This is a genomic window from Faecalibacterium sp. OF03-6AC (assembly GCF_003478175.1).
In the GTDB taxonomy this organism is placed as follows: domain Bacteria; phylum Bacillota; class Clostridia; order Oscillospirales; family Ruminococcaceae; genus Faecalibacterium; species Faecalibacterium taiwanense.
The window spans coordinates 848-110,856 of record NZ_QUEN01000010.1; the positions used below are offsets into that span (position 1 = coordinate 848).

Sequence of the window (110,009 nt, forward strand, 5' to 3'; positions counted from 1 at the left end):
TTTGGGGTCTCTGGTGCAGTACATAATATCGCTTCGCCCAGTGGCCGCAGAGTGCGGGGTTTTGTAGGCATCGAACCGCTTGTCCACCCCTGCCCGTAAAAAGTGCATTTTTTCACGGAATAAGTTCGTACAACCTGTACGGTCTGTACTTGTACGCACCTGTACGGCGCGCTTTGAAAAAATCAAGCGTTTTATCGTCCGTATTTTATCTGCTCGTACACCGTACGAACCGTACGGGTTATTTGAACTCCGTACGCTTTTTTTCAGATGCGTACGGAGCAATCAAGTTCGCATTGTGCGAACTTGTCGGGGCGAGGTCCCTCCATCTTACTGGCGCAAGACCGTTCGGTCACTTAAAAGCCCCACTGGGGCTTTCATTGCTTCGCAAACGTGAACTTGATTAACTCTCCCGCAGGAGACGTTCCCCCTCGGAGAGTCCTCGAAGAGCCCACTACACTTTGCAGCCCATAGGGATGAAAGTGTCATAGTGGGTTATTACACTTCCGTGGAAGTGCATCTCCGTCCCCCGTCACCTTCCTCTGAACCTTGAAAGGAGGAATGCCCTCTGGCAAGAAACGATGGCATCGACCGCACAAGCGTCCGAAATCTCGCCGTTTCGGACAAAGCTGTTGGCAACACCCAGCAGCACAATGAGCGCGAAAAGGACAGCTATCGAAACCCCGACATTATCCCCCACCGCGCCGAATGGAACGTCCATTTCAAGAAACCCACTGCCAGCTACACCGACCTGTTCGCCCGGATGGAGGCCAGCGGCACCATTTCCACCCGTGGTCTGAAATCAGATGCCACCCACTACTGCGAGCTTATCTTCGATGTCAACTCTGCCTATTTCGATAATCACGGCGGCTACGAGTTCGCCAAGCAGTTCTATGCGGATGCCTACAAAGCCGCGGTCCAGATCGTGGGCGGTGAGCAGTATATCCTCTCCGCCGTCATGCACGCCGACGAGATCAATCGCGCCATGACCGAAGCTCTGGGGCGAGAAGTCTACCATTATCATCTTCATGTGGTCTATGTCCCGGTGGTCGAAAAGCAGATCCTGTGGTCGAAACGCTGCAAGGACAAGGCACTGGTCGGCACCGTCAAGGAGACTGTCATGCAGGTCAGCCGGAGCAAGAAGTGGGCATCCAAGCCCCTGCTGGACGATGCCGGAAAGCCTGTGCTGCAAAAAAACGGCAAGCCAGTCCTGAAGAAGTCGTACAGTGTCCTGCAAGACGATTTCTTCAACTATATGCGCAATGCCGGGTACACGGATGTAGAGCGCGGTGAGCGCGGCAGCACCGAAGAACACCTGACCGTCACCCAGTTCAAAGTCCAGCGGGAGCAGGAACGTCTGGACAGCCTGACCGCCCAAGCCGACCAAAAGGCGCAGTCGCTTGCCAAAACCAGTCAGACCCTCTCCAAAAAGGAGAAGGAACTTGCCGCTGTGCAGAAAAAGGCCACGCTCACGAAAGAAGCCCTCATTCATGCGCGCGATCTGGATTATATCGGCAAGCGCACCATTCTCGGTAACTACTCGCTGACCGAAGAAGAATTTTCCAAGCTGAAAAAGCAAGCCGACCACGGCTATATGATGGACGTGGAGAACCGCCGCTTGAAAGAAGAACTTTCCACCGCCAAGAAGGAGGCCGTTCGTTGGAGTAACAAGTACCACGACCTGTGGTACGATGTAAAGCCCTATCTGGATGCTCTCCACCGTGCTCCTGAACTGGTGCGCGGTTTTCTGGAAAAGATTCTTGCTCCCAAGCAGGAGCGCACCATGAATGTGCCGCAGCGAAGCCGCAAGCGTGGGCAGGATATGGAACTTTGATTTTCGGAGGATACCATTTGAACAAAAAGAAGAAGTCGAACAAATCCGGCTACCCGGATGAAGCAATCAAGACCCTTGCGCGTTGCTTTTATCCCTCCATGGTTGAGTTTTTCAACAGTGAGGAAGGCCAGCGTGAATATGAGGAATGGCTGAAAGAGCAGGAAGCACTACAAGCCTTGCCTGTTGCCGCATAAAAACAGCAGGACGCTCCCGGTAAAGGGAACGCCCTGCATTACATAGATGTATCTCGCCGAGGTGTGTCCAGCTGGGCACACCTTTTATTTTTTTGTCCTTAATCTTCTAGCCCATGGCTCCCGGTTATATTCTTCAAATATTCCTCCGGGTCGCCGTTCAGGATCAAATCGGCATAGCCCAGCGGGTCATTATAGATAAGGTAGTCCAATTCGGTCTGCTGTGCCATGGTCACATCCAACGCATCCTCAACCCCTGTGCAGTCAATGGAGATTTTTCTCCCGTCCCGGAGCAGAAGTTCCACGCACCCGGTGTCCATGTTGAATTTGCAGGCTCTTTCATCGTACTTCATAATCGCATCCTCCAAATCTTGTTATCAGCTTATGGTCTATGACAAGGTATCGGAGTTTTACGCCGTCCACGGGAGCCTTCATTGTTATACCCGAAGAAAACGAAAAATCCGAACCCTTCTCCAATCGGAAACAGGTTCGGATTTTTCTTGTTTGGTGGGCGCGGGTGGATTCGAACCACCGAAGCTGAAAGCAGCAGATTTACAGTCTGTCCCCATTGGCCACTCGGGAACACGCCCATATTCACTTTTTGTGTCCTTCGCCGGACGACTTGCTTATTTTATCATGAAGGAAGGCTTTTGTCAACTGTTTTTTACGTTTTTCTTCAAATGCATTTTCCGTGCAGAGAAACGGCTGAGCAAAGGCGGGAAAAGCCCTGCAGCCACGCAGGCACGGCAAAGTCGGAGAAAAAAGCCAGCCGGAAGAAATTGATAGGAAAATTGCAAGAAAAACTCGGGACAATATGTGAAAAGTGCAAGACTTTTTTATCTCTGCATTGAAAAACACAGTAAGGCGTGATATATTAAAAACGTAACAAAGTGCAACAAAATGGATGGTGCTTTTGTCACTCTGTGGCAAATCAGGCGGGATAAGTAGAAAAGGAAAGGCATAGCGACAAACCATGACGATTCAGGAATGTTATAGACAGATGGGCGCAAATTATGAGGACGTGCTCAAGCGGCTTTACAACGAAGGCATGATCTGCAGATTTGCGCTGATGTTTTTGAACGACGACAGCTATCCGAAACTGGAGCAGGCATTGAAGGAAGAAAATGTGAAAGAAGCATTCCGTGCGGCACACACGCTCAAGGGCGTGTGCCAGAACCTGGGCTTTACCAACCTGTATCAGCCCACCTACGATTTGACCGAGGTGCTGCGAACAGGCACACTGGAAGGTACCAAGGAGCTGTTTGACAGCGTGACCTGCCAGTACAAAATCACCATCAATGCGATCCGTGCGCTCCAGTAAGCTCCGCATTTGGCTCGATCTCCAAACGGCATCCTTCCTTATAAAAAGGCAGGATGCCGTTTTTTATTGCATTCTGCGCAGTTTTGTGATATAATGCCGGACGAACTGAACAGAAAAACAGCAGGTGCCTTTTGCCGATGCACTGCACGGCGGAAAGGGTAAAAGGGAAGCGGGTGCAGATCCCGCACGATCTCGTCACTGTGATAAGGGAGTCCGCATCAGGGTGCTTTGCACCAGCCACTGGAGCTTTTGCTCTGGGAAGGAGATGACGGGCGGCGATCTTTCAGTCAGGAAACCTGCCTGCTGTTGGTACGGGGGTGCAAACCCCAGATCACGAGGAATTGGTTGTACCAAAAAGCCCTGAAACAACAGAGGTCTTTTTGTCATGCCATCCGCAGGACAGAAGGGCCTCTTTTTTCATCTCTCTTTCCTGTACCCTTTGTTTGGTTCAAACCGCAATTTATCCAGCAGGAAAGGACAAGAACAATGAGAAAGATCGAAACCAAAAAGCTGGCCGCAGCTGTTACGGCTCTGGCTCTGTGCGTCGGCGTGCTCACCGGCTGCGGCGGGGCTGCTTCCAGCACTGCATCCAGCACCGCTGCGTCTTCCGCTTCCAGCGAAGCGAGCAGCGAGGAGGCTGACGAAATGGCAGCAAAGAATGTGGCAGACCTGATAGATGCCATCTATGTGCAGGAGCGCAATGAGGATACCGATGCCCAGTGCGAAGCCGCCAAGGCTGCATGGGATGCCCTGACCGACACCCAGAAGGAACTGGTGGAAGGTGAGAACGCCGACCCCGACTACTTTGGCCGTGACACCGGCGATGCCTCCAAGGACGATGCCCGCAATCAGGACGACATTGGCGACAACGAGCTGCTGGTGGTCTCCTTCGGCACCTCCTTCAACGACAGCCGCGTGAAGGACATCAAGGGTATCGAGGATGCCCTGCAGGCCGCATACCCGGATTGGTCTGTGCGCCGCGCATTCACCGCACAGATCATCATCAACCATGTGCAGGCTCGTGATGGCGAAAAGATCGACAACATGCAGCAGGCCATGGACCGCGCTGTGGAAAACGGCGTGAAGAATCTGGTCGTTCAGCCCACCCACCTGATGCACGGTGCTGAGTACGACGAGATGATGGAAATGATCGACACCTACCGCGACAAGTTTGAATCTGTCGCTGTGGCTGAGCCCCTGCTGGGCGAGGTCGGTTCCGATGCCACCATCATCAATCAGGATAAGGAAGACGTTGCCAAGGCTGTCACCGCTGCTGCCGTGAAGGAAGCCGGCTACGACAGTCTGGATGCCGCTGCTGCGGACAAGGTCGCCTTTGTCTTTATGGGCCACGGCACCTCTCACACCGCAAAGGTGAGCTACAGCCAGATGCAGACCACTATGCAGACTCTGGGCTACGACAATGTGTTCATTGGCACCGTTGAGGGCAAGCCGGAAGAGACTGCCTGCGAGAACGTGATCGAGGCTGTTAAGGCTGCGGGCTACACCAAGGTCATCCTGCGCCCGCTGATGGTGGTTGCCGGCGATCACGCCAACAACGATATGGCCGGTGAGGATGCCGACTCCTGGCTGAGCCAGTTCAAGGCTTCCGGTGCTTTCGACAGCATCGACTGCCAGATCGCTGGTCTGGGCGGGATCGAGGATGTCCAGAAGCTGTATGTCGCCCACACCAAGGCGGCGATCGATTCTCTGAACGGTTGATCTTCAAGAACCCTCTCCGTCTCGCGGCCGCTTTGCGGCATCCGGTGGAGAGGGTTCATTTTTTATCCGAACAATGGTATAATAAAAGCTGATTTTTTATAATGTAGAGGTATTTCCTATGAAACGCGTCTTTTCCTGTGTTGTCGCTGCTTCTCTGGCACTGAGTCTGCTGGTGGGCTGCGGCGCTTCTTCCACGGCATCTTCTGCAGCTTCCAGTGCTGCTTCTTCCGAGGCGGCATCCTCTGTGGCTTCTTCTGCTGCTGAGACCGCCGCTTTGCCGGATGGTGTGTATACCGCCGAGTTTGACACCGACAGCAGCATGTTCCACGCCAACGAAGCCTGCGACGGCAAGGGCACCCTGACCGTGGAGAACGGCCAGATGACCTTCCATGTCAGCCTTGCTTCCACCCATATCGTCAACCTGTATCTGGGCAAGGCTTCCGATGCCGCCGACCACGAGGCCGACTGGCTGCAGCCCACCACAGATACCGTCACCTATTCCGACGGCACCTCGGAGGAGGTGTACGGCTTTGACATCCCGGTCACTGCTGTGGATACGGACTTTGACCTTGCCATTCTGGGCACCAAGGGCAAGTGGTACGACCATGTCGTCAGCGTGCGCAATGCGGTCCAACAGGCTGGTACCGCAGCTCCCGCCGACGGTACCTACACCTGCGATGTGACGCTGGAAGGCGGCTCTGGCCGTGCCACCGTGGAGAGCCCCGCAGCCCTGACCGTGGCAGACGGCAAAATGACCGCTACCATCGTGTGGAGCAGCCCCAACTACGACTATATGCTCATGGATGGCGAGAAGTATCTGCCCACCAACACTGAGGGAAATTCCACCTTTGAGATCCCCGTTGCCGCGCTGGACACTGCACTGGATGTCACCGCCGACACCGTGGCCATGAGCACTCCTCACGAGATCGAGTACACGCTGACCTTTGATTCTGCAAGTCTGAAGTGACTCCTCCAGTCACCTTCTTTGGCAAAAAGATAAACTTTACCGTACTGCCAAAGCCTCCCTCTATGAGGGAGATGGCGCGGCGTAAGCCGTGACGGAAGGAGTTCCCTATGAAGATCACCCGAAAGCAATTTCTGAAACTGATCCCCGCTGCGGCGCTGACGCTGACCGGCTGCGGCAGCAAGACTCAACCTGCCAATACGGAAAGTCTTGTTTTCTCCCATCATTACCAGCTGGACTATGCGCAGCAGTTCACAGCGGACTGCTATGAGGGCGGCTATACCATGCTGACCATCGCGGAGTCAGATGCACGGTTCCTTGTTGTGCCGGAAGATGCTGCGGAGGTGGACGGTCTGCCTGCTGATGTGACTGTGCTGCGCCAGCCGGTGGAGAATATTTATCTGGTCTCCACCTCGGTGATGGATCTGCTTTTACATCTGGACGCACTGGACAGCGTGGCCTTTTCCGGCACCAAGGCCGAGGGCTGGTATCTGCCCGCGGTGCAGCAGGCCATGGAAGAGGGAAAAATCGCGTATGCAGGCAAGTATAGCGCCCCGGATTACGAGCAGATCCTGGCGGCAGACTGCCGCCTTGCCATTGAAAATACCATGATCCTGCACACGCCGGAGGTAAAGGAACAGCTGGAGCACTTTGGCATCCCGGTGCTGGTGGAGCGTTCCAGCTACGAGAGCGACCCGCTGGCCCGCATGGAGTGGATCAAGCTTTACGGCATCCTGCTGGGCAGGGAAGAACAGGCCGAGCAGGTGTTTTCCGCGCAGGAGACAGCCGTTCAGCCCATCCTTTCGCAGGAACCCACGGGAAAAAGCTGTGCCTTCTTCTCGCTGACCACCAACAACCTTGCCACTGTGCGCAAGGGCAGTGACTATGTGGCCCGCATGATCGAAATGGCAGGCGGCAGCTATGTCTTTGCGGATCTGACGGACAATGGCAACAGCCTTGCTACCATGAACCTGCCGCTTGAGGACTTCTATGCAGGTGCAAAGGATGCCGATGTGCTCATCTACAACAGCGCCATCGAGGGCATGATCGCATCGGTGAGCCAGCTGACCGAGCGTTTCCCGCTGCTGAACGAATTCAAAGCGGTGAAGGAAGGGCAGGTGTGGTGCACCACCCAGAGCCTGTTCCAGCAGAGCATGGAGCTGGCAGACCTGATCGTGGACATGAACCGGGTGTTTACCAAGGGCACACCTGCCGCCAGTGAACTGAAATTTATCACCCATGTGGATTAAAGAAGGGAAATTTTACAGAAAGGAAAGCCTATGACCCGTACCAGACGCCTTGCAGCCGCCTATATTTCCCTTGCGGCAGCCGTGGCGGTGCTCTTTGCGCTGAACCTGTTCTGGGGCAGCGTGTCCCTTGCACCGGGTGCGGTGCTGACGGCGCTGCTGGGCAAGGGCGGCGATGCGCTTGCGGGGAACATCATCCTGCAGCTGCGCCTGCCCCGCGCGGTCATGGCGGTGCTGCTGGGGGCAGCCCTCAGCGCAGCGGGATACCTTCTGCAGACCTTTTTTGCAAACCCCATTGCCGGGCCATTTGTTATGGGCGTTTCCAGCGGCGCAAAGCTGGCGGTGGCCCTGACCATGGTGGTGTTTCTGGACCGCGGGATGCTGACCAGCTCGGCCACGATGATCGCGGCTGCCTTTGCGGGTGCCATGGCTGCCATGGCCTTTGTGCTGGCGGTGGCCCGGCGGGTGCAGCGCATGAGCATTCTGGTCATCTGCGGTGTGATGATCGGCTATATCTGCTCCGCCATCACCGATATCGTGGTGGCCTTTGCACAGGATTCCAACATCGTCAATCTGCACAACTGGTCGCAGGGCAGCTTTTCCGGCGTGACATGGGCCAATGTGCAGGCTGCGGCACTGGTGGTGCTGCCTGCACTGGCGGCATCCTTTCTGCTTTCCAAGCCCATGGCCGCCTACCAGATGGGCGAAGCATATGCCCGCAGCGTGGGCGTGAATGTCAAGCCTTTCTCGGCAGCGCTGGTGCTGCTATCCAGCCTGCTGGCGGCCTGCGTCACCGCCTTTGCGGGGCCGATCTCCTTTGTAGGCATCGCGGTGCCGCACCTTGTCAAGCAGCTGCTGGGCAGCGCAAAGCCGCTGTATGTGCTGCCGGGGTGCTGTTTGGGCGGTGCGGCTTTCTGCCTGTTCTGCGACCTGCTGGCCCGCAGTCTGTTCGCGCCCACGGAGCTGTCCATCAGCTCGGTCACGGCCGTGTTCGGCGCACCGGTGGTCATCTGGCTGCTGGTGCGGCGCAATTCAGAGCGGGAGGGCGCATGATGAACGAAAAAGCACTTTGCACTGCGCGGGAGCTTGCCATCGGCTACGGCAAGACACCGCTGCTCTCGAATATTTGCCTCGGGGTGCAGCCGGGCCAGATCCTGACTCTCATTGGCCCCAACGGCGCAGGCAAATCCACCTTACTGCGCACACTGGCGGGCCAGCTTGCCCCCATGGGCGGCACAGTGCTTCTGGCGGGGAAGGATCTTACTGCCTATACCGGTACCCAGCGGGCGCAGAAGCTGGCTCTAATGGCTCCCCACAGCCGCCGGATGGAACTGACCACCTGCTTTGATTTTGTTTCGGCGGGGCGCTATCCCTACACCGGACGGCTGGGCATTTTGTCTGCTGAGGACAGGCAGCAGGTGCACAGAGCTTTGGAGCTGGTGGGCGCGGTACACCTTGCAGACCGGGATTTTAACCGCATCAGCGACGGCCAGCGCCAGCGCATCCTGCTGGCCCGGGCACTGTGCCAGCAGCCGGAAGTGATCCTGCTGGACGAGCCGACCTCTTTTCTGGATATCAAGGGCAAGATCGAGCTGCTCACCATTTTAAAGGAGCTGGCCCATACCGGTCGGCTGGCGGTGATCCTGAGCCTGCACGAGCTGGAATTGGCCGAAAAAATAGCGGACACGGTGGTGTGCGTTTCGCCCGCAGGTGTTTCCGGCGTGCTGACCCCGGAACAGGCGTTTCAGCCGGAGAACATCCGCGCCCTGTACGGCCTGACCGAACAGCAGTACACGGCTCTGTTCGGCACACCGGAGCCGGAAGCCGAAAAGGCACCCGCCGGAAAACCTCAGTTTGAGCATTACGTCCGCAGCGGGCAGAAGCTGCTGCGCTGCGGCTATACCACCGGCACCTGTGCCGCGCTGGGGGCTGCCGGGGCGGCGCGTCTGCTGCTGACCGGCCGCGAACCGGAAACGGTGGCTCTGCGCACGCCCAAGGGCATTGTGGTGGAGGTGGCACCCATTTACTGCCGCAGCACGGACACAGGTGCCGCATGTGCCATCCGCAAGGACGGCGGCGACGATGTGGACGTGACCACGGGCCTGCCGGTGATTGCATCGGTGGTGCTGGAACCGGATGCCCCCGGCGTGCGCATCCTTGGCGGCGAGGGGGTGGGCCGGGTGACGAAGCCCGGCCTTGACCAGCCCGTAGGCGAAGCCGCTATCAACCATGTGCCCCGCCAGATGATTGCCGAGGCGCTGGAACGGGAAGCTGAAAATGCTGCCTACACCGGCGGCTTTGCAGTGACCATTTCCATCGAGGGCGGTGCCGAGACGGCAAAGCGCACCTTCAACCCGCACATCGGGGTGGAGGGCGGGCTTTCCATTCTGGGCACCAGCGGCATCGTGGAGCCCATGAGCCAGCAGGCCATTCTGGATACCATCCAGCTGGAAATGAATCAGGCCGCACTGCGCGCAAAAAATGCCCCCGGCCCCCGGCGGCTGGTGCTGGCCCCCGGCAACTACGGGCTGGATTATCTGGCCGGCGCTCTGCCGCAGTTCGAGCGGTTCCCGGTGGTCAAGACCTCCAACTTCATCGGAGATACGCTGGATATGGCCGCCACGGCCAAATTTGAGGAAGTGCTTCTGGTAGGCCATGTGGGCAAGCTCTGCAAGCTGGCGGCAGGGGTCATGAACACCCACTCCCACACGGCGGATGGCCGCGCTGAAGTGTTTTGCGCCCATGCGGCGCTGTGCGGTGCCGCGCATGAGGTGTGCGCCGCCCTGATGGATGCCGCCACCACCGATGCCTGCCTTGACATTCTGGACGGCGCACAGCTGCGTGCACCGGTGCTGGAAAACATCCTTGCTGCCATCCAGATGCATCTGGACCGACGGGCAGGCGGGGCGTTCCGGGTGGGCGCGGTGCTGTTCTCCAACCAGCACGGCCCGCTGGGCGAGACAAAAACGGCAAAGGAGCTGATGCAGGAATGGCAGAACTGAAAGGTACATTTTACGGTGTCAGCGTCGGCCCCGGCGACCCGGAGCTGATGACGCTGCAGGCTGTGCGGCTCATCCGGCAGTGCCCGGTGCTGGCCGCGCCGCAGACTGCTTCCGGCCAGATGCTGGCGCTGGACATCGCCCGCAGTGCGCTGGGAGAAGCGCTGGACGGCAAGACCATCGTCCCGCTGTACTTTGCCATGAGCCGTGACCCGGCTGCGCTGGCGGCTTCGCACGAAAAAGCCGCCGCCGCGGTGCGGCAGTATCTGGATGCCGGGCAGGACGTCGCCATGCTGAACATCGGTGATGTTTCCATCTATGCCACCTTTGGTTACCTGCAGGAGATCTTGCAGGCCGGGGGTTATGCCACCGTCATGGCGGCAGGCGTGCCCAGCTTTTGTGCGGCGGCGGCGCGGCTGAATGTGCCGCTGACCGGCGGCATGGATACGCCGCTTACCATTGCGCCCGGCGGCTGGACAGACCGCGTGCTTGAAATGCCCGGCACCAAGGTATTGATGAAAGCCGGCAGGCAATTGCCTGTCTTATTGGATACCCTGCAGCAGGCAGATAAGCTGAAAAAAAGCGCACTTGTGTGCAACTGCGGTCTGCCGGACGAGCGGGTCTACCCGGATCTTTCCCTTGAGCGGCCGCAGGAACAGGCCGGTTATTTTGCCACCGTTTTGGTAAAGGAGTAACGTTATGGTACATTTTGTTGGTGCAGGCCCCGGCGCACCGGACCTCATCACCCGGCGGGGCGCGGCCCTGCTTCAGAAAGCCGACTGCATCATCTATGCGGGCAGTCTGGTGAACCCGGCCCTGCTGGGCCTTGCAAAGACAGACTGCGCCATTTATAACAGCGCTGAAATGACGCTGGAGCAGGTGCTGGATGTGATGCGGCAGATGGAAGCTGCGGGTAAGATCACCGTGCGCCTGCACACCGGCGACCCCTGCCTTTACGGTGCCATCCGGGAGCAGATGGATGTGCTGGATGCCGAGGGCATTCCCTACGATGATACCCCCGGTGTTTCCAGCTTCTGCGGTGCAGCGGCGGCACTGAATGCCGAGTACACGCTGCCCACCGTGAGCCAGACCGTCATCATCACCCGCATGGAGGGCCGCACCCCGGTGCCGGAAAAAGAAAAGCTGGCAAGCCTTGCCGCCCACGGGGCAACGATGGTCATTTTCCTATCCATCGGCCTTGTGGACAAAGTACAGCAGGCGCTTCTGGCAGGCGGTGCCTATACGCCGGATACCCCGGCAGCGGTGGTGTATAAGGCCACATGGCCGGAAGAAAAAACGGTGCGCTGCACCGTAGGTACGCTGGCGGAAAGCGTTCATGCAGCGGGCATCACCAAAACGGCGCTCATCGTGGCAGGCGGCTTTCTGGGCCGGAATTATGAGCGCAGCAAGCTCTACGACCCGGCCTTTACCACCGAGTTCCGCAAGGGGACAGACCAGTGACCCGCGCCTATCTGGCCTTTACGGCAAAGGGCCTTGCACTGGCCCAAAAACTGGCGGCGGCATATCCCGGCAGTGTGACCCGCTGCGGCCATGAAGCCGGGCAGGTGCACCTTGCCGATTGGACGGCCCGCCAGTTTGCCGGGAGCGATGCCCTTGTTTTTGTAGGTGCTGTGGGCATTGCGGTGCGGGCCATTGCGCCCCACTGCCAAAGCAAGGCACAGGACCCTGCCGTTGTGGTGCTGGACGAGTGCGGCCGCTTTGCCGTGCCCATCCTTTCAGGCCACCTGGGCGGTGCCAACGACCTTGCCCGGGCGCTTGCCGCTGTGTGCGGCGCGGTGCCGGTGATCACCACAGCCACCGACGCAAACGGTGTGTTTGCGGTGGACGAGTGGGCAAAGCACCAGAACTGCACCGTGCTGGAGCCGGAGCGCATCAAGCTTGTCAGCGGTGCACTGCTGGCGGGCAAAACGGTGCAGTTTGCATCCGACTGGCCCATTGCGGGTGCACCGCCTGATGGGATCGCGGCGGGAGATGACCCGGACTTTGCCCTCACCCTCTGCCCGGCGGGGAATGCACTGCATCTGGTGCCGCGCATCGGCGTGCTGGGCGTGGGCTGCAAACGCGGCACCAGCGCCGAAACGCTGGCCGAAGCCTTTGCAGCTTTCTGTGCCCAGAACCGCCTTGCGCCGCAATGCATCACGGCGGCGGCAAGCATCGACTTAAAACAAAACGAGGCGGGCCTGCTGACCTTCTGTAAGAGCCACAGCTGGCCGGTGCAGTTTTTCACAGCGGAACAGCTGCGTGCCGCCCCCGGCAGCTTTACGCCTTCGGCCTTTGTGCAGAGCGTTACCGGCGTGGACAATGTCTGTGAACGGTCGGCAGTGCTGGCCGCAGGCGGGACACTCGTTTTTCACAAATATGCCCATACCGGCGTGACCTTTGCGCTGGCCGTGCGGCCCTATGCCCCGGACTGGAGGTGGCAGAATGTTTGACCCGATGGAATTTGAGATCGACGAACCGGAAAAGGTAGTCTACGTGGTGGGCATTGGCCCCGGAGATGTTTACTACCTGACGCAGGAAGCCCAGACCGTTCTGGAACACGCAGATGCCATCTGCGGCTATAAACTTTATCTTGACCTGATCGAGCCGGAGTTCCCATGTGAGGAGTATTATTCCACCGGCATGACGCAGGAGATCGACCGCTGCCGCTGGGCGCTGGAAAAGGCGGATACCGGCAGGCGCGTGGTGATGGTGTGCAGCGGCGACGCAGGCGTTTACGGCATGGCCAGCCCTGTGCTGGAACTGGCGCAGGATTACCCGGACGTTGCCGTAGAAGTAGTGCCCGGCCTTACGGCCGCCCTCAGCGGTGGGGCTGTGCTGGGCGCGCCGCTGGCCCACGATTTCTGCGTGATCTCCCTTTCCGACCGGCTTACCCCGTGGGAGGTCATCGAAAAGCGGCTGGCCTGCGCAGCGCAGGGAGATTTCTGTGCTGCACTCTATAATCCTTCCTCCAAGGGCAGGCCGGACTACCTGCAAAAGGCAGTGCGCATCCTGCGCGCAAACGGCAAGGCGGATGATACCGTCTGCGGCCTTGTGCGCAACATTGGCCGCGAAGGCCAGAGCGCCCGGGTGCTGACGCTGGCCGAGCTGGAAAACACGCCGGTGGATATGTTCACCACCGTGTATATCGGCAACAGCAATACCCGCGCCCTTTCGGGCCGGATGGTCACGCCGCGGGGGTATCGTAAGTGAAGGCGGTCGTGTTCAGCGGCACCACCGAGGGCCGTCGCTTTTCCAAAAAGCTGGCAGAGCTTGGCGCTGCGGTAACGGTGTGCGTGGCAACGCCGCTGGGTGCCGAGGAGCAGGGCGAAATGGCGGGCATCACGGTGCACGCCGGGCGGCTGCAGCCGGATGCCATGGCGGCATTGCTGGCGGGAGCTGATCTCTGCGTGGATGCCACCCACCCTTATGCAGTGGATGCCACCAGGAACATCCGCGCTGCAGCGGTGCAGGCGGGCGTGGAATACCGCCGCCTGCTGCGTGCGCAAAGCCCCTTGCCGCCCGGCTGTGCGGTGTTTGAAACAGCAGCGCAGGCTGCAGAATATCTGGCAGGGACAGAGGGCAATATCCTGCTTGCCACCGGTGCCAAGGAGCTGGCTGTGTTTGCCGGGCTGGAACCGGCGCGGCTTTACCCGCGCGTCCTGCCCACGACGGAGGGCATTGCCGCCTGTGAAGCGGCCAATGTCCCGCACCGGAACATCATTGCCATGCAGGGGCCGTTCAGTCTGGCGCTGAATAAGGCGTTGATAACACAGTTCCAGATCCGGTACCTCGTCACCAAGGACGGCGGCGCAGCGGGCGGCTTTGCCGAGAAGGTGCAGGCCGCTGCCGATACCGGCGCACAGCTGGTGGTGCTGCGCCGCCCGCCGGAAACTGGCGAGACGGAAACACAAATTTTAGCGTATTGCAAGGAGATTTTGCAATGGTCACACTGATCGGCATGGGCAGCGGAAAATGGGAAGCCCTTTCGGCGCAGGCGCAGCAGGCTGTGCGCAGCGCGGGCCTTGTGTTCGGTGCAAAGCGGCTGCTGGCGGGCCTGCCTGCAGACTGCACGGCCCGGCAGTTCGCGCTCTACCAGCCCGCTGACATTCTGGAAACACTGGCACAAAACCCCGGGCAGGATGCTGCCGTGCTTTACAGCGGCGATACCGGATTTTACTCCGGTGCGTCCGGTCTGCTCACGCCGCTGCGGGCGCTGGGCATCCCCGCGCGGGTGTATCCGGGCGTTTCCAGCATCCAGCTGCTTTCAGCGGCGCTGGGCCGACCGTGGCAGGACTGGAAGCTGGTTTCGGCCCATGGCTGCGCCTGCGACCCGGTGGCCGAGTGCATGATGAACCGTTCGGTGTTCTTCCTCACCGGCGGCACTGAAACGCCCGCCTCTCTGTGCCAGAAGCTGACCGATGCCGGTATGGGCGAAGCCCACGGCGTGGTGGGCGAAAACCTTGGCACCGAGGCGGAAGCCATCCGCTACGGCTCTGCTGCAGAGCTGGCGGGGCAGAGCTTTGCACCACTCAGCGTGCTTCTGGTGGAAAACTTTGATCTGCCGCAGCTGCGTGCGCCGGGCTTCCCGGACGAAAGCTTCATCCGGAGCGAGGTGCCCATGACCAAGCAGGAGGTGCGCGCTGCTGCGCTGGCAAAGCTGGCGGTAATGCCCACCGACACTCTGTGGGATGTGGGCGCAGGCACCGGCAGTGTGAGCGTGGAGCTTGCGCTGGCGGCACCCAAAGGCCGCGTTTACGCCGTGGAGTGTGAACCGGATGCCTGTGAACTGATCCGTAAAAACCGGGCAAAGTTCCATGCTTGCAACCTCATCCTCATCGAGGGCCGCGCACCGGATGTTCTGGCAGACCTGCCTGCACCGGATGCCGTGTTCATCGGCGGCACCAAAGGCGGCATGGAAGCCGTGCTGGATGAAGTGCTCGGCAAGAATCCGAACGCACGCATCTGCATTTCGGCCATTGCGCTGGAAACGCTGGGCGCTGCCATTGCCGCCCTCACGGCCCGGGGCCTGACCGCAGAGGTAACGCAGATCGCCGTCAGCCGCACAAAACCGGCGGGCCGACTGCACCTGCTCATGGCCAATAACCCCATCTTCCTCATTACGGGTACACGCAAATGATGCAATTCCTCATCGCCGCGCCCCGGTCCGGCAGCGGCAAGACCACGGTTGCCTGCGCAGTGCTGGCGGCGCTGAAAAAGCGCGGGGCCGACCCCTGTGCGTTCAAAAGCGGGCCGGACTACATCGACCCCATGTTCCACCGCTCGGCTCTGCAGGTGGACAGCCACAATCTGGATCTGTTTCTTTCCAACAGGGATATGGTGCGGGCCATTTTTGCCCGCTATGCCGCCGGGCATGGTGCCGCCGTGTGCGAGGGCGCTATGGGCTTTTATGATGGTCAGGGCCTGACCACCCGTGCCAGCGCTTGGGAACTGGCGGATACGCTGGGCCTGCCGGTGCTGCTGGTGGTACAGCCCAAGGGTGCCAGCGTGACGCTGGCCGCGCAAATTCAGGGCCTTATGAACTTCCGCAAAAACAGCCATGTTTCGGGCATCCTGCTCAATGATTGTTCCGAAAAGCTGTATAAAATGCTCAAGACCCTGCTGGAAAGGGAGACCGGCCTGCCGGTGCTGGGCTATCTGCCCCATTTGCCGCAGGCAGCGGTAGAAAGCCGACACCTCGGCCTGAAGACTGCAGATGAAATTGCCGACCTGCAGGAAAAGATCGCCCTGCTGGCCGATGCACTGGTGCTGGATTGGCAGCGCCTTGCCGTGCTGACCGAAAAGCCTGCGCCGGAAGCTTTGCCGGGAGCAGCTGCACCCACATCCGTCCGCATTGCGGTGGCAAAGGACGAGGCGTTCTGCTTTACCTATGCCGAAACGCTGGACGCACTGCGGGATGCCGGGGCGGAGCTTGTGCTTTTCAGCCCGGTGCAGGATGCGGTTTTGCCGGAAAATATAGGCGGGCTGTATCTGCCCGGCGGCTACCCGGAGCTGCACGCCAAAACTCTGAGTGAAAACAAAACCATGCTGGCTTCCATCCGGCAGGCCGTGCAGGCGGGCCTGCCCACAGCAGCCGAATGCGGCGGCTTTTTGTATCTGGGCCGGAGCCTTGAGGATGCCGACGGTAAGGTGTGGCCCATGGCAGATGTTCTGCCGGGCGATGGCATCCGGGTGGGAAGGCTGGTACGCTTTGGCTATGCCGAAATGACCGCCAAGGCGGACAGTATGCTGTTCCGCGCCGGAGAAACGCTGCCCATCCACGAATTCCACCACTGGGATTCCACCGCAAACGGCACTGCATTTACGGCCTGCAAAAACGAAAAAATGCAGTGGGAATGCGGCTATGCAAACGAAAATTTCTATGCGGGATTCCCGCATTTGTACTGGGCGGGCACGCCCCTGCCGGGCCGCTTTGTGCGCGCGGCAGAACGATACAGCAAAACAAAAGGATGACCAAAATGACCGAAACGGAACTGAATGCACTTTTGGCGGGTATCACCCCGGCCAACGAAGCTGCCCGCGCGGCGGCACACGCCCACTGGGCCAGCCTTGCAAAGCCTCTGGGCGGGTTGGGCCGGCTGGAGACCATGCTGGAGGATGCCGCCGCCCTTACCGGCAGTGCGGAGCTTGATCTTTCCCGCCGGGTGGTGGTGGTGCTCTGCGCGGATAACGGCGTGGTGGCGCAGGGCGTGAGCCAGACCGGGCAGGAAGTGACCCGTGCCGTGGCCGAAAACCTTGCCATGCGGCGCACCAGTGTGTGCCAGATGGCCCGCACGGCCCACTGCGATGTTCTGCCCGTGGATATGGGTATGGCAGGCGAACCGGTGCCCGGCGTGCGCAGCTGCCGCATTGCCGCAGGCACGGCGGATTTTACCCAAGGCCCTGCCATGAGCCGGGCCGAGGCCGTGCAGGCCGTTGGGGAGGGCATTGCCCTTGCCCGGGAACTGGCAGAGGATGGCTACAGGCTCATCGCCACCGGTGAAATGGGCATTGGCAATACCACCACCTCCAGCGCGGTGGCGGCAGTGCTGCTGGGCCAGCCCGTGGAGCTTATGACCGGGCGCGGTGCGGGCCTCTCGGACGAAGGGCTTGCCCGTAAGGTGGATGCCATCTGCCGCGGCATCCTTTGCAATGAGCCGGACCCGGAAGACACATTGGATGTTCTTGCAAAGCTTGGCGGCTTTGATATCGCGGGCCTGTGCGGTGTGTTTCTGGGCGGTGCACTGGCCGGTGTGCCGGTGCTGGCAGATGGCTTTATCAGCGGAGTGGCCGCGCTGTGCGCCGTGCGGCTGTGCCCGGCGGCGGCAAAGGCTGTGTTTGCAAGCCACTGCTCGGCAGAGCCTGCCGCGCGCATCGTGCTGGAAGCACTGGGCAAAGCACCCATCATTACGGCGGGGCTGCATCTGGGCGAGGGCACCGGCGCGGTGGCCAGCATCCCGCTGTGGGATATGGCGCTGGCCGTATACGGCGGGTGCTACTCCTTTGCGGAGGGCGGCATTGCGCCGTATACGCCCCAATGTTGACGCTGGTTCTGGGCGGCGCGGCCAGCGGCAAAAGTGAATACGCCGAGAGCCTTGTGCTCAGGACCACCGGCCCCCGCTACTATCTTGCCACCATGCAGGTGTGGGATGCCGAGTGTGCCGCCCGGGTGGAAAAGCACCGCAAAATGCGGGCCGCAAAGCAGTTTGAAACGGTGGAGTGTCCCTTGCATCTGGGCAATGTGCGCCTGCCTGCGCGGGGCACCGCCTTGCTGGAAGACCTTGGCAACCTTGCCGCCAACGAGCTGTACGACCCGGCGGGAGCAGGGGAAAACGCGGCCAAAGCCATCCTGCACGGGCTGGAAAGCCTTGCCGCCCAGTGCGAAAACCTGCTCGTGGTCTCCAACGAGGTGTTCAGCGGCGGGGCTGACTATGCCGGCGATACAGACCGCTATCTGCTGGCACTGGCGCAGGTGAACAATGCCTTTGCCGCCCGGGCAGATGCGGTGGTGCGGGTGGTATGCGGCATCCCCGTGTACTATAAAGGAGTGGAAAAATGATCGTTTTGCAGACCATCGCGGTGGCCTTTGCCATGTTTTCGGCCATCCCGGTGCCGCAGTTCGACTGGAACGAAAAAAATATGCGCTACGCCATGTGCGCCTTCCCGCTCATTGGTGTCGTTATTGGTGCGGCGTGGTGTGTGTGTGGCACGCTGCCCCTGCCGGACCTTGCCAAGGCGGCAGGCTTTGCGCTGATCCCGGTATGGATCACCGGCGGCATCCATCTGGACGGCTACGCCGACACCTGCGACGCCCTTTCCAGCTACGGCGACCACACGAAAAAGCTGGAAATATTAAAAGACCCCCATTGCGGTGCCTTTGCGGTCATCCGACTGTGCAGCTATTTTCTGGTCTATTTTGCCCTGTGCACCTGTGTGAGTTTTACACCCCGCGTGGGTGTGCTGTGGGTTCTGGCACTTGTGCTGGAACGGGCGCTTTCGGGCCTTGCGGTGGCATCGTTCCCCATGGCAAAAAACACCGGTCTTGCACACACCTTTGCCACTGCAGCAGACAAAACTGTGGTGCGCCGGGTGCTGGCGGTGCTGGCCGCAGTTCTGTGCGTGGGCATGGCAGCGCTGGGCGGCTGGGCGCTGGTGCTGGCAGCGCTGGCGGTGCTCTGGCGCTACCATGCCGTGAGCCGGAAACAGTTCGGCGGCATCACCGGCGACCTTGCCGGGTGGTTTTTGCAAAAGGCCGAGCTCTGGATGCTGGCGGCGCTGTGTGCCTGCCAGTGGGGAGGGCTGCTATGATCTTTATTACCGGGCCGCTCTACAGCGGCAAGCGCACCTTTGCACAAACACTTCCCGGCAAGCGTCTTTCGGACGTGCAGGTATTGGCTGCCGATGCCGCCGACCTGCCTGCCTTGGCAGACAAGCTTGCCCATGAATACGATATCCTCATCGCCACCGAGGTAGGCGGCGGTGTTGTGCCGATGGATGTCAAACAGCGCGCCGACCGCGAGGCGGCGGGCAGACTTGCCTGCCTGCTGGCCGCACGGGCCGAGTGCGTGGTGCAGATGTTCTGCGGCATCCCCACGGTTTTGAAAGGAGAATTGTCTCAATGCTGATCTATCTTCTGCGTCATGGCCAGACGGAATACAACGCCCAGAAGCGTTATCAGGGCCAGCGCGACATCCCGCTCTCACCCGAAGGCGCTGCCCAGCTGCGCCGGGCAGATTTTGACCCCGATGTGGTCTATGTTTCCACCTTGCAGCGCACCAGCCAGACGGCGCGCATCCTGTTCCCGGAGGCAAAGCTTGTGCCGGTGGACGGCCTGAAAGAGATGTGCTTTGGCAGCTTTGAGGGCCGCAATTTCATCGAGATGGAAAAGGACCCCGAGTATCAGGCATGGGTGAAGGCCAACTGCGAAAGCCCCTGCCCGGATGGAGAGCGCAAGACGGATTTTTCAGACCGCATCTGCCGCACCGTGGCAGAGCTGATCGATAAAGCTCTTGCCGCAGGCGAAGAACGGCTGGTCATTCTGGCCCACGGCGGCACCCAGATGGCCGCCATGGAACGGTTTGCCGTCCCCCACAGGGACTATTATGCATGGTGCGGACCCAACGCGGGCGGCTTTGTGCTGGATGCAAAGGACTGGACGGAAAAGCATCTGCTGTATCTCGTGAAGACCGTCCAGTACACAAAGGAGAGCAGGGCATGATCCTTCAGGCAGTTGTCGGCGGTTTTGTGCTGGACGCGCTCTTCGGCGACCCGGCGTGGCTGCCGCACCCGGTGGTGCTTATGGGCAGATGCATCTCCCGGCTGGAAAAATTCCTGCGTGCCCGCCTGCCCGGCACCCCGCAGGGCGAGCTGCTGGGCGGTGCCGTGACGGCGTTCTGCCTGCCGGTGGGCACCTTTCTGGTCACGAGCCTTGTGTGTCTGGCGGCGGCAAAGCTCAGCCTGTGGCTGGGCCTTGCGGTGCAGATGTTCTGGTGCGGGCAGGCGCTGGCGGCAAGGGGCCTTGCGCAGGAGAGCACAAATGTGTATAACGAGCTGGTCCGGAACGACCTGCCCGCTGCTCGCAAAGCCGTGAGCCGCATCGTGGGCCGCGACACCCAGAACCTGACCGCAGAGGGTGTGACCAAAGCTGCGGTGGAAACGGTGGCCGAAAATGCCAGCGACGGCGTCATTGCGCCGCTGCTGTATATGCTCATCGGCGGGGCACCGCTGGCGCTGACCTACAAGGCTATCAATACCATGGACAGCATGCTGGGCTACAAAAACGAGAAGTATCTTTACTTTGGCCGCGCAGCCGCGAAGCTGGACGACCTTGCCAACTACATCCCCAGCCGCCTTGCCGCCCTTTTGTGGGTGGCCGCTGCGGCCTTTACCGGCAACGATGCCAAGGGCGCATGGCACATCTGGCGGCGGGACCGGTGCAACCACGCCAGCCCCAACAGCGCCCAGACCGAAAGCGCCTGCGCCGGTGCACTGGGCGTGCAGCTGGCCGGCCCGGCTTACTATTTTGGCGAATATTACCCCAAGCCCACCATCGGTGATGCCCTGCGCCCCATTGAGCCGCAGGACATCCTGCGCGCCAACCGCATGATGTATGTGGCAAGCGGCTTTGCGCTGGCATGGGGTGCAGCAATACGGGGGTTCCTTGCATGAAACAATTGCCCCATGGCGGCGACTGGGCGGGCTACCGCGCCGAGTTTGGCCGCGACCCGCTGGATTTTTCGGCCAATGTCAGCCCGCTGGGTCTGCCCGGGGGCGTGGCAAAGGCCATTACGGCAGCGCTTGCCACGGCCGACCGCTACCCCGACCCGCTGTGCCGGGCCCTGCGTGAAAAACTGGCGGTGGCTGAGGGAGTGCCCGCCGAATGGCTGCTGTGCGGCAACGGCGCGGCAGACCTCATCTTCCGGCTGGCGCTGGCCGAAAAGCCCCGCACCGCCCTTGTGACGGCACCCACCTTCGCCGAGTACGCCACGGCACTGGGAACTGTGGACTGCAGGGTGGAACGGCATTTTTTGCGGGAAGAAAACGATTTTGCGGTGACGAAGGATCTCCTGAACGCGGTGCACCCGGGTACAAATATGGTGTTCCTCTGTCAGCCCAACAACCCCACCGGCCAGCTGGCAGAGCCTGCCCTTGTGGAAGCGCTGCTGCACAGATGCGAAGCCGTGGGTGCGGTGCTGGCCGTGGACGAATGCTTTCTGGATTTTCTGCCGGAGGGCGAAGGCCTTTCGGCAAAGCATCTGCTGAAAAACAGCAAAAAACTGATTATTTTAAAAGCCTTCACCAAGCTTTACGGCATGGCAGGCGTGCGTCTGGGCTATTGCCTGTGCTCTGATACAGAGCTGCTTGCCCGGATGCGGGCAGCGGGCCAGCCGTGGGCGGTTTCCAGTTTGGCACAGGCGGCGGGCATCGCTGCGCTGGACGAGACGGAATATGTGGCGAAGGTGCGTGCATTGATCGAAGCACAGCGGCCTGTGCTGGCAGACGGCCTGCGGGCGCTGGGCCTGCGGGTGATCGGGGGCCGGGCTAACTATCTGCTGTTCCGCGCGCCGGAAGCGCTGGGCGAAGCGCTGCGCCGCAAGGGTGCAGTACTGCGCAGCTGCGGCAATTATCCGGGCCTTGATGCCAGCTGGTACCGCACCGCCGTGCGCACAGAAAACGAGAACCGGCAGCTGCTTGCACTGCTGGCCGAAACCCTGCCGGAGGTGGCACAATGAGCAAGGCAAAATGCATTATGGTGCAGGGCACCATGAGCGGTGCGGGCAAAAGCCTGCTGTGCGCGGCGCTGTGCCGCATCTTTGCGCAGGATGGCTACCGCGTGGCCCCTTTCAAAAGCCAGAACATGGCCCTGAACAGCTTCGTCACCCGCAACGGTGCAGAGATGGGCCGTGCTCAGGTGGTGCAGGCACAGGCTGCAGGCGTGGAGCCGGATGTGCGCATGAACCCCATCCTGCTCAAGCCCAGCAGCGATGTGGGCAGCCAGGTGATCGTGAACGGCAAGGCCCGGGGCCAGATGTCTGCTGCCGCCTACTTTAAAATGAAGCGCAGCCTTATCCCGGACATTCTGGAAGCCTACAACAGCCTTGCCGCCGAGAACGACATTATCGTGATCGAAGGCGCGGGCAGCCCGGCGGAGATCAACCTGAAAGCCGACGATATCGTGAACATGGGCCTTGCAAAGCTGGTGGATGCGCCGGTGCTTCTGGCGGGCGATATCGACCGGGGCGGCGTATTCGCGCAGCTGTACGGCACCGTGGAACTGCTGGAAGCCGACGAGCGTGCCCGCATCAGGGGGCTCATTATCAACAAGTTCCGGGGCGATGTGGAGATCCTGCGGCCCGGCCTTGCCATGCTGGAAGAAAAAACGCAGCTGCCCGTAGTGGGTGTGGTGCCGTATCTGCGGGTGGAGATCGAGGACGAGGATTCTCTCTCGGATCGTCTGGAAGCAAAAAGCGCCGTCAAACCGCTGGATATCGCCATCCTGCGCCTGCCGCATGTGTCCAACTTCACCGACTTTATCCCGCTGGAACAGCACCCGCTGCTGGGTGTGCGGTATGTGCAGCGCACCCGCCAGCTGGGTGCACCGGATCTCGTCATCCTGCCCGGCACCAAGAACACCATGGATGACCTGCGCTGGCTGCGGGAAAGCGGGCTGGAAGCGGCGGTGCTCAGGCTTTCGGCAGCTGGTACGCCGGTGCTGGGCGTGTGCGGCGGCTACCAGATGCTGGGCGAACAGCTCTGCGACCCGGCAGGGGAGGAGAGCGGCACCCCCTGCACCCTGCGGGGCCTTGGCCTGCTGCCCACCACGACGGTGTTCGGCACCGAAAAGCACCTGACCCAGACCGCAGCCTGTGTGACCACAGAACCCTTTGCAGGCGTAAAGCTGACGGGCTACGAGATCCACGCAGGCCGCACCGAGGTGCGGGGCAGTGCGTTCTGCATCCTTGCAGACGGCACGCCGGAGGGCTGTGTGCAGGACGGTGTATTCGGTACCTACCTGCACGGCCTGTTCGACACCGGCGAACTGACCGAAAAACTGACCGAATTTTTGTGCAAACGGAAGGGCATCGATCCGGCCGGGGCCGAGCTTATCCCCATGGAGCAGTACCGTCAGCAGCAGTTTGATCTGCTTGCCGATGGTGTGCGCGCGGCACTGGATATGCCCGCCATCTATGCCGCCATGGGAATGCAAAAAGGAGACAACACATGACACCGCAGCATCATCTGCCCGCCGACATTGAACGGACGAGCATCTCCATTATCACAAGGGAACTGGACGAGCTGGGCCTGACCCCGCCGCCGGAGACGGCTGCGGTGGTCAAGCGGGTCATCCACACCACCGCGGATTTCGACTATGCCAAAAATCTGCGCTTTACACCCGGCGCGGTGGAAGCCGCAGTCAAGGCCCTGCACGCGGGTGCTTTCATCGTTACCGACACTAATATGGCGCTGGCGGGCATCACAAAGCCGGGCCTGAAAAAACTGAACGGTGAAGCCATCTGCTACATGGCAGACCCCGCTGTGGCCGAAGCCGCAAAGCAGGCGGGCACCACCCGTGCCGTTGCCGCCATGCACCGCGCTGCCCGGGAGCACCCGGGGGCCATTCTGGCCATTGGCAATGCGCCCACGGCCCTTTTGACCATTGCGGAGGAAATGGAAGCCGGTCTGCGGCCTGCACTGGTCATTGGCGTGCCGGTGGGGTTTGTGAATGTGGTGGAAAGCAAGGAAGTACTGTTTGCCGCCTGCGAGCGATACGGCGTGCCTGCCATCGCCGCCATGGGCCGCAAGGGCGGCAGCAATGTGGCTGCAGCCATCTGCAACGCCCTCATTTACTCTGCCGCCGAAATGCTGGACCCCACAGCAAGAGGGTGGAACGGATAAGGTGGAAACAGCATAATATCAAAAACCCGGAACCCTTTTTGAGCCGTTTTGGCTGAGAAAAGGTTCCGGGTTTTGTTCATGATTTTTTCAGAGAGCTATTTTGCAACAGCCCCATTTTCACGGAAAAGATCCGAACCGAGCACGGCATCCACACTGCCGGCATCAGGCTGCGGGGAACGCCTTGTTCCACACTTCGATCACCTTGAACTTCGGGGTCCAGCCTTCGGGCTCAAAGCGGTCGCCCTTGGCAGCCATGGTGCCCTGCTCGGTGCACCACTGTGCGGCCTTGGCCGTATCGGGGTCGGTCACATCCACAAAGGCGGGTGCGCCTGCGGGTTCGGGCCTGCCTGCGGTGTTCCACACCAGCAGAGCCAGTTGGCCGCGGTTTGCCGGGATGGCTGTGCCCTCGGGCAGGAGGCTGTGCAGGATCACGCGGGTGGCGATCTCGTAGCCGCCCCAGATGGCTGCACCGCCCACGGCCACGGCGGCAATGGTACCGCCTGCGGTATCCATGGGTGCAGGTTCCACGCCGAAGTCTTCATCAAGAGGTTCGTCCGGGTCAGGCTTGGCCACCGGGCTGGCCGACCACTGAGCGGTCAGGCTCACGTCGCCTGCGGGCATTTTAAAGGTAAATGCTGTGCTGGTCTGCCAGCCCTCGTCCGGCTCCATCGGCGCGGCACTGCCGTCCTGCGCGGTCCAGTTCGTAAACTCCATCCAGTAGCCGTCTTTCAGGGTGGTAGCCACTGTCACCGTCTCGCCTTCCTTGACCCAAAGGCTGCTGCGTGGTTCGCCGTTGATGGTCACACTGCCCAGACTGTCGTTGATGGATACCTTGTACAGCTGGTCCCGCTGTGCTTCCAGCGTCACAGTGCCCTCAGGCATTTTAAAGGTGAACTCCTTGCTGGTCTGCCAGCCGCCTTCCGGCCAGCCGTCATCCGGCTCTACGGGTGCTTTGCCGGTATACGTCCACTGCAGGAAGGGGTTCTCTTCCGTGCTTTCGGCCCGGACGGTGACCAGCTGGCCCGGCTTCACGATCTTTTTGGATGTGCCGGTGTCGCCGTTCTCGTCCACGATGGTGCCGTGTGTGACGTTGACATCGTACAGGGTCGTAAAGAATGCCCGCAGCTCTACATCGCCTTCGGGCATGGTGAAGCAGAAACTCTGCTTGTCCTGCCAGTTTTGATCCGGTTTCACGAGTTCTTTCTCGCTGGCAAGCTGCCACATATTAAACTGGCGGTAGTCGTTGAGCTCGCTGTCAGGAACTTTTGCGATGATCCTTGTGCCCGGCAGCGCCTCGTGGATTTTCTGCTCTTCTGCCCCTTCGGCAAAGAACTCAGCCTTTCCTGCGGGCTCATAGATCAGATACGTTTTTCGATATTCTGCGCTCAGGCTCACGTTGCCCTCAGGCATCTTAAGGCCCGTTGTTGTACCGCCTTTTGTAAGCGTGATCATCGCCGCGCTTCCTATTTCCGGTTCTGCCGCCAGTGCCGGTGCGCACACGCTCAGCACCATGCACAGCGCCACGATGGCCGAAAGCAGCCTTTGGGTCAGGGTCGTCTGCTTCATACGGAATTCCTCCTTTTTTGTTTACGGGGGGGGGGGTATGCGTCCGCCTTAAAAATACCATATTTCACCTTCTTTTTCAATAAAACCTGCGTGAAACGCCCCAAAAACTGCGTGAAAACCGTTTTGCACCGCTGTGCGCGCCTTTGCCCCCTCTTGCAATTTGTGCGCAAAGGGTGTAGAATACAGTCACAATCAAATACAGGGGAGCTTGTGAAGCAGGCTGAGAGGAAGTATCCAAACTTCGACCCTTTTACCTGATGCGGATAATGCCGCCGTAGGAAGTCAGAATGGATGATTTTTTGCAGGAGGCACCGCGGAAGGTGTCTCCTGTTTTTTGTTGTGTACCGATTACCATTAAGGAGGATGCCTTGTACTTTTCTGCGAAAGTGCCGCAGCGGGCTGAGGGGGAGCGCCCTGAGCTTTGTGACCGTCAGCGATGGGAAGCCGTGTTCCGGCGTGAGAGGAGACCAGCAAGTCTCGACCGCTTCTTATAGTTCCTGCGCCGGGTCTGGCACCGGGTGCGGGCTGTTTGCGGAGGCGCTGTATGGTTTTTGCTGCTTCCGCAGGTTTGGAAAGGAGCCTTGCCTTATGAAAAAACTCTCTGTGAAAAAGCTGGCGCTGGCCGGCATGCTGTGCGCTCTGTGCGTGGTGGGCAGCGTATTCAGCTTCCCCATGTTCGGCAGCAAATGTGCACCCATCCAGCACATGGTCAATGTGACCTGCGCGGTGCTGCTTGGCCCGTGGTGGGGCGTGGGCGTGGCCTTTGTGGCCTCGCTGCTGCGCAATCTGCTGGGTCTGGGCAGCCTGATGGCCTTCCCCGGCAGCATGTTCGGCGCACTGCTGTGCGGCCTTGTGTACCATAAGACCAAAAACATCCTTGCCACCATGGTGGGCGAGGTGTTCGGCACCAGCATTCTGGGCGGCCTGTGCGCTTACCCGGTGGCCATCTTCCTCATGGGCAAGAGCGCTGGCGATATCGCGTTCTATGCCTACATCGTGCCGTTCCTCATCTCCACTGCAGTGGGTTCCATCATTGCGGGCGTGCTGGTGTACAGCCTGCAGCGCTCCGGCGCTCTGCGCTCCATGCAGAACAGCCTTTCCTGACGGTGGTGCGTGCAAATGTTTAAAACAGAGTTTGAAAATGTCCGCCGCACCTGCCCGCTCATCCATAACATTACCAACTACGTCACCGTGAACGACTGCGCCAACATGGTGCTGGCCTGCGGTGCTTCGCCCATCATGGCCGACGATGCCGCCGAGGTGGAGGACATCACCACCATCTGCGGCGGTCTGAACATCAACATCGGCACCCTGAACAGCCGCACCATCACCAGCATGCTGCTGGCGGGCAAAAAGGCAAACCAGCTGGGCCATCCTGTGGTGCTGGACCCGGTGGGTGCGGGTGCATCCCGCCTGCGCACCGACACGGCTTTCCGCCTGCTCCGGGACGTAAAGTTCACCGTGATCCGCGGCAACATCTCGGAGATCAAAACGCTGGCTTCCGGCGCGGGAACCACCAAGGGCGTGGATGCCGATGTGGCCGATAAAGTTACTGAGGCCAATCTGGATTCTGCCGTGGCCTTTGCCAAGGCCTTTGCAGCCCAGACGGGTGCCGTTATTGCCATTACCGGTGCCATCGACATCGTGGCCGATGCCCACACCGCCTACTGCATCCGCAACGGCAATGCCATGATGAGCAGCATCACCGGCACAGGCTGCCAGCTTTCGGCCCTGACGGCGGCGTTCGTTACCGCCAACCCCGGCCATCCGCTGGAAGCCGCTGCAGCTGCAGTGTGCGCCATGGGCCTTGCGGGCGAGACCGCCCACAAACGCCTGACCCCGCTGGACGGCAACTCCACCTACCGCAATTATATCATCGATGCCATTTACAATATGACCCCGGATCAGCTGGAAGAAGGAGCAAACTATGAAGTGCGATAAGCAGAACATGCTTCTGTATGCCGTCACCGACCGCGCATGGGTGGGCAAACAGACCCTCTATGAACAGGTGGAGAGCGCCCTGAAGGGCGGTGTCACCTGTGTGCAGCTGCGTGAAAAAGAGCTGGACGACGAAGCCTTTCTGAAAGAGGCTGTGGAGATCCATGCTCTGTGCCAGCGCTACGGCGTGCCGTTCTTTGTGAACGACAATGTGGACATTGCCATCCGCTGCCACGCCGAGGGTGTGCATGTGGGGCAGGAGGATATGGCCGCAGCGCAGGTGCGCGCCCGTGTGGGCGACGGCATGATGATCGGCGTTTCCGTCCACAGTGTGGAGGAAGCACGGGAAGCCGTCAAGCACGGCGCAGACTGCCTTGGCGTGGGCGCGGCCTTTGCCACCCACACCAAGACCGATGTGGATGTTCTGCCCCACGAGACCCTGAAGGCCATCTGTGATGCCGTGGACATCCCGGTGGTGGCCATTGGCGGCATCCACAAGGAGAACATCCTGCAGCTCAAGGGCACCGGTGTGGATGGCGTGGCCCTTGTGAGCGCCATCTTTGCAGCAGACGACATCGAGACCGAGTGCAAAGAGTTGAAAGCCCTGTCGGAGCAGATCATCTGACCGATCCCGCGGCAAACCGGGGACACCACCTTGGGCCGCGTTATAAAATTCATGGAGAAAACCAACATGAAAAGCGTATTTTGCGCAGGTGCCGGCATCCAGAACGTTCTGTTTTTTCTGAATGACGGCTGCCTTTCCCTACCCTTGTATGACCAGCACCCTGCTGTTCAGAGATAAACTGTCATTTGGAGGAACAGAGCGTATGCAGACTTATACCACTCAGATGGATGCTGCCCGCAAGGGCATCATCACGCCGCAGATGGAGATCGTGGCTAAAAAAGAGTATCGCACCACCGAGGAGATCCGCCAGTGGGTGGCCGAGGGCAAGGTAGCCATTCCGGCCAACAAGCACCACGAGTGTTTGAACCCCGAGGGTGTCGGCTCCATGCTGCGCACCAAGATCAACGTGAACCTTGGTGTCTCCCGCGACTGCAAGGACTACAACGTGGAGATGCAGAAGGTGATGAGCGCCGTCAACATGGGTGCGGAAGCCATTATGGATCTTTCCAGCCACGGCAACACCCAGCCCTTCCGCCAGAAGCTGACCCACGAGTGCCCGGTGATGATCGGCACTGTGCCGGTGTACGATTCGGTCATCCACTACCAGCGCGATCTGGCTGAGCTGACCGCACAGGACTTCATCGATGTGGTGCGCCTGCATGCAGAGGACGGTGTGGACTTTGTCACCCTGCACTGCGGCATCACCCGCAAGACCATCGAGCAGATCCGCAAGCACAAGCGCAAGATGAACATTGTCAGCCGCGGCGGCTCTCTGGTGTTTGCATGGATGAGCATGACCGGCAACGAGAACCCCTTCTACGAGCACTTTGACGAGATCTGCGAGATCTGCGCCGAGCATGATGTGACCATCTCGCTGGGCGATGCCTGCCGTCCCGGCTGTCTGGCTGACGCCACCGATGTGTGCCAGATCGAGGAGCTGGTGCGTCTGGGCGAGTTGACCAAGCGCGCATGGGCACACAACGTGCAGGTGATGGTGGAAGGCCCCGGCCATGTGCCCCTGAATCAGGTGGCTGCCAACATGGAGGTGCAGAAGAGCATCTGCATGGGCGCACCCTTCTATGTGCTGGGACCCCTCGTCACCGATATCGCCCCCGGTTACGACCACATCACCGCTGCCATCGGCGGCGCTGTGGCTGCAGCCAGCGGTGCAGCTTTCCTGTGCTATGTGACCCCCGCCGAGCATCTGGCTCTGCCCAATGTGGACGATGTGAAGCAGGGCATCGTGGCCTCCAAGATCGCTGCCCACGCCGCCGATATCGCCAAGGGCATCCCCCACGCCCGGGACATCGACGATAAGATGGGCGATGCCCGCCGCGTGCTGGACTGGGATGCACAGTTCGCCTGCGCACTGGACCCGGAGACCGCCAAGGCCATCCGCGATGCCCGTCTGCCGGAGGACGACCACAGCGACACCTGCAGCATGTGCGGCAAGTTCTGTGCCGTGCGCAGCATGAACAAGGCGCTGGCCGGTGAGTACATCGACATTCTGTAAAAATCTTCTGTTTTGCGCGCAGAAGCGTGCATCTTCCTCCGCCGCCCGGTATGACCGCCGGGCGGCTTTTGTTGTAATACGGCGAAAAATATGTTACAATAAATCAATTTGTTATGACAGGGGTGTGGGAAATTGGAAATGACCGTTCTGGGGAATCTTGATCCTACTCCGCTTACCGCATTTTTCGGGCAGCTGCAAACGACTGAAGTGATCGTTACGGACGAGCGCATTGCACACATCAAAGAGCGCCATCCGGAGGATCTTCTTCTGTTTGAGCAATATGGACGGGAGGCTGTGCTTTCTCCTGATTTGATCATTCGGGACAGCAAGCATATTGGAACAGTTTTTGCCGTGAAAAAACTGCCGGATACGAACCTGAATGTTGTTGTAAGGCTTGTGCTGGAAACCGATGAAGCGGGATTTAAGAATTCTGTCATGACATTTTACAGGCTCCGCGAACGTAACTTGAAAAAACTTCTGGAGAAGAACCAGCTGCTTTACACGCGGGAATAAATTTGCTATAATATGGGTAGGATAAGGTAGCGTTTGAAGTAGAGAATGTGCTGCTACACGCCCCTTGGGCCAAAAGAAATGCGGGAAAGGGCACACCCGCCAAATGCTACTCGATGGGGAACGGTTCAAATGCCGTTCCCCGTTCCTGTTTTAAGAGGTCCCTTACGGATCTCTTTTTTATTATCGATTATTTCTATCAATTTTTTAGAATTTACAATTCTTCTGTACTGTACTATAATAAAGTTAACAACTTCATTCACCCAAAGTACAGGAGGAATCTGCCTTGCTGGTAAATCTTATCGAATCCGTCTATCGCCTGCTGTGGGGCGACCTGTTCACCATCCCGCTGGGCGGCGGCATCGGCATTTCCTTCATGGTGGTGCTGCTGTTCACGGCGGGTATCTGGTTCACCTGCCGCACCCGTCTTTTGCCGGTGCGGCTGTTCCGGGATATGATCGCCGCCGTGTGCGAGAAAAAGCAGGGCAGGGACGGCCTTTCCTCCTTCCAGACGCTGGTCATTTCCACCGCCACCCGCGTGGGCATGGGCAATCTGGTGGGCGTGGTGGCTGCTGTTTCTGCAGGCGGTGCCGGTGCGGTGTTCTGGATGTGGGTCACTGCCATTTTGGGTGCGTCCACCTCCTTTATCGAATCCACCCTTGCCCAGAAATACCGCCAGCCCGACCCGCTGTACGGCGGCTGGCGCGGCGGCCCGGCCTACTATCTGCATGTGCTGGCGGAGCGCAGGCGCGGCAAAAAGCTCAAACGCTCTGTGGTAGCGGCGCTGTTTGCGGTGTCTGGCCTCATCTGCTGGTGCGGCATCAGTCAGGTGATCTCCAACTCGGTCAGTTCTGCGTTTGAAAATGCGTTCCATATTCCGCCGCTTACTACCACACTGGTGCTCACGGCCATTGCGGCGGTGATCGTGCTGCGCAAGAATGCCACCGTGAAAAGTCTGGACGTGATGGTGCCCATCATGGCGGTGTGCTATTTTGTCATCACCGTGGGCATCGTGCTGTTCAACCTGCCCAAGCTCCCGGCGGTGTTCGGGCGCATCTTTGCGGAAGCGTTCGGTCTGCGGCAGGCAGTGGCTGGCGGCTTTGGTGCTGTGCTGATGAACGGTGTCAAGCGCGGCCTGTTCTCCAACGAAGCGGGCAGCGGTTCGGCACCCTGTGCAGCTGCCGCCGCAGAGTGCGACGACCCGGTCAAGATGGGCTTTGTGCAGGCACTGGGCGTGCTGATCGATACGGTGGTGATCTGCAGCTGCACAGCTTTTTTGATGCTGCTGGTGCCGCAGGAGATCACAGAAGGACTTGCGGGCATGGATCTTTTGCAGACTGCCCTGCAGTACCATCTGGGCGGCTTTGGCGTCGTGTTCATTGCGGCCACGCTGGCGCTGTTCAGCTTTTCCACCTTTCTGGGCGTTTTGTACTATGCCCGCGGCAATGTGGCCTATCTGTGCGGCGACAACTGGTGGAGCCAGACCATGTATAAGCTGATCGCGCTGGCCATGCTGGTGATCGGCGGTATGCAGGCCTACACGGTGGTGTGGGATCTGGGCGACGTTGGCATCGGCTTGATGACCATTTTCAACATGATAGCCTTGGTGCCCATGGCAAAGGAAGCGCTTGCCGCCCTGAACGACTATGAAAAACGCAAAAAACTGCAGTAAATAGCAAAGGCCCGGCTCCCTGTAACATGGGAACCGGGCCTTTCAGGTTATTTTATTGCAGATCAGATTTGTTTAAAAGCAGTCCGGCTGCCAGTCCCACCGCTGCAGGCAGCACCCAGCCAAAGCCTATGCTGCCCAGCGGCAGAGCGTTGGCGGCGGCAGATACTGCCCCCAGCGGCAGCGCAGCGGCGATGCTCTGCAGGGCGGTCAGGCCCATGCACAGCGGATACACCGCCCGGTGCTTTTCAAGGCCCGGCATAAAGGAAAGCAGGATCAGCACGATGGCTGCGGGATAAATGGCGTTCAGCACCGGAGTGGACAGCCGGATGATGGCAGCAAGGCCGAGGTTCGATACCAGCATACTGGCCGCAGCAAAAAAAGCTGCGATGACAGGGTAGGGGATGCGGGGCAGAAGCTGATGAAAATACTGCCCCACGCAGGCGATCAGGCCCACGCAGGTGTTGAAGCATGCGATCACAAAAATGGCTGCGACCAGCACAAGGCCCGCCCGGCCGAACAGCGTTTGCGCCAGAGCGGTAAGCACCTCGGCACCGGTGGCAAGGCCCGGATACACCGTGCCGGTCTCGGCCCCGGCGTGGCCCAGCATGGCGTAGACCACCAGCAGCAGCCCGCCTGCAATAAAACCGGCCCGGATGGTGCCGCCCTCCACGGCACGGCTTTCTGTGACACCCCGGGCGCGGATGTTCAGGGCAATGACCGCGCCAAAATTCAGCCCGGCCAGCGTGTCCATGGTCTGGTAGCCGTACAGGATGCCCTGCACGGCGGGCAGGGCTGCGTACTCTGCGCTGGGTGTGCCGTAGTGTGCCGCCAGCGGATGGATGAGACACCCGGCAAACAGCACCACGATGAGCACGATCAGGCAGGGGCAGAGGATGCGGCCCAGCCAGTCGGTAAGCTTTTCCGGCCGCAGCGCCACCAGAAAGGCCGCTGCAAAAAACAGCACCGAGTAGGCCAGCTGCAACCCGGTACCGCCGCCTATCAGCGGCACCAGCATCTGGAAGGAGGTACTGGCGGTGCGGGGGATGGCAAGGCAGGGCCCGATGGAAAGATACACCAGAATGGTGAACACCATGGCGAACACCGGATGCACCCGGCCGGCAAGCTTGTCCAGACCGCCTGCCCGTGCCACAGCCACCACGCCCGCAATGGGCAGGCCGACGGCGCTGACGGCAAGGCCCGCAAAGGCAGGCCAGAGGCTGGTACCGGCCTGTGCGCCCAGATGCGGCGGGAAGATCAGGTTCCCGGCTCCGAAAAACATGGAAAATAGCGTAAAACTGACCAAAAGCAGGCTTTTGCCGGAGAGCTTCTGCATAGGACAGACACCTCATTTCTTTCCTGCATCAAAGATGACAGAGATTTATACAGTTCAGTTTATCGTTTTATTGATTTCATGTCAAGAAAGAAAAACATGAAGAAAAGTAATGGCAGGCATGATAAGCTCTTATGCATCATGATGCACGGGTCATTGGCGTTTGGAAAAAGATGTGGTATGATACTTATACGATCCGCAGAGCGGAGGCCATTTCAGACCGTCAGGAGCAGGAAAGAACCATGAACCAACACAAACAACTTTTTGAGCGGCTGGCTGCTGCGGCCTTCTGGCTGGCGGTGTGGCAGTGCGCCGCCATGGCGGTGGGACAGGAGGTGTTCCTTGTTTCGCCGGTGCAGGCGGTGCGCACTCTTTTGCAGCTTTTGCCGCAGGCAGAGTTCTGGCAGCGGGTGGGTTTCAGCTCCGGGCGCATTCTGCTGGGTTTTGGGCTGGGCGTGGCCGTAAGCATCGTGCTGGCTGTGGCCGCACAGGCGTGGCACACGGCAGATGTGCTGCTTGCTCCGGTGCTGCAGCTGGTCAAAGCCACGCCGGTGGCAAGCTTTATCATTCTGGCGCTGGTGTGGGTGCGGGGGGCATCGCTTTCGGTGCTCATCAGCTTTTTAATGGTGCTGCCCGTGCTGTACGGTGCGGTGCGCACCGGCATCCAGAGCGCAGACCCACAGCTGTTGGAGATGACGAAGGTGTTTCGCCTTCCGCTGGGCCGACGGCTGCGAGCGGTGTGGCTGCCTGCGGTGCTGCCGGCTTTCCGGCAGGGATGCAGTGTGGCCCTTGGCATCTGCTGGAAGAGCGGCGTTGCCGCTGAGGTGATCGGCCTGCCCAATGGCAGCATCGGCGATGCACTCTACCGGGCCAAGATCACCCTTTCCACCGGGGAGCTGTTCGCATGGACGTTTGTGATCATCCTGCTCAGCGCCGGGTTTGAAAAGCTGTTCCTGCTGCTTCTGGACCGCGTGACCCGCGCTGTGACCGGGGAGGTGCCGCAATGCTGACCATCGAGCATCTGACAAAACAGTTCGGGGAGAAAACACTCTTCCGGGACCTCTGCCTCACGGTGGAAGGCCCGGCGGTGCTGTGGGCCCCCAGCGGCTGGGGCAAGACCACATTGCTGCGCATCCTCATGGGGCTGGAAGAACCCACTTCTGGCATAGTACAGGGCGTTGGCCGGGTGGCAGCAGTGTTTCAGGAAGACCGGCTCTGTCCGCAGCTGACAGCTGTGCAGAACGTGACGCTGGTATTGCCCGGCAGTGCAGAACAATACAAAGAGCAAATCATAAAAGATTTTCAACAGTTTGGCATGGATGCTGCCGCACTGGCCCTGCCTGCCGCACGGCTTTCCGGCGGACAGAAGCGCCGCACGGCTCTGCTGCGGGCTTTGTGGGCCGCCAGCGATACGCTGCTGTTAGACGAACCCTTTACCGGAATGGACCCGGACACCCTTGCCGCTGCTGCGGCGCTGCTGCGGGAGCGCTGCGGAGAAAAGCCTGTCTTGCTGGCTACCCACGACCGCGAAGCCATCCGCCTTCTGGGCTGGCCGGTGGTTGAGCTGGAAAATGCCTGAGCCTGCATCGATCCTATAGAATGAAAAATCGGAAAGACCAGAACGGCCTTTCCGATTTTTTGCTGCTTGGAATATTTTACTGAAAAATACGCAGGGGATACAGCAAACTGCATCAGTTCAGCAGCTTTGCCGGGTCAAGGTACTGCTCACCCTGCAGTACTTCCAGATGGATATGCGTCTCCTCGGCGCATTCGTTGGGAATGCTGCCTGCACGGCCAAGTATCTGGCCCACACTCACTTCATCGCCGGTCTGCACCGTGGGGTCGGCAGTGCCGCACACCCGCCACAGGTGCCCGGTGCTGTCCTCGATGCACACCACACTGCCCCAGCGGCCATCGGTGTCCACGGCGGTCACCTTACCGGCGGCGGGAGCGCACACCTGTGCGTCCTGTGCGCAGGCGTAGTCCACACCGTTGTGGGTGCGCCAGTCGCCCAGCGTTTTGTTATACACCAGTTCATCGCCGCTGTAGGCGTTCAAGACCCTGCCCGAGACGGGCTGCGTGGAGGCAGGCGCTGCTGAACTGCTGGCAGGCGAGGATGCGCCCTGCAGTGCGGAGGGTTCGTGCACCAAACCAGAGCCAGACTGCGCCCCAGAAGAGGACGCAGAGGATGCGGGCTTGGGTACATTTGCCGCAGATTCTGCGACGTCGGTCACGGGCTGCTGCCATACATCGTCCTCCTGTGGGTCAAGGGTGAGCTGCGGCTCCGGTGCAGGTTCTTCCTGCGGGGCCGTCAGGTCGTCGTAGCTCTTTTTCAGTTCATCCCGCACGGTGCGCACTGCCCACACTCCCGCCGCTGCGGCTGCGACGAGACAGGCCAGCAGTGCCAGTGCAAAGCCCCTGCTGCGCAAAAACTTTTTGATCTGCTCCATTGTCGTTACTCCCATCTGCTGCATTGTGTACGCATTGCTTCTGGGCTTAGTGTGGGACAGCAGGGCAGGTTTTATGCACGGAACGATTTAAAATGGCCTCCATTTCATTCTGGCCATAATAGCGGAATTGTATTTATAGTGATGCAGAACCGGTCAGACTGCGGTCTGACCGGTTCTGCGTTTTCATGAGAGGGCCGCAGCCGGAAAATGCATCTTCCCTCTGTGGCCTTCTGTGTTGATACCCAGAGCGAAGCGGAGGATATTCTAAATGATAGTACCAAACAAAAAGGCCCTCCCTTTTCGGGAGAGCCCTTGCAGACCAAAAATCAGTTGCGGCGGCGGCTGTTCATGCCCAACAGGCGTACAACATACAGGAAGATGTTGATGAAGTCCAGATACAACGTCAGTGCGCCGTAGATGGAAGCCTTCTCGGCCAGCTCGCCGTCATAGGCGTAGTAGGAGAACATCTGGCTCAGTTTCTGGGTGTCGTAGGCGGTCAGCAGCATGAACACCACCAGACCGACAGCGCTGTACAGCACCGTAGTAAGGAAGCTCATGCCGAACAGCATGCCCACAAAGCCGGTGATGATGAGCGCGAACAGGCCCATCATCAGCTTGGGACCCCAGCCGGACAGATCCTTGTGGGTAGTAGTGCCGTAGACCGCCATCAGGCCGAAGTACAGCGAGGTGGCAAGGAAGGCCAGCACCAGAGTGCCCAGATCAAATACCAGGAAGTAGTAGCTCAGCACCATGCCGTTGAGCAGTGCATAGGCAAAGAAGGTGGCTCTTGCACCGCCCACCGACATGTTCTGCACGCGGGAGCTGAGCACATACACCAGCACCAGCTCTGCGATGGTGAACACCAGATACAGCGAGTTGACAACGTACAGCAGCGGGGTAGCGGCTGTAACGAACGCCGCTGCAAAGGTGATGAGCAGGCCTACCGCCATCCAGCGGTAGGTGCGGTTCATATAGTCAGCCGAGGTCATGGCAGGCTCCGTGTATCCTCGATCGTAACCATTGTAATTGTAATCCATATGGGACTCCTCCAGTCTCTTTCTGCCGGAACACTTTTTCCTTGCTCCGGTCTACGGAATATAGTATACTGCATAGAAATGAACGTTTCATGAAAAAGGCTGTGATATTGTATGTCTCTTGGGCTTTATTTACACATTCCGTACTGTTTTTCCAAATGCAGATACTGCGATTTCTATTCCCATCCCGGTGAGCGCGGCGTACCGGAAGCTTATGTGAATGCTCTTTTGCGGGAGCTTTCCCGCTTTGCGCCGGAAGCACCTCTGCAGCCGGACACCCTTTATTTTGGCGGCGGCACGCCCAGCCTGCTGCGCCCGGAGCAGGCAAAACGGCTGATTGATGCGGCCCGGCCGATGCCGGGGGCCGAGATCACACTGGAAGCAAACCCGGAGACGGTGACGGAAGAAAGCCTTGCAGGCTTCCGGGAGGCGGGAGTGAACCGTATCTCCTTCGGGGTGCAGTCTGCCCGGGATACCCAGCTGCGCACGCTTGGCAGGCCGCATACGGCAAAACAGGCGCGGGCTGCCTTTGCCGCCGCCCGGCGGGCAGGTTTTGCGAACATCAGCGGCGACATCATGCTGGCACTGCCGCACTACACCGAAGCCGAGTTTGACGAAACGCTGGAACTGATCGAGGGTGGTGGGGCTACCCATATTTCGGCATATCTGCTGAAGATCGAGCAGGATTCGGCCTTTGGAAAGCATCCACCCGAAGGCCTGCCCACCGGCGATGAAGCCGCCGATTTTTACCTTTATGCAGTGGAACAGCTGGAACACCACGGCTACAAACAGTACGAGATTTCCAACTTTGCAAAGCCCGGCTATGAGGGCAGACACAACCTCATTTACTGGGACTGCGGCGACTATCTGGGCCTTGGCCCGGCGGCGCACTCCTGCATGGGCGGCAGACGGTTCTACTACCCGCCGGACACCGCCGCTTTCCTGAACGATGCCGCCGCCCCGGTGATGGACGGCAGCTGCGGCGCAGAGGACTACCTTATTTTACAGCTGCGTCTGCGCAAAGGCCTTTCGCTGGATGCATACAAAAAACTTTACGGGAAAGAATTTTCCACCGCACAGCTGGCTTTTGTGCAAAACTGCGTCCAGGCAGGCTATGCAAGCTTTGACGGCCGCACCCTTGCCCTGACCCCGGCGGGTCTCATCGTGCAGAACAGCATCCTTGCCCAGCTGTTGTAATTGGCAGAAATACGGCAACACATTGCTTTTGTGTGTCGATTCTGGTATGATATACTCGTATTATTAGGCGATGGGAGAGAAAACGGATGGCGAAAGTATTGATCGTCGGCGCAGGCGCGGCGGGCTTGATGGCGGCGGGTGCCGCCGTGCAGCAGGGGCATCAGGTGACGGTGCTGGAACACATGGACAAGCCCGGCCAGAAGATCCTTGTCACCGGCAAGGGCCGTTGCAATGTGACCAACGACTGCCCGGCAGAGGAATTTCTGCGCCATGTGCGCACCAACCCGCGCTTTCTGTATTCATCGCTGGGGGCTTTCCCGCCCGCAAAGACTATGGAACTGTTCGAGGGCCTTGGCGTGGAGCTGAAGGTGGAGCGCGGCCGCCGGGTGTTTCCAGTATCCGACAAGGCCGAGGAGATCCGGCAGGCTCTTTTGCGCTATGCGCAGGATGCTGAACTCGTGCATGACGGCGCGAAAAAGCTGCTATTGGAAGAGGTAACACCGGAGCCGGAAGCAGCTCCCGCCGCACCGGAAAACCCGCGCCACCCCAAAAGGAAAAAGGCAGGCCCGGCACTGCGGTGCATCGGTGTGCGGGGCACCTCCGGCCGGGAGTACCGGGCGGATGCCGTGCTGGTGGCCACCGGCGGCGTGAGCTACCCCACCACCGGCTCTACCGGCGACGGCTACAAACTGGCCCAGCAGGCCGGGCACACCCTCATCGAGCCGGTGCCCAGTCTGGTCAGTCTTGTGAGCCATGACGCGGACTGCAAAAAGATGATGGGCTTGGCGCTGAAAAACGTCACCCTGACCCTGTTCGAGGACGGCAAGGCCATTTTTGACGAGCAGGGCGAAATGCTGTTCACTCATTTTGGCATCAGCGGCCCGCTGACTTTGAGCGCCTCCAGCCATCTGGGCGACATGAAAAAACACAAGTATCATGCGGAGATCGACCTGAAGCCAGCCCTCAGCGAGGAGCAGCTTTACGACCGCATCACGCGGGATTTTGCCCTGCTGGCAAACCATGCAGCGCAGGGCGCGCTGGTAAAGCTTTTGCCGTCCAGTATGCAGCCGGTGATGGTGGCGCGCTGGGGCATCGACCCGGCTACCAAGGCAAACCAGATCACCCGGGAGCAGAAGAGGGAGCTGGTGCAGCTGATGAAGCACTGGCGGGTGTCCATTGATGCCCGGGGCGATCTGGCCCACGCGGTGATCACCAGCGGCGGCGTGTCCGTGCGCGAGGTAGACCCCAGGACGATGCAGAGCAAAAAGGCGATGGGCCTTTACTTTGCAGGCGAAGTGCTGGATGTGGATGCCTATACCGGCGGCTACAACCTGCAGATCGCCTTCTGCACTGCACAGGCATTTGCAAATAATCTGTAATTACAGATAAAACAATTTTAAATGCCCTCCGCGCTGCTCTGGGCATATTTATTGGAATAGATTTTTTTGATTTGTATTTTGAAAACGACTGCGGTCGTTTTCAAAATACGTTTTCACAAAAAGAGTTGTTGCCGGGATAGTCTCACAGACCGCTGCGCAACTGTTCCTGAAGGGAACGAGCAGCAATGCAGTTCTCCGTTACGGCCCCATCCGGTGAAAATGTGTTTGGAACGCTCCGCAGAGCGCGACAAACACAAAAATATTAAAATGATTTTCCGCTGAAGATGGCCACAGCGCATGCGGAGGCCATTTTAAATCGTTCAGTTTAAAAAGGAGAGATACAATATGGTATCTGTTGCGATCGACGGGCCTGCAGGCGCAGGCAAATCCACGCTGGCACGCCGTCTGGCGGCTGAGCTGGGCTATATTTATGTGGATACCGGTGCCATGTACCGCGCCATCGGCCTGTATGCCCTGCGTGCGGGCAAGGACCCCAAGGACAACGCAGCGGTCAACGCGCTGCTTCCCCAGATCGAGCTGCGGCTGGCCTCCATTGAGGGCGAGCAGCACATTTATTTAAAGGAAGAGGATGTGAGCACCGCCATCCGCACCGAGGCCGCAGGTATGGCTGCCTCTGCCGTGGGCGCAAACCCGGCTGTGCGCGCCTTTCTGCTGGAACTGCAGCGGGATATGGCCCAAAAGCAGGACGTGCTGATGGACGGCCGCGACATCGGCACGGTGGTGCTGCCGGATGCCATGGTGAAGATCTTCCTCACCGCCACGCCGGAAGCCCGCGCCACACGCAGGTGGAAAGAGTATCAGGCCAAAGGCATCGATACTCCCTATGAAGAGGTGCTGGCCGACGTGAAGCAGCGGGACTATCAGGACACCCACCGTGCCGCTGCACCCCTGAAGCGGGCGGACGATGCCGTGCTGCTGGATACTTCGGAGCTGGATTTTGAACAGAGCCTTGCTGCAATGAAGAAGATCATTGCAGAGAAAGTGAATCAAACGATAAAATGATATTATATTACATCTTAGTGCCCTTTGCGTGGCTTTTGTGGCATATCGGCTTCCGCATCCATGTAGAGGGCCGCGAAAACCTGAAAAAGGTGCAGACAAAGGGCTGCATCCTTGCGCCCACCCATGTCTCCGCCATCGACCCGGTGTTCATCGTGGTCACCCGGTGGGGCAGGCGGATGATCGTGTTCGCCAAGAAGGAACTGTTCGAGATCAACGCCCTGCTCACATGGTTCTTCCGCTGCTGCGGCGCGGTGTGCGTGCGCGGCACAAAGGATGAAATGGCTGCCATTGAGCAGACCGTAGAAAAGTGCAGAAACGGCGAAACACTGCTCATCTTCCCGGAGGGCACCCGCGAAAAGGACGGGAAGCTTCTGCCGCCCAAGAGCGGACTGTTCGTCATTGCGGCGGGGGCCGGGGTGGACGTAGTGCCCTGCCGCATCCTGTACGATACGCCGGATGGAAAGATGCACCTGTTCTGCAAAGTACGGGTGATCTACGGCGAGCCGATGCCTGCAGAGCAGTTTGCTATGGAGAGCCGCCGCGACACCAAAAAGCTGCGTGCCAACAAGCAGGCCCTGCTGGATGCGTGGGAAAAGATGGGGGCGTAAAAGATGGAGATCCGAGTTGCCAAAACGGCGGGGTTCTGCTTTGGTGTCAAGCGGGCGGTGGACCTGACCTATGGCCTGCTGAACGAAGGCTGCAAGGTGGCCACCCTCGGCCCGCTGATCCATAACCCGCAGGCTGTGGAGGATATGCAGAAAAAGGGTGCCCTTGTGGCGGATGCCATCGCCGATGTGCCCGCCGGGTACGAGGCGGTCATCCGCAGCCACGGTGTGCCGCGCACTGTGTACGACGAGCTGGATGCGCGCGGCATCACTTACCATGATGCCACCTGCCCCTTCGTGCAGAAGATCCAGCGCATTGCCGCCGAGGCCGAAAAGGCGGGGGCGGTGCTGCTGGTGGCAGGCGACAAGACCCATCCGGAGGTGCAGGGGATCGTGGGCCACACCCGCGGAGAGGTGTTCGTTTTTGCCGATCTGGCCGAGTTGAAGGCATGGAAAGGCCCCTCTGACCCGCAAAAACCCCTGTTTGCAGTTGCACAGACCACATTTCAGGTTACAAAATGGCAAGAAAGTTCGGAGTTTCTCAAAAAAGCCTATACAAACGCCCGAATTTTTGATACAATATGTAATGCGACGTGGGCGAGGCAACAGGAAGCGGAAGACCTCAGCCAAAAATGCGACATCGTTGTTGTCATTGGCGGTCATCATTCTTCCAATACCCAAAAGCTGGTACAGGTCGCCGCAAAACACACGCGTGCCGTAACGGTCGAGACAGCGAGCGAACTTCGGCCGGAATGGTTTGCAGATGTTAAAGTGGCGGGCGTGACAGCCGGGGCTTCAACGCCATCGTCTATTATTGAGGAGGTACTTAACAGTATGAGCGCAGAAATCAATGACAGCATGAGCTTTGAGGAGATGCTGAATGCATCCGAGGAAAAGCGTGTTCATGCAGGCAGTATTGTGAAAGGAATCGTGACCAGCATCTCTGCCAACGAGATCCAGGTGGATATCGGAGCGAAGCAGACCGGCTTTGTCAAGCTGAGCGAGCTGACCGATGATTCCTCCGCCAAGGTCGAAGACCTGGTGAAGGTTGGCGATGAGCTGGACCTCATCGTCGAGAAGGTTATGGATCAGGATGGCGTCATCCAGCTCTCCCGCAAGAAGCTCGCATCTCGCAAGGGCATGGAAGAGATCGCTAAGGCCGCTGAGTCCGGCGAGGTCGTCGAGGGCGATGTCACCGAGTTCAACAAGGGCGGCGTTGTGGTCAACGTCAAGGGTGTCAAGGTGTTCGTTCCTCGTTCTCAGGCTACTATGCGCCGTGATGAGGACTACACCGCTCTGGTTGGCCAGCACGTTCAGCTGGTTGTCACCGAGTGCTCCGGCCGCAAGATCGTCGGCAGCATCAACAAGGTGACCGCTGAGCAGAACAAGGCAAAGCGTGAAGAGTTCTGGGCAAACGTTGAGGTGGGCAAGACCTACACCGGCGTTGTCAAGAGCCTGACTTCTTACGGTGCATTCGTCGATATCGGCGGTGTGGACGGTCTGTGCCACATCAGCGAGCTGAGCTGGAACCGCATCAAGCATCCTTCCGAGGTCGTCTCCGTTGGCGACACCATCGAGGTGTATGTGAAGGACATCGACACCGAGAACCACAAGGTCTCTCTGGGCTACAAGAAGGCCGAGGACAACCCCTGGGAGCAGCTGAAGAACAACTACCCCATCGGCAGCACCTTCCATGCTCCGGTCGTCTCCCTGACCAAGTTCGGTGCATTCGTCCGCATCCTGCCGGGTGTGGATGGTCTGGTCCACATCAGCGAGATCAGCAATGACCGCGTTGAGAAGGTCTCTGACGCACTGAAGGTCGGCGATATGGTCGATGTGAAGCTGCTGGATGTGGACTTCGACAAGAAGCGCATCAGCCTGTCTATGAAGGCCCTGCTGAACGACGACGCTGAGTAATCAGCCTTTCGTTCGGAAGAAAAGCTTCTGACACAATGCGATCAACAGCCCCGTTGCCGGGAAAACGGCGGCGGGGCTGTTTTTGTTAAGGGAGAAACCCTTCTCAGTCACGGCTTGCGCCGCGACAGCTCTCCCGAAGGGCGAGCTTTTAACAGTGAGCAAAAAAGTTTGAGGAAAACTGACAAAACCTCTCCCTTTCGGGAGAGGTGGACGCGAACAACGTGAGCGGACGGAGAGGGTTATTTTTTATGATAAAATTTTTCAAGAAACACTGGGAAGTGCTGAGCTATCTGGTTTTCGGTGTGCTGTGCACCCTGCTGAACATTGTGCTGTATGCGCTGTTCAACAAGCTGTTCGGCTATACAGCCGCCAACAGCTGGGGCAATGTGCTGGATAACATCATCTGCATCTTGTTTGCCTACTGCACCAACCGCGCCTTTGTGTTCCACAGCAAAACGCAGGGCAAGGCCATGGCGAGAGAATTTGGTGCATTTGTCACCTGTCGTCTGGGTACAATGCTGCTGGACACCGCAATTATGCTGGTGCTGGGCAATCTGCTGGCTGCGCAGGGTGCAGCGCTGATGGACGAGCTGATGCAGGGGGTGCTGAGCGTGGTGGCCCACTGGCTTAGCCCGGATACGGCCATCCAGATGGCAGCCTCCTATGCAGGCACACCGGCGGGGGTCACGGATGGCTCTGCCGCCATTGCCGTCATCGGCGGTGCAGACGGCCCCACGGCGATCTTCGTTACCAGCCGCTACAATGCGCAGGCACTGTGGGGCCTTGCCGTGAAGGTCTTTTCCAATGTACTGGTGATCGTGCTGAACTATGTGTTCAGCAAGCTGATCATCTTTAAAAATCGCAAGTGAGATATTTTCTCTGCCGCAGGTGGAGAAAATATCCAATATAATTTAGGAGGTACGGTTTTATGAAGCGTGGTCTGAAAGGTTTTGCATTTCTGGTCTCCGGTCTGGTGCTGGGCATCATTGGTGCAACGGTCTCTGCAACTGCAATTGCCCTGAGTGCTGTCGGCATGGCAAAGGTGCGCCGTGCCAGCAAGTAAAAAGGAGAAACAAACATGACTCGTGAAGAAATTCTCTCCCATGTCGATCACACCCTGCTGAAGCCGGAGGCCACCTGGCCCCAGATCCAGACCCTGTGTGACGAAGCCATTGCCAACCACACCGCATCCGTCTGCATCAACACCTGCTACGTCAGGCAGGCTGTGGAGTACATGGCGGGCCGCATCCCGGTATGCTGCGTGGTAGGCTTCCCTCTGGGTGCCATGGATACCGCCAGCAAGGCGTTTGAAGCCAAGACTGCCATTGAGAATGGTGCCGCCGAGGTGGATATGGTCATCAACATCGGCCGCCTGAAGAACAAGGAGTACGATGCCGTGCGCGAGGACATCCGCGCCGTGAAGCAGGCGGTGGGCGACAAGGTCCTGAAGGTCATCATCGAGACCTGCCTGCTGACCGACGAGGAAAAGGAAAAGATGTGCGATATCGTCTGCGAGGCAGGCGCTGACTACATCAAGACCAGCACCGGCTTCTCCACTGCCGGTGCCAACTTCCACGATGTGGAGCTGATGGTCAAGGGCGTGCATGGCCGCTGCAAGGTCAAGGCTGCCGGCGGCATCTCCACCGTGGAGGATATGGAGACCTTCCTGGCGCTGGGTGCTGACCGTCTGGGAACCTCCCGCGCTGTCAAAATTCTGAACGGCGAGCAGGCAAAGGGCTATTGATCTTTCTGCGAAAAAATGCAATTATAAATAATATTTCCGCAGAACAGAATCAGAGCACACGCGGAGGCTGTTCTGGATCGTCTGGCTTTCCCAAGGGCCGCTGCACAAATTGCTGTGCAGCGGCCTTTTTGCGCCCAAGTCTTGCAAGCGGGGCACAGCAGGGTGTATAATACAGATAGATCCTGTATAAAACAGGAGGCTGTCTGCCTTATGGGGTAAGGCGGGCAGAAGAGGAAATGCAATGAATATACCCGAGATCCTTGTGGCCAATGGCACAGGGGCGGTGCTGGTATGCTTTCTGCTTTTACTGCGGGTGCGCGGCGAGAGTAAAAACAGCGTGGGAACAGCGCTGTTCTGCCGGATTCTGGTGGTGACGCTGCTGGCACAGGCCACAGAGACGATCAGCTTTCTGCTGGACGGCGTGCCCGGCGCGGCAAGCCGGTTCTGGCTGTACCTGACCAACACCGTCTGCACCGGCGCTACCGTGTGCGTGGGCTATGCGTGGTGCTTGTATGTGGACTTCCGGGTCTACCGCAGCACCGGACGCCTGCGCAGAAGGCATCTGCTGCTGGGCGTGCCGCTGCTGGCTGTTCTGGCGCTGCTGGCGGCGAACCTTTTCGGCACAGGATGGATCTTTACCATCTCCGCGGACAACGTTTACCATCGCGGTCCGCTGAACAGTTTGCTTTACCTGCTGCTGTTCGGCTATTATGCCGAGAGCGTGTGGCAGGTGCATAAGGCCAGGCGCGATGGCGTTACGGTGGAGTTTTTCCCGGTGTACTATTTTGTGATCACCTGTGCGGTGGGCACGGTGCTGCAGGGCGCGTTCTACGGTATGGCCTTCGGCTGGCTGTCAGTAGCCATCGCCTTTGTGTTTGTGGACAGTCAGACCCGGAGCCTGCGAGGTTATACCGATGAACTGTCCGGTCTGTTTGGGCGCAAGTACATGAACTACTGTCTGGAGCACATCTACGCCACACAGGAGAAGGACGTTTACGGCATCATGATGGACGTGAACTGCTTCAAGGAGATCAACGACACCTACGGTCACGCCGAGGGCGACCGGGCGATCCAGGAGATCGGTCACATCCTGTCCGGGGCGCTGGTGGCAAACTCGGTAGCCATCCGCATGAGCGGCGATGAGTTCATGGTGCTGATCCGGCACGGTTCGGAGGAGATCATGGATAAGACCTGTGCCGCCATCGAGCAGCGGGTGCAGCGCTATAACGCCGCCGCCCCGGCGGGCAGCTTTCAGCTGTCTTTCTCCACCGGTGTGGCAAAGTATGAGGGCGGCAGCGTGGAGAAATTTCTGGTGGAACTGGACGAGCGGATGTATGCGGAAAAGCGCGCCTTCCACGCTGCCCGGAACGGCCATGCTGCACCGGAGCAGGGGAACGCTCCATCAATTTCAGAATAATGTCTAAAAAGAGTGATACTCTTCTTGACAATCTGACGAAGCAATGATAGAATACTGAACGTACCAACTGAATACCGACTTATCAAGAGCGGCTGAGGGGACAGGCCCTGTGAAGCCCGACAACCTGCGCGTGAGCGCAAGGTGCCAAATCCTGCGGGAAACCGAGAGATAAGAGTGCAACGCTCAGAGCTTTCGGGCTCTGGGCGCTTTTATTTTTCGCGCAAAAAAGCTTGAACGGAATGTTGGAGCAAGAAATACACACCCTGCTGTAAAAACTTTAGGAGGCAAAACAAATGGCAAGACACCTGTTTACTTCTGAGTCCGTCACCGAAGGACATCCCGACAAGATCTGCGACCAGATCTCGGATGCCATTCTGGACGAGATCCTGACCCACGACCCCAATGCCCGCGTGGCCTGCGAGACCTGCGCATCCACCGGCCTTGTCCACATCATGGGCGAGATCACCACCAATTGCTATGTGGATTTCCAGAAGGTCGTCCGCGAGGTGGTGGCAGATATCGGCTACACCCGCGCAAAGTTTGGCTTTGATGCCGACACCTGTGCCGTCATCTCCAACATCGACGGCCAGAGCCCCGACATCGCACTGGGCACCAACGATCAGGTGGGCGGTGCAGGCGATCAGGGTATGATGTTCGGCTATGCCTGCGATGAGACCCCGGAGCTGATGCCTATGCCCATCAGTCTGGCTCACAAGCTGGCAAAGCGCCTGACCGAGGTGCGCAAGAACGGCGAGATGGACTACCTGCGTCCGGATGGCAAGAGCCAGGTCACTGTGGAGTACGATGAGAACAACAAGCCCGTGCGTGTGGATGCTGTGGTCATCTCCAGCCAGCACAGCGAGAGCGTCAGCATGGAACAGCTGCGCGCCGATGTGATGGAGAAGGTCATCAAGGCCACCATCCCTGCCGAGCTGCTGGACGAGAACACCAAATACTACATTAACCCCACCGGCCGATTCGTTGTGGGCGGCCCGCAGGGTGACACCGGCCTGACCGGCCGCAAGATCATCGTGGACACCTACGGCGGCTATGCCCGTCACGGCGGCGGCGCCTTCTCCGGCAAGGACCCCAGCAAGGTGGACCGCAGCGCAGCCTATGCGACCCGCTGGGTGGCAAAGAACATCGTGGCTGCAGGTCTTGCCAAGCAGTGCGAAGTGCAGGTGGCATATGCTATCGGCGTGGCAAAGCCTGTGTCCATCATGGTAGATACCTTCGGCACCGGCACCGTCTCGGATGAGAAGATCGAGCAGGCTGTGGAGAAGGTGTTCGATCTGACCCCCGCCGCCATCATCCGCGAACTCGACCTGCGCAAGCCCATCTACCGCAAGCTGGCTGCATACGGCCACATGGGCCGCGAGGATCTGGGCGTGAAGTGGGAGAACACCGACCGCGTGGATGCGCTGAAGGCTGCTGTTGCTGCTTTGTAAGCGGAACACAAAAGCACCGATCACTGTCATATAAAATAAGAAGGCATCTGCAACGATCGCTTCTGAGTTTCAGAAGAGCAGCGAATTTGTTGCAGGTGCCTTTGTTTTTAGCGGGTTTGTCAGAGGGTACAAATGGGCGAAAACAGCAGAATCTCCGCTGCCTGACACACTGCATTTTTGTCTCCCGGAAGAACGATCCCGGGAGGCTGCTCAGGCAAAGAAAAGTCCTACTTTTCCGCGAAAATCAGCCGAAATTTGCGAAATGGCAAAGAATTGGCTGTCTTTTTGTCGAAAACACACAGTCTCTGTTTGAAAAAGGTAAAACAGATGTGCAAGGCGCAGAAAATGTGAAGGTGAAACAAATTGATATGGCGCAAATGTCAAATTGTGATAAAATAAAAGTAGATATGCACTTTCGTGTGACGATCATTCGGATTGTACAGCAGCAATAAGGAGTTGTGATTATGTCCATTGAAATTTCCCCGAAGTCGTTCTTTGAGCAGCCCAGCGTGGCGGATATGCGCCTCATCGCCTGCCCCGGTGCGGAGGAACTTACCGGCCTGATCGATAAGCACCTGACCCGCTGGGCCAGAGAAGCCGGCATCGATAAGGAGACCTTTATCATCCCCTGCGACTGCCCCCGCTTCCAGAGCGGTGATGCCAAGGGTCTGGTGAAGGAGTCTGTGCGCGGCGACGATATCTTCATCGTGGTCGATCCCGGCAACTACAGTGTGACCTACAAGCTGTTCAACTACGAGAACCACATGTCTCCGGACGATCACTTCGCCAACCTGAAGCGCCTGATCCAGGCGGTGGCCGGCAAGGCACACCGTGTGTCGGTCATTATGCCCAGCCTGTACGGCGGCCGTCAGCATCGCCGTGTGGTGCGCGAAAGTCTGGACTGCGCTGTGGCCCTGCAGGAGCTGCAGACCATGGGTGTGCGCAACATCATCACCTTTGATGCTCACGATCCCCGCGTGCAGAACGCTGTGCCCCTGATGAGCTTTGATAACGCAATGCCCACCTATCAGGTGCTCAAGAGCCTGCTGAAGAAGGACCCGGACATCTCCTTTGATAAGAGCAAGTTTACCGTGGTCAGCCCGGACGAGGGCGCTATGAACCGCAACATGTACTTCTCCAGCGTGCTGGGCTGCAATCTGGGCATGTTCTACAAGCGCCGCGATTACACCCGCGTGGTGAACGGCCGCAACCCCATTGTTGCCCACGAGTATCTGGGCGAGAGCGTGGAGGGCAAGACCGTCTTCATCGCGGACGATATCATTGCTTCCGGCGAGAGCATGCTGGAGGTCGCCGGCAACCTGAAGGAGCGCGGTGCAGGCCGCATCATTGCAAACGCTACCTTCCCCCTGTTCACCAGCGGTCTGGAGAAGTTCGACAAGGCTGTGGCCGAGGGCAAGCTGACCTATGTTGTGGGCACCAACCTGACCTACCGTATGCCTGAGCTGCTCACCCGTGACTGGTATGTGGATGTGGATGTTTCCAAGTACGCTGCATACTTTGTGGTGGCTCTGAACCACGACATGTCTGTTTCCAGCATCATCGATCCGCTGAAGAAGATCGAGAACCTGCTGGCAAGCCGCAAGTAAGTTTAATACGAAAAAGGCTCTGCATCCTTGCGATGCAGAGCCTTTTTCGTATCACAAATCCAATAAAACGATCATAATTCGTCTCCATGGCTGCGCAGATACCGCACCAGCATGGGCAGCTCGTAGAGCAGCATGACGACCCAGCCCACCGCATAGCTGTAAGGTAGAGCTTCGATCTCCATTTTCCACACCAGCACGAACACCGCAGCTGCCGCCACACGGAACACCATGTTGAAGGTGCTGGACACCAGCGTGACCTTCAGATCGCCAATGCCGCGGAAGAAGCCCTGAATGCCATTGGTGGCTGCGGGCATCAGGTAGAACAGGGAAACCGTGCGCAGGAAGCGCACGCCCAGATGGATGACCTCCGGGTCGGTGACGAACAGCTTCATGATAAAGGGTGCACCGGCAAAGCATACAACGGCGATCAGCACGCCGTAAGCGGCTTCGATGCGCATACCGCAGTGGAAGCCCTGCTTCACACGGTCGTGCTTGCCGGCACCCCGGTTCTGCGCCATGAGGGTGGTCATGGCGTGGCCGATGTTCTGCTGCGGGGTATAGGCAAAGTCGTCAATGCGGGAAGCAGCGGTAAAGGCGGCCATGGCGTTGACACCCATGGTGTTCACGATGGCCTGCACCGCGATCTTGCCAAGCTGCACGGTGGCTTGCTGCATGGCGCTGGCCCAGCCGTAGCTGACGGTTTTGCGCAGCAGACTGCCGTCGAATACCAGCCAACGGCGGCCCAGCTGCAGCACGGGAACTTTCCAGCGGATGTACAGCACGCACAGCACACAGCACATGGCCTCGCTGAGGACGGTGGACAGGGCACAGCCCTCGCTGCCCCAGTTCAGCACCTGCACAAAGAACAGGTCGCCGCCGATGTTCAGCACAGAGCTGATCATCAGGAAATACAGGGCACTCTTGCTGTCGCCCAGTGCACGCATGGTGGCGGCAAGGAAGTTATAGAAGAAGGTGAAGATCAGGCCTGCAAACACGATGCGCAGGTAGCTGACCGCAATGGGCAGGATATCGGCGGGCACCTGCATTAGCCGCAGCAGGGGCGTGGCCAGAACGACGCATGCTGCCGAGAACGCCAGCGAGAACACGGTGCCTGCAATGGCGGTGGTGGACACCTGACGCTCCATCAGCTGGGTGTCGCCTGCGCCAAAGGCAGTGCTGACCAGAATGCCGGCACCCAGACACATGCCGTTGATAAACAGGATGGCAAGGGTCATGAGCGGGTTGGAAGTGCCGACGGCGGCAAGAGCTTCCTCGCCCACGAACTTGCCCACGATGATGCTGTCGGCGGCGTTGTAGGTGAGCTGGAACAGGTTGCCAAGTACCAGCGGAATGGTAAAACGGATCAGGAGCGGTGTAATGGCTCCCTTTGTCATGTCGTTTGTCATGGAAACTCTATGATTTCTCCTTATAATGTATTTACGATCTGCCGTCCGGGCAGGATGGCAAGGGCAGAGCGGCTGGCACCTACATGGATGAGTTGTGCGGCCGCCTGCAAAACGGCACCGGATGCCACCGAAGCCGGGATGGCATCGGTGCGCAGCACCTTTTGCGCGGCCCGCTGCGCATCGGTGGTGTTCACCGCCACCACGTTGTCCACCACATAGGCGTTGAAGTTTTCCGGCACAAAGCCGTAGCCCAGATCGCTGATGCCGTGGGGGCCGGTCAGGCCGCCGCCCAGCGCCTGCGATTCGTAAGGCTCCACGGCGGCGATGCGCACATCGTTCGTCCATGCCTTGATGGTCTCGCCCACGCCGGTCACGGTGCCGCCGCTGCCCACGCCGATCACGATAGCGTCCACGGCGCTTTTGCCCTCTCGCGCGATGCTTTGCACAATGGCAGGGCCGGTAACGCGGCGGTGGTACTCCGGGTTATCATCGTTGGCAAGCCAGTCCATGTAGTACCAGCCGTTGGCGGCGGCGGTCTGTGCCGCCAGACGGCGGGCACCGTTCACACCGCTGCGGGCCGGGCTGTGGCGGATCTGCGCACCCAGCCGCAGCAGGGTCTCCTGCCGCAGGGCGGGGGCATCCTCCGGCATCACCAGAACCACCGGGTGACCGGCGGTCAGGCCCGCCAGCGTGAGCGCAGCGGCAAACGGGCCGGAGGCCGCTTCAATGATGGGCTGACCGGAGATCAGCTTCTTTTTTTCAATGGCAAGGGCCAGCATCCCTTCGGCAAGGCCGTCCCGGGCCGTGCCGGTGGGGCCTGCAAAGTCCAGATAGGCATACAGCCGTCCCTTCAGCCCGCAGGCGGCAGCATAGCCGCGCAGCTCCACGATGGGGCAGGCGCTGAGCGTCTGGTAAAAATTGGGGTAGATCGGCACGAAGACCCTCCTTTCATGGGATACAACAATATTATCCTAACGCAAAAGGACTGCGCGCGTCAAGATGCGTTTTAGCAAAAACGGCGAATTTTTGGCGGATTTTCTGGAAAAATCTCCGAAAGGCTCTTGACAGGATGCGGTGCATCTGCTATACTTCATCCGTAAAGCAAATGAACTTTACATCACTTCTCGAAAGTACAGGCACAAAACCGGGGGATTAGAGGATGGCAAAAGATCTGGAAATGGGCTATCTGCTGGACTTTTACGGCGAGGTGCTCACCGAGAAACAGCGCGAAATGCTGCGCCAGTATTACAACGATGACCTTTCGCTGAGCGAGATCGGCGAGAACTTCGGCATCACCCGTCAGGGGGCGCGGGATGCCATCAAGCATGGCGAGAACGCGCTGAAGGAGCTGGAGGAAAAGGTCGGCTTTGCGGCGCGTTACCGCCGCGTGCAGCAGAAGCTGGAAGAGCTGGAGCAAATGGTGATCGATGCACGGTTCGAGTGCACCGGCCCGCAGGGCCTGACCACCACCGAGTACGAACACCAGCTGACCAAAATGTTAAAGCTCATCCGCTCCATCGACGAAGCAAACGAGAGCTGAAACCTGTGAAAGGAGCACCGTACAATGGCATTTGAATCCCTTACCGACCGCCTTGCCGGTGTGTTCAAAAAGCTGCGCGGTCACGGCAAGCTGACCGAGGCAGATATCAAGGCCGCGATGCGTGAGGTGCGCATGGCCCTGCTGGAAGCCGATGTCAACTACAAGGTTGCCAAGGACTTCTGCGCAAAGGTGTCCGAGCGCGCCATGGGTCAGGAGGTCATGGAAAGCCTGACCCCGGCACAGCAGGTGGTCAAGATCGTCAACGAAGAGTTGGTTGCCCTGATGGGCGGCAGCGAAGCGGCCCGCCTGAACATCAAGAACAAGGGCCAGACGATTATCATGCTCTGCGGCCTGCAGGGCAACGGTAAAACCACCCACGCCGCAAAGCTGGCAAAATACTTTATTAAACAGGGCCGCCGCCCTATGCTGGTGGCCTGCGATATTTACCGCCCTGCGGCCATCGATCAGCTGCAGGTGGTGGGCAAACAGGCGGGCGCACCGGTGTTCACCCTGCCGGGCGCAAAGCCGCCGGAAATTGCAAAGAAGGCGCTGGCACACGCTAAGGATTACGGCAATGACATCGTGATCCTGGATACCGCCGGTCGTCTGCAGATCGACGATGTGCTCATGCAGGAGCTGGTGGACATCAAGGAAGCCGTTCCTGTGGACGAGACCCTGCTGGTGGTGGATGCCATGGCCGGTCAGGATGCCGTGAACGTTGCCAAGACCTTTAACGAGAAGGTAGGCATCGACGGCATCATCCTCACCAAGACCGATGGCGATACCCGCGGCGGTGCGGCACTTTCAGTGCTGGCCGTTACCGGGAAGCCCATCAAGTTCCAGGGCACCGGCGAAAAGCTGGACGATCTGGATGTGTTCCACCCGGACCGCATGGCAAGCCGCATCCTTGGCATGGGCGATGTGCTGAGCCTGATCGAGCGCGCACAGGAGACAGCAGACGAAAAGGCTGCCGAAGAGACCGCAAAGCGGATGATGGAGAATAAGTTCGACATGAACGACATGCTGGACCAGTTCGCACAGATCCGCAAGATGGGCGGTGCAGGTGCGATGCTGAGCATGCTGCCCGGCGGCAGCGGCATCGATCCCAGTCAGGTCGATGAAAAGGCGTTTGACCGCATCGAGGCCATGATCTATTCCATGACCAAGGAAGAACGCGAGAAGCCCTCCATCATCAACCCAAAGCGCAAGCGCCGCATTGCAGCAGGCAGCGGTACCACCGTGGCGGATGTAAACAAGCTGCTCAAGCAGTTTGAAATGATGCAGAAGATGATGAAGCAGTTCAAGAAAAGCCCCAAGGGCTTTGCCCGCCGTCTGGGCGGCATGATGGGCAACCCCAATGCCTTCCGCGGACTGAAATAATTTTTGTGATACAACCCCCTTGCGGGTTTGTACAATATAATCAACATGCGCCCGCAAGGGCCGCACAAAACAATTTTTGGAGGATATTTACCATGGCAGTTAAGATTCGTCTGCGCCGCGTTGGCGCCAAGAAGGCTCCCTTCTATCGTGTTGTTGTTGCTGACAGCCGCTTCCCCCGTGACGGCCGTTTCATCGAAGAGATCGGCACCTACGATCCCAACAAGGAGCCTTCCGAGATCAAGATCGACGCTGAGAAGGCAAAGCAGTGGATCGCCAACGGCGCACAGCCCACTGATACCGTTCGCGTCCTGCTGAAGAAGTCCAACGTTCTGTAAGTAGGGAGGGCTGACTCATGCAGGAGCTGTTGCTGGCAGTTGCCCGCGGTCTCGTGGAGGATAAGGAAGCCGTTAAGGTCACGGTGGACGAGCCTCGCGAGGACGGCACCATCGTCTACCACCTGAGCGTGGCAGAGGGAGATATGGGCCGTGTCATCGGCAAGCAGGGCCGGATCGCAAAAGCCATTCGTGTGGTGATGCGCGCGGCTGCTGTGCGGGTCGATGAAAAGGTCCTTGTTGAGATCGACTGAGCACCCTACAGGCCCTTTGCCCTTGCGGCAAGGGGCCTTTTTGATTATAGGAGCAAGATTATGCAGCAATATCTGGAAGCGGGAAAAGTTGTTACCACCCACGGCGTGCGCGGCGAAATGAAGCTGGAGCTTTGGTGCGACGGCGTGAATTTTCTCAAAAAGGTGGGCAGACTGTACCCCTCGGCACAGGGCGGCAGGGCCTATAAGATCGTGTCCATCCGTGCGCAGGGTCAGATGGCCCTGCTGCAGCTGGAAGGCGTGGACGATATGGATGCTGCCCGTGCGCTGCGGGGGCAGGTGTTCTACTTTGACCGCAATGATGCCACCCTGCCCGCAGGCCGCTGGTATGTGGCCGACCTGATCGGGTGCGAAGTGCGGGATGCCGACACCGGCAGGGTGTACGGCGTTGTGACCAGCGTGGATCACCCCGGTGCACAGGATATCTACACCGTCAAAGCACCGAACGGCAAGGAATACATGTTCCCGGGCGTGGATGCTTTTCTGAAAGAGCGCAACCCGCCGGAGGGCTATCTCCTCGTCACCCCCATTCCGGGCCTGCTGGACGATGACTTTGACAGCGAACGGGAGGAAGAGTGAGCCATGGGAATGCGTGTGGACATCGTGACCCTGTTCCCGGAAATGTGCCAGCAGGTGCTGGATGCCAGCATCATCGGGCGCGCGGCAAAGAAGGGCTTTATTGAGACCCACTGTCACCAGATCCGGGACTACACCCTGAACAAACAGAAGCAGACCGACGATTACCCCTACGGCGGCGGCTGCGGCATGGTGCTGTACGCTCAGCCCATCGCAGACTGCCTGCGTGCTGTGCAGCAGGAAGTGGCTTCACAGGGCCGTCCGGCCCCGCATATCGTGTTCCTGACGGCAGGCGGCCAGCGCTACACCGAGGAGCACGCAAAGCGGCTGGCCCAGTATGATAACCTGACACTGGTATGCGGCCACTATGAGGGCATCGATGAGCGTGTGATCGATGCTTTTGCGGATGAAGAGATCTCCATCGGTGACTACATCCTCACCGGCGGCGAGCTGGCCAGCCTTGTGGTGGCGGACAGTGTGCTGCGCCTGAAGCCCGGCGTGCTGGCTGAGCAGAAGGGCTACGAGGAAGAAAGCTACTGGGACGGCCTGCTGGAGTATCCCCAGTACACCCGCCCCGAGGTGTGGGAAGGCCGCGCCGTGCCGCAGGTGCTGCTGGGCGGCGACCACCAGAAAATCGATGCATGGCGCGGGGAACAGAGCCGGGAGCGCACCCGCCTGCGCCGCCCGGAGCTGTACGAGAAGTGGTGTGAGACCCACCCTGTGACCGAGCTGCCCAAGTGGAAGCGCGGCGAGAACATGCGCCTTGTCAAGACCGACGAGCAGTTTGCTGCTGCCGCCCGCATCTTTGTGGAGGGACGGCGTGCGACCTGTGCCGAGAACTGGACCCCGGAATACTGTGCCAGCCTCAACGAGGAAGAATATCTTTTGCAGCTGCGGCAGGAAAAGGCCGCAGGCTGGGTGTGCTACCTGCACACCACCAAGGATGTGCCGGACGGCATCGTGAGCATCAACCACAAGGTGGGGCACATCGAACATCTGTTCGTCACTGAAAAAGCCCGCGGCAGGGGCATTGGCATGAAGATGCTGGACTTTGCCCGCAGGAAGCTCAGCGAGCACGAGCACCCGGTGCTGAGCGTGCTGAACACCAATACCCGCGCCATAGCGCTTTACACCCGCATGGGCTGGAAGCTGACCAGCGGCACTGAGCTGGAGTTCACGCCGGAGCAATATCCGGCTGTGGTGAAAAAGTGTGCTCTGGTCTGGATGCGGTACGAGGGCAGCGCACAGAAGTAACTCCGGGCGGCAGCTGCAGGTGCATCGGACAGCGAAAAAGGCACGAAAATGGATACCAGGGCCAGAGGGTATGGTGCTGGAAACGCACAAAAACGGCCGAGATATTGCCCGATGGTCGAAAAAATGTTGAAAACTTTTGTATCTACCCTCTAACCTTCGGGGAATAATTTTATTATCTTTGTATAAATAATGAAAAATGGGCCGCTTTTCATTGGAGAAACCGCCAAAAATGCGCCGGGGGGCTGTACAACCGTTTCGACTTGCGCTAAAATAATCGTAACGCAACAGGCACAGGATACAGATTCTATACCCAAAACGATATTAGATAGGAGCGCTTTACTATGTACGTGAAAGAAGTTACCGTTGAAAATCAGGTTGGTCTGCACGCTCGTCCGGCTACCTTCTTCATCCAGAAGGCTAACGAGTTCAAGTCTTCCATCTGGGTCGAGAAGGAAGAACGCCGCGTGAACGCAAAGAGCCTGCTGGGCGTTCTGTCTCTGGGCATCGTGGGCGGTACCACCATCCGCATCATCGCTGACGGCGCTGATGAGCAGGCTGCTGTTGACGGCCTGATCAAGCTGGTGGAGTCCGGTTTTGCTGAGTAATTTGTGTCTATAAATGGAGCGGCGGGGGAACCTGCCGCTTTTTGTTTTTCAAGGAGAATCCATGACCAAAGCTGAACTGTATCAGAAAGCCTGTATGCTGCCGCTGCTGCCCGGCGTTTATATCATCCGGGATAAGACGGACACCATCATTTATATCGGCAAGGCAAAGCGGCTGCGCATCCGGGTGAGCCAGTACTTCCGCGAGGGCGTGCCCCACGACAACAAGGTCAGCCAGATGATCGCCCATGCCTATGCCTTTGACGTGATCGTCTGCCAGAGCGAGTTTGAAGCGCTGGTGCTGGAAGCCAGCCAGATCAAGGCCCACACGCCGAAGTATAACATCCTGCTCAAGGATGATAAAGGCTACAGCTATATCAAGGTGACAAAGGAGCCATGGCCCAGGCTCTCCTTCGTGCTGCAAAAGGAGGAGGACGATGCCGAGTATATCGGCCCCTATACCTCCAGCTTTGCGGCGCGGCAGATGGCGGAAACGGCCATGGATGCCTTTCTGCTGCCAAGGTGCAATAAGCGCTTCCCGCAGGAGATCGGCAAAGGACGGCCCTGCCTGAATGCGCACATCGGCAAGTGCATGGCAGTGTGCAGCGGCAGGATCAGCTGCGAAAACTACAATCAGGCCGTCAAGAGCGCTGTGCACCTGATCCGCTACGGCAAAAAGGACATCCTGAAGATCCTTAATGAGCGGATGCAGGAGGCCTCGGACCGGCTGGAATTTGAGACGGCGGCCCTGCTGCGGGACCAGATCGCGGCCATCACCAAGGTGAGCGCTGGGCAGAAGGTCATTGTGGACCCGGATGTGGAGATGGACGTGGTGGCGCTGGCAGGCACGCCGGACAGCGTGTGTGCGGCGGTGCTGCGCTTCCGGGACGGACGGCTGACCGATAAGCGGGAGTTTTTGTTCCACGATACCTCGGACATTGCCGCCGTGCGGGAGGAATTTCTGCCCCGGTATTATCTGGATGACGAGCAGATCCCCAAGATCATTGCGGTGGATGAGCTGCCGCCGGACAGCGACGCGTTGCAGCAGGCGCTGAACGAAAAGCGCGGCAGCGAGGTGCAGCTGTATGTGCCCCAGCGGGGCGACAAGGCCCATCTGGTGGAAATGGCCCACACCAACGCGGTGGAGCGTCTGGCGCGGGAGAGCGGCCGCTATGCCCGGGAGGAAAAGCTGCTGGACGAGCTGGCGCAGGTGCTGGGCCTTGCAAAGCCGCCCCGGGCCATTGAGAGCTACGATATCTCCAACTGGGGCGATGGCTCCAGCGTCTGCGGCATGGTCACCTTCAGGGATGGCAAGCCCTACAAGGCGGGCTACCGCAGGTTCAAGATGAAGACCGTTGCGGGCACTGACGACTATGCATCACTGGCAGAGACTGTCTCCCGGCGGGCGGCAGAGTACGAAAAGTACGCAGAGTTTGCAAAAAAGGGAGAACCCTGCAGCAACTGGTTCGGGCAGAAGCCGGATCTGCTTTTGATGGACGGCGGCAGGGGGCAGGTGAGCGCGGCAAAAGAAGCACTGGCCGGGACTGCCCTTGCGGATGTGCCGCTCTACGGCATGGTGAAGGACGACCACCACCGCACCCGCGCCATTGTGGACAGCGACGGCCGGGAAATTGCCATCAATATGAACCGGGGCACCTTTACCTTTATCACGGCCATTCAGGACGAGACCCACCGCTTTGCCAATGCCTACCGCAAGCAGCAGATGAAGCAGAAGAGTTATTCCTCCACCCTGACCGAGATCCCCGGCATCGGCCCCAAAACGGCCAAGGCGCTGATGGCCCAGTTCAAAAGCGTGGGTGCGGTGAAGGAAGCCACGCCTGACCAGCTGGAAAACACCCCCGGCGTGGGCAAACAGACAGCACAGATCATCTACGATTATTTTCATGCATAATGAAAGAAGACTATGGACAAAACAAAACAGGAAAGTGATTATTTTTATATCTGGAAAGCTTTAGCATGCACCCTTGTGGTATTTATTCACTGCCCATTTCCTGGTGCTGCCAGATGGATTTTAACGGCGGCAGCGCGGATCGGTGTACCGTTTTTCTTTTCGGTGTCCGGCTGGTATCTGTTCCGAACCGATGACTCCGAACAGCAGGTGGAACAGCTGAAAGGCAAAATAAAAAAGACGGCACATATGCTGCTCCGAGTTGGTGCAGCGTACACCCTGTTTGCAGTGATAGTGGAACTGTCTGTGGGAACATTTATTCCTGAATGGCTTTCAGAAAAATTCAGCATTTCTGAAATTTTAAAGCTGCTGGTGTATAACAGTAATAGTCTGGTAGACAGCTACGCATGGCATTTATGGTGGCTGTTTGCCATGCTGAACTGCTACGTAGTGCTTTACTGCTGGAAAAAACTGTGCAAAGATTTTAACTTGGAAAAATATGGAAATAAAATTGGCATAGTGCTTTTGGCGGTGATGCTTATCTTGCAGGCAGTTGTTCCACAAAAGTTGGCATGGTATCGGAACTGGCTTTTTGAAGGAATGCCGTTTATTCTGATTGGAATATATGCCCAAAAGAATAGACTGCCCGCGATGTTTAAACTGCCGACAGCTTTTTGGCTTGTGATGAGCGTTCTGGAGGCTCATGCTTTTGGAAAGAAAGAAATTTATTTCAGCACGGTGCTGGCAGTGCTTTCAATTCTGAACAGGGGACATTTTACAAGTTTTGCATGGATGTCGGAACGACTGAAAAAGGTATTGGTTCATATTGGCAGGGAGCTGTCTGCTGAAGTTTACTGCTACCATCTGATGATTTATACCACCTTGATTTTTCAGATCCATATAGATGGTGATGTATGGGGAGTGTGCAGAACGTTTCTGGTGCTGGGCTTATCGATGCTTCTTGCAGAACTGTTATACCGGACAAAAGTAAAAACACATAAAAAGCAGTTAGTATAATAATAAAAAGACCCTCGATCCTTAGCTTTCAAAGGACTGAGGGTCTTTTACGATTTGAGAAAAGCTTTAGTTCTCCGCAGAAATATCCTGACCGAAATACTTTTCGCTCAGCTCCTTCAGGGTGCCGTCGGCACGCAGCTCGTCGATGGCGGTGTTGATGGCATCCAGCAGGGTGGCGCTGGCATCGCCCTTGCGCAGAGGAATGGCAACGTGGGATGCGTCCTCGGTCTGGGCCACCAGCTTGAAATCTGCGTCCGGGTGGACGTTCAGGTAATCGTAGAAGGAGACATCGGCGTTCAGGGTGGCGTCGATGCGGCCGGCGGTGAGCAGCTGGATGGTCTCTTCCAGCGTGTCGATGCCCTGTACGGTGGCACCATAGCTCTCGGCCAGTTCCATGTAGGTGGAAGCCAGACTGTTGGCGGTGGTCTTGCCCTTCAGGTCCTCAAAGCTGGTGATCTCGTCGTTATCCTTGCGGACGGCAAGGGCAGTGTGGATGTAGCCGTAGGGCTCGGTGAAATCATAGGTCTTGGCGCGCTCGTCGGTCACTTCCACGCCGTTGCACACGATGTCGTAGCGGCCTGCGTCCAGACCGGCAAACAGGCTGTCCCAGTCGCTTTCGACGTACTCCGGCTCCACGCCCAGCTTTTCTGCAAGGGCACGGGAGACTTCCACATCGTAGCCCACCAGAGTATCGGATTCGTCGTGGTAGCTCCAGGGCTGCCATGCGCCTTCCAGGGCAACGATCAGCTTGCCGCTGGACTGGATGTTGGACAGCTGGTCGCCGGCAGCAGGAGCCACAGAGGCGGCCGTGCCGGAAGCAGCGGTGCTGCCGGAAGAATTGGAGCAGCCGGACAGAGTCAGCACGCCGGCAGCGGCCATGACGCTCATAAGAGAAATAAAGGTTCTGCGTTTCATAGGTTGTATATCCTTTCGATAATAGTGGATGCAGGGCAGCGGGCAGCTTTCTCTTCGGACACGAGTACGGGTTGCGGCACCCAGCGGATGCTTCGTGCTTTGAGCAGCACTCGCATCCTGCTAGCCGCTGTCCCAACAGCAACTTCCTGTTTCCGCCACTGGCGGCGGTCGTTGCTGTTGCAGGCCATTCCATCGCCCGCCCTATTGCCTTCGGCAACAGGGTCCCACCCCAGCGGACGGTCCTCAGAGAAACTTCCCGCCGTCCTGCTGGGACAGATGCAGCTGTCCATTACGACCCTTTTGGTGAAAATGTGTTTGGAGCGGCCCGCAGGCCGCGACAAACACGAAATAAAAACAAAATCCCGCTGATTATGGCCAGAGCGAAGCGGAGGCCATTCTAAATGGTAACCTCACTCGGTGTGAGCGATCTTGCGCAAAAATTCGCGGGTGCGCTCCTCTTTGGGGTTGGCGAAAAACTCATGCGAGGGAGCCTGCTCCACTACCACGCCGTTCTCCATGAAAACGGTCTTGGAGGAAACATTGCGGGCAAAACCCATCTCGTGGGTGACCACCAGCATGGTCATGCCCTCTTCGGCCAGCTGCCGCATCACGGCCAGCACTTCGCCAGTCAGCTCCGGGTCAAGGGCTGAAGTCGGCTCGTCAAAATAGATGATCTCCGGGTCGGAGGCCAGCGCACGGGCAATGGCCACGCGCTGCTGCTGGCCGCCGGAAAGCTGGCGCGGATAGTAGTCGGCTCGGTCGGCAAGGCCCACCTTTTCCAGCATCCTCATGCCAACGGCATCCGCCTGCTCTTTGGGCATTTTGCGGGCAATGATGAGGCCCTCGGTCACGTTCTGCAGGGCAGTCTTGTTGCGGAACAGATTGTAGCTCTGGAACACAAAGGCCGTCTTTTTGCGCAGCCGGGCAATGTCGGCGCGGCTGGCCTTGGCAAGGTCGAACGTCTCGCCGTCAAACGTGAGCTGGCCTGCGTCGGCAGTCTCCAGAAAGTTCAGACAGCGCAGCAGGGTGGTCTTGCCGGAGCCGGAGGGGCCGAGGATGGCCACTACATCGCCCTTTTCCACGGTCAGGTCCACGCCGCGCAGCACCTGCAGCTCGCTGGTCACTTTGCGTGCACCGGGCCGGTGGAAGATGCCTGCCTGCAGGCGGGGCTTTGTGTAGGTGAAAAAGGACTTGTGGACGTTTTTGATCTCTAACATGGACATGGTTGCCACACTCCTTTCTTACTGGAAGCCGTGGGCGTTGAGCCGACGTTCCAGCAGTGCCTGCAGCTTGGTGATGACCGTGCAGAACAGCAGATACACCACGGCCACCTCACAGTAGATGGGCAGGAAGATGTAGGTGCGGGCGGCCACGCGCTGACCGGCCATGAACAGCTCGGCCACCGTGATGTTGGAGGCCAGCGAGGTGTCCTTGATCATGCCGATGAGCGAGTTGGAGAGGGCGGGCACTGCGGTGCGCAGGGCCTGCGGCAGCACGATGCGGCGCATGATCTGCCACCAGCTCATGCCCACGCAGTAACCGGCTTCCAGCTGGCCCTGCGGCACGCTTTCCAGTGCGCCGCGCATGGTCTCGGCACAGTAGGCACCCTCGTTGAAGGCAAAGGCGATGACCGCAGCAGGGAAAGCGTCCAGCATGATGCCCACGCTGGGCAGACCATAAAAGATGATGAACAGCTGCACCAGCAGCGGCGTGCCGCGGATGACCCAGATGTAGAACCGCGCGATCTGCCGCAGCACCGGCACATTGGCGTACTGCACCAGTGCAACGGCCACGGCAATGATCATGGCAAAAAAGAAGGAGACCAGCGTGAGCGGGATGGTCATGGTAAGGCCTGCCGTAAGGATACGGGGCAGGGCCTCCGCCAGCACGCTGACCGTGCGGTTGGAAAGAAATGCTTCAAACATGAAAAATGTTCCCTCAGAACGGTGTTCGGATACTCTCTGTGTTGTCCGGAATAAAGGTATTATAAACCTTGAAGTACACTTGAAGTCAAGGCTTTTTGCCAAATTCCTACAAAACCTACCAGAATACTATAGCATGAATCCGGATGGAGTGCAAACGGTTTGCTCAAAACGCGTGATGTGTACAAAAACGGACGACCCATCTGGAAAACTTTGTGCAATGCGGCAAGCGGTTGACGGCGCACCGGCTTTCGTGTACAATGAACATAACAACGCGCACCGGGCTTGGCCCGGCACAGGCGCAAATTCACCGCAGAGGGCGCAGTGCCCTTTGCGCGGTGCAGACACGGAGGACACGAACGTGACGAAGAAAAAAATTGGCGTTCTGGGTGCAGGTACCTGGGGCATGGCTCTGGCACGGATGCTGTGTGTCAGCGGCAATGATGTGCAGGTGTGGTCGGCGCTTCCGGCTGAGGTGGAGAACCTTTCCGCTACGCGGGTGCACCCCAATCTGCCGGGCATGAAGATCCCGGAAGAGCTGCAGTTTACCAAGAGCATTGAGGAAGTGTGCACTGGCAAGGATGTGCTGCTGTTTGCAGTGCCGTCGGTATTTGTGCGCTCCACCACGGCCAAGGCCCGGCCTTACATCCCGGACGGCCAGATCCTTGTGGACGTTGCAAAGGGCATGGAGCCGGACACCTTATATACCATGACTGAGGTCATTGCCGACGAGCTGAACAAAGAGGGTGGCCCCCAAAACACAAAGCTGGTGGCCCTTTCCGGCCCGACCCATGCGGAAGAGGTGGCGCTGGACATGCCCACCACCATCGTTTCGGCCTGCCCGGATGAAGCCGCTGCCGAGTATGTGCAGGATGTGTTCAGCAACACCTGTATGCGTGTGTACACCAACGCCGACATCAAGGGCGTGGAGCTGAGCGGCGCGCTGAAGAATGTGATTGCACTGGGTGTTGGCATCTCCACCGGCCTTGGCTACGGCGACAACGCCCGCGCAGCCCTCATCACCCGCGGCATTGCCGAGATCGCCCGGCTGGGCGTGGCCATGGGCTGCAACATCCACACCTTTGCGGGTCTGGCCGGTATCGGCGACCTGATCGTGACGGCGACCAGTATGCACAGCCGCAACAATCGTGCGGGCATTCTGATTGGCAAGGGCAAAAGCCCGGAGCAGGCCGTGAAGGAGGTCGGCATGGTGGTGGAGGGCATCAATGCACTGCCTGCCGCTATGGAGCTGGCAGCAAAGTACAATGTGGAAATGCCCATTGTGCAGACGGTGAACGCCATCGTGAAGGAGGGCATGAGCGCCAGCGACGCGCTGCGCACCCTGATGGACCGCAACCGGAAGAACGAGATGCCGCAGGGCTACGAAAAAGTCTGAATTTTAAGGGAGAAGGCACAGCTGTCTGCAGATGGCTGTGCCTTTTTTGCTGCGCGGCCTGCCCACTGGCCGAAAACACAAAATAATTCAAATTTTTTACCAAAATCAGACGTAAAAGGGTAGAAGGTCGGGAAACTTTCTGCTATACTGAAACAGAACGCAAAAACCGGGGGACGTTTTGTGCACCCTGTCGGAGAGAAAGAGAGGAATCTGCCATGCCGTCAACTTATGCGCACCGCCGCTTCGGTGCCAATGTGCTGGAACATCTGCCGGATGAACTGCGTGCTCAGCTGGAACAGAACCGTGAGCTTTACGATATCGGCCTGCATGGGCCGGACCTGCTGTTTTATTACCATGCTGCCAAGTCCAACCCGGTGGGTGCATTGGGCAACGCCATGCACGAGGAGCCGGGGCGGGTCTTTTTTGACCGGGCGCGCAGGGTGGTGCACTGCGAGGCAGACCGGGATGCTGCGCTGGCATATGCGCTGGGCTTTGTATGCCACTTTGCGCTGGACAGCACCTGCCACCCGTATGTGGAGCAGTTCACCCGGGAAAGCGGCGTGACCCACTGCGAGATCGAGACCGAGTTTGACAACATGCTCATGCGCCGCGACGGGCTGGACCCGCTGAAGTTTTTCACAGCCAGCCATATCCACCCGTCGGAACAGAATGCAAAGGCAATCGCGCCCTTTTACGAGGGCATCTCGGAGCAGGTGGCACTGGAAGCGCTCAAGGGCATGATCTCAGTGCACAGGCTGCTGCAGGCATCCAATCCTGTCAAGCGCTGGGTGGTGCTGACAGGCATGAAGGTGGTGGGCAAATACGACATGCTGCACGGCCTTGTGGCAGATCCGCAGCCGAACCCGAAGTGCGTGGAGAGCGGCAAGCGGCTGGAAGAACTGTATGCGCAGGCGCTTCCGCTGGCAGAAACGCTGATCCTGGAATTTGTGGCAAAGCTGGACACCAAGGAACCACTGGATAAGGCCTACGATCATACCTTTGGGGAATTTTAAGTGGGCCGATAGGGTGAGATGCAGGCAGTATTTACGACCTTTCCCGTGAAAAAGCCGATCTGGAAAATCCGCGGATTTTCCAGATCGGTATATCAAAATAAAATTTCCGCTGAAGATAGCCAAAGCGAATGCGGCGGCCATTTTAAATGGTGAAATCCAAAAAGAGGGGGCACCGCCCGGCGGTGCGAGAGGAAACAAGATGAAACATGAAAAATTCAAGATGACACCGCTGGAACGCGCGTGGATCCTGTACGATGTGGGCAACTCGGCCTTTGTGCTGATGATCGCCACACTGGTGCCCATTTTCTTTAATGCGCTGGCCGAGGCCGGGGGATTGAGTTCGGTGAACTATCTGGCCTACTGGGGCTATGCAAGCTCGGTGGTCACGGTGATCACGGCAGTGCTGGGACCGATTTTGGGCACGCTGGCCGATACCAGAGGCTTTAAAAAGCCCATCTTCATGCTCTGCCTGTTCGTGGGCGTGGCAGGCTGCTGTGCCATGGGCCTTGCCACTACTTGGCTGCCGTTCCTGATCATCTTCATCCTTGCAAAGATCGGCTTTTCGGGCAGTCTGGTGTTCTACGATTCCATGCTGGGCGATGTGACCACCCCGGAACGCATGGATGTTGTGTCTTCGCAGGGCTATGCATGGGGCTACATTGGCAGCTGCGTGCCCTTTGTGGTGTGTCTGGCACTGGTGCTGGGCAGCGGGGCTATCGGTCTGAGCCAGATGACCGCCCTTTCCGTGGCGCTGCTCATCACCGCTGTGTGGTGGCTGGGCACCACCTTGCCGCTGCTGCGGAACTATAAGCAGATCAACTATGTGGAGGTAGAGCAGCACGCCATCCGGCAGAGCTTTGTGCGCATCGGCCACACCCTCAAGCATCTGCGCGAGGATAAGCAGGTGTTCTGGTTCCTGCTGGCCTTCTTCTGCTACATCGACGGCGTGTATACCATCATCGATATGGCCACCGCCTACGGCACGGCACTGGGGCTGGAGACCACCGGCCTTTTGCTGGCCCTGCTGGTAACGCAGATCGTGGCCTTCCCTTCGGCGCTGATCTTTGGACGGCTGAGTGCAAAATACCCGTCCAGCCAGCTTATCCCGGTCTGCATCGCGGCCTACACCGGCATTGCGGTGTTCGCCTTCTTCCTGACCAGCCAGTGGCAGTTCTGGGTACTGGCCGTGCTGGTGGGCATGTTCCAGGGCGGCGTGCAGGCACTGAGCCGCAGCCACTTTGCCAAGATCATCCCGGCTGAAAAATCCGGCGAATACTTTGGCCTGTTCGACATCTGCGGCAAGGGTGCGTCCTTCCTTGGCACCATGATCGTGAGCGTGGGCAGCCAGCTGACCGGCAGCGCCAATGTGGGCATTGGGATGCTGGCGCTGCTGTTTGCAGTGGGCTTTGTGCTGTTCCGGGTGTCCTGCCGGACTGAGGGCGCAAAACAGGTGTAAAAAATACGATTTAAAATTGCCGATGCTTTCGCTTTGGCAATATCAGAGGAAATATTATTTTATAATTTTGCAAACAAGCCAGCCCTGCGGGGCCGGCTTGTTTCCTTTTTCACGGGAAGCGAATGGTTAAAAACGCCCTTCTGGTTATAATTAACAAACCGGTAATTGTCTTTTTGAGCGGCGAATGATACAATAGTGTCAAACGATTTCAAAACCACAAAGGAGAAAACGAAATGGAACGATTTCCCGGTTATACCCTCGTGCGTACCGAGGACTGCCCTGAACAGCACGGAACCCTGACCGTGCTTACCCACGATGTGAGCGGTGCCACGGTGCTGCTGGTGGAAAATGAGGATACCAACAAGGCGTTTGGCATCGGCTTTGGCACCTTCCCGTCCGATGACACCGGCGTGTTCCACATTCTGGAGCACTCGGTGCTGGCAGGCAGCGAAAAATACCCGGCGACCTCGCCGTTCTTGCAGCTGCTCAAAAGCAGTATGGCATCTTTCCTGAATGCGATGACCTTCCCGGATAAGACGGTCTACCCGTTCGCTACGCCCAATGAGACCGACTTCAAAAACCTGATGGATGTCTACCTGAACGCGGTGTTCTGCCCGCTGGCCATGGTGGACAGGAGCGTGTTTGAGCAGGAGGGCTGGCACCGCAGTGCCGACGGCACCGTGAGCGGAGTGGTGTACAACGAGATGCAGGGCGCTCTGGCTGCACCGGATGCTCAGTTGGAAAATGCACTGGAACGGGCCATGTTCCCGGATACGGCCTACGGCTTTGTTTCCGGCGGCGACCCGGCCAGCATCCCGGCGCTGACCTATGAAAAGTATAAGCGGGTATATCACCGCCACTACAGCGCCGACAACTGCTGCATTACCCTCTATGGCAAAATGGATATGGCTGAAAAGCTGGAACTGCTGGACGGGGATTATCTTTCAAAAATGCCCAAGGGCACCAGCCGTCCGCAGCTGACCGTGCAGCACGAGCAGGCGGGTGCCTGTGTGGAACTGCCCTACTATACCGAAAACCCGGAGCCGGACGAGGTGCAGTGTGCTCTGGCATGGTACACCGGTGCCTTTGCAGACCGGGAGCGGCAGCTGGGCGTGCAGATCCTGCTGGATGCCCTGCTTGGCACCAATAACTCCCCGCTGAAGGCGGCGCTGCTGGCCGAAAAGCTGGGCGCAGATATTGACATTGGCTTTGATGACAGCACCCTGCAGCCGGTGCTGGAACTGGTGCTGCGCGGTGCCACCGAGGAGAGCGCCCACAAGTTTGCTGCCGCTGTGCGCAAGGCGGTGGACGGCATCCTGACCGAGGGCATCCCGCAGGAACTGCTGTTGGCTTCGCTGAACGCAGCAGAGTTTGCATCGCTGGAGCGCCCGGGCACCCTGCCAGACGGCGTGCTGGATGCTATCAATGCTTCCACCGGTTGGCTGCACACCGGCGACCCCACTCTGCTGCTGCACACGGACAGGCTGTTTGCTTCCCTGCGGGAAAAGATGGCCGATGGCTGGTTCAATGAGCTGCTGCGTGAGCTGTTTGCACCGGCTCCGGTGCAGGTGGTGCAGGTGCCCACCCTGCCTGAAAAAGAGGAGGGCGAATCCATCCGCACCGACGGCAAGCTTGTGCTGGAGCACCCGCTGACCGTTGCCGACCTTGGCGACGGAGCAAGGACGGCCCCAGGCGAGCGGGAACTTCTGGCCGGTGCGCAGCTGGTGCATCACCCTTCGGCAGGCAGCCTGTACCTGAACTTCTACTATGACCTCGGTAATGTGAAGCCTGAGGACATGCCGTATCTGGACCTGCTGACCGATGTGCTGGACGAGCTGGACAGCACCGAACACACCGCTCAGCAGCTGAACACTCTGCGCAGCACATGGCTGGGCGACAGCCGCACCCAGCTGGACATCTGGACTGGGCGGCAGGAGGGTGCACCCTGCCACGCCAAGCTGAGCCTGTGCCTGAGCCTGCTGGAACGCAGTCTGGAAAAGGCTGTGGAGCTGGGCGGCGAATGGCTGTATGATACCATCCTCACCGGCCCGGCGGCAGAAGCTGCTTTTGCACGGGTGCTGAGCCAGCAGAAGTTGAACATGGAACAGCAGTTCATCCAGCAGGGCAATGTATACGCAGCCACCCGCGCCAGTGCCCACTACACGGTGGACGGTGCGGTGAGTGAACGCTGCAGCGGCGTGAGCTATTACAAGTTCCTGTGCGGCGTGCAGGAGCGCGGCAATTGGGCAGCACTGGGTGAAAAGCTGGATGCCCTGCGCACAGAGGTGCTGCAGCACGCGGAGCTGACGGTCAGCCTGTACGGCAGCGAGGATGCCCTTGCAAGGCTGCGCACTCTGCTGCCGGACAGTCGCTTTGCTGCCGAGGGCCGTGCTGCGGCAAAGCCCTATGTGGAACCGCTGACACCGCCGGTGAACGAAGCATTTATCATTGACGGAAGTGTGAACTACGATGTACAGGTATGGCCCATGGAGCGCCGCAGCGACCGCAAGGCGCTGGCCCGCGTGATGAGCTACGAATACCTGTGGCACAACATCCGCGAGGTGGGCGGCGCTTACGGCACCGGAATGCTCTCCTCGGACGGCGTGGAATACCTGTACACCTACCGCGACCCCCATGTAAAGGAAAGCTACGACACCTTTGCAAAAGGCCCGGCAGAGCTGGCAGCACGGGAGTACACCGAAAAAGACCTGAACGATTTTATTGTGGGTACTGTGGCCAAGCTGGACACCCCCCGCAAGCCGCGTGCTGAGGCCCGCGAGACGGACCGCCGGTATTTCTGCGGCATCACTGATGAAATGATGGCGGCAGACCGCAAGGCCCTGTGTGCGGTGGATGCCGCACTGCTGAAGGAGCAGGCCGCAGAGCTGGGTGCCGCCATGGCAAACGGCGTGCGGGTGGTGTTTGGCAGCAAGGATGCTGTGGAAGCCGCAAAAGAAATGTTTGATACGGTAGAGACCCTGTAAGCAAAGAGCCTTCCATCCCGCCCGGGACATGCACTGACAGGATAAAAGTGCCTGATGATATGAAAAATGTCATCTGGCACTTTTACTTTTTGTAAAGAAACGGAAAAATTTTAAAAGCAGGGTTGACGCGGCAAAAAAGCGGTGGTAAAGTAATGGGCGGAAAAGGCAAAAAGCGTCTTTTACAACAGGAAAGCGAGGTGGTTGTCATGGAACCTGCTGGCAGTAGCAGCAGTCTTTCTCCCCGATTATTTTATATGATGGCAGCCGCCGTTTCTGCTTTGCGCAGACCCTGCTGTGTGTGAATGCACACGGTGCGTGTTTGCGTTCCCTGAAAAGAAGAAACGAGAGCTGCCACTGAAAAGGAGGCAGCTTTTTTATGTCTGAAATCTCGATCGATACCCTCAAGACCATGCTGGCAAATCTGGACGATGCCAAGAAATACCAGAGCCTGCGGGATGTGATGGAAACTCTGCCCGCGCCCGACCTTGCGGCGGTGTTTGAGGATCTGCCCGCAGAAAAGCTCCCGGTGCTGTTCCGTCTGTGCCCGAAGGATCTGGCCGCAGATGTGTTCACCGAACTGACCCCTGAGACCCAGCAGAAGCTGATCGACGGCCTGACCGATACCGAGCTGAAGGCTGTGGTGGACGAACTGTTCGTGGACGATGCCACCGACCTTGTGGAGGAAATGCCTGCCAACGTGGTCAAGCGCATTCTGGGTCAGGCCGACCCCGCCACCCGCCGCATGATCAATGAGCTGCTCAAGTACCCGGAGGACTCAGCCGGCGGCGTGATGACCACCGAGCTGATGGAGCTGCGGCCGGACATGACCGTGGCACAGGCCATGGAGGCCATCCGCAGGAATGGCTTTGACAAGGAGACCATCAACAACTGCTATGTGACCGATGACAGCCGCAGGCTGATCGGCGTGGTGTCCCTGCGGGCGCTGGTGCTGGCAAAGAACACAGAAGAGCCTATCAAGGACCTGATGGATTCCAATGTGGTCAGCGTGAGCACCACCACCGATCAGGAGGATGTTTCCAACCTGTTCGAGAAATACGGCTTTCTGGCCATCCCGGTGGTGGACGCGGAAAACCGGCTGGTGGGCATCGTGACCATTGATGATGCTATCAGCATCCTGCAGGACGAGGCCAGCGAAGATATTGCAAAGATGAACGCAATCGGCCCCTCCGACAAGCCCTACTTCAAGCAGAGCATGTGGGACCTGTACAAGAGCCGCGCACCGTGGCTGCTGTTTTTAATGATCAGCGCCACCTTCTCCAGCATGGTCATCCGCGGATACGAGGATGCACTGGCCGCTGTGACCGTGCTGACCGCCTACATCCCCATGCTGACCGATGCAGGCGGCAACGCGGGCAGCCAGAGCACCTCCACCATCATCCGCGGCATGGCAGTGGGCGACATCCAGCCCCACGATCTGCCCCGCATCCTCTGGCGCGAGAGCCGCGTAGCCCTGATGTGCGGCGGCACGCTGGCCGTGTGCAACTTTGTAAAGCTGCTGGTGTTTGACCGCATTGCGGCTCCGGTGGCACTGGTGGTGTGCCTGACTTTGATCTGCACCGTTCTGCTCTCGCAGCTGATCGGCGGCATTCTGCCCGTGGCAGCAGAAAAGCTGCATGTGGATCCGGCCGTGATGGCTTCACCCCTGATCACCACCATTGTGGATACCACCACGCTGCTGATCTACTTCAACATTGCAAAGATGCTGCTGCATCTGTAAAAGATACTCGGATCGGGATGCCCGGAGGCTCAGGAAAGCTTCCGGGCATTTTCTTTGCAAAAAGGCGGGCGGCAGGAACCGGGAATGGCAGGCGATTTGCAGAAAATTGCAGAAATGAGGCGAAAAAATGCGGAAGAACAGGGATAAACTATTCCTGAAAATATTTTTCAAGATATACAAGAAATGAAAAATCTGCAAAAACCGGACGATGCAACATTTTGTAATCTTTTTGAGAGAAAAATGACATAATTTTTTTGCTTTTGTAGGGAGGTTGCAAATGTATGAAAAATTGTGATGCTTCGCGAAAAGAAATCATCGACTTCATAAACCATTTGTTGAAATAGCACAAAAGAACTCCTTCAATCTTGTGAACTTGTTCTCTTGAACAGTGGGGTGCTGCAAGGGTATAATACGAACAGGAATTACAGGTGCATGCAAGATTGCTCCTGTGAAAATGCTGAGATACGAATTGAAGGAGAACATTATTATGAAAATGATTTCGCGTCGTGACTTCCTGAAGGCATCTGCTGTTGTTGGTGCAACTGCTGCTATGACCGCCTGCGGCGGCTCTTCCTCCACCAGCACCGCTGCTTCCAGCGTTGCTTCTTCCACCGCTGCTTCTGCTGCTGCTACCAACGGCTCTGCCAACATCGGCGTTTGCATCTATCAGTTTGCTGATAACTTCATGACCCTGTACCGCTCCGATCTGGAAGAGTACCTGAAGGACATGGGCTACTCCGTCACCATCATGGACGGCAAGAACGACCAGAACACCCAGACCGAGCAGATCAACACCTTCCTGCAGCAGGGCGTGGACGTGCTGGTCATCAACCCCGTGCAGACCACTTCCGCACAGACCATCGTTGATACCGTCAAGCCCTCTGAGACTCCTATCGTCTTCATCAACCGTGAGCCCGACAAGAGCGTTCTGGATTCTTACGCAGACAAGTGCTGCTACGTTGGTGCTGACGCACGTCAGTCCGGTACTTATCAGGGCGAGCTGATCCTGGAGACCGAGACTCAGGGCGATATCAACGGCGACGGCAAGATCACCTACATTATGTGCAAGGGCGACCCCGAGAACATCGATGCTCAGTACCGCACCGAGTACTCCATCAAGGCCCTGACCGATGCCGGCAAGGAAGTTGAGTGCCTGTACGAGTATCTGGACAACTGGGATCAGACCACCGCTCAGCAGGACGTTGCAAACGCTCTGTCTCAGTACGGCGACAAGATCGAAGTTGTCTTCTGCAACAACGACGCAATGGCACTGGGCGCTCTGCAGTCCATCCAGCAGGCTAACCGCACCGTCGGCAAGGACATCTATCTGGTTGGTGTCGATGCACTGGCTGAGGCTGTTCAGGACGTTCTGGATGGCAACATGACCGGTACCGTGCTGAACGACGACGTGGGTCAGGCTACCGCAGCTGCTGAGGCTACCAAGCTGTACGTTGAAGGCTCCAAGGTCGAGCAGTACTACTGGGTCGACTATGTGAAGGTGACCAAGGACAACGCTTCCGAGTACGTGAAGTAAGACCAAAGTTTTCCTGAAACAATGCAAGGTGCGCAGTGGACCTTGACGGCTTGAACAAAGCTATAAAGCGCGTGCGTGCGAGAAATATTCTCCGCGCACGCGCCTTGTTTTGAAAAAAGGTTTTTCTGCGGCCTTATAACAAACGACAAGGAGGCTCTACGGAATGTCAGAATACCGTCTGGTAATGAAAGGCGTGGTCAAGACCTTCCCCGGCGTCAAAGCGCTGGATCACGCCCAGTTGGAGCTTCGCCCCGGTAAGGTCATGGCGCTGATGGGTGAAAACGGCGCCGGTAAGTCCACACTGATGAAATGCATGTTCGGCATTTACAAGATGGACGAGGGCGAAATTGAATACGAGGGCGAAAAAGTTACCATCACCACCCCTCTGGATGCACTGAACCGCGGCATTGCAATGGTGCATCAGGAACTGCAGCCGATTCCGGCACGCACCGTGGCCGAGAACATCTGGCTGGGCCGCTACCCCACCAAAAAGTACGGCCCCATCACGGTGGTGGATCACGCCAAAATGTACAAGGATACGGAGGAGCTGCTGAAAAAGCTGAAGCTGGAGATCAATCCCCATGCAAAGCTTGGCTCTCTGAGCATCGCACAGATGCAGATGGTGGAAATTGCAAAGGCTGTTTCCGCAAACTGCAAGGTGCTGATCCTGGACGAACCCACTTCCTCGCTGACCGCAAACGAAGTGGAATCTCTGTTCCGCATCATGCGCGAGCTGAAGGCTCTGGGCGTGGCACTGGTCTATATCAGCCACAAGATGGACGAGATCAAGGTGATCGCGGACGAAGTCACCATCATGCGCGATGGCCAGTACATCGGTAAGTGGGACGTTGCCAACATGACCAAGGAAGAGATCATTGCAAAGATGGTCGGCCGTGAGCTGTCGAACCTGTATCCCCCGCTGGAGAACCATCCCTCGGACGAGGTCATGATGAAGGTGGAGGACTTCACCTCCATCCATCCGCGTTCCTTCCGCCACTGCAGCTTCGAGATCAAAAAAGGCGAGATCCTGGGCGTGGCCGGTCTGGTGGGCGCACAGCGCACCGAGCTGATGGAAGGCATCTTCGGCCTGCGTGCCCATACCTCTGGTAAGGTGTGGATCAAGGGCGAAGAGGTCAACATCAAGCAACCCCGCGATGCCATCCAGAAGAGCGTTGCTCTGCTGACCGAGGACCGCCGTGCTACCGGCATTCTGGGCGTGCTGAGCGTTGCCGATAACATCTCCATTGCATCACTGGATGCCCTGCGCAAGGGCCCCATCATGCTGGACAACAAAAAGATCCTCGATCTGGTGGCTACCAACAAGGAAAAGATGGCCATCAAGGTACCCAGCCCCAAGACTCAGATCAAGAGCCTTTCCGGCGGCAACCAGCAGAAGGTGCTGATCGCCCGCTGGCTTGCCAACAACCCCGATGTGCTCATTCTGGACGAGCCTACCCGCGGCATCGACGTCGGTGCAAAGTATGAAATTTACTGCATCATCGCCGATCTGGCCAAGCAGGGCAAGAGCATTATCATGATCTCCTCCGAAATGAGCGAGATCATCGGTATGTCCAACCGTGTCATGGTCATGTGCGACGGCCGCATCACCGGCTTTATCGACGGCAAGGACGCTACGCAGGAAAACATCATGGCACTGGCTACCCAGTTCGAGACCGCACCTGACGCAGCTGCGGCAAATCAGTAATTAAGGAGGCTGTCTATCGTGGAAGCTACCAAAAAATTGAATGGCAAGGCTGTGGGCAAGTGGCTCAGCAACAACGCCATTATTATGATGATGCTGGCCATCACTCTGATCGTTGGCATCATGCACCCCAACTTCTTCTCCGGCACCAACATGATCAACCTGTTCAAGAACGTGTCCATCCGCTACATCATCGCGCTGGGCATTTCCGGCTGCCTGATCACCACCGGTAACGACCTGTCGGCCGGTCGTCTGGCTGGTTTTGCCGCCTGCCTTGCCTGCATTTTTGCGCAGACCGAGGGCGCATCCGGTAAGTTCTACCCCAACATGCACACCCTGTCCACCCCCGTGGTGTTCATTCTGGTTATTGCCATCTGCGCCATCGTGGGTCTGTGCAACGGTCTGGTGGTCAGCTACCTGAAGGTGCAGCCCTTCATTGCTACCTTGGGTATGCAGCAGGTGGTCTACGGTATCTGCCTGGTGTACACCGGCGGTACCCCCATCGGCTCTTTGAACAAAAACTTCACCTCTCTGGCCTCCAACACCATCATCGGTGTGCCTGTGCTGATCTGGATCGCTCTGATCGTGGCCGGGTGCTTCTGGTTCCTGTACAACAAGACCCGTCACGGCAAGTACATGTACGCCATCGGCGGCAACGAAGCTGCTGCTGAGGTGGCCGGTGTCAACGTCAACGCCACCAAGATCCGCATCTACATCCTGGCTTCCTGCATGTTCGGTCTGGCAGGCTGCCTGCTGGCTGCAAAGTCCGGCGGCGCATCCGTCAACACCGCACAGGGCTATGAGCTGGACGCCATCGCAGCCTGCACCATCGGCGGTGTTTCCACCACCGGCGGCGTTGGTACTGTTCCCGGCGTTCTGGTCGGCGTTCTGGTTTTTGAGCTGATGAAGGTGGCTCTGCAGTTCATGAATGTCAACTCTTCTTACACCTACATCGTTCAGGGTCTTGTCATTATCGTGGCTGTGGCCATCGATATCCGCAAGTATCTGGCAAAGAAGTAAGAGCTTTTTCTGTGGGTCGTCTGCTTTTGGGCAGGCGGCCCGCTTTTTTTATCTGCATTTGTGTGGTATTATAATAAAAACACCATCAGGAGGTACGTTATGGCACAGGAAAAACAGACACCCGAAGAGCGCGAGGCTGAACTTGCCCGCCGGGAAGCTGCCCTTGCGGCCCGGGAAGCACAGCTGGCGCAGGAACAGGCGGAGCTGGCAGGCCGGAAGGCAGACTTTGAGGAAGGCAAAAAGAGCCTGCTCAACAACGGTGACAAGAATTTTGTGAACGCGAAAGAAAAAATGTACGACCATTTTCCGCTGACCGTGCACCAGATGGATATTATCATCGGAGTGCTGTTTGCACTGATCGCACTGTTCCTTGTGCTGGGCGTGACCCACACCAGCTTCTTCGGGCTGTTCGGAGGGTAAGAATATAGGTGATTGTATTTCATCTGCAATGTGCGTATAATTTATGATAAAAGTTCTGCCGCATTGCGGCGGCAGGAAGAGGAGTGGTGATCTTGAAAAAGAAATGGCTCGCGGCGGCACTGGCAGGCATTCTGCTGGCAGCTGCGGTTCTGAGCGGATGTGCAGCGACAGAAAAGGCCAAACGGCTGCGCTTCGGTGTGGCTGGCGAGGGCGGCATCTACCGGGAGTTCGGTGAGCGGTTCGCAGCATTGGAAAATGAGACGGACAACGGGCAGGTGGAGCTGAAGGCTACCGCCGGTTCCGCAGCGAACCTGCGTCTGCTGGCCGGCGAATACCTGCAGCTGGCCATTGCACAGGCAGACCTTGTGCAGGATGCCTATGACCAGACCGGCATCTTTGCCGACGAGGAGGAGGACCGCGGCTTTGGTGCCGTGGCGGCGCTGTACACCGAGACCTGTCAGGTGGTGGTGCGGGCGGATTCCGACATCCGGTCCATTGAGGACCTGCATGGCAGGACGGTGAGCATTGGCGCGGAAGAATCTGGTTCGGAGCAGAACGCGCGGCAGATCTTATCTGCCTATGGCCTGAACGACAAGATGGTGAGCATGGTAAACCTGAACTATGAGGATGCCGCTGCCCAGCTGAAGGCGGGCAGGGTGGATGCCATCTTTATGACGGTGGGCGCGCCCAGCCCGGTGCTGACCGCTCTGGCAGGCGAGTGCGGCATCCGGCTGCTGAACGTGGACGGTGCGGCAGCACAGCGCCTGCAGAGCGCTTACAGCGCCTACAGCGGCGTTACGCTGCCGGCAGGCACCTATCCCGGACAGACGGAAAAGGTGCAGACGGTGGGCGTGAAAGCCGTTCTGCTGGCCAGCAACGCGCTGTCTGCAAAGCAGGTGCAGCAGCTGACACAGCTTCTGTTCTCCAGCCGGGAAGGGCTGGAAGAGCAGCTGGGCATCCCGCTGGACCCGGAGGAAAACGCAGTAGAGGGCGTTGGCATCCCGTTCCATGCGGGCGCGGCCGCATACTATAAGGCGGCAGGAATTACGGTCGATGAAGTGGCTGGGAACTGAGGGAAAGTAGAGCAATGAAGATCGAATTGGATATGTATCAGACACTGGCCGTTGCTGTGCTGGTGCTGATGCTGGGCAAATTTTTGCGGGCAAGGGTGCAGGTGCTGGAACGTTTCTGCATTCCGGCTCCGGTCATTGGCGGCGTGCTGTTCGCCATTTTTAACTGTGTGTGCTATGTGACCGGCGCTGCCGAGTTTGCATTTGATGATATTCTAAAGGAAGTCTGCATGGTGATGTTTTTCACCTCGGTGGGCTTCCAGGCAAACCTCAAGGTGCTGAAAAGCGGCGGAAGAGCGATGATCGTGTTTCTGGGCGTAGTCATCGTGCTGATCGTCAGCCAGAACTTTGTAGCCGTGGGGCTGGCAAAGCTGCTGGGCGTGGATGCGCTGGTGGGCCTTTGCACCGGCTCCATCCCCATGGTGGGCGGTCACGGCACCGCCGGTGCCTTTGGCCCGGTGCTGGAGGACTTTGGCATTCAGGGGGCCACCACCCTGTGTACGGCAGCGGCCACCTATGGCCTGATCGCGGGCAGCATGATGGGCGGCCCCATCGGTAAGATGCTCATTGAGCGGCACAACCTGCTGGCCACGGTGGTACCGGAGGATGACAGCCTACTGGTGGAAGAAGAAATGAAGCACGAGCGCCACACCACCATGTACCCGGCGGCAAGCTTCCAGCTGATCGTCGCCATGGGCATCGGCACGGTGCTGTCCAGACTTCTGAGCCTGACGGGCATGACCTTCCCCATTTATATCGGTGCCATGATCGCGGCGGCCATCATCCGCAATGTGGGTGAGTATGGCGGCGGCTACACCGTGTATATGGGCGAGATCAATGACATTGGCGGCATCTGCCTTTCGCTGTTCCTGGGCATGGCCATGATCACCCTGAAGCTGTGGCAGCTGGCAGAGCTGGCCCTGCCGCTGATCGTGCTGCTGGCCGGGCAGACCCTGTTCATGATCCTGTATGTGGTGCTGGTGGTGTTCAACATCATGGGCCGCGATTACGACGCGGCGGTGATCGTATCCGGCACCTGCGGCTTTGGCATGGGCGCAACGCCCAACGCTATGGCCAACATGCAGGCCATCTGCGATAAATATTCGCCCTCGGTCAAGGCGTATCTGCTGATCCCGCTGGTGGGCAGTCTGTTTGCGGACTTTCTGAACAGTCTGGTCATTACGGTGTTCATCAATTTTATCTGAAGCTGATCTTTACAGTTCGGGCGGGCTTCCGCACCGGGAAAGGAGACGTGCAATGTCGCTTTATCACCATCTGAAAACGTGGCTCGGAAAAAAGCGGGAGCATCCCCATGAGGAAGAAACCGTGGCCGTGCCGGAGATCCATACCGGCAAGGTGGCACATCATATGGATGCGGACGGCACTCCGGCGGCTGATAAGCCGATCCACTATGATAACGTGGCTATCCCGGAAGTGCATATCCACCCGCGGCGCAAATAACCCTGATCGCTAAAAAAGAATAGTTCCACGCCGGACAGCCCGGAGCGAATGCACAGGCTGTTCCGGATCACAGGAAGCAGAAAAGCTCCCGTCCATCATCAGGACGGGAGCTTTTTTGCTTGCGGTAAGATCAGCGGCTTAGAGGAACACGTACTTGAGGATGAACAGCACGGTCAGCACATACATCAGGGGGCTGATCTTCTTTTCCTTGGCCTTGCCGGTGACCAGATTGATCAGGGTCCAGGAGATCACGCCGATGGCGATGCCCTCGGAAATGCTGTAAGCGGTGGGCATGGCCAGAATGGTCAGGAAGGCGGGGATGCCCTCGCTGGGGTCATTGAAGTCGATCTTGACGGCGGAACCCATCATGTAGAAGCCCACGATGATCAGGGCCGGAGCCGTTGCAAAGGACGGGATGGTGAGGAACAGCGGGCTGAAGATGGTTGCCAGCAGGAACAGGATGCCGGTGGTCATGGCGGTCAGACCGGTGCGGCCGCCCTCGGTAACGCCGGAAGCACTCTCGACGAAGGTGGTGGTGGTGGAAGTGCCCAGCACAGCGCCTGCGCAGGTGGCGATGGAGTCGGCCATCAGTGCGCCCTTGATGTGGGGCAGCTTGCCGTCCTCGTCCAGCATGTCGGCCTTGGAGGCAACACCGATCAGGGTGCCCAGAGTATCGAACAGGTCAACGAACAGGAAGGAGAACATGACGGCGAAGAAGTTCAGGATGCCAACGCCGGAGAAATCGGTCTTGAATACCTGACCGAAGGTCTTGCCCAGCGCGGAGAAGTCGAAGCTGACAAAAGCGGTGGGGATAACGGAGTACATGCCTGCATCGGCGTTGGGCACATAGATACCGGCGATCTCGCAGAAGATGCCCAGCACCCAGGTGATAAGAATGCCGTACAGGATACCGCCCTTGACCTTTTTAACCAGAAGAACGGCGGTGATAACCACGCCGATCAGGGCCAGAATGGCACCCACGCCTACGCTGGAGAAGGTGTCGCCCTTGAAGTGCTGGTAGGTGACAAGGGTGGAATCGCTGTTGACGATCAGCTTTGCGTTCTGCAGGCCAACGAAAGCAACGAACAGGCCGATGCCCACGCTGACGGCGCTCTTCAGGGTCATGGGGATGGCATTGAAGATGCCTTCACGGACATTGGTGAGGGACAGCACGATGAAGATGATGCCCTCTACAAAGACGGCCATCAGGGCCAACTGCCAGCTGTAGCCCATGGTGAGAACGACCGTGTAGGAGAAGTAGGCGTTCAGGCCCATGCCGGGTGCCAGTGCAAACGGATAGTTGGCAAGCAGAGCCATAAGCGCAGTGCCAACAAAGGATGCCAGCGCGGTGGCGATCAGAACGGCTTCCGAATCCATGCCGGAAGCAGAAAGGATGTTGGGATTGACCGCAAGGATGTAAGCCATGGTCATGAAGGTGGTGATACCTGCCATGATCTCGGTCTTGACATCGGTGTGGTTCTCCTTCAGATGAAAGATGTTTTCTAACATGAGGAACCTCCTGATTCAGATAAAACATCCCGTCCGTGCGTGGGACGAGAAAGAACAGAACCTATTGTAACATTTTACAAAAGCATTTGTCCACAGAATAAACACACTTTTTTCATTTTCTGTCCAAAAATCGCAAATGAGTATGACTTTGAAGGTTTTCTGCGGGTCTGCCACAAATTTTGATGGAGAAAAAACACTGCTTTTGAAAAGATACGAAACAGCGATAAATTACGAAGGATAAAAGTATACGAATCGGATTCTTAAATTTAAAATATACGCTATGGCCCTGTAAAAGTGCACACTGTTGGGAAAGCAGCACCAGTGGTATCCTTTTGCCATAGCCCAGCACACCAGGGCGGAAAGGAGCTGATACCCAACACCATGGGGCAGACAAAACAGGCCAGAGGGCTGGCCAGCCTGAGCCGAGCCACGGACACCCTGAGCACCCTGCTGGCACAGCAGGTGCGGGAACTGAATGCCCGGCAGAAGGCGGCAAAAAAGGAAGGCGCATCGGGAGCAGGCACCATGAAAGACCTCAAGGAGGCCACGGCGGTGCTCAAGGATCTGGCCGGTGTAGCCAAGACCCTGAACGATCAGGGGGCACAGGCAGAAGGAGCGGAGTGCGGCGTGGTGCTGCTGCCGACGGTGGAGGAAGAACCATGAGCATTGTACAAGCAAGAGTGCCGGTGGTCTGGCGGCCCCAGCCGCGGCAGGCCGAATTTATGAGCCGCCCGGAACCGGAAGCGCTGTACGGCGGTGCAGCAGGCGGCGGCAAGAGCGACGCGCTGGTGATCGAAGCGCTGCGGCAGGTGCACATTCCACACTACCGGGCGCTGATCCTGCGCAAGACCTACCCGCAGCTTTCCGATTTGGTGGACAAGAGCCAGGTGTACTACCACAGGGCGTTCCCGCAGGCACAGTACAACGCCACGGCCCATGTGTGGAACTTCCCCAGCGGGGCAAAAATTTACTTTGGCTCCATGCAGTACACCAAGGACCGTACCAATTATCAGGGCAAGGCCTTCGATTTTATCGGCTTTGACGAGCTGACCCACTTTGAATGGGAAGAGTACAGCTACATGATGAGCCGCAACCGTCCCACCGGCCCGGGCACGCGGGTGTACATGCGGGCCACCACCAATCCCGGCGGCATCGGCCACGGGTGGGTGAAGGCACGGTTCATCACGCCCGCACCGCCCGGTACGCCTATCACCGAAGAATACACGGTAAAGCTGCCGGACGGCACCGAACAGAAGCTGCAGCGGGCGCGGGTGTTCATCCCTTCCAGCATTTTTGATAACCCCGCCCTGCTGGCAAACGACCCCGGCTACCTTGCAAGCCTTGCCAGTATGCCGGAAGCAGAAAAGCAGGCGCTGCTCTACGGCAGTTGGGACAGCTTTTCCGGGCAGGTGTTTACCGAATGGCGCAACGACCCGGCCCGCTACGAAGACCAGCGCTGGACCCATGTGATCGCACCGTTCACCATCCCGAAGCACTGGCAGCTCTACCGCGGGTTCGACTTTGGCTTTTCCAAGCCGTTCTCGGTGGGGTGGTACGCAGCGGACGAGGAGGGGCGGCTGTACCGAATCAAGGAGCTGTACGGCTGCACCGGCAGGCCGAACGAGGGCCTGCGCATCGACCCGGTGGAACAGGCCCGGCGCATCCGGGAGGCAGAGCAGAACGACCCGCTTTTGCGCGGCAGGGTGATCCACGGCATTGCCGATCCGGCCATCTTTGATGAGAGCCGCGGCGAGAGCATTGCCGCTATGATGGAGCGCAGCCCGAACTTCCTGCGCTGGTCCCCTGGCGACAACACCCGGCTTGCGGGCAAGATGCAGTTCCACTACCGGCTGAATTTTGATGCGGACGGCAGGCCGATGTTTCAGGTGTTCAATACCTGCAAGCACTTTATCCGCACGATCCCGAACCTTGTGTACGATGAAAGCAACGTGGAGGACATCGACACCCGGCAGGAGGATCACATTTACGACGAGTGCCGCTATGTGCTGATGGAGAACCCTATCAGCCCGCCGGTGCGCTGTGCTGCGCCGCCCATGCCCGACGACCCGCTGAACCTGCACAAGCGGGCAAGATTTTACAGAATTTAAAGGAGAAACGCAATGGACGATTACGAGAACGAAGCTTTGCCCGTGGGTGAAGCACAGGTGGCCGAGGCCATGCAGACCTTGCAGCGGTACAAGGCGGGCAAGGCTGCGCTGGACAAGCGCATTGTGGATAACGAGCTGTGGTTCCGCATGGGCCACTGGAAGAACTACCAGAACCCCATGATGCCCGGCAAGGCCCAGCCTTCCAGCGGGTGGCTGTTCAACAGCATTGCCAACAAGCACGCCGATGCCATGGACAACTACCCGGAACCGAACGTGCTGCCCCGAGAGGCAGATGACGAGGACACCGCACGGGCACTTTCCAGCGTTTTGCCGGTGGTGCTGGAACAGGCCGACTACGAGCAGGTGTACAGCGACTGCTGGTGGCGCAAGCTCAAACAGGGCACCGGCGTGACCGGCATCTTCTGGGACCCTGCAATGCGCGGCGGCATTGGCGACATTGCGGTGCGCAGCGTGAACCTGCTGATGCTCTACTGGGAGCCGGGCGTGGCGGATATTCAGGCATCGCCGGACTTTTTCAGCCTGAGCCTTGAGGACACGGCCCGGCTGTGCGCGCAGTACCCGCAGCTGGCAGGACACACCGCCAGCGTGCTGGACGTGCCCCGGTACATCCACGATGAAGGGCAGGACACCAGCTCCAAGAGCGTGGTGGTGGACTGGTACTACAAGCGCCCGGATGAAACGGGGCGCATGGTGCTGCACTACTGCAAGTTCTGCAACGGCGTGGTGCTGTACGCCAGCCAGAACGACCCGGCGCTGGCAGAAAGCGGCCTGTACGACCACGGGCAGTACCCCTTTGTATTTGACCCGCTGTTCGTGGAGGAGGACAGCCCGGCGGGCTTTGGCTACATCGATGTGATGAAGGACTGCCAGACCGCCATTGACAAGATGAACCATGCCATGGACGAGAACGTGCTGCTGAGTGCAAAGCAGCGGTATGTGCTCAGCGACACGGCGGGTGTGAACGAGGAAGAGCTGGCCGATTTCAGCCGGGACATCGTGCATGTGGTGGGACGGCTCAACGACGACAGTTTCCGTCCGCTGCAGACGGCGGGCCTGCAGGGCAACAGCCTGAGTTACCGCCAGAGCCGCATTGAAGAGCTGAAGGAGATCAGCGGCAACCGGGACATGACGCAGGGCGGCACTGCCGGAGGTGTGACCGCAGCCAGCGCCATTGCGGCCTTGCAGGAGGCAGGCAGCAAACTCAGCCGCGATATGCTCAAGAGCGCCTACCGTGCTTTTGCAAAGCAGTGCTATCTCATCATCGAGCTGATGCGCCAGTTCTACGACGAGCAGCGGGTATTCCGCATCGTGGGCGAAAGCGGCGAGAGCCGGTTCGTGCCCTTCTCGGCGCAGGCGCTGCGGGCGGTGCCCGGCGGCAGCGTGGGCGGCGTGGAACTGGGCAGTCGGGAGCCGATCTTTGACATCGTGGTGAGCGCCGCCAAGAAGAGCACCTTCAGCCGTCTTTCCCAGAACGAGACGGCCAAGGAGTGCTATCAGCTGGGCTTTTTCAAGCCGGAAAATGCCGATGCCGCCCTTGCGGCACTGGAAATGATGGACTTTGAAGGCATTGAGAAGGTGCGTCAGCGGGTGCGGCAGAACGGTACCCTTGCCCAGCAGCTGGCTAGGATGCAGCAGCAGATGGCACAGATGGCGGCGGTGATCGCCCAGCAGGGCACCGGGCCTGACGAACCGGCCCGCAGTGCAGGCGGTGCGTCTGCGCAGAAGGACGTGCAGGCGGTAAAGCTGGCGGGCCTTGGCAATGCCCTGCCGGTGGCCGCCGCTGCACGTGCCATGGACATCCATTAAAAAGGAGGTGAATTTTATGATGAAAGTTTGTTACAGCGAGATGGATACCCCCGCCGGGCTGAGCTGCCGGCTGGAAGCTGCCGGTCATGCAGGCTATGCGCCTGCCGGGCAGGACATCGTTTGTGCAGGAGCCAGCACCGTGATGCAGGGCCTTGTGTACCTGCTGGCCGGGGAAGAGAATGCCCACAGCGAAGCCTTTGATGAGCCGGACGGCCCGCGTCTGGCAGTGAGCGTGGATGCGCCCTGCGAAGAATGGGTGCGCGGTGCCTTTGAGCTGGCCAAAGCCTGCTTTGTGCTGCTGGCCGAACGCTACCCGGAGAATGTCCGCTTTGCGGATGTGAGCCGCAGAGGAAAGGAGAGCATGATGGATCTGCAGCTGTTTGCAAGTGAAGGCGGCGATGCTGCGTCTGCTCCCCCTGCCCTGAGCGAAGCGCAGACCCGGCAGGCAGTGGCCTCCGGCACCATGAAGCCGGACGAAGCAAAAGCGCCCGCTGTGCCGCAGACTTCGGCAGAGAAAACCGTAGAGCTGCAGCCGGAAAAGCCCCGGCAGGAACTGCCCGTGCAGCGCCCGGAACTGCCGCCGCTGTCCAGCTTTGCCCGCAGCACACAGGCTGCTGTGCACAGCCTGCATGCCCGCTGGGCGGCAGAGGAAGCGGCCATGCGCCGCAGCCAGCCGGATTTTGATCTGCAGAACGAGCTGCGCAGCCCGGAGATGCGCCGCCTGATGCAGCTGCCCGGCATGAGGGTGCGGGATGCGTACCGTCTGGCCCACTACGACGAAAACCTGCGCACTGCAGCGCAGGCTGTGGAGCAGGGCGTGGTGGAACGCATTCAGCAGCGGGCCGCACGGCCCACCGAAAACGGCATCCGGCCCGGCGGCGCGGCTACCGTCCGCCCGGATGTAGCCAGCATGACCCGCGCCCAGCGAGAAGCACTGGAACGCCGTGTGCTCCACGGAGCACAGATCGAATTGTGACTATTTTACAAGAGAAAGGAATATGAGCATGAACAAGAATTTCAACATCCAGCTGTTTGCGGAAAACCTGAACACCACCGCTACCATGTCGAAAGAGATGAAAACCTTCTACGAGAAGCGTCTCATCGATCAGGCAGAGCCGCGTCTGGTGCACGACCAGTTTGCGGACTACTACCCTGTGCCCCAGAACGGCGGCAAGACCATTGAGTTCCGCAAGTACGACAGCCTGCCCAAGGCATCCACTCCGCTGACCGAGGGCGTGACCCCGAACGGTCAGGCACTGAATGTGACCACCATCACCAGCGATCTGCACCAGTACGGCGGCTGGACTCCGCTGACCGACGTGCTGCAGATGACCGCCATTGACAACAATGTGGTGCAGGCCACCCGTGTGCTGGCAAGTCAGGCAGGCCGCACCATGGACAGCATTACCCGCGATGTGCTGGCGGGCGGCACCAATGTGATCTATGCGCCCAAGCTGGCCGCAGACGGCACCGAGACTGCCGTTGCCAGCCGCAAGGCACTGGACAAGACCTGCACCCTGACCCCGAAGCTGTTCTTTCAGGCGGCGGCACAGTTGGGCGCGATGAACGCCGACCCCATCGGCGACAGCTACATTGCCATCATCCACCCCTACGCCGCCTACGACCTGAAGACCAGCAAGGAGTTCATTGAGGTGCACAAGTACGCCGACCCGGACACCATGTTCCGCGGCGAGATCGGCAAGCTGGGCAACATCCGCTTCATCGAGACCAGCGAGGCCAAGATCTGGAAGGATTCCACCTGCCCGGACGGTCTGGCTGTGTTCGGCACGCTGGTGCTGGGTGCCCATGCCTACGGCGTGACCGAGCTGGAAGGCGGCGGTCTGGAGCACATTGTCAAGCAGCTGGGCTACGGCGACGACCCGCTGAACCAGCGCGCTTCCGTGGGCTGGAAGGGCATGCGTGCGGCAGAGCGTCTGGTGGAGCAGTACATGGTGCGCATTGAGAGTGCATCCAGCTATTCTGCTACCGCTGCCGCAAACTGAGGAGGCGTGAGCCATGGCTGAAAAGAAAAATGTGCGCATCCGGCTGTTCAAGGATAACAGCCGCTACAAGGGCGATCTGTTCGTGAGCGTGAACGGTGTGAACTATAAGATCCGCCGCGGCGTGGAGGTGGAAGTGCCGCCCGAAGTGGCCGAGGTGCTGGAGCACAGCCAGATGCAGGATGAGCTGACCGCCGCCCGCATTGCGGCAGCAGAGAACGCCGCCCAGTAAACCCGAAACAGACAAAAAGCCCGGCTGGGGAGCCTGCCCGGCCGGGCCTTTATAAAAAAAGGAGAGTGAGCATATGACCGTAGGACAGGCGCTGGAACGCGCCGAAGAGCTGCGCCCGGGCAGCCGCATTGCGCTGGCCACCCGGCAGGCGTGGCTGAAGGAAGCAGACGCGATGCTGCGGGAACGCTTTTTTAAAAACAGCATCACAGATGCATACGACGATGTGGGCGCAGACCTTGCATGGGACGACAGCCTGCAGGACGACGATGTGCTGCTGGCACCGGCACCCTTTGATGCGCTGTATCCGCATTATCTGTGTGCCATGACCGATGCGGCCCTTGGTGAGACCGACCGCTACGTCGGGGAGCAGGCCCAGTACAACAGTCTGCTGGCAGATCTGGCGGCGTGGCTGCGGCGCAGCTACCCGACCCTGACGGGTGCCCAGTGGCGCTGGTAAGGAGGTGAGAGCATGGTTCTGGCAAACAGAGCGAAGCTGCAGAACAGCCGCAGTCTTGTGCGGGTATTCGGCGGGCTGAACGAGACCTATGCCTGCTCGGAAGCAGAGTACAGCGCGGGCGTGAATTTTTCTGCCCGGGATTTCCCGGCGCTGAGCACCCGCAAGCCGCGCCGCAAGCTGAGGGAGTTGACCGGGCTGAACGGCATGTATCACCTGAACGGGCTGCTGACCGTCTGCGGGAAGGATCTGATCTACACGCCGGATGCCGATGGCGCGGACCCGGTGACCTGCACCGAGGCAGTGACCGACGGCAAAAAGGCACTGGTGGGCATTGGTACAAAAATCCTGATCTTCCCGGACAAGGTAGCATTTGATACAGCGGACGGAAGTGTTTCGGCACTGGGAGCTGTATGGCAGGCAGAGGGACAGAGCGTGCAGTTTGCACCCTGCGATGCCGCGGGCAAGACCTACGAGGTGAGCGGTTACGGCAAGGAGGAACCGGAGAAGCCTGCAGACGGACAGCTCTTTTTGAAGGTGGAGGACGAGGAGCACCCATGGGCCAGCACCAGCACACTGGAAGAGTACAGCGCATCCTCCGGCAGCTGGACGGCAGTGCCGCTGGAATACTGCCGCATCACAGCGGCGGGCGCGCAGAGGCTATTTGCCCAGTGGGACACCGTGACCGTGCAGGGCACGGCAGCACGGCAGGCTGGCATGTGGACAAAGCTGGACGGGGATCTGGTAGTTTACGATGTGCTGGAAAACGGGCTGCGCGTGCGGGTAAGCCCGGAGGGAGATCATGTTTACGGCACGCTGGTGCAGAGCGCAGAGAGCGCCCAGTGGACCAGCCTGGACGGCAAGGAGACACGCAGCTTTGCGGTGAGCACGCCGGTGCGGATGGAACGCCGCGTGCCGGATCTGGACTACGTTACCGAGTGCGACAACCGGGTATGGGGCTGCAGCAGCAAGGAAAACGTGATCTATGCCTGCCGCTTAGGCGACCCCACCAACTGGTTTTCCTACCGGGGCATTGCGGCAGACAGCTACGCAGTGACGGTGGGCAGCGATGGTGCGTTTACCGGCGCGGCCACATGCATGGGCTATGCGCTGTTCTTTAAGGAGAACACACTGCACAAGCTCTATGGCTCCAAGCCTTCGGATTTTCAGCTCACCTCGCTGCGCTGCCGGGGCGTTGCCAAAAACGCGGCGCGCAGCCTGTGTGTGCTGAACGAGACGCTCTATTATCTTTCGCCGGACGGTGTGATGGCATGGGACGGCAGCATTCCAACAAAAGTGTCCGGCGCGTTGGATTCGGGCCGGCTGGCCAATGTGCAGAGCGCGGTGGGCAGTGCGCTGGATGGCCGCTATTACCTGCATGTGGCCCGCACGGCGGCAGGCGAAAATACGGCAAGGCTGCTGGTGTACGATACCGAGCGCGCGCTCTGGAGCGAAGAAAACGTGTGCTCCTACGAGATGACCAGCACCGGCGGACAGCTTTATCTGTGGGACGGGCAGGCACTGTGGGCCGCAGATCCCAGCCGCGAAGCGGACTGGCAGGCCACCGACGGTGTGGAGGAAAAGCTGAACTTTGAGCTGACCACTGGTGACATTGGGCTGGACGGGGCCGAGGACCGGTATCTTTCCCGACTGACGCTGCGGCTGGATGCCGAGTGCAGCAGTACGGTGGAGGTGGCCGCCAGCTATGACGGCGGCCCATGGGAGACGGTGGCAAGCCTGACGGCACAGGACAAGCGGCGCAGCTTTGATCTGCCGTTCGTGCCCCGGAGGCACGGCACCCTGCGGCTGCGCCTGAAGGGCAGGGGACAGATCACCCTGCGCAGCATTGCAAAAACAATGGCCGCTGCCAAGGGCGGCATTGCAGGCGGGGAGGTGTGACGAATGGCAAGCGTGATGGGCATTAACAAGATCGGCCTGCCCAAGCTCAGCGAGAACATGGACCCGGAGGATGCCCGCGCCCTGCGCAGCTACCTGTACCAGATGCAGGAACAGCTGCAGTATGTACTGAGCAATCTGGACGTTGAAAACATGTCCGACGAGATGCGCACGAAACTGCAGAATTTATAAGGAAAGGATCATATATGGCAAACAGAAAGAAAAAGGACGAAGCGCTTGCCGCTGTGCAGGCGCAGACGGAGGGCAGCGGCCAGCCTGCCGTGCAGAGCGGCTATTCGGCAGCGGGACTGGACAGCCGTTCGGAGGTGGAAAACGCGCTGGCAAATTCCAGCTACAAGCCCAGCCAGACCGTGACGGATGCTGCAGATGCGCTGAAGGAGTGGCAGGCAAACCGCCCGGGCGATTATCAGAGCAGCTATCAGGAGCGGATCGACCAGCTTTTGAACCAGCTGCTGCAGCGTGAGAGCTTCCAGTACAGCTACACCAAGGATCCGCTCTACCGCCAGTACGAGCAGAACTATTTGCAGAACGCCCACAACGCCAGCGCAGATGCTGCGGCGCAGGCTGCAGCCCTGACCGGCGGTTATGGCTCCAGCTATGCCACGAGCGCCGCCCAGCAGGCGTATCAGCAGCAGATCGGTGCGCTGAGCAGCGCCATCCCCACGCTGTACAGTCTGGCGCTGGATACGTATACCAGCGGCGGCAACGAGCTGGTGAGCCAGCTGGATCAGCTGAACAACAGCGAACAGGATGCCCAGCAGCAGTACAACAACAAGCTCTCGGACTACTACACCCAGCTGCAGCAGAAGGGCGAAGCATACAACAACGCCTATGCACAGGACTACGGGCAGTATCAGGATTATCTGAGCCAGCTGGGAACCCTGCACGATTATTACTCCGCGCAGGAACAGCAGCAGGCAGCACGCCGCCAGCAGGTGTTCAACAATGTGATGACCGTGCTGGGTGTGCTGGGCGATGCGGTGCAGATCGTTCTCAGCGGCACCACGGGCGTTGGCTCCATGCTGAGCGGCCTGCTGAATACCGGCTATAACATCTACTCCGGCAACCGTCAGTACGAGGCAGCCCGTGCGGACACTCAGTGGAACCAGCAGCTGCAGGAGCGTCAGTATCAGGACAGCCTGAACCAGCAGCGCTACGAGAACGAGACGAGCGAGCGGGAGTATCAGGACAAACTCAACCAGCAGAAATTCAACAACGATGTCACAAGCCAGAAGCTAAACATCGCACTGGGCGAGTGGAACCTGAAAAAGTACAATGCAGCGCAGAAAGCAAGCCGCGCTGGCAGCACGGCGGCAGGCAGTAAGACTGGCGGCCCTGGTACGGGCAGTACGTCCTCCGGTACGGCCAGCCGCAGCACGGGCACTGCCACCCGTCTGGGCAGTGACACCTCCCGGAATGTGACGGTGCCCTACATGGCCATGCTGATGCGCAGCCAGGGCAAGAGCGATACCAGCATCAGCACCGCACTGCGGCAGGATGGCTATTCCAGCGCAGAGATCGCACAGATCCTGCAGCAGATGAAGCGCTGACCGTGCGGATGGATATCAAACAATAAAAAGCATGTGCAGAGCACACAGGAGCCGTTCCGGCCAGAGGTGTTCTGCACATGCTTTTTTAGCAGAAAATAATGGCGTGCTGTTCGAGCCCCACTGGGATACCCCCCACCAAAAAAAATCCGCCGATGCAGAGCATCAGCACAGCATTTGTCTTGGTAGACATTCCTACTGATTGGGACCCGCAGGCTAACCAACAGCCCACTGGGCTGTTGGTTGCTCTGCCGCTGATGCGTCAGAGCCGCCTTGTTCGAACCCCACTGGGCACCCCACCAAATAAAAAAATCCGCCGATGCAAAGCATCAGCGGATTTTTTGGTGGGGTGCCCAGTGGGACTCGAACCCACGGTCTCCAGATCCACAATCTGGCGCGTTAACCGACTACGCTATGGGCACCACATAGATGCGCCCGAAGGGACTCGAACCCCCGGCCCACTGCTTAGAAGGCAGTTGCTCTATCCACCTGAGCTACGGGCGCACGTTGTAATCCCATGGGTTCCATTATGGCGGCAGCTGTGTGTCGGCACACGCTGCGAGAAGTATAATACCATACAGGCCCCATTCTGTCAAGCAAAAAATGCAAAAATCTTTTTTCTTTTTTCAAAGCCCGCAAAGCACTGCTTTACAGCAGCCACATGCCCGCAAAGCCCAAAGCAAAGCCAAGCGCGGCTCCGCCCACGACATCGCGGATATGGTGCACGCCGGTCAGCACACGGCCAACACAGATGAGCACCGTGATGCCCACCATCACCCAGCCCGCCTTCGGGTAGAAATACATCCATACCATGGCCAGCACGGAAGCGCTCAGTGCGTGGCGGGAGGGAAAGGAGTGTCCCCGAGTCTCCTTGTGCCGCAGCGGTTCAAAGCCGGGCTGTTCATAGGGACGCGGCAGGTTCAGCCTGTCCCGCAGGATGGTGCCGCCCCAGAAGGTAAGCCCCGGCACGAACACCGTCCGCGCAATGACGGCGGTGAGATCCAGCGCGGCTTGACGCTGACTGCCCAGCAGCCGAAACAGCCGGACGTTCAGCAGGCAGAGCAGCACCGGATAACATACAAAAGGGATGAGCGGCAGCCAGCGATCCAGTGCCACCACACAGCGCTTGGCTGTGGGGTGGGCATCCATCCAGCTGTGCAGGGCGTGATAATGTTCTGAGGTCAAAAAGATCCCTCCGCATCGGGCACCTGAAAAATTAAAAGCAGGTGTCCAGATAATTTTCCACATCAAAGGGTTCGGGGGTGGAATCCTTGCGCAGGTACAGCGGGTGGTGGGGGTGGCCCTTTTTGCTGCGCCGGCCAAAGGTGACCCACGGGATCTCCCGTTCCCGCGTCAGGGCCACCATCTCCCGCATCAGGCCGGGCAGATAGTCCCGCTTTTCGATCAGCGTGCCCCACGCTGCCCACATGGTGGGTTCGGTCTGGGCCAGAACTGCCCGGAGCCAGCGCAGATTTTCGTCGCACAGGGCACGGTCCGGCACACGGTCCATATCGTTTGGGTCGGTGGCGCGCTGGGGATACACGTTGAACATGATCCAGCTGTCAAAGCCGTTGGCGGCGGCAAGGCGCTCCACACTTTTCAAGGTGGGATCCAGCGCACCGGGCTGGGCGGTGCTGGGGTTGATGCCAATGCATACCAGCGGGTGGGTGCCAATGCGGCCCAGTATGTAACGGTAAGGCTGATATGTATGCGGCTCGTAATACCAGATGCCGCCGGGATATTCGTCGGCCTTGAGTACGGGGATCTGTTCGGTCTGCATGGAAAGAATGCTCCTATCATTGTTTGCTTTCTATTATCGTACCTGAAACTGCAGGATAAATCAACTCTTTTGTGCGGAAAATCCTCCCATAAAATCAAATTTCATGGTATACTAAAGAAGGACGCTGCGGCAGCTGGCTGCAGCGCATTGCAGCTGAGAAAAAGGAGCAACTATGCTGGAAGATTACAAGAACGCACTGAAGAGCGGCCAGCGTGCTTACCGTGCCTGTGTGGCGCGCGGCCAGTCGCCGTATCTTGCAGTGCTGGACGATATTCTGGTCAATGTGAACATCGTGGCGCAGGAGCCGCTGGGCCTTGTGGAGCTCCCGGCGGAAAGCATCGTCGGAACAAAGACCAGCGGCCGTCACACCGCCTTTGCACCGAACTTTATGCCCCTGCTGGAGCCGGACACCGAGTTTGCAGCCAAGTGGTCGAACCTCTGCGATGCGCATTTGGAAGAGGGCATCCATACGCCCATCATCGCCTATGAGTTCCTGAACAAATTCTATGTGCAGGAAGGCAACAAGCGGGTATCGGTGCTCAAGTATTTTGATGCGGTCAGGATCGCGGGCACGGTTACGCGGCTCATCCCGGAACGGAACGACAGTCTGGAAAACCGTATCTACTACGAATTTCTGGATTTTTACAAGCTCTCCAAGGTCAACGATGTGCATTTCTCCCGTCTGGGAGGTTACGCAAAATTGCAGACGCTGGTGTGCAAGGCAAGCGGTGAAAGCTGGACGGATGATGACCGGCTGAGCTTTTCCGCCTTCTATACCATGTTCCGCCAGCAGTTTCTGGCTCTGGGCGGCGGCGGACTGAATCTGACTGCCGGCGATGCCATGCTGGTGTATCTGTCGGTCTACCGTTACGCGGATGCCTGCGAGAGCACGCCCAGCCAGATGAAGCAGAATCTGGAAAAGCTGTGGGATGAGGTGAAGGTGCTCACCGAGCCGCAGGCCGTGGCCCTTTCGCTGGAGCCGAAGCAGGGCCCCGGCGAACCGCTGCTGGCAAAGCTGAACATCTTTACAAAGCCCAGTGAGCTGAAGGTGGTGTTCCTGCACGAGCACAACGCCGAAAACAGCGCATGGGTACGCGCCCACGACAAGGGCATCGAAGCACTGCAGCAGGCGTTCCCGGACCGGGTATTCATCACCCGCAAAGAGAACATCGAGCCTGAGGTGGACGCGGAGCAGGTGCTGGAGGATGTGGCTCACGACAATGCCGACGTGGTGTTCACCTCAAGTGCCCGGATGCATACCGCCTGCCTGAAGGTGGCGGCCCAGCACCCCAAGACCCGCATCCTGAACTGCTCGCTCAACGCACCGCACCCGCTGGTGCGCACCTACTATCCCCGCACGTATGAAGTGACCTATCTGCTGGGCATTCTGGCCGGTGTACTGACCAAGACCGACCGCGTAGGCTATGTGGCGGCAAACCCGGTGTACGGCATCCCGGCGGCAGTAAACGCCTATGCGCAGGGCCTGAAGACCGTGCGCCCGGACGCAAAGGTGGTGCTGCGCTGGGCCTGCCTGCCGGACCCGGCACACCCGCTGGATTTCTCTGACCGGCCGGATGTGGAGATCTTCTATGCCCGCGATAACCGCGAGCCGGAAGGCACCCACCGGGACTACGGTCTGTGCCGCCGCCAGCCGGACGGCACCCTGCAGCCGCTGGGCCTGCCGGTGTGGCGGTGGGATACCTTTTATACCGAGATCATCCGCTCCATTTTTGACGGCGCGTGGGACAACGATGCAGCGGGAGCCAGAGCCGTGAATTACTGGTGGGGGATGCGCAGCGGCGCAGAGGAGATCGATTACAGCAAAGACCTGCCCGCAGGCACTTTACAGCTGCTGGACCTGATGGAAAAGATGCTGAGCGAGAACGACCTGCGCATCTTCCCGGAAGACCTGTACGCGCAGGGGCATGTGCTGCACTCGCCGGAGGCCGTGGTCTACAGTCCCAAGGAATTGATGGAGATGGACTGGCTGGACGAATGCGTGGAAGGTGCGCTGCCGCACTACGATGAATTGGATGTAAAAACGCATACGCTTATGGCGATCAACGGCCTCAATACCCTGAAAGGGTTTGTGAAATAAGCGGCCCTCAGGCCGAGAGAGAACGGAGCAAACCGATGTGAAAATTCTTGCAATTTCGGATGTGCCCTCTAAAGCACTGTGGGACTACGATACCCGCGAACATCTGGAAGGCATCGACCTGATCCTTTCCTGCGGGGATCTGCCGCAGAAGTATCTGGAATATCTTACGAACTTTACGGCTGCGCCCATCTTGTATGTCCACGGCAACCACGACGGCAGTTACAGGGAAAATGAACCTGGCGGGTGCATTTGTGTGGACGACAGCGTGTATGTGTGGAAGGGCCTGCGCATTATGGGACTGGGCGGCAGCATCCGCTACAATAATCGGGAGGACAGCTTCCAGTATACGGAAAGGGAAATGCGCCGCCGTGTGCGCAAACTTTGGCGCAAGGCCCATCATGTGGGCGGCATCGACCTGCTGCTCACCCACTCCCCGGCGGCTGGCCTGAACGACAGCACGGATCATGCTCACAAGGGCTTTGCATGCTTCAATGATCTGATGGATGAATACGAGCCGCAGTGGTTCGTGCACGGCCATGTGCATCTGAACTATGATGCAAAGCTGCCGCGCGTGTGCACCCGCGGCAAGACCACCGTGATCAACGCTACCGAGCGCTATGTGTTCGAGATCCCGGACCCGGACCCCGTGATCCAGCATCATCCGATCTGGAAAAGATGGTTTGATGTAAAATGAAAAGCTGCCCTGCATTTTTGGATGCAGGGCAGCTTTTTTTACGGTTTAAAATGGAGCCTTGTGTGGGAACGGACAACCTGCCGCGAAACAGGTGCGGAGTGCTTTGCAGCAGGAGAAAAGAATACAGGAAAAGTTACAGCTCCAGCTTGCCGGAGACTTTGTTGATCACGTAATAGGCAGCGTCTTCCTCGGGCTTGACGTATACCTTACAGGACTGCACGCCAACCTTGTGGGTAGCGCGGTAATCGGCCTTGGCACGGTCGATGATATCGGTCACGTTATACTGCTTGCCACTGAACTCCACATACAGCTCCGGTGCAAGCGGAGGACGGCCGCGGCGTGCAGGGGCCTTGGCAGATTTACGGGTCTTAGACTCCTTGGCCTCAGCGGCAGGAGCTTCCACAGCAGGAGCAGCCGCTGCGGTCTTTTTCTTTTCGGGCATAGATGAACCCCTCCTTGATCGTATTTGGATGCTGCACAGGGGGCTGCACAGCATTGGCTCCATGAAATATATTACTTATATAATAAGTTTTTAGAAATGGTTTGTAAAGTCTTTTTTGCAAAAAACTTTCGGAAAAAGGCAGGAAATCAGGTGTGAAACTCACTGGAATGCATTTTGATGCAGCAGTATTACGGAACTGCCACAAAAACACGCAAAAAAGGCGGACCTTTCTGGTTTGTGCCGGGAACGCTCCCACTACAAACCCGGAGGGTAAAAGCGGCGGCTTTCCGGCCCGGATTTACACCCGGCAAAGCTCCTCGGCGTGTTGCACAACAGGGGTAAGAAGCTCCTCGTCCCAGTCCTCGGCAAGGGTGAACAGCAGCTGATAAACGGCGGCCTGCGCCTGACCCTGCGGGCGCTTTTGGGCCAGCGCAAACGCGGCAGAAAGCATTTGCAGCTTGAGGGTGCGGATACTCTCAGGCGCAGCCCACAGGCGGACAAAATCGTAATCGTTCGTGTTGCCGCAGGGCATGGCACAGGTGGCGCAGCCCGGGGCAACGCGGTGCTTTTCAGTCTGGACGATGGCAAGCATCCGCTGCAGCCTTTCCTCCGGTGCATCCGGCTGCGCGGCAAGGCGCAGACCGGCGTTCAGCACCTCGTCGGTGTCGTCCGTTTTGGGCTCGCTGGTGGTGGCCCTTGCAAGGCCCACAAGGGCACCCAAAAGGGTATCTCTTGCCTGCTGAGCAGGGGTGACAGGCGCTTTTAAAAGTTCAGGCATGGCACAGTTCCTTTCAATGGATCTTTCTGCGGAAAGTATAGCCGATTCTGCTATGTTTTACAAGATGAACAAAACGGAAATTAAAAATAAAATATAGGCTGCTTGTGAGTTTGATGCCGTTTGTGGTTATGACCCTATTTCGTGAAAAAAGTTCTCAAAAAGCCCGCAGGCTTTTTGAGAACCCAATAAAAATAATAATTCCACTAAAGATGCTCAGAGCGAAGCGGAGAGCATTTAAAATCGTGCTCAGATCAGGCCCGGCACTTCTTTTGCCAGAAGCTCCGCCAGCTGTGCGTGGCCCTTGCGGGTCAGGTGCATGAAGTCCACCTTGTTGAACTCGCAGTCCTTTGCGTTCAGGAAGTGCACACTCTGCCGTTCGCAGATGATGCGGAACTGCTCTGCCACACCGGCAGACTTCTCCACACAGCCATCGCCCATCACAGCATCGTGGAAGCCTGCACCGATGGGAGGAGGTGCCACCACCAGAATGTTGGGCTGCTTGGTGCCCCAGCAGTCTACGCTCTTTGCTTTGAGGATGAGCCGCTCCATGCCTGCAGCAATGCAGGCGGCATTGGCACCAAAGCGCTCCTTGACATCATTCGTGCCCAGCATGATGATGAGCAGGTCGATGACCTCGTGGCTCTTGAGCAGGGCATAGATAACGCTGAGGGCATCCATGGATTCGTGGATGGGGTCCACAAATACGGTGGTGCGGCCGGAAAGTCCCTCTTCGGTCACAAGGTATTCGTCGCCCAGCGCCTTCTGCAGGCGGCAGGTCCAGCGCTCCTCTTCATTGAAGCGGATGCCATGGTCGGCGCAGTCGTTGGGGTCGGCACAGTAGCCGTGGGTGTTGGAATCACCCAGACAGAGGATATGTGTTTTCATATATGATTACTCCTTTTCCATGGTCTGCCGGAAGTAGTACACTGCGCCCACCATACCGGCATCGTTGTGCAGCTGAGCGGCACGTACTTCCAGCCCCTCTGCAAAGGCGGGCATGACCGATGCTTTCACCTTTGCGGCAATGGGATCGATCAGCAGTTTCTGCTGCGCGCTCACGCCGCCGCCGATCAGAATGAGCTGCGGGTTGAAGATGTGCACCATGCCTGCAAGGCCCTGTGCGATCTCGTCCGTCCAGTGGTCCAGCAGGGCAAGAACTGTCTCGCTGCCTGCTTCGGCTGCGGCAAAGATGGCGCGGCCATCCTTCCAATCGGGGTCCTTTTCCTGTGCGGCGCGCACCAGCGCGGTGGTGGCAGCGTAGCGTTCCCAGCAGCCCTTTGCGCCGCAGGTACAGTCCACACCGTCCAGTGCGTGGGTGCGGTAGTGGCCCAGCTCACCGCCAAGGCCCCGTGCACCCTCTAATAAATGGCCTCCGGTCAGGATGCCGCCGCCCACGCCGGTGCCAAGGGTCACACCGATTACGTCCGTATAGCCCTGTGCAGCGCCGACCCACACTTCACCCAGCGTCATGCAGTTGGCGTCGTTGGCCACTGTGACTGGCAGGCCGAAGTCCTCTTCCAGCACAGCCTTGATAGGGCTGCCGATGTAATTGGGAAAGTTGCCGCAGGTACCGGCCACGATGCCCTTGCGGCTGTCGATCTGACCGGTGGCCGAAACGCCGATGCCCGCAAGGCTTTCCACCGGGATGGAATTTGTGGTCAAAAACTCCTTTGCGGCCTTGCGCACGGTGGTGAGAACAGGCGTCTGGTAGCCGTCAAAACTGACACCCTCTTCGCCCTTGAGCAGCACCCTGCCGGTCTCGTCCACGATGCCCAGCTTGACGGCAGTGCCGCCGATATCAATGCCAAAATACTGTTTCATCCGGCACACTCCATTTTACTTTTTTGCGGCGTTGATGGCACCGGTAAAGCGGGCCGTGATCTCTGCCGGGCGGGTGATGGCACCGCCCACCACCAGTGCGAATGCACCGGCTTCCAGCGCCTTGACCGCCTGCTCCGGGTAGTGGATGTGGCCCTCGGCAATGACCTTTGCCGGGCACTCTGCGGCCAGCTTATGAACAAAATCAAAGTCGATATCGTCAATGCCCTTGGTCTCCGGGGTGTAGCCGCGCATGGTGGTGCCCACAAAGTCGGCACCGGCTTCGGCGCAGGCCATGGCGTTCTCAAAGTTGTCGCAGTCGGCCATCACCAGCTGGTCGGGATACTTTGCCTTGATGGCGCGGATGAACTGGGCAGAGGTGGAGCCGTCCGGGCGCAGAGCACCGGTGCCCTGCACGGCAAGGATGTCCACGCCGCACTCCACCAGCTCGTCCACTTCCTTCATGGTAACGGTGATGTACATGGGCGTGCCGGGGTAGTCTTTTTTGATGATGCCGATGACCGGCAGGTCCACCACCTGCTTGATCTGGGTAATGTCCCGCACGGTGTTGGCGCGGATGCCCACTGCGCCGCTCATGGCGGAGGCTTTTGCCATCAGCGGCATCACGCCGCCCTCTTTCGTGTACAGCGGCTCTGTCTCCAGTGCCTGACAGGAAACGATCAGACCGCCTTTGATCTGAGCAAACAGTTTTTCCTTATCCATCGTTCAATCCTCCATCCGAATCTTTACAACAGCCTTGCGCACGCCCACACAGCCGTGCTGTACAAGGCCGGGTTTGTGCAGCTCAGTAGGGAAGAACAGCACAAAGCGTCCCTCGCCCAGTGTGCCGGTCACGACACTGGCGCTGTCCTGAAAACCGCAGTCGCCGGTAAAATCGCCGATCTCCCTGCCGGGATTTGTAGTAAATCCCCAGCCCTCGCTGCCGGTGATGTCGAGCTGCAGGTCGGCGTACTTTTTGTGATATTCCGGGTGGTAGCCGTGGTCGGAATGGAGCGTGGCATCCATCGTGTTGATGAATACTTCCTCGCCATCCACCTCGGTGCGGCCCAGAGGCAGGCTGGCAGGATCGTGGGTCAGCAGGTAATCAATGGCCGTGTCGAGATTTTTGCAAAGGCCCTTGTAGCGCGTCAGGTGCTGCAGGGTATCACAGATCATAAAACGTCCCTCCAAAAACAAGCGCCCGCTCTCCCCTCTGAAAAGAGACGGAGAGGGGCGCTGCTTCAATTTTACAGTTTTGCGATGGCAGCTTCGATCATGGCCTGTGCTTCGGCCACGATGGCTTCATCTTCCGGAATCAGGCCGGGCATCGGCTCACGCACGCCGCCCAGCTCCAGACCGTACATCCGGCGCAGGATCTCCTTCTGCACGGCGTACAGGTTGCCATGGGCTTCGCACATCTTGTAGATGATGCGGTCGGCATCGTACTGGATGGCGCGTGCGGCTTCGATCTCGCCCTTGTTGATGTGCTCGTTCATAGCCAGATACAGCTCCGGCATAACAGCGTAGGTGCCGCCGATGCCGCCGTCTGCGCCGATCACGCGGCCGGAAACAAACTGCTCATCGGGGCCGTTGAACACCACGAAGTTCCCCTTGCCGCGGGCAGCGATGCCGGCATCTTTGAACATCTGGATGTCCTGCGTGGGCATGGAGCTGTTCTTCACAGCCACTACATTGGGGTTCTTGAGCATTTCCTTCAGCAGGCTCATGGTCAAGCCGGTGCCTGCCAGCTGCGGGATGTTGTAGATGACGAACTCGGTGTTGGGAGCAGCGGCGGACATATCGTTCCAGTACTTTGCAATGGCGTACTCCGGCAGGTGGAAGTAGATGGGAGGAATGGATGCAATGGCATCCACGCCCACGCTCTCGGCATGGCGGGCCAGCTCCACGCTGTCGGCGGTATTGTTGCAGCCGACATGCGCAATGACGGTCAGCTTGCCCTTGGCTTCGCTCATCACAGCTTCCAGAACGGTCTTGCGCTCATCCACGTGCTGGTAGATGCACTCGCCGGAGGAACCGCCTACATACACGCCCTTGACGCCCTTGGCGATCAGATGGCGGGTAAGGGCCTTGACACCCTCGGTGGAAATGTTGCCCTCTGCGTCGTAGCAGGCGTAAAAGGCGGGGATGACACCCTGATATTTTTTGATATCTTTCATGTTCCAAACCCTTCTTTAAAAATAGTAATAAATACAGATGAAATGGTTTTGCATCAAGCTCGTACGCTTTCTGTTCCGGGCAGCGGCATCAGCGCCCTCTTGCGGTGCCCTGCATCCGCTTCGGCCCTTGGGCGGGCCTTGCGTCTTGCAGACCGCTGCGCCAAAAATCCCTCCCTGTTTCCGCCGCAGGCGGCGGTCGGGATTTTAGCCCTTAACAGCACCCATAGCGATGCCCTTGGTAAAGTACTTCTGGAAAATGAGGAAGATGATGATGATAGGCACAGCAGCCAGTGCGGCACCTGCCATGATCAGGCCAAAGTCGGTGCTGTTCTCAGCCTGCAGCTTTGCAATGCCCAGCGAGATGGTCAGGTTGCTGGTGCTGGACAGCATGATCAACTGCATGAAGTAGTCGTTCCAGCTGTTGATGAAGGTAAAAATGGCCAGTGCACCGATGCCCGGCTTGACCATGGGCAGCACGATGTCGATGAAGGTCTTGGCCTCGCTTGCACCGTCGATGCGGGCCGCTTCCAGCATCTCAGTGGGGATGCCCTCACTGAACTGCTTCATCAGGAACACACCAAAGGGCCAGCCCACGATGGGGAAGATGACGGCCCAGATGGTGTTGTACAGGTTCAGGCTGCTCATTTCGCGCAGCAGGGGGATCAGAATGACCTGCTTGGGCAGAGCCATTGCACACACGATGAGGGTGAACAGCAGCTTGCGGCCTACAAAGCGCTTTTTTGCCAGTGCATAGCCGGCCATGGCGGCGGTGATGCAGGTGAGGATCATGGACATGACGGCCATGAACACGGTGTTGATCATCCAGCGGATGGCAGCGGGAGCGGTGGGGCCTACCGAGAAGTAGATGGGCTCGCCGTTAGCGCTGAACTTGGAGCCAAAGGGCACAGCCAGCTGCCACAGCGGGGCGCTCTTGCCGGAGAACAGCTTCTGATAGTTGGTCAGCACCCACTGGCTGGGCCACCATTCCGGGGTGGTGGCGTTAATGGCGGCACCGGTTTTGAAGGAACCGGTGATGATCCAGTACAGCGGGAAGGCGAACAGCACCGCAACGATGCTGATGAGGATCAGCGTCAGGATCATGTAGGCGCTCATTCTCTTGAGCTTGCTGGGGTGACGCTTCAACGGTTTTTGCTTTTTTGCAGCGGCATTTGAACTCATTGTCCGGCACCTCCTTTAATTATCCTGGTTGCCCAGCTTGAACTGGACAGCCGACAGAATGGCGATGATGATTGCCAGCACCACACCCATTGCGTTGCCGTAGCCGTAGCGGTACAGCTTGAAGGCGGTGTAGTAGATGTAGTACATGATGGTGTCGGTGCTGTGGTTGGGGCCGCCGGAAGTCAGCAGCTGGATCAGCGCAAAGCACTGGAAGGAGTTGATGGTGGTAATGACCAGAATGTACAGGGTGGTGGGCATGATGGCGGGCCACTTGATCTTCCAGAAACACTGGAAATCGGTGGCACCATCCACTTCTGCGGCTTCCACAATGGACTGGTCCACATTGCCCAGAGCGGAAACGTACAGCACGATGGGCTGGCCCACAGAGGTGGTGAGCAGGATCAGGATAATGCAGCCCAGAGCAAAGCGCTCATCGCCCAGCCAGTTGATGTTCTTGTCAATGAGGCCCAGAGTCTTGCCCAGATAGTTGAAGATGCCATAGTAGTTGTTGTACATCCACTTCCACACCACGGTAACAGCCACAGAGCCGGTGACCACGGGCAGGTAGAACACGCAGCGGAAAAGGCTGGTAGCCCACTCGGGCAGGTCTACGATGGCAGAGGAGACCCACAGCGAGAAGGCGCAGGTCACGGGCACGGACACCACCACGATGATGAAGGTGTTCTTCAGAGCACCCAGAAAGATGGGGTCTGTGAACAGTTCCTTATAGTTTGCAAGGCCCACAAAGATATCGGCACGGTTCATGGTGGAATCGAAGAAGCTGGTCACCACGCACAGCACCATGGGGTAAATGACGAAGCCCAGAAAGAAGATCAGGCTGGGCAGCAGGAAGCAATAGGAAGCGAAGGTCTCGCGCCGTACCAGCGCACTGCTGCGCTTAGGCTCTTTGATCGCCGTTTTTGCAGCCAAGAGAATCACCGTTCCTTTCGGTTATGATTTTTTTTTTACAAATAAAGCCCCTCCCTCGTCGGGATCTTCGAGGAAGGGGCGAAGCGTCAATAATTATCTGCCCCCGGCAGAGTGGATGGGCTTATGCCTGTGCGGCAGCGTTTGCGTTGTCCACAAAGGTCTTGACGGCAGTCTCGACATCCTCACCGGAACCGACGCGCTGCAGCATGTTCCACCACTCGGTACGTGCGGTTGCCCAGCCCGGAGTGATCTGGTAGTAGTCGCCCAGATAAGCCATGAACTTGCTGTACTCGCTCATGATCTCGTTGTCAGCGTAGATATCGCCCACGCTGGTGCGGACCGGGAAGTAGGTGGAAGCCAGCACACTGTCCTTGACCTGATCGGGGTCGGCAGCGATGAAGTCGATGAAGGTCTTGGCTGCTTCGATCTTGGCCTCGTCGCCGTTATCAAAGATGCCGAAGCCCCAGATGCCGCCACACAGCTTCGGGTCGCCGCTGTCGGTGGGGAAGGCCATGGGGAAGATCTCGTCGCCATCGTTGGTCAGACCGGCGGCGTTGTTGTCGCTGTTGGCCTGCTGTGCAATGTTCCAGCAGAATGCCATCTGCAGGGTGCCGTTGCGGAACAGGGTGATCTCGTCGCCGCCTGCGATGGAAGCGTCAAAGTTGATGCCCTTGGTGTCGTGCAGGGTCTGGATCGCCTTGATGTTCTCGGCAGAGTCGGCAGTGTACTTGGTGTGGGCTGCATCGGTAAAGGTGCCGCCGTACATGTTATTGATGATGGCGCGGGTGCCCTGGTCACCGCCCTGACCTGCGCAGTAGATGGCTGCAACGTTCTCGTAACCGCCGTTGTACAGGGCATCAACGGTCTTCAGGAAGCCGTCGGTGCTCCAGGTGTGCTTGTCAGTATCAATGTACTGGTCAGCGCCCACTTCCTTGACCTTGGTCATGTTCACGGCCATGCAGTGTGCGGTCATGCACAGGGGATACTCGTAGTAGTTGCCGGCAGTGTCCTTGCAGGCGGACTCAACGGACTCGTAAATGTCCTTCTTGGCATCGTCGGTCCACAGGTCGTTCAGCGGAGCCATAACGCCCTTTGCGCCCCAGTTTGCAACCAGACGCTCGGGACCTTCCATGATCAGATCAGGTGCGCTGCCGCCCTCGATAGCGGTGTTCACCTGATCGTCGCCGTTGGTGTAGTCCAGATACTCCACAGTGACCTTGATGTCAGGATACTTGGCGTTGAAGCTGGAAACCAGACCCTGAACGGTCTCGTCATTGCCCCAGCCGCCGATGGGGTATGTCCACAGCTTGATGCTGGTGGAAGAAGCAGCTGCGCTTGCAGCGGTAGAACCTGCGGTGGAAGCAGCAGTGCTGGTGCTTGCAGAAGAGCCGCCGCATGCGGCCAGAGCGCCGGCTGCGCCCAGAATGCCAGCGGCCTTCAGGAACGAACGGCGGGAAATGCAGTTTTTCATAGTAGTTTCTCCTTCGCATTCAAGATGCTTCACGTTGTTGGCGGCCTGCCGTGCCAGCGGCCGCTCTTGATGGCTCCATTATAGAAAAATATTTTCATTTTGTCCATTCATGGTTTTCATAAATTTTCAGAATGACAGTGTGCATTGTGCACAAAAGTGTGGGATATATGTTGAAATGCAAAGAAAACCTTGCTTTACTCTTCTGAAATTATTACAGAATGGTACAAACCCACCAAAACGATAGTGAAAATATTTTTCTAAACAAAAATGTGAAATTGAAAGATATTTTCACAGGATGGCCAGTTTTTCCGCCAAAACTGTGTGCTCTGCACAGAACTGCGGGCCAAAATGTGGGCAATGCGTCTCTTGCGAAGCGGGGACGATTCTTTTATACTTTTTATAAAGGTGAATGAAACGGTCGGCAGCTGATCCGGGTCGGTGGACTGCTGCGCCGGAAAAGAGGAAAAAGAAAAATGGCAACGAATTTTTGGGAGCTGCTGCAGCAGCATCAGGGCGACCTGACAAAATCGGGCCGCACCGTGGCGGACTATCTTGTGCAGCACGCGGCAGAGGCACAGTATTTGTCCATCTCCTCGCTGGCAAAGGAGTGCTGTGTGGCAGAGGCAACGGTGTTCCGCTTCTGCCGGGCGCTGGGGTTTGAGGGCTATCATGAAATGCGCATTGCGCTGGCGCAGGCCAACGCCACCGGTGCACTGGTCAACCAGCATGTGCCGGAGCCGGATGCCGACACGGCAGCTTTGTGCGAGCACGCCAGCGCCTTGCTGATGACTACTATCAACGGCACCCAGAACAGTCTTTCGCCGGAGGCGGTGGACAAGGCTTCGGAGCTGATGCACAAGGCCCGGCAGGTGTACTGCCTTGGTCAGGGCGGCAGCATGTATATTGCAAATGATATCTGCGCCCGCTTTGCCTGCATCTCCACCAAGTTCCGCACGGCAGGCGACAGCCATATGCAGCTGATCACGGCCAGCCTGATGACCCCGGAGGATGTGGTGCTGTTCGTTTCCTATTCCGGCGCTACCCGCGATATGCTGGAAACGCTGCGCGCGGCCAAGGCGGCGGGCGCAAAGATCATTCTGCTCACCCATTATGAGGATTCGCCCGGCGCAAAGCTGGCGGATATCGTGCTGCTGTGTGGTGCGCAGGAAAGCCCGCTGGACTCCGGCAACATCCCGGTCAAGGTGGCGCTGCTGTATGTGGCCGAAGTGCTGGTGCTGCGCTACACCATGGACGACCCCGAAAATGCCAACGCCGCACAAGATCGCACCAGTGAAGCACTGGCGGTCAAAATGCTGTAAAAATATTGCCCGCAAGGCCCCTGCAGATCCCGTGTTCTGCGGGGGCCTTGGCATATCCGGCAAAGGGTGCGCAAAATCTGTTTCTGATCTTTTTCAAAAAAAAAATAGACCTCATCTTTTTGATGAAGTCTATTTTTCTTTAGCCTCTTAACTTAACGGCATTGGGCGAATGCCTGATGGGCTTTTATGCCGGTGGTGGGGGTCTCCCGCGCACTGAGCAACAGCCCGCAGGGCTGATTGCTCCCCTGCTGTGCAGGGTCGTGCTGTTCGACCCGCTCACACGCCGCAGATAAAAAGAAAGCCCCCCAGACAAGCTGGAGGGCTTCCTTTTTATGCCGGTGGTGGGGGTCGAACCCACACGTGTTATTAGCACAAGGGATTTTGAGTTTTTATCCTCATCTTCCATCTGGTGTCATCCAGTGATATCTAGTGATATCTGGTTCCCACTGTGCAAAGGCAAAATTCACGCCTCAACGAACAATAATTTGAAATATCCACGATTTTTCGATGCGTTTTTCCTCTACTCTGTTTTTTCGGTTTGGACCGCCCAAATGGAAATTGGAGGGATGTTCAGGAGGGATGCAGGGCAAAACGCTCCTCTGCTTAGGCACAAAACGAAAGGAAAGTCAAGGATAATGAATCAAAATCAAGCAAAAGAGTATTATAAAAAATTATTTGTGAACTATCCTGATGTGCTGTCTGTCGAAGAAGCAACAACTTTACTCGGTTTCAAAAGCCAGACTGCCATCATCAGAAGAATCCATCAACATAGAATTCGCTGCCTGAAAGTCGGACGATCTTTCATGATTCCGAAAGAATATCTCATCGACTATCTTTTGGATAGCTAAATTATATAGCCATTATATTACATAGCGCACCACTTTTCAATAAGAAAAGAGTGCGCTTTTTATTTTCAAACGAAAGGCGGTTGATTTTTTGAACACAAGCTGGAGCAAAACGTTGAAAAAGCCACATGACCCTTGACTACTTTTACGGACAAGCCGGAGAACTGTTTTCATTCTACCGCATTCCCAAGGCTCTTTTTCAGGAGCCACGGTTCCAGAGTCTGTCCACCGATGCAAAAACCCTGTACGGCATCCTGCTGGACCGCATGAGCCTGTCTGTGAAAAACGGCTGGCTGGACGAGCAGAACCGGGTGTTCATCATCTTCACGATAGAGGATGTCAAGAGGGCGTTGTGTTGCGCAGACAACAAAGCGACCAAGCTGCTCCGGGAACTCGAAAAGTTTGGTCTGATTGAACGAAAACGCAGAGGTCTGGGAAAGCCAAGTTTGGTGTATGTGAAGAACTTTTCGGCAGAATCGTCAAAATCAATATTCCAAAATCGTGATTTTCACGATTCTGGAGGCTTCAAAAACGCAAGTCAAGACCCTTCAAAATCACGATGTAATAAGACTAAAGAGAATGATACTGAAATGAGTGAGACTGATCCATTCAATTCTGAAGAAGCGGATGGGATGAGCAAACGCACCCAACTGGAAGAATATTTTTCTCAGTCTTTGGAGATAGACCTTTTGCTCCGGCTCTGCCCGGATGACAAGGACATTATCTACCAGATCGTAGACTTGCTGGTGGACACCTGCGCTACCAACCGTAAGCTGCTGCACATTGCTGGGGACGATAAGCCCGCCGAGGTGGTATGCAGTCGGTTTATGAAGTTGAACGCCGACCACATCCGCTTTGTGCTGAAGTGTTTTGCAGAGAACAGCAGCCCGATCCGTAACATGAAACAATATCTGCTCGCTTCTCTGTACAACGCGCCCACCACCATGCAGCTTTCCTACCAGAACCAAACCAACCACGACTTAGCGAATCGGAGGTGATGAAAATTTCAAAGAAAGCAACCACGATAGCCATCGTCAACCAGAAAGGCGGCACCGGCAAGACCACCACCTGTGAAAATCTGGGCATCGGGCTGGCGATGGAGGGCAAAAAAGTTCTACTGGTGGACACTGACCCGCAGGGCAGTCTTACCATCAGCATGGGCTGGCAGCAGCCGGACGAGCTGCCTGCCACATTGTCTACTCTGATGCAGAAAGCCATGAACGACCAGCCTATCCAACCCGGTGAGGGCATCCTGCACCATGCAGAGGGCGTAGACCTCATCCCTGCCAACATCGAATTGGCAGGATTGGAGGTGGCTCTGGTAAACAGCATGAACCGGGAAAAGATGCTCAAACAGGTGTTGGACGGAGCAAAACGGGAGTACGATTATATCCTGCTGGACTGTACTCCCTCCCTTGGTATGCTCACCATCAATGCACTGGCGGCGGCAGACACTGCTTTGATACCCGTACAGGCTCAATATCTTTCTGCCAAAGGTCTGGAGCAGCTTTTGCAGACAATCTGTAAGGTACACCGGCAGAAAATCAATCCGAAGCTGAAAATCGAGGGCATCCTGCTCACCATGACGGACAGCCGCACCAACTATGGAAAGCAGATCGACACTTTGATTCGTCAGGCATACGGTAGTAAAATCAAGGTGTTCGACCAGACCATTCCCCGGTCTGTTCGTGCTGCTGAAACCAGTGCCGCCGGCAAGAGCATTTTCCAGTATGACCCCAAGAGCAAGGTGGCAGAAGCCTATCAATCTCTTGCGAAGGAGGTGTTGGTGGATGCCGAAAAGCGGCTTAAACGTAGCACTGAAAGGTCTCGATGATATTTTTTCGACCGAAGAGTCCCGGCAGGAAGAACAGCGGGAGCAGGTACAACAGATTCCCGTCAGCGAACTTTTCCCGTTCAAAAACCACCCGTTCAAAGTTCTGGACGATGATTCCATGACCCGGACGGTGGAAAGCATTTCGCAGTTCGGTGTGCTTGCGCCGCTGATTGCCCGCCCCAGACCAGAGGGCGGCTATGAGATCATCTCCGGGCATCGTCGGAAACACGCCGCAGAGCTTGCAAATCTGGACACCGTGCCTGTCATTGTGCGAAATATGGAGGATGATGCCGCCACGATATTGATGGTCGATTCCAATTTGCAGAGAGAACACATCCTGCCCAGCGAGCGGGCATTTGCGTACAAGATGAAGCTGGATGCAATAAAAAATCAAGGTGCTAGGTCAGATTTAACTTCGTCCCAAGTTGGGACGAAGTTGAGAGCCGATGAAAAAGTAGCAAAAGATTCAGGCGAAAGTCGCAATCAAGTCCAGCGTTTTGTGCGTCTGACGAACCTTGTCCCTGAATTGCTCGACATGGTGGACGAGAAAAAAATCTCTTTTAACCCTGCGGTAGAACTGTCCTATCTGGACGAAAAACAGCAACAGGATTTTTTAGAAGCAATGGATGCTTCCCAGAACGCACCATCTCTTTCACAAGCCATTCGGATAAAAAAGCTGGCGCAGCAGGGTGAGTTTGACTATGATGCAGTCTACAACATTATGAATGAGGAAAAGAAAAGCGAACTGGACACCGTGACCATCAAAAACGAAACCCTGCGGAAATACTTTCCACGCAATTACACGCCCCGGCAGATGGAAAGCATCATCATCAAGCTGCTCGACCAGTGGCAACTAAAAAAGCAACAGGCAAAACAGAAGAAGCAGGAAGAAGCGCGCTGATCGCAGACTGAACCAAAAGACCCAGTTCCGGGTCTTTTATTTTGCAAAAATTTTGGAGGAAACGTCTATGAACTTTACTACCACTCACATCCGTTCCGAGAAAGTCACCATTGATACTCGCATCTACACGATTCTGAACGGCAGAAAAAAGCCTGGTGAAGTCTATCTCGCTGCCATTGCCCCGGATATGGAGCTGACCATCATCACGCTGGACGAGGCTCCCGGCATCCTGCCCTGCTTTGAGGAGGATGATGCCTGCCTGAACCTTCCCAACACCTCGCTGCTGCTCTGCTACAACCCGGCGCAGGTGCTGAAGATGGGCGGAAAGCACTACCTGACCGGCCCGGTGATTCTTGTTCGCACCAACATGGACGGCGAGGTCATCTCGCTGACCATCGATGAAGTCTACCTGTTCCAGAAGTATCTGGCAAGCCACAGCATCACCCTGATGGCAGACGACCAGAAGCTGCCCTGCATCTGCATGGAGTGAGGTGTGCCATGCTGAACTTTTTTATCGGTTTCGCATTTTTTGAAGCCGGCGCTTTTTTCGGCTTCTTCGTGGCAGCTCTGTTGAACGCCGCCCATGCCTGGCAGGAGATCTCTATCAAATTCGAGGAGGACGATAATGGAACAGAACGAGAACACCTTGTCGGTGCTGAAAATTGCACCGGGACAGTATCCGCAGCAGGTCGAGATTGACAACAACCTGAAAGCCTTGCAGGAGGCGGTGGGCGGCACGATTGCTGCTGTTTACCCCTTTGCAGACCCAGTGGCTATCATCTGCAATGACGATGGTAAGCTCATGGGTCTGCCCCTGAACCGTGCTCTTCGGGATGAAAACGGAGAAATGTATGATGCCATTGCCGGAGACTTTCTAGTGGTGGGATTGGGCGAGGAGGATTTTGCATCCCTGACCCCAGAACTGGCGCAGAAGTACGAGCAGCTTTTCCATCAGCCGGAAGCCTTTCTGAAGCTAGGCAACCGTCTGTTGGTGCTGCCGGTGCCTGATGAACCTCCCGCAGAAAAGCCCCGCACCAAGCCCCCGGCAGAGCATGACCGCTAAAATCACCCTGCTGCACGGGAGGTGATGGCATTGCAGGAAGAAATCGAACAGAAGTCATTCAACATTATGATCTCCACCACAAAGCTGTCTGCCCGGACTGTCCTGCGGGCGGTAAAAGCGGCGTTTCGGCTGTACCAGTCCAAAACATCCCAAGGTAAGCAAAGTGTCCGCACCCTTCTGCGGCAAAACCGGGGCGTGTCCAGCGTGGAGATCAGCAAGACCGGCATCCGTGGTCTGGAACGCTATGCCAAAAAGTACGGCATCGACTACGCCATCCGCAAGGACAGCTCTGAGGTGCCGCCCCGGTATCTGGTCTTTTTCAAAGCCCCGGACGCAGAAGCCTTCAACTCGGCGTTTAAAGAGTATTCGGCATCTCTGCTGAACAAAGGCAAACGCCCCTCGGTGCTGGCAAAACTGCATGAACTGGTGCAGGCGGCGGCAGAACTCCCCGGCAAAGTCCGGCATAAGGAACAGGAGCGTGGACTGTGACCACGAAAAAGCTGATAAAGCTGCTGGCACTGTACCTGCCCTATATTTTGCTGGGGCTGGTGGCAACCAACATTGGCGAAGCGTGGCGACTTGCCGAGGGCAAAGAACTGGGCGATAAGATTATGTCCATGATGGGTACGATCCCGGTGGCATTTGCAAACCCTCTGCCCAGCCTGCATCCGCTTGATTTGCTGGTGGGTCTGTGCTGTGGCGCAGGGTTACGGCTGGCGGTCTATCTGCGTGGCAAAAACGCCAAGAAGTACCGCCATGGCATGGAGTACGGCTCTGCCCGGTGGGGTACGCCCAAGGACATTGAGCCGTTCATGGCTCCCAAGTTTGCCGACAACATCATCCTGACCAAAACGGAACGGCTGATGATGTCCAACCGCCCACCGGACCCCAAAAACGCCCGGAACAAAAATGTGCTGGTGGTGGGAGGCTCCGGCAGCGGCAAGACGAGATTTTGGCTTAAACCCAACCTTTTACAATGCCATAGTTCCTATGTGGTCACTGACCCGAAGGGCTATAATGAACA

Annotated in this window: 110 protein-coding genes, 3 tRNA genes and 3 riboswitches; of the genes, 87 read left to right on the forward strand and 26 right to left on the reverse strand. The window is 58.2% G+C overall.

The window, feature by feature from the left end:
* Positions 1-565 precede the first annotated feature (565 nt).
* Positions 566-1,831 carry a plasmid recombination protein gene (locus DXA66_RS11060; RefSeq protein ID WP_118528935.1) on the forward strand — a complete coding sequence of 422 codons (1,266 nt, stop codon included), beginning with the start codon at positions 566-568 and terminating at the stop codon, positions 1,829-1,831.
* A 17-nt stretch (positions 1,832-1,848) separates the two neighbouring features.
* On the forward strand, positions 1,849-2,025 hold the full coding sequence (locus DXA66_RS11065) for a hypothetical protein (protein WP_223387700.1): 177 nt from the start codon (positions 1,849-1,851) through the stop codon (positions 2,023-2,025).
* A gap of 98 nt (positions 2,026-2,123) precedes the next feature.
* Here the strand turns inward: DXA66_RS11065 and DXA66_RS11070 are convergent, their stop codons facing one another.
* Positions 2,124-2,375: a DUF6061 family protein gene (locus tag DXA66_RS11070; RefSeq protein ID WP_118528937.1), complete on the reverse strand. Its 252-nt coding sequence runs from the start codon at positions 2,373-2,375 to the stop codon at positions 2,124-2,126.
* Positions 2,376-2,527: 152 nt separating this feature from the next.
* Positions 2,528-2,612: transfer RNA gene (locus DXA66_RS11075), tRNA-Tyr, on the reverse strand.
* Between the two features lie 410 nt (positions 2,613-3,022).
* Here DXA66_RS11075 and DXA66_RS11080 point away from each other — a divergent pair.
* From DXA66_RS11080 to DXA66_RS11185, 22 genes are all read left to right on the forward strand, one after another.
* The gene (locus DXA66_RS11080) at positions 3,023-3,343 is read left to right on the forward strand and encodes an Hpt domain-containing protein (RefSeq protein WP_347562880.1); all 321 of its coding nucleotides are present in this window, start codon (positions 3,023-3,025) and stop codon (positions 3,341-3,343) included.
* Between the two features lie 105 nt (positions 3,344-3,448).
* Positions 3,449-3,662: riboswitch (cobalamin riboswitch) on the forward strand.
* Positions 3,663-3,829: 167 nt separating this feature from the next.
* A complete protein-coding gene (locus DXA66_RS11085; RefSeq protein ID WP_118528941.1) occupies positions 3,830-5,062 on the forward strand; it encodes a sirohydrochlorin cobaltochelatase in 1,233 nt (410 codons plus the stop codon).
* Between the two features lie 118 nt (positions 5,063-5,180).
* Complete coding sequence (locus tag DXA66_RS11090) at positions 5,181-6,029, forward strand: iron transporter (RefSeq protein WP_118528943.1); 849 nt, start codon at positions 5,181-5,183, stop codon at positions 6,027-6,029.
* A 107-nt stretch (positions 6,030-6,136) separates the two neighbouring features.
* Positions 6,137-7,276, forward strand: a complete 1,140-nt coding sequence (locus DXA66_RS11095) for an ABC transporter substrate-binding protein (protein WP_118528945.1) — start codon at positions 6,137-6,139, stop codon at positions 7,274-7,276.
* A 30-nt stretch (positions 7,277-7,306) separates the two neighbouring features.
* On the forward strand, positions 7,307-8,326 hold the full coding sequence (locus DXA66_RS11100; RefSeq protein ID WP_118528947.1) for an iron ABC transporter permease: 1,020 nt from the start codon (positions 7,307-7,309) through the stop codon (positions 8,324-8,326).
* On the forward strand, positions 8,323-10,275 hold the full coding sequence (cbiD, locus tag DXA66_RS11105; RefSeq protein WP_118528949.1) for a cobalt-precorrin-5B (C(1))-methyltransferase CbiD: 1,953 nt from the start codon (positions 8,323-8,325) through the stop codon (positions 10,273-10,275). The genes DXA66_RS11100 and cbiD overlap by 4 nt, the downstream gene beginning before the upstream one ends.
* On the forward strand, positions 10,263-10,967 hold the full coding sequence (cobI, locus tag DXA66_RS11110; RefSeq protein ID WP_118528951.1) for a precorrin-2 C(20)-methyltransferase: 705 nt from the start codon (positions 10,263-10,265) through the stop codon (positions 10,965-10,967). The genes cbiD and cobI overlap by 13 nt, the downstream gene beginning before the upstream one ends.
* Positions 10,968-10,971: 4 nt before the next feature.
* Positions 10,972-11,733, forward strand: coding sequence for a precorrin-4 C(11)-methyltransferase (gene cobM / locus DXA66_RS11115; RefSeq protein ID WP_118528953.1), 762 nt, complete (start codon positions 10,972-10,974; stop codon positions 11,731-11,733).
* Positions 11,730-12,725, forward strand: coding sequence for a cobalt-precorrin 5A hydrolase (locus DXA66_RS11120; RefSeq protein ID WP_118528955.1), 996 nt, complete (start codon positions 11,730-11,732; stop codon positions 12,723-12,725). Before cobM ends, DXA66_RS11120 begins: the two co-directional genes overlap by 4 nt.
* Positions 12,718-13,485 carry a precorrin-3B C(17)-methyltransferase gene (gene cobJ, locus DXA66_RS11125; RefSeq protein ID WP_118528957.1) on the forward strand — a complete coding sequence of 256 codons (768 nt, stop codon included), beginning with the start codon at positions 12,718-12,720 and terminating at the stop codon, positions 13,483-13,485. The genes DXA66_RS11120 and cobJ overlap by 8 nt, the downstream gene beginning before the upstream one ends.
* Positions 13,482-14,228, forward strand: a complete 747-nt coding sequence (gene cobK / locus DXA66_RS11130; protein WP_118528959.1) for a precorrin-6A reductase — start codon at positions 13,482-13,484, stop codon at positions 14,226-14,228. Before cobJ ends, cobK begins: the two co-directional genes overlap by 4 nt.
* Positions 14,216-15,412, forward strand: a complete 1,197-nt coding sequence (gene cbiE / locus DXA66_RS11135) for a precorrin-6y C5,15-methyltransferase (decarboxylating) subunit CbiE (RefSeq protein WP_118528961.1) — start codon at positions 14,216-14,218, stop codon at positions 15,410-15,412. Before cobK ends, cbiE begins: the two co-directional genes overlap by 13 nt.
* On the forward strand, positions 15,409-16,746 hold the full coding sequence (locus tag DXA66_RS11140; RefSeq protein WP_118528963.1) for a cobyrinate a,c-diamide synthase: 1,338 nt from the start codon (positions 15,409-15,411) through the stop codon (positions 16,744-16,746). The genes cbiE and DXA66_RS11140 overlap by 4 nt, the downstream gene beginning before the upstream one ends.
* A 5-nt stretch (positions 16,747-16,751) precedes the next feature.
* Positions 16,752-17,816, forward strand: coding sequence for a nicotinate-nucleotide--dimethylbenzimidazole phosphoribosyltransferase (cobT, locus tag DXA66_RS11145; RefSeq protein ID WP_097781493.1), 1,065 nt, complete (start codon positions 16,752-16,754; stop codon positions 17,814-17,816).
* Entirely contained in the window at positions 17,810-18,331 is a 522-nt protein-coding gene (locus DXA66_RS11150; RefSeq protein ID WP_118528967.1) for a bifunctional adenosylcobinamide kinase/adenosylcobinamide-phosphate guanylyltransferase, read from the forward strand. Before cobT ends, DXA66_RS11150 begins: the two co-directional genes overlap by 7 nt.
* Entirely contained in the window at positions 18,328-19,080 is a 753-nt protein-coding gene (locus DXA66_RS11155; RefSeq protein ID WP_118528969.1) for an adenosylcobinamide-GDP ribazoletransferase, read from the forward strand. The genes DXA66_RS11150 and DXA66_RS11155 overlap by 4 nt, the downstream gene beginning before the upstream one ends.
* Positions 19,077-19,397, forward strand: a complete 321-nt coding sequence (locus DXA66_RS11160; protein WP_005943245.1) for a bifunctional adenosylcobinamide kinase/adenosylcobinamide-phosphate guanylyltransferase — start codon at positions 19,077-19,079, stop codon at positions 19,395-19,397. Before DXA66_RS11155 ends, DXA66_RS11160 begins: the two co-directional genes overlap by 4 nt.
* Complete coding sequence (locus DXA66_RS11165; RefSeq protein WP_005943240.1) at positions 19,391-19,990, forward strand: histidine phosphatase family protein; 600 nt, start codon at positions 19,391-19,393, stop codon at positions 19,988-19,990. The genes DXA66_RS11160 and DXA66_RS11165 overlap by 7 nt, the downstream gene beginning before the upstream one ends.
* Positions 19,987-20,940, forward strand: a complete 954-nt coding sequence (gene cbiB, locus DXA66_RS11170; RefSeq protein ID WP_118528971.1) for an adenosylcobinamide-phosphate synthase CbiB — start codon at positions 19,987-19,989, stop codon at positions 20,938-20,940. The genes DXA66_RS11165 and cbiB overlap by 4 nt, the downstream gene beginning before the upstream one ends.
* Entirely contained in the window at positions 20,937-22,004 is a 1,068-nt protein-coding gene (locus tag DXA66_RS11175; RefSeq protein ID WP_118528973.1) for a histidinol-phosphate transaminase, read from the forward strand. Before cbiB ends, DXA66_RS11175 begins: the two co-directional genes overlap by 4 nt.
* Positions 22,001-23,497, forward strand: coding sequence for a cobyric acid synthase (locus DXA66_RS11180; RefSeq protein ID WP_118528975.1), 1,497 nt, complete (start codon positions 22,001-22,003; stop codon positions 23,495-23,497). The genes DXA66_RS11175 and DXA66_RS11180 overlap by 4 nt, the downstream gene beginning before the upstream one ends.
* Positions 23,494-24,168 carry a precorrin-8X methylmutase gene (locus DXA66_RS11185; RefSeq protein WP_118528977.1) on the forward strand — a complete coding sequence of 225 codons (675 nt, stop codon included), beginning with the start codon at positions 23,494-23,496 and terminating at the stop codon, positions 24,166-24,168. The genes DXA66_RS11180 and DXA66_RS11185 overlap by 4 nt, the downstream gene beginning before the upstream one ends.
* Before the next feature lie 162 nt (positions 24,169-24,330).
* Here the strand turns inward: DXA66_RS11185 and DXA66_RS11190 are convergent, their stop codons facing one another.
* Positions 24,331-25,734, reverse strand: coding sequence for a hypothetical protein (locus DXA66_RS11190; protein ID WP_118528979.1), 1,404 nt, complete (start codon positions 25,732-25,734; stop codon positions 24,331-24,333).
* 190 nt (positions 25,735-25,924) lie between these two features.
* A riboswitch (TPP riboswitch) is annotated at positions 25,925-26,032 on the forward strand.
* A gap of 290 nt (positions 26,033-26,322) precedes the next feature.
* Between DXA66_RS11190 and thiW the strand changes: the two genes are divergently transcribed.
* From thiW to DXA66_RS11220, 6 genes are all read left to right on the forward strand, one after another.
* On the forward strand, positions 26,323-26,838 hold the full coding sequence (thiW, locus tag DXA66_RS11195; protein WP_118528981.1) for an energy coupling factor transporter S component ThiW: 516 nt from the start codon (positions 26,323-26,325) through the stop codon (positions 26,836-26,838).
* 15 nt (positions 26,839-26,853) lie between these two features.
* The gene (gene thiM, locus DXA66_RS11200; RefSeq protein ID WP_118528983.1) at positions 26,854-27,675 is read left to right on the forward strand and encodes a hydroxyethylthiazole kinase; all 822 of its coding nucleotides are present in this window, start codon (positions 26,854-26,856) and stop codon (positions 27,673-27,675) included.
* On the forward strand, positions 27,662-28,297 hold the full coding sequence (thiE, locus tag DXA66_RS11205) for a thiamine phosphate synthase (protein ID WP_118528985.1): 636 nt from the start codon (positions 27,662-27,664) through the stop codon (positions 28,295-28,297). The genes thiM and thiE overlap by 14 nt, the downstream gene beginning before the upstream one ends.
* Positions 28,298-28,499: 202 nt before the next feature.
* On the forward strand, positions 28,500-29,810 hold the full coding sequence (thiC, locus tag DXA66_RS11210) for a phosphomethylpyrimidine synthase ThiC (protein WP_044953845.1): 1,311 nt from the start codon (positions 28,500-28,502) through the stop codon (positions 29,808-29,810).
* Positions 29,811-29,942: 132 nt separating this feature from the next.
* Positions 29,943-30,323 (forward strand): hypothetical protein, encoded by a 381-nt coding sequence (locus tag DXA66_RS11215; RefSeq protein ID WP_147365177.1) that lies wholly within the window; start codon positions 29,943-29,945, stop codon positions 30,321-30,323.
* Positions 30,324-30,606: 283 nt separating this feature from the next.
* Positions 30,607-31,992 carry an alanine/glycine:cation symporter family protein gene (locus DXA66_RS11220; protein WP_118528988.1) on the forward strand — a complete coding sequence of 462 codons (1,386 nt, stop codon included), beginning with the start codon at positions 30,607-30,609 and terminating at the stop codon, positions 31,990-31,992.
* A gap of 52 nt (positions 31,993-32,044) precedes the next feature.
* Here DXA66_RS11220 and brnQ read toward each other — a convergent pair whose 3' ends face one another.
* Positions 32,045-33,325, reverse strand: a complete 1,281-nt coding sequence (gene brnQ / locus DXA66_RS11225) for a branched-chain amino acid transport system II carrier protein (protein WP_118528990.1) — start codon at positions 33,323-33,325, stop codon at positions 32,045-32,047.
* Between the two features lie 239 nt (positions 33,326-33,564).
* Between brnQ and DXA66_RS11230 the strand changes: the two genes are divergently transcribed.
* Together DXA66_RS11230 and DXA66_RS11235 are read left to right on the forward strand one after the other, a co-directional pair.
* Positions 33,565-34,332, forward strand: a complete 768-nt coding sequence (locus tag DXA66_RS11230; protein ID WP_118528992.1) for an ABC transporter permease — start codon at positions 33,565-33,567, stop codon at positions 34,330-34,332.
* Positions 34,326-34,901 carry an ATP-binding cassette domain-containing protein gene (locus DXA66_RS11235; RefSeq protein WP_118528994.1) on the forward strand — a complete coding sequence of 192 codons (576 nt, stop codon included), beginning with the start codon at positions 34,326-34,328 and terminating at the stop codon, positions 34,899-34,901. The genes DXA66_RS11230 and DXA66_RS11235 overlap by 7 nt, the downstream gene beginning before the upstream one ends.
* Positions 34,902-35,013: 112 nt before the next feature.
* On the opposite strand, the gene DXA66_RS11240 is transcribed toward DXA66_RS11235, so the two are convergent.
* Positions 35,014-35,772 carry a M23 family metallopeptidase gene (locus tag DXA66_RS11240; RefSeq protein ID WP_187119400.1) on the reverse strand — a complete coding sequence of 253 codons (759 nt, stop codon included), beginning with the start codon at positions 35,770-35,772 and terminating at the stop codon, positions 35,014-35,016.
* A 326-nt stretch (positions 35,773-36,098) separates the two neighbouring features.
* A complete protein-coding gene (locus DXA66_RS11245; RefSeq protein WP_118528998.1) occupies positions 36,099-36,809 on the reverse strand; it encodes a Bax inhibitor-1/YccA family protein in 711 nt (236 codons plus the stop codon).
* A 111-nt stretch (positions 36,810-36,920) separates the two neighbouring features.
* Here DXA66_RS11245 and hemW point away from each other — a divergent pair, with 111 nt between their 5' ends.
* From hemW to DXA66_RS11300, 12 genes are all read left to right on the forward strand, one after another.
* Positions 36,921-38,003 carry a radical SAM family heme chaperone HemW gene (hemW, locus tag DXA66_RS11250; protein WP_118529000.1) on the forward strand — a complete coding sequence of 361 codons (1,083 nt, stop codon included), beginning with the start codon at positions 36,921-36,923 and terminating at the stop codon, positions 38,001-38,003.
* An 86-nt stretch (positions 38,004-38,089) separates the two neighbouring features.
* The gene (locus DXA66_RS11255; RefSeq protein ID WP_118529002.1) at positions 38,090-39,382 is read left to right on the forward strand and encodes an NAD(P)/FAD-dependent oxidoreductase; all 1,293 of its coding nucleotides are present in this window, start codon (positions 38,090-38,092) and stop codon (positions 39,380-39,382) included.
* Positions 39,383-39,727: 345 nt separating this feature from the next.
* Entirely contained in the window at positions 39,728-40,405 is a 678-nt protein-coding gene (gene cmk, locus DXA66_RS11260) for a (d)CMP kinase (RefSeq protein ID WP_118529004.1), read from the forward strand.
* Positions 40,402-41,013 carry a 1-acyl-sn-glycerol-3-phosphate acyltransferase gene (locus tag DXA66_RS11265; RefSeq protein WP_005944723.1) on the forward strand — a complete coding sequence of 204 codons (612 nt, stop codon included), beginning with the start codon at positions 40,402-40,404 and terminating at the stop codon, positions 41,011-41,013. Before cmk ends, DXA66_RS11265 begins: the two co-directional genes overlap by 4 nt.
* Before the next feature lie 3 nt (positions 41,014-41,016).
* Entirely contained in the window at positions 41,017-42,927 is a 1,911-nt protein-coding gene (locus DXA66_RS11270; RefSeq protein WP_118529006.1) for a bifunctional 4-hydroxy-3-methylbut-2-enyl diphosphate reductase/30S ribosomal protein S1, read from the forward strand.
* A gap of 248 nt (positions 42,928-43,175) precedes the next feature.
* The gene (locus DXA66_RS11275; RefSeq protein ID WP_097776369.1) at positions 43,176-43,796 is read left to right on the forward strand and encodes a GtrA family protein; all 621 of its coding nucleotides are present in this window, start codon (positions 43,176-43,178) and stop codon (positions 43,794-43,796) included.
* A 59-nt stretch (positions 43,797-43,855) separates the two neighbouring features.
* Positions 43,856-43,990, forward strand: coding sequence for a hypothetical protein (locus DXA66_RS14690; protein WP_005944717.1), 135 nt, complete (start codon positions 43,856-43,858; stop codon positions 43,988-43,990).
* A gap of 15 nt (positions 43,991-44,005) precedes the next feature.
* A complete protein-coding gene (deoC, locus tag DXA66_RS11280) occupies positions 44,006-44,671 on the forward strand; it encodes a deoxyribose-phosphate aldolase (protein ID WP_118529008.1) in 666 nt (221 codons plus the stop codon).
* Between the two features lie 241 nt (positions 44,672-44,912).
* Positions 44,913-46,088 carry a GGDEF domain-containing protein gene (locus DXA66_RS11285; RefSeq protein ID WP_118529010.1) on the forward strand — a complete coding sequence of 392 codons (1,176 nt, stop codon included), beginning with the start codon at positions 44,913-44,915 and terminating at the stop codon, positions 46,086-46,088.
* A 76-nt stretch (positions 46,089-46,164) separates the two neighbouring features.
* Positions 46,165-46,263, forward strand: a riboswitch (SAM riboswitch).
* 118 nt (positions 46,264-46,381) lie between these two features.
* Entirely contained in the window at positions 46,382-47,536 is a 1,155-nt protein-coding gene (metK, locus tag DXA66_RS11290) for a methionine adenosyltransferase (protein ID WP_097776372.1), read from the forward strand.
* 86 nt (positions 47,537-47,622) lie between these two features.
* Complete coding sequence (locus DXA66_RS11295; protein WP_118529012.1) at positions 47,623-47,988, forward strand: hypothetical protein; 366 nt, start codon at positions 47,623-47,625, stop codon at positions 47,986-47,988.
* A gap of 12 nt (positions 47,989-48,000) precedes the next feature.
* Positions 48,001-49,143, forward strand: a complete 1,143-nt coding sequence (locus DXA66_RS11300) for a ribose-phosphate pyrophosphokinase (RefSeq protein WP_118529014.1) — start codon at positions 48,001-48,003, stop codon at positions 49,141-49,143.
* A gap of 71 nt (positions 49,144-49,214) precedes the next feature.
* On the opposite strand, the gene DXA66_RS11305 is transcribed toward DXA66_RS11300, so the two are convergent.
* A complete protein-coding gene (locus DXA66_RS11305; RefSeq protein ID WP_118529016.1) occupies positions 49,215-50,549 on the reverse strand; it encodes an MATE family efflux transporter in 1,335 nt (444 codons plus the stop codon).
* 20 nt (positions 50,550-50,569) lie between these two features.
* The gene (locus DXA66_RS11310; protein WP_097781517.1) at positions 50,570-51,484 is read right to left on the reverse strand and encodes a pyridoxal-phosphate dependent enzyme; all 915 of its coding nucleotides are present in this window, start codon (positions 51,482-51,484) and stop codon (positions 50,570-50,572) included.
* A gap of 224 nt (positions 51,485-51,708) precedes the next feature.
* Here DXA66_RS11310 and DXA66_RS11315 point away from each other — a divergent pair, with 224 nt between their 5' ends.
* The 9 genes from DXA66_RS11315 to DXA66_RS11355 all read left to right on the forward strand — a co-directional run bounded on the left by DXA66_RS11315 (position 51,709) and on the right by DXA66_RS11355 (position 59,431).
* Positions 51,709-52,089 (forward strand): sigma factor-like helix-turn-helix DNA-binding protein, encoded by a 381-nt coding sequence (locus tag DXA66_RS11315; RefSeq protein ID WP_097775061.1) that lies wholly within the window; start codon positions 51,709-51,711, stop codon positions 52,087-52,089.
* Positions 52,090-52,113: 24 nt separating this feature from the next.
* Positions 52,114-53,469: a signal recognition particle protein gene (gene ffh / locus DXA66_RS11320; RefSeq protein ID WP_005944694.1), complete on the forward strand. Its 1,356-nt coding sequence runs from the start codon at positions 52,114-52,116 to the stop codon at positions 53,467-53,469.
* Positions 53,470-53,561: 92 nt separating this feature from the next.
* Complete coding sequence (gene rpsP / locus DXA66_RS11325; protein WP_005944692.1) at positions 53,562-53,804, forward strand: 30S ribosomal protein S16; 243 nt, start codon at positions 53,562-53,564, stop codon at positions 53,802-53,804.
* A 17-nt stretch (positions 53,805-53,821) separates the two neighbouring features.
* Positions 53,822-54,055, forward strand: a complete 234-nt coding sequence (locus DXA66_RS11330; protein WP_005934928.1) for a KH domain-containing protein — start codon at positions 53,822-53,824, stop codon at positions 54,053-54,055.
* Between the two features lie 60 nt (positions 54,056-54,115).
* Positions 54,116-54,652: a ribosome maturation factor RimM gene (gene rimM, locus DXA66_RS11335; RefSeq protein WP_005944690.1), complete on the forward strand. Its 537-nt coding sequence runs from the start codon at positions 54,116-54,118 to the stop codon at positions 54,650-54,652.
* Positions 54,653-54,655: 3 nt separating this feature from the next.
* On the forward strand, positions 54,656-55,903 hold the full coding sequence (gene trmD / locus DXA66_RS11340) for a tRNA (guanosine(37)-N1)-methyltransferase TrmD (protein WP_118529018.1): 1,248 nt from the start codon (positions 54,656-54,658) through the stop codon (positions 55,901-55,903).
* Between the two features lie 341 nt (positions 55,904-56,244).
* Positions 56,245-56,508, forward strand: a complete 264-nt coding sequence (locus tag DXA66_RS11345; RefSeq protein WP_005920365.1) for an HPr family phosphocarrier protein — start codon at positions 56,245-56,247, stop codon at positions 56,506-56,508.
* A gap of 61 nt (positions 56,509-56,569) precedes the next feature.
* Positions 56,570-58,417 carry an excinuclease ABC subunit UvrC gene (gene uvrC / locus DXA66_RS11350; RefSeq protein WP_118529020.1) on the forward strand — a complete coding sequence of 616 codons (1,848 nt, stop codon included), beginning with the start codon at positions 56,570-56,572 and terminating at the stop codon, positions 58,415-58,417.
* A 12-nt stretch (positions 58,418-58,429) separates the two neighbouring features.
* A complete protein-coding gene (locus DXA66_RS11355) occupies positions 58,430-59,431 on the forward strand; it encodes an acyltransferase family protein (protein ID WP_118529022.1) in 1,002 nt (333 codons plus the stop codon).
* A 66-nt stretch (positions 59,432-59,497) separates the two neighbouring features.
* Here the strand turns inward: DXA66_RS11355 and DXA66_RS11360 are convergent, their stop codons facing one another.
* The 3 genes from DXA66_RS11360 to DXA66_RS11375 form a co-directional block, all read right to left on the reverse strand.
* Positions 59,498-60,346: a transporter substrate-binding domain-containing protein gene (locus DXA66_RS11360; protein ID WP_118529024.1), complete on the reverse strand. Its 849-nt coding sequence runs from the start codon at positions 60,344-60,346 to the stop codon at positions 59,498-59,500.
* A 410-nt stretch (positions 60,347-60,756) separates the two neighbouring features.
* Entirely contained in the window at positions 60,757-61,569 is an 813-nt protein-coding gene (locus tag DXA66_RS11370) for an amino acid ABC transporter ATP-binding protein (protein ID WP_118529028.1), read from the reverse strand.
* An 18-nt stretch (positions 61,570-61,587) separates the two neighbouring features.
* A complete protein-coding gene (locus DXA66_RS11375) occupies positions 61,588-62,271 on the reverse strand; it encodes an amino acid ABC transporter permease (protein WP_097775067.1) in 684 nt (227 codons plus the stop codon).
* Positions 62,272-62,488: 217 nt separating this feature from the next.
* On the opposite strand from DXA66_RS11375, the gene DXA66_RS11380 reads away from it, so the two are divergent.
* The 12 genes from DXA66_RS11380 (at position 62,489) to DXA66_RS11435 (ending at position 78,062) form a co-directional block, all read left to right on the forward strand.
* A complete protein-coding gene (locus DXA66_RS11380; RefSeq protein ID WP_118529030.1) occupies positions 62,489-63,664 on the forward strand; it encodes an NAD(P)H-dependent glycerol-3-phosphate dehydrogenase in 1,176 nt (391 codons plus the stop codon).
* Positions 63,665-63,879: 215 nt separating this feature from the next.
* The gene (locus DXA66_RS11385; protein WP_118529032.1) at positions 63,880-64,677 is read left to right on the forward strand and encodes a zinc dependent phospholipase C family protein; all 798 of its coding nucleotides are present in this window, start codon (positions 63,880-63,882) and stop codon (positions 64,675-64,677) included.
* Positions 64,678-64,876: 199 nt separating this feature from the next.
* Positions 64,877-66,133, forward strand: a complete 1,257-nt coding sequence (locus DXA66_RS11390; protein WP_118529034.1) for an MFS transporter — start codon at positions 64,877-64,879, stop codon at positions 66,131-66,133.
* Positions 66,134-66,366: 233 nt separating this feature from the next.
* Positions 66,367-69,117: an insulinase family protein gene (locus DXA66_RS11395; RefSeq protein ID WP_118529036.1), complete on the forward strand. Its 2,751-nt coding sequence runs from the start codon at positions 66,367-66,369 to the stop codon at positions 69,115-69,117.
* A gap of 376 nt (positions 69,118-69,493) precedes the next feature.
* A complete protein-coding gene (gene mgtE / locus DXA66_RS11400) occupies positions 69,494-70,855 on the forward strand; it encodes a magnesium transporter (protein ID WP_118529038.1) in 1,362 nt (453 codons plus the stop codon).
* A 487-nt stretch (positions 70,856-71,342) separates the two neighbouring features.
* A complete protein-coding gene (locus tag DXA66_RS11405) occupies positions 71,343-72,389 on the forward strand; it encodes a substrate-binding domain-containing protein (RefSeq protein ID WP_118529040.1) in 1,047 nt (348 codons plus the stop codon).
* A gap of 163 nt (positions 72,390-72,552) precedes the next feature.
* Positions 72,553-74,094 carry a sugar ABC transporter ATP-binding protein gene (locus tag DXA66_RS11410; protein ID WP_118529042.1) on the forward strand — a complete coding sequence of 514 codons (1,542 nt, stop codon included), beginning with the start codon at positions 72,553-72,555 and terminating at the stop codon, positions 74,092-74,094.
* Positions 74,095-74,112: 18 nt separating this feature from the next.
* Positions 74,113-75,111 (forward strand): beta-methylgalactoside transporter, encoded by a 999-nt coding sequence (locus DXA66_RS11415; RefSeq protein WP_097775075.1) that lies wholly within the window; start codon positions 74,113-74,115, stop codon positions 75,109-75,111.
* 99 nt (positions 75,112-75,210) lie between these two features.
* On the forward strand, positions 75,211-75,531 hold the full coding sequence (locus DXA66_RS11420) for a hypothetical protein (protein WP_097775076.1): 321 nt from the start codon (positions 75,211-75,213) through the stop codon (positions 75,529-75,531).
* Positions 75,532-75,617: 86 nt separating this feature from the next.
* Positions 75,618-76,604 (forward strand): TAXI family TRAP transporter solute-binding subunit, encoded by a 987-nt coding sequence (locus DXA66_RS11425; RefSeq protein ID WP_243089096.1) that lies wholly within the window; start codon positions 75,618-75,620, stop codon positions 76,602-76,604.
* 14 nt (positions 76,605-76,618) lie between these two features.
* Complete coding sequence (gene gltS, locus DXA66_RS11430; protein WP_118529046.1) at positions 76,619-77,806, forward strand: sodium/glutamate symporter; 1,188 nt, start codon at positions 76,619-76,621, stop codon at positions 77,804-77,806.
* A 52-nt stretch (positions 77,807-77,858) separates the two neighbouring features.
* A complete protein-coding gene (locus DXA66_RS11435; protein ID WP_118529048.1) occupies positions 77,859-78,062 on the forward strand; it encodes a hypothetical protein in 204 nt (67 codons plus the stop codon).
* A gap of 138 nt (positions 78,063-78,200) precedes the next feature.
* Here the strand turns inward: DXA66_RS11435 and DXA66_RS11440 are convergent, their stop codons facing one another.
* Complete coding sequence (locus DXA66_RS11440; protein ID WP_118529050.1) at positions 78,201-79,571, reverse strand: NCS2 family permease; 1,371 nt, start codon at positions 79,569-79,571, stop codon at positions 78,201-78,203.
* Between the two features lie 381 nt (positions 79,572-79,952).
* On the opposite strand from DXA66_RS11440, the gene DXA66_RS11445 reads away from it, so the two are divergent.
* The 10 genes from DXA66_RS11445 (at position 79,953) to DXA66_RS11490 (ending at position 89,659) form a co-directional block, all read left to right on the forward strand.
* Positions 79,953-80,234 (forward strand): chemotaxis protein, encoded by a 282-nt coding sequence (locus DXA66_RS11445; RefSeq protein ID WP_097775081.1) that lies wholly within the window; start codon positions 79,953-79,955, stop codon positions 80,232-80,234.
* The gene (locus DXA66_RS11450; RefSeq protein WP_097781530.1) at positions 80,231-81,679 is read left to right on the forward strand and encodes a phage terminase large subunit; all 1,449 of its coding nucleotides are present in this window, start codon (positions 80,231-80,233) and stop codon (positions 81,677-81,679) included. The genes DXA66_RS11445 and DXA66_RS11450 overlap by 4 nt, the downstream gene beginning before the upstream one ends.
* A 12-nt stretch (positions 81,680-81,691) precedes the next feature.
* Positions 81,692-83,506 carry a hypothetical protein gene (locus tag DXA66_RS11455; RefSeq protein ID WP_118529052.1) on the forward strand — a complete coding sequence of 605 codons (1,815 nt, stop codon included), beginning with the start codon at positions 81,692-81,694 and terminating at the stop codon, positions 83,504-83,506.
* 16 nt (positions 83,507-83,522) lie between these two features.
* Positions 83,523-84,482 carry a ribosomal-processing cysteine protease Prp gene (locus tag DXA66_RS11460; RefSeq protein WP_118529054.1) on the forward strand — a complete coding sequence of 320 codons (960 nt, stop codon included), beginning with the start codon at positions 83,523-83,525 and terminating at the stop codon, positions 84,480-84,482.
* A 22-nt stretch (positions 84,483-84,504) separates the two neighbouring features.
* Positions 84,505-85,509, forward strand: coding sequence for a N4-gp56 family major capsid protein (locus DXA66_RS11465; RefSeq protein WP_005944630.1), 1,005 nt, complete (start codon positions 84,505-84,507; stop codon positions 85,507-85,509).
* A gap of 13 nt (positions 85,510-85,522) precedes the next feature.
* On the forward strand, positions 85,523-85,738 hold the full coding sequence (locus DXA66_RS11470; protein ID WP_097775085.1) for a hypothetical protein: 216 nt from the start codon (positions 85,523-85,525) through the stop codon (positions 85,736-85,738).
* A 73-nt stretch (positions 85,739-85,811) separates the two neighbouring features.
* Positions 85,812-86,195 (forward strand): hypothetical protein, encoded by a 384-nt coding sequence (locus tag DXA66_RS11475; protein ID WP_005944627.1) that lies wholly within the window; start codon positions 85,812-85,814, stop codon positions 86,193-86,195.
* 12 nt (positions 86,196-86,207) lie between these two features.
* Entirely contained in the window at positions 86,208-88,091 is a 1,884-nt protein-coding gene (locus DXA66_RS11480; RefSeq protein ID WP_118529056.1) for a hypothetical protein, read from the forward strand.
* A 3-nt stretch (positions 88,092-88,094) separates the two neighbouring features.
* Positions 88,095-88,280, forward strand: coding sequence for a hypothetical protein (locus DXA66_RS11485; RefSeq protein WP_005944623.1), 186 nt, complete (start codon positions 88,095-88,097; stop codon positions 88,278-88,280).
* 14 nt (positions 88,281-88,294) lie between these two features.
* Positions 88,295-89,659 (forward strand): cell envelope biogenesis protein TolA, encoded by a 1,365-nt coding sequence (locus DXA66_RS11490; RefSeq protein WP_118529058.1) that lies wholly within the window; start codon positions 88,295-88,297, stop codon positions 89,657-89,659.
* Positions 89,660-90,001: 342 nt separating this feature from the next.
* Here the strand turns inward: DXA66_RS11490 and DXA66_RS11495 are convergent.
* The 4 genes from DXA66_RS11495 to DXA66_RS11510 form a co-directional block, all read right to left on the reverse strand.
* Positions 90,002-90,078, reverse strand: a tRNA-His gene (locus DXA66_RS11495).
* 8 nt (positions 90,079-90,086) lie between these two features.
* Positions 90,087-90,160: transfer RNA gene (locus DXA66_RS11500), tRNA-Arg, on the reverse strand.
* A gap of 144 nt (positions 90,161-90,304) precedes the next feature.
* Positions 90,305-90,841: a phosphatase PAP2 family protein gene (locus DXA66_RS11505; protein WP_118529060.1), complete on the reverse strand. Its 537-nt coding sequence runs from the start codon at positions 90,839-90,841 to the stop codon at positions 90,305-90,307.
* A 31-nt stretch (positions 90,842-90,872) separates the two neighbouring features.
* The gene (locus DXA66_RS11510) at positions 90,873-91,436 is read right to left on the reverse strand and encodes a DUF1643 domain-containing protein (RefSeq protein WP_097776400.1); all 564 of its coding nucleotides are present in this window, start codon (positions 91,434-91,436) and stop codon (positions 90,873-90,875) included.
* 172 nt (positions 91,437-91,608) lie between these two features.
* On the opposite strand from DXA66_RS11510, the gene DXA66_RS11515 reads away from it, so the two are divergent.
* Together DXA66_RS11515 and DXA66_RS11520 are read left to right on the forward strand one after the other, a co-directional pair.
* On the forward strand, positions 91,609-93,534 hold the full coding sequence (locus DXA66_RS11515) for a BMP family ABC transporter substrate-binding protein (RefSeq protein WP_118529062.1): 1,926 nt from the start codon (positions 91,609-91,611) through the stop codon (positions 93,532-93,534).
* Positions 93,535-93,571: 37 nt separating this feature from the next.
* Positions 93,572-94,228: a metallophosphoesterase family protein gene (locus DXA66_RS11520; RefSeq protein WP_118529064.1), complete on the forward strand. Its 657-nt coding sequence runs from the start codon at positions 93,572-93,574 to the stop codon at positions 94,226-94,228.
* Positions 94,229-94,361: 133 nt separating this feature from the next.
* Here the strand turns inward: DXA66_RS11520 and DXA66_RS11525 are convergent, their stop codons facing one another.
* The 10 genes from DXA66_RS11525 to DXA66_RS11570 form a co-directional block, all read right to left on the reverse strand.
* Positions 94,362-94,670 carry a DUF6465 family protein gene (locus tag DXA66_RS11525; RefSeq protein ID WP_005944609.1) on the reverse strand — a complete coding sequence of 103 codons (309 nt, stop codon included), beginning with the start codon at positions 94,668-94,670 and terminating at the stop codon, positions 94,362-94,364.
* A 298-nt stretch (positions 94,671-94,968) separates the two neighbouring features.
* Positions 94,969-95,448, reverse strand: a complete 480-nt coding sequence (locus tag DXA66_RS11530) for a hypothetical protein (RefSeq protein ID WP_118529066.1) — start codon at positions 95,446-95,448, stop codon at positions 94,969-94,971.
* A gap of 246 nt (positions 95,449-95,694) precedes the next feature.
* On the reverse strand, positions 95,695-96,333 hold the full coding sequence (locus tag DXA66_RS11535) for a GDSL-type esterase/lipase family protein (RefSeq protein ID WP_118529068.1): 639 nt from the start codon (positions 96,331-96,333) through the stop codon (positions 95,695-95,697).
* A 6-nt stretch (positions 96,334-96,339) separates the two neighbouring features.
* On the reverse strand, positions 96,340-97,269 hold the full coding sequence (locus tag DXA66_RS11540; protein WP_118529070.1) for an ROK family protein: 930 nt from the start codon (positions 97,267-97,269) through the stop codon (positions 96,340-96,342).
* A 15-nt stretch (positions 97,270-97,284) separates the two neighbouring features.
* A complete protein-coding gene (locus DXA66_RS11545; protein ID WP_118529072.1) occupies positions 97,285-97,989 on the reverse strand; it encodes an N-acetylmannosamine-6-phosphate 2-epimerase in 705 nt (234 codons plus the stop codon).
* 3 nt (positions 97,990-97,992) lie between these two features.
* Positions 97,993-98,442, reverse strand: coding sequence for a YhcH/YjgK/YiaL family protein (locus DXA66_RS11550; protein WP_097776406.1), 450 nt, complete (start codon positions 98,440-98,442; stop codon positions 97,993-97,995).
* A 71-nt stretch (positions 98,443-98,513) separates the two neighbouring features.
* On the reverse strand, positions 98,514-99,443 hold the full coding sequence (locus DXA66_RS11555) for a dihydrodipicolinate synthase family protein (protein WP_118529074.1): 930 nt from the start codon (positions 99,441-99,443) through the stop codon (positions 98,514-98,516).
* Positions 99,444-99,647: 204 nt separating this feature from the next.
* Positions 99,648-100,622 (reverse strand): carbohydrate ABC transporter permease, encoded by a 975-nt coding sequence (locus tag DXA66_RS11560; protein WP_118529076.1) that lies wholly within the window; start codon positions 100,620-100,622, stop codon positions 99,648-99,650.
* Between the two features lie 15 nt (positions 100,623-100,637).
* Positions 100,638-101,561 carry a carbohydrate ABC transporter permease gene (locus DXA66_RS11565; RefSeq protein WP_173012868.1) on the reverse strand — a complete coding sequence of 308 codons (924 nt, stop codon included), beginning with the start codon at positions 101,559-101,561 and terminating at the stop codon, positions 100,638-100,640.
* Between the two features lie 112 nt (positions 101,562-101,673).
* The gene (locus DXA66_RS11570; RefSeq protein WP_118529078.1) at positions 101,674-103,023 is read right to left on the reverse strand and encodes an ABC transporter substrate-binding protein; all 1,350 of its coding nucleotides are present in this window, start codon (positions 103,021-103,023) and stop codon (positions 101,674-101,676) included.
* Positions 103,024-103,496: 473 nt separating this feature from the next.
* Between DXA66_RS11570 and DXA66_RS11575 the strand changes: the two genes are divergently transcribed.
* The 10 genes from DXA66_RS11575 to DXA66_RS11620 form a co-directional block, all read left to right on the forward strand.
* Positions 103,497-104,342: a MurR/RpiR family transcriptional regulator gene (locus DXA66_RS11575; RefSeq protein WP_118529080.1), complete on the forward strand. Its 846-nt coding sequence runs from the start codon at positions 103,497-103,499 to the stop codon at positions 104,340-104,342.
* 332 nt (positions 104,343-104,674) lie between these two features.
* Complete coding sequence (locus tag DXA66_RS11580; RefSeq protein ID WP_097776410.1) at positions 104,675-105,190, forward strand: helix-turn-helix domain-containing protein; 516 nt, start codon at positions 104,675-104,677, stop codon at positions 105,188-105,190.
* 125 nt (positions 105,191-105,315) lie between these two features.
* A complete protein-coding gene (locus tag DXA66_RS11585) occupies positions 105,316-106,185 on the forward strand; it encodes a DUF6017 domain-containing protein (protein WP_117475934.1) in 870 nt (289 codons plus the stop codon).
* The gene (locus tag DXA66_RS11590) at positions 106,185-107,021 is read left to right on the forward strand and encodes a ParA family protein (protein WP_117475933.1); all 837 of its coding nucleotides are present in this window, start codon (positions 106,185-106,187) and stop codon (positions 107,019-107,021) included. The genes DXA66_RS11585 and DXA66_RS11590 overlap by 1 nt, the downstream gene beginning before the upstream one ends.
* Positions 106,978-107,922 carry a ParB/RepB/Spo0J family partition protein gene (locus DXA66_RS11595; protein WP_097791889.1) on the forward strand — a complete coding sequence of 315 codons (945 nt, stop codon included), beginning with the start codon at positions 106,978-106,980 and terminating at the stop codon, positions 107,920-107,922. The genes DXA66_RS11590 and DXA66_RS11595 overlap by 44 nt, the downstream gene beginning before the upstream one ends.
* A gap of 67 nt (positions 107,923-107,989) precedes the next feature.
* The gene (locus tag DXA66_RS11600; protein ID WP_097839639.1) at positions 107,990-108,412 is read left to right on the forward strand and encodes a hypothetical protein; all 423 of its coding nucleotides are present in this window, start codon (positions 107,990-107,992) and stop codon (positions 108,410-108,412) included.
* An 8-nt stretch (positions 108,413-108,420) separates the two neighbouring features.
* Positions 108,421-108,621, forward strand: a complete 201-nt coding sequence (locus DXA66_RS11605) for a hypothetical protein (RefSeq protein ID WP_117536130.1) — start codon at positions 108,421-108,423, stop codon at positions 108,619-108,621.
* Complete coding sequence (locus tag DXA66_RS11610; RefSeq protein ID WP_097839637.1) at positions 108,548-108,985, forward strand: DUF3846 domain-containing protein; 438 nt, start codon at positions 108,548-108,550, stop codon at positions 108,983-108,985. The genes DXA66_RS11605 and DXA66_RS11610 overlap by 74 nt, the downstream gene beginning before the upstream one ends.
* Before the next feature lie 24 nt (positions 108,986-109,009).
* Complete coding sequence (locus DXA66_RS11615; RefSeq protein ID WP_097839635.1) at positions 109,010-109,474, forward strand: PcfB family protein; 465 nt, start codon at positions 109,010-109,012, stop codon at positions 109,472-109,474.
* Positions 109,471-110,009 (forward strand): type IV secretory system conjugative DNA transfer family protein (locus DXA66_RS11620; protein WP_147365178.1); only part of this gene is annotated, 539 nt, incomplete at its 3' end. The genes DXA66_RS11615 and DXA66_RS11620, both read left to right, overlap by 4 nt.

Excerpts from the sequence above, each read along its gene's own strand:
- DXA66_RS11615 (WP_097839635.1), top strand. The coding sequence starts at position 109,010 with ATGGCATTGCAGGAAGAAATCGAACAGAAGTCATTCAACATTATGATC.
- DXA66_RS11240 (WP_187119400.1), bottom strand. The coding sequence starts at position 35,772 with ATGGAGCAGATCAAAAAGTTTTTGCGCAGCAGGGGCTTTGCACTGGCA.
- DXA66_RS11570 (WP_118529078.1), bottom strand. The coding sequence starts at position 103,023 with ATGAAAAACTGCATTTCCCGCCGTTCGTTCCTGAAGGCCGCTGGCATT.
- rpsP (WP_005944692.1), top strand. The coding sequence starts at position 53,562 with ATGGCAGTTAAGATTCGTCTGCGCCGCGTTGGCGCCAAGAAGGCTCCC.
- DXA66_RS11100 (WP_118528947.1), top strand. The coding sequence starts at position 7,307 with ATGACCCGTACCAGACGCCTTGCAGCCGCCTATATTTCCCTTGCGGCA.
- cmk (WP_118529004.1), top strand. The coding sequence starts at position 39,728 with ATGGTATCTGTTGCGATCGACGGGCCTGCAGGCGCAGGCAAATCCACG.
- cobJ (WP_118528957.1), top strand. The coding sequence starts at position 12,718 with ATGTTTGACCCGATGGAATTTGAGATCGACGAACCGGAAAAGGTAGTC.
- DXA66_RS11510 (WP_097776400.1), bottom strand. The coding sequence starts at position 91,436 with ATGCAGACCGAACAGATCCCCGTACTCAAGGCCGACGAATATCCCGGC.
- DXA66_RS11265 (WP_005944723.1), top strand. The coding sequence starts at position 40,402 with ATGATATTATATTACATCTTAGTGCCCTTTGCGTGGCTTTTGTGGCAT.
- thiW (WP_118528981.1), top strand. The coding sequence starts at position 26,323 with ATGAAAAAACTCTCTGTGAAAAAGCTGGCGCTGGCCGGCATGCTGTGC.
- DXA66_RS11590 (WP_117475933.1), top strand. The coding sequence starts at position 106,185 with ATGAAAATTTCAAAGAAAGCAACCACGATAGCCATCGTCAACCAGAAA.
- DXA66_RS11410 (WP_118529042.1), top strand. The coding sequence starts at position 72,553 with ATGTCAGAATACCGTCTGGTAATGAAAGGCGTGGTCAAGACCTTCCCC.
- DXA66_RS11085 (WP_118528941.1), top strand. The coding sequence starts at position 3,830 with ATGAGAAAGATCGAAACCAAAAAGCTGGCCGCAGCTGTTACGGCTCTG.
- DXA66_RS11090 (WP_118528943.1), top strand. The coding sequence starts at position 5,181 with ATGAAACGCGTCTTTTCCTGTGTTGTCGCTGCTTCTCTGGCACTGAGT.
- DXA66_RS11275 (WP_097776369.1), top strand. The coding sequence starts at position 43,176 with ATGATAAAATTTTTCAAGAAACACTGGGAAGTGCTGAGCTATCTGGTT.
- brnQ (WP_118528990.1), bottom strand. The coding sequence starts at position 33,325 with ATGCAGAAGCTCTCCGGCAAAAGCCTGCTTTTGGTCAGTTTTACGCTA.
- cbiD (WP_118528949.1), top strand. The coding sequence starts at position 8,323 with ATGATGAACGAAAAAGCACTTTGCACTGCGCGGGAGCTTGCCATCGGC.
- DXA66_RS14690 (WP_005944717.1), top strand. The coding sequence starts at position 43,856 with ATGAAGCGTGGTCTGAAAGGTTTTGCATTTCTGGTCTCCGGTCTGGTG.
- rimM (WP_005944690.1), top strand. The coding sequence starts at position 54,116 with ATGCAGCAATATCTGGAAGCGGGAAAAGTTGTTACCACCCACGGCGTG.
- cobI (WP_118528951.1), top strand. The coding sequence starts at position 10,263 with ATGGCAGAACTGAAAGGTACATTTTACGGTGTCAGCGTCGGCCCCGGC.
- DXA66_RS11455 (WP_118529052.1), top strand. The coding sequence starts at position 81,692 with ATGGACGATTACGAGAACGAAGCTTTGCCCGTGGGTGAAGCACAGGTG.
- DXA66_RS11545 (WP_118529072.1), bottom strand. The coding sequence starts at position 97,989 with ATGGATAAGGAAAAACTGTTTGCTCAGATCAAAGGCGGTCTGATCGTT.
- uvrC (WP_118529020.1), top strand. The coding sequence starts at position 56,570 with ATGACCAAAGCTGAACTGTATCAGAAAGCCTGTATGCTGCCGCTGCTG.
- DXA66_RS11175 (WP_118528973.1), top strand. The coding sequence starts at position 20,937 with ATGAAACAATTGCCCCATGGCGGCGACTGGGCGGGCTACCGCGCCGAG.
- DXA66_RS11315 (WP_097775061.1), top strand. The coding sequence starts at position 51,709 with ATGGCAAAAGATCTGGAAATGGGCTATCTGCTGGACTTTTACGGCGAG.
- DXA66_RS11140 (WP_118528963.1), top strand. The coding sequence starts at position 15,409 with ATGATGCAATTCCTCATCGCCGCGCCCCGGTCCGGCAGCGGCAAGACC.
- gltS (WP_118529046.1), top strand. The coding sequence starts at position 76,619 with ATGAAGATCGAATTGGATATGTATCAGACACTGGCCGTTGCTGTGCTG.
- DXA66_RS11440 (WP_118529050.1), bottom strand. The coding sequence starts at position 79,571 with ATGTTAGAAAACATCTTTCATCTGAAGGAGAACCACACCGATGTCAAG.
- cobM (WP_118528953.1), top strand. The coding sequence starts at position 10,972 with ATGGTACATTTTGTTGGTGCAGGCCCCGGCGCACCGGACCTCATCACC.
- DXA66_RS11405 (WP_118529040.1), top strand. The coding sequence starts at position 71,343 with ATGAAAATGATTTCGCGTCGTGACTTCCTGAAGGCATCTGCTGTTGTT.
- DXA66_RS11605 (WP_117536130.1), top strand. The coding sequence starts at position 108,421 with ATGCTGAACTTTTTTATCGGTTTCGCATTTTTTGAAGCCGGCGCTTTT.
- cbiB (WP_118528971.1), top strand. The coding sequence starts at position 19,987 with ATGATCCTTCAGGCAGTTGTCGGCGGTTTTGTGCTGGACGCGCTCTTC.
- DXA66_RS11245 (WP_118528998.1), bottom strand. The coding sequence starts at position 36,809 with ATGGATTACAATTACAATGGTTACGATCGAGGATACACGGAGCCTGCC.
- DXA66_RS11070 (WP_118528937.1), bottom strand. The coding sequence starts at position 2,375 with ATGAAGTACGATGAAAGAGCCTGCAAATTCAACATGGACACCGGGTGC.
- DXA66_RS11360 (WP_118529024.1), bottom strand. The coding sequence starts at position 60,346 with ATGAAACGCAGAACCTTTATTTCTCTTATGAGCGTCATGGCCGCTGCC.
- DXA66_RS11560 (WP_118529076.1), bottom strand. The coding sequence starts at position 100,622 with ATGAGTTCAAATGCCGCTGCAAAAAAGCAAAAACCGTTGAAGCGTCAC.
- DXA66_RS11080 (WP_347562880.1), top strand. The coding sequence starts at position 3,023 with ATGGGCGCAAATTATGAGGACGTGCTCAAGCGGCTTTACAACGAAGGC.
- DXA66_RS11450 (WP_097781530.1), top strand. The coding sequence starts at position 80,231 with ATGAGCATTGTACAAGCAAGAGTGCCGGTGGTCTGGCGGCCCCAGCCG.
- cobT (WP_097781493.1), top strand. The coding sequence starts at position 16,752 with ATGACCGAAACGGAACTGAATGCACTTTTGGCGGGTATCACCCCGGCC.
- thiC (WP_044953845.1), top strand. The coding sequence starts at position 28,500 with ATGCAGACTTATACCACTCAGATGGATGCTGCCCGCAAGGGCATCATC.
- DXA66_RS11535 (WP_118529068.1), bottom strand. The coding sequence starts at position 96,333 with ATGAAAACACATATCCTCTGTCTGGGTGATTCCAACACCCACGGCTAC.
- hemW (WP_118529000.1), top strand. The coding sequence starts at position 36,921 with ATGTCTCTTGGGCTTTATTTACACATTCCGTACTGTTTTTCCAAATGC.
- DXA66_RS11460 (WP_118529054.1), top strand. The coding sequence starts at position 83,523 with ATGATGAAAGTTTGTTACAGCGAGATGGATACCCCCGCCGGGCTGAGC.
- ffh (WP_005944694.1), top strand. The coding sequence starts at position 52,114 with ATGGCATTTGAATCCCTTACCGACCGCCTTGCCGGTGTGTTCAAAAAG.
- DXA66_RS11610 (WP_097839637.1), top strand. The coding sequence starts at position 108,548 with ATGGAACAGAACGAGAACACCTTGTCGGTGCTGAAAATTGCACCGGGA.
- thiM (WP_118528983.1), top strand. The coding sequence starts at position 26,854 with ATGTTTAAAACAGAGTTTGAAAATGTCCGCCGCACCTGCCCGCTCATC.
- DXA66_RS11385 (WP_118529032.1), top strand. The coding sequence starts at position 63,880 with ATGCCGTCAACTTATGCGCACCGCCGCTTCGGTGCCAATGTGCTGGAA.
- mgtE (WP_118529038.1), top strand. The coding sequence starts at position 69,494 with ATGTCTGAAATCTCGATCGATACCCTCAAGACCATGCTGGCAAATCTG.
- DXA66_RS11185 (WP_118528977.1), top strand. The coding sequence starts at position 23,494 with ATGACACCGCAGCATCATCTGCCCGCCGACATTGAACGGACGAGCATC.
- DXA66_RS11375 (WP_097775067.1), bottom strand. The coding sequence starts at position 62,271 with ATGTTTGAAGCATTTCTTTCCAACCGCACGGTCAGCGTGCTGGCGGAG.
- DXA66_RS11270 (WP_118529006.1), top strand. The coding sequence starts at position 41,017 with ATGGAGATCCGAGTTGCCAAAACGGCGGGGTTCTGCTTTGGTGTCAAG.
- DXA66_RS11420 (WP_097775076.1), top strand. The coding sequence starts at position 75,211 with ATGGCACAGGAAAAACAGACACCCGAAGAGCGCGAGGCTGAACTTGCC.
- DXA66_RS11300 (WP_118529014.1), top strand. The coding sequence starts at position 48,001 with ATGTCCATTGAAATTTCCCCGAAGTCGTTCTTTGAGCAGCCCAGCGTG.
- trmD (WP_118529018.1), top strand. The coding sequence starts at position 54,656 with ATGGGAATGCGTGTGGACATCGTGACCCTGTTCCCGGAAATGTGCCAG.
- DXA66_RS11480 (WP_118529056.1), top strand. The coding sequence starts at position 86,208 with ATGGTTCTGGCAAACAGAGCGAAGCTGCAGAACAGCCGCAGTCTTGTG.
- DXA66_RS11330 (WP_005934928.1), top strand. The coding sequence starts at position 53,822 with ATGCAGGAGCTGTTGCTGGCAGTTGCCCGCGGTCTCGTGGAGGATAAG.
- DXA66_RS11160 (WP_005943245.1), top strand. The coding sequence starts at position 19,077 with ATGATCTTTATTACCGGGCCGCTCTACAGCGGCAAGCGCACCTTTGCA.
- DXA66_RS11445 (WP_097775081.1), top strand. The coding sequence starts at position 79,953 with ATGGGGCAGACAAAACAGGCCAGAGGGCTGGCCAGCCTGAGCCGAGCC.
- deoC (WP_118529008.1), top strand. The coding sequence starts at position 44,006 with ATGACTCGTGAAGAAATTCTCTCCCATGTCGATCACACCCTGCTGAAG.
- DXA66_RS11540 (WP_118529070.1), bottom strand. The coding sequence starts at position 97,269 with ATGAAACAGTATTTTGGCATTGATATCGGCGGCACTGCCGTCAAGCTG.
- DXA66_RS11550 (WP_097776406.1), bottom strand. The coding sequence starts at position 98,442 with ATGATCTGTGATACCCTGCAGCACCTGACGCGCTACAAGGGCCTTTGC.
- DXA66_RS11465 (WP_005944630.1), top strand. The coding sequence starts at position 84,505 with ATGAGCATGAACAAGAATTTCAACATCCAGCTGTTTGCGGAAAACCTG.
- DXA66_RS11555 (WP_118529074.1), bottom strand. The coding sequence starts at position 99,443 with ATGAAAGATATCAAAAAATATCAGGGTGTCATCCCCGCCTTTTACGCC.
- DXA66_RS11370 (WP_118529028.1), bottom strand. The coding sequence starts at position 61,569 with ATGTCCATGTTAGAGATCAAAAACGTCCACAAGTCCTTTTTCACCTAC.
- DXA66_RS11095 (WP_118528945.1), top strand. The coding sequence starts at position 6,137 with ATGAAGATCACCCGAAAGCAATTTCTGAAACTGATCCCCGCTGCGGCG.
- DXA66_RS11180 (WP_118528975.1), top strand. The coding sequence starts at position 22,001 with ATGAGCAAGGCAAAATGCATTATGGTGCAGGGCACCATGAGCGGTGCG.
- thiE (WP_118528985.1), top strand. The coding sequence starts at position 27,662 with ATGAAGTGCGATAAGCAGAACATGCTTCTGTATGCCGTCACCGACCGC.
- DXA66_RS11435 (WP_118529048.1), top strand. The coding sequence starts at position 77,859 with ATGTCGCTTTATCACCATCTGAAAACGTGGCTCGGAAAAAAGCGGGAG.
- DXA66_RS11190 (WP_118528979.1), bottom strand. The coding sequence starts at position 25,734 with ATGAAGCAGACGACCCTGACCCAAAGGCTGCTTTCGGCCATCGTGGCG.
- DXA66_RS11580 (WP_097776410.1), top strand. The coding sequence starts at position 104,675 with ATGCCGGTGGTGGGGGTCGAACCCACACGTGTTATTAGCACAAGGGAT.
- DXA66_RS11390 (WP_118529034.1), top strand. The coding sequence starts at position 64,877 with ATGAAACATGAAAAATTCAAGATGACACCGCTGGAACGCGCGTGGATC.
- DXA66_RS11165 (WP_005943240.1), top strand. The coding sequence starts at position 19,391 with ATGCTGATCTATCTTCTGCGTCATGGCCAGACGGAATACAACGCCCAG.
- DXA66_RS11150 (WP_118528967.1), top strand. The coding sequence starts at position 17,810 with ATGTTGACGCTGGTTCTGGGCGGCGCGGCCAGCGGCAAAAGTGAATAC.
- DXA66_RS11475 (WP_005944627.1), top strand. The coding sequence starts at position 85,812 with ATGACCGTAGGACAGGCGCTGGAACGCGCCGAAGAGCTGCGCCCGGGC.
- DXA66_RS11255 (WP_118529002.1), top strand. The coding sequence starts at position 38,090 with ATGGCGAAAGTATTGATCGTCGGCGCAGGCGCGGCGGGCTTGATGGCG.
- DXA66_RS11485 (WP_005944623.1), top strand. The coding sequence starts at position 88,095 with ATGGCAAGCGTGATGGGCATTAACAAGATCGGCCTGCCCAAGCTCAGC.
- DXA66_RS11595 (WP_097791889.1), top strand. The coding sequence starts at position 106,978 with ATGCCGAAAAGCGGCTTAAACGTAGCACTGAAAGGTCTCGATGATATT.
- DXA66_RS11235 (WP_118528994.1), top strand. The coding sequence starts at position 34,326 with ATGCTGACCATCGAGCATCTGACAAAACAGTTCGGGGAGAAAACACTC.
- metK (WP_097776372.1), top strand. The coding sequence starts at position 46,382 with ATGGCAAGACACCTGTTTACTTCTGAGTCCGTCACCGAAGGACATCCC.
- DXA66_RS11525 (WP_005944609.1), bottom strand. The coding sequence starts at position 94,670 with ATGCCCGAAAAGAAAAAGACCGCAGCGGCTGCTCCTGCTGTGGAAGCT.
- DXA66_RS11575 (WP_118529080.1), top strand. The coding sequence starts at position 103,497 with ATGGCAACGAATTTTTGGGAGCTGCTGCAGCAGCATCAGGGCGACCTG.
- DXA66_RS11345 (WP_005920365.1), top strand. The coding sequence starts at position 56,245 with ATGTACGTGAAAGAAGTTACCGTTGAAAATCAGGTTGGTCTGCACGCT.
- DXA66_RS11380 (WP_118529030.1), top strand. The coding sequence starts at position 62,489 with ATGCGGCAAGCGGTTGACGGCGCACCGGCTTTCGTGTACAATGAACAT.
- cbiE (WP_118528961.1), top strand. The coding sequence starts at position 14,216 with ATGGTCACACTGATCGGCATGGGCAGCGGAAAATGGGAAGCCCTTTCG.
- DXA66_RS11230 (WP_118528992.1), top strand. The coding sequence starts at position 33,565 with ATGAACCAACACAAACAACTTTTTGAGCGGCTGGCTGCTGCGGCCTTC.
- DXA66_RS11155 (WP_118528969.1), top strand. The coding sequence starts at position 18,328 with ATGATCGTTTTGCAGACCATCGCGGTGGCCTTTGCCATGTTTTCGGCC.
- DXA66_RS11515 (WP_118529062.1), top strand. The coding sequence starts at position 91,609 with ATGCTGGAAGATTACAAGAACGCACTGAAGAGCGGCCAGCGTGCTTAC.
- DXA66_RS11470 (WP_097775085.1), top strand. The coding sequence starts at position 85,523 with ATGGCTGAAAAGAAAAATGTGCGCATCCGGCTGTTCAAGGATAACAGC.
- DXA66_RS11285 (WP_118529010.1), top strand. The coding sequence starts at position 44,913 with ATGAATATACCCGAGATCCTTGTGGCCAATGGCACAGGGGCGGTGCTG.
- DXA66_RS11355 (WP_118529022.1), top strand. The coding sequence starts at position 58,430 with ATGGACAAAACAAAACAGGAAAGTGATTATTTTTATATCTGGAAAGCT.
- DXA66_RS11490 (WP_118529058.1), top strand. The coding sequence starts at position 88,295 with ATGGCAAACAGAAAGAAAAAGGACGAAGCGCTTGCCGCTGTGCAGGCG.
- DXA66_RS11600 (WP_097839639.1), top strand. The coding sequence starts at position 107,990 with ATGAACTTTACTACCACTCACATCCGTTCCGAGAAAGTCACCATTGAT.
- DXA66_RS11395 (WP_118529036.1), top strand. The coding sequence starts at position 66,367 with ATGGAACGATTTCCCGGTTATACCCTCGTGCGTACCGAGGACTGCCCT.
- DXA66_RS11305 (WP_118529016.1), bottom strand. The coding sequence starts at position 50,549 with ATGACAAACGACATGACAAAGGGAGCCATTACACCGCTCCTGATCCGT.
- DXA66_RS11530 (WP_118529066.1), bottom strand. The coding sequence starts at position 95,448 with ATGCCTGAACTTTTAAAAGCGCCTGTCACCCCTGCTCAGCAGGCAAGA.
- DXA66_RS11585 (WP_117475934.1), top strand. The coding sequence starts at position 105,316 with ATGACCCTTGACTACTTTTACGGACAAGCCGGAGAACTGTTTTCATTC.